This is a genomic window from Nocardioides sp., assembly GCF_047602075.1.
GTDB lineage: Bacteria > Actinomycetota > Actinomycetes > Propionibacteriales > Nocardioidaceae > Nocardioides.
The window spans coordinates 338,282-453,624 of the sequence record NZ_JASGIF010000002.1 but is presented as its reverse complement, the minus strand read 5'-3'; the positions used below and the strand labels follow the sequence as shown (position 1 = coordinate 453,624).

At 69.3% G+C, this 115,343-nt stretch carries 94 protein-coding genes and 4 pseudogenes (2 of these 98 running past the window's edge); 25 read left to right on the top strand and 73 right to left on the bottom strand.

The features are described from left to right. From QM714_RS14870 to dnaK, 8 genes are all read right to left on the bottom strand, one after another. A protein-coding gene (locus QM714_RS14870) for an NEW3 domain-containing protein (RefSeq protein ID WP_415101911.1) crosses the window boundary here: on the bottom strand, positions 1-531 show its 5' end (the start). The gene continues 1,701 nt to the left of window position 1, outside the view; the window shows 531 of its 2,232 coding nt (coding positions 1-531); it begins with the start codon at positions 529-531; its stop codon lies off the left edge, out of view. 41 nt (positions 532-572) lie between these two features. Continuing rightward, the gene (locus tag QM714_RS14865; RefSeq protein WP_415101909.1) at positions 573-3,026 is read right to left on the bottom strand and encodes an NEW3 domain-containing protein; all 2,454 of its coding nucleotides are present in this window, start codon (positions 3,024-3,026) and stop codon (positions 573-575) included. Positions 3,027-3,242: 216 nt separating this feature from the next. Beyond that, on the bottom strand, positions 3,243-4,382 hold the full coding sequence (locus QM714_RS14860) for an ROK family protein (RefSeq protein WP_415101907.1): 1,140 nt from the start codon (positions 4,380-4,382) through the stop codon (positions 3,243-3,245). 78 nt (positions 4,383-4,460) lie between these two features. Continuing rightward, positions 4,461-7,052 (bottom strand): ATP-dependent chaperone ClpB, encoded by a 2,592-nt coding sequence (gene clpB, locus QM714_RS14855; protein ID WP_415101905.1) that lies wholly within the window; start codon positions 7,050-7,052, stop codon positions 4,461-4,463. A 170-nt stretch (positions 7,053-7,222) separates the two neighbouring features. Beyond that, positions 7,223-7,687 carry a heat shock protein transcriptional repressor HspR gene (locus tag QM714_RS14850; RefSeq protein ID WP_415101903.1) on the bottom strand — a complete coding sequence of 155 codons (465 nt, stop codon included), beginning with the start codon at positions 7,685-7,687 and terminating at the stop codon, positions 7,223-7,225. Further along, a complete protein-coding gene (gene dnaJ, locus QM714_RS14845) occupies positions 7,684-8,859 on the bottom strand; it encodes a molecular chaperone DnaJ (RefSeq protein ID WP_415101901.1) in 1,176 nt (391 codons plus the stop codon). The genes QM714_RS14850 and dnaJ overlap by 4 nt, the downstream gene beginning before the upstream one ends. A gap of 85 nt (positions 8,860-8,944) precedes the next feature. Continuing rightward, the gene (grpE, locus tag QM714_RS14840; RefSeq protein ID WP_415101899.1) at positions 8,945-9,583 is read right to left on the bottom strand and encodes a nucleotide exchange factor GrpE; all 639 of its coding nucleotides are present in this window, start codon (positions 9,581-9,583) and stop codon (positions 8,945-8,947) included. Continuing rightward, a complete protein-coding gene (gene dnaK, locus QM714_RS14835) occupies positions 9,580-11,427 on the bottom strand; it encodes a molecular chaperone DnaK (RefSeq protein ID WP_415101897.1) in 1,848 nt (615 codons plus the stop codon). The genes grpE and dnaK overlap by 4 nt, the downstream gene beginning before the upstream one ends. 234 nt (positions 11,428-11,661) lie before the next feature. Here dnaK and QM714_RS14830 point away from each other — a divergent pair, with 234 nt between their 5' ends. Beyond that, positions 11,662-12,519, top strand: coding sequence for an aldo/keto reductase (locus QM714_RS14830; protein ID WP_415101895.1), 858 nt, complete (start codon positions 11,662-11,664; stop codon positions 12,517-12,519). Between the two features lie 35 nt (positions 12,520-12,554). On the opposite strand, the gene QM714_RS14825 is transcribed toward QM714_RS14830, so the two are convergent. The 6 genes from QM714_RS14825 to QM714_RS14800 form a co-directional block, all read right to left on the bottom strand. After that, complete coding sequence (locus QM714_RS14825; protein ID WP_415101893.1) at positions 12,555-13,103, bottom strand: hypothetical protein; 549 nt, start codon at positions 13,101-13,103, stop codon at positions 12,555-12,557. Between the two features lie 520 nt (positions 13,104-13,623). Further along, complete coding sequence (locus tag QM714_RS14820) at positions 13,624-15,015, bottom strand: cytochrome P450 (RefSeq protein WP_415101891.1); 1,392 nt, start codon at positions 15,013-15,015, stop codon at positions 13,624-13,626. A gap of 166 nt (positions 15,016-15,181) precedes the next feature. Further along, positions 15,182-17,104 carry a hypothetical protein gene (locus QM714_RS14815; protein ID WP_415101889.1) on the bottom strand — a complete coding sequence of 641 codons (1,923 nt, stop codon included), beginning with the start codon at positions 17,102-17,104 and terminating at the stop codon, positions 15,182-15,184. A gap of 208 nt (positions 17,105-17,312) precedes the next feature. Then, on the bottom strand, positions 17,313-18,479 hold the full coding sequence (hutI, locus tag QM714_RS14810; protein WP_415101887.1) for an imidazolonepropionase: 1,167 nt from the start codon (positions 18,477-18,479) through the stop codon (positions 17,313-17,315). Further along, the gene (locus QM714_RS14805; protein WP_415101885.1) at positions 18,476-19,822 is read right to left on the bottom strand and encodes a formimidoylglutamate deiminase; all 1,347 of its coding nucleotides are present in this window, start codon (positions 19,820-19,822) and stop codon (positions 18,476-18,478) included. The genes hutI and QM714_RS14805 overlap by 4 nt, the downstream gene beginning before the upstream one ends. Further along, positions 19,819-21,030 carry an allantoate amidohydrolase gene (locus QM714_RS14800; protein WP_415101883.1) on the bottom strand — a complete coding sequence of 404 codons (1,212 nt, stop codon included), beginning with the start codon at positions 21,028-21,030 and terminating at the stop codon, positions 19,819-19,821. Before QM714_RS14800 ends, QM714_RS14805 begins: the two co-directional genes overlap by 4 nt. Before the next feature lie 170 nt (positions 21,031-21,200). On the opposite strand from QM714_RS14800, the gene QM714_RS14795 reads away from it, so the two are divergent. The 5 genes from QM714_RS14795 (at position 21,201) to QM714_RS14775 (ending at position 27,046) form a co-directional block, all read left to right on the top strand. Further along, a complete protein-coding gene (locus QM714_RS14795; RefSeq protein WP_415101881.1) occupies positions 21,201-22,547 on the top strand; it encodes a M20/M25/M40 family metallo-hydrolase in 1,347 nt (448 codons plus the stop codon). Beyond that, positions 22,547-24,025: an MFS transporter gene (locus QM714_RS14790; RefSeq protein WP_415101879.1), complete on the top strand. Its 1,479-nt coding sequence runs from the start codon at positions 22,547-22,549 to the stop codon at positions 24,023-24,025. Before QM714_RS14795 ends, QM714_RS14790 begins: the two co-directional genes overlap by 1 nt. A gap of 432 nt (positions 24,026-24,457) precedes the next feature. After that, positions 24,458-24,958: a DUF1992 domain-containing protein gene (locus QM714_RS14785; RefSeq protein WP_415101877.1), complete on the top strand. Its 501-nt coding sequence runs from the start codon at positions 24,458-24,460 to the stop codon at positions 24,956-24,958. A 115-nt stretch (positions 24,959-25,073) separates the two neighbouring features. Then, positions 25,074-26,165: an HpcH/HpaI aldolase/citrate lyase family protein gene (locus QM714_RS14780; protein WP_415101875.1), complete on the top strand. Its 1,092-nt coding sequence runs from the start codon at positions 25,074-25,076 to the stop codon at positions 26,163-26,165. Further along, positions 26,165-27,046: an HpcH/HpaI aldolase/citrate lyase family protein gene (locus QM714_RS14775; RefSeq protein ID WP_415101873.1), complete on the top strand. Its 882-nt coding sequence runs from the start codon at positions 26,165-26,167 to the stop codon at positions 27,044-27,046. The genes QM714_RS14780 and QM714_RS14775 overlap by 1 nt, the downstream gene beginning before the upstream one ends. Before the next feature lie 28 nt (positions 27,047-27,074). On the opposite strand, the gene QM714_RS14770 is transcribed toward QM714_RS14775, so the two are convergent. Continuing rightward, the gene (locus tag QM714_RS14770) at positions 27,075-28,085 is read right to left on the bottom strand and encodes an NADPH:quinone reductase (protein WP_415101871.1); all 1,011 of its coding nucleotides are present in this window, start codon (positions 28,083-28,085) and stop codon (positions 27,075-27,077) included. 111 nt (positions 28,086-28,196) lie between these two features. Between QM714_RS14770 and QM714_RS14765 the strand changes: the two genes are divergently transcribed. Beyond that, positions 28,197-28,856, top strand: coding sequence for a hypothetical protein (locus tag QM714_RS14765; RefSeq protein ID WP_415101869.1), 660 nt, complete (start codon positions 28,197-28,199; stop codon positions 28,854-28,856). Positions 28,857-28,913: 57 nt separating this feature from the next. On the opposite strand, the gene QM714_RS14760 is transcribed toward QM714_RS14765, so the two are convergent. Then, positions 28,914-30,386, bottom strand: a complete 1,473-nt coding sequence (locus QM714_RS14760) for a protein kinase domain-containing protein (protein WP_415101867.1) — start codon at positions 30,384-30,386, stop codon at positions 28,914-28,916. A gap of 37 nt (positions 30,387-30,423) precedes the next feature. Between QM714_RS14760 and QM714_RS14755 the strand changes: the two genes are divergently transcribed. Then, positions 30,424-30,993: an RNA polymerase sigma factor gene (locus QM714_RS14755; protein WP_415101865.1), complete on the top strand. Its 570-nt coding sequence runs from the start codon at positions 30,424-30,426 to the stop codon at positions 30,991-30,993. Between the two features lie 25 nt (positions 30,994-31,018). Here the strand turns inward: QM714_RS14755 and QM714_RS14750 are convergent, their stop codons facing one another. The 16 genes from QM714_RS14750 to QM714_RS14675 form a co-directional block, all read right to left on the bottom strand. Continuing rightward, positions 31,019-32,521, bottom strand: coding sequence for a dihydrolipoamide acetyltransferase family protein (locus QM714_RS14750; protein ID WP_415101863.1), 1,503 nt, complete (start codon positions 32,519-32,521; stop codon positions 31,019-31,021). Between the two features lie 29 nt (positions 32,522-32,550). Further along, positions 32,551-33,531 (bottom strand): alpha-ketoacid dehydrogenase subunit beta, encoded by a 981-nt coding sequence (locus QM714_RS14745; protein ID WP_415101861.1) that lies wholly within the window; start codon positions 33,529-33,531, stop codon positions 32,551-32,553. Further along, on the bottom strand, positions 33,531-34,679 hold the full coding sequence (gene pdhA / locus QM714_RS14740) for a pyruvate dehydrogenase (acetyl-transferring) E1 component subunit alpha (RefSeq protein ID WP_415101859.1): 1,149 nt from the start codon (positions 34,677-34,679) through the stop codon (positions 33,531-33,533). The genes QM714_RS14745 and pdhA overlap by 1 nt, the downstream gene beginning before the upstream one ends. A gap of 297 nt (positions 34,680-34,976) precedes the next feature. Then, positions 34,977-35,228 (bottom strand): hypothetical protein, encoded by a 252-nt coding sequence (locus QM714_RS14735; protein WP_415101857.1) that lies wholly within the window; start codon positions 35,226-35,228, stop codon positions 34,977-34,979. Then, positions 35,225-35,542 (bottom strand): type II toxin-antitoxin system RelE/ParE family toxin, encoded by a 318-nt coding sequence (locus QM714_RS14730; RefSeq protein ID WP_415101855.1) that lies wholly within the window; start codon positions 35,540-35,542, stop codon positions 35,225-35,227. Before QM714_RS14730 ends, QM714_RS14735 begins: the two co-directional genes overlap by 4 nt. Further along, positions 35,539-35,793 carry an addiction module protein gene (locus tag QM714_RS14725; RefSeq protein ID WP_415101853.1) on the bottom strand — a complete coding sequence of 85 codons (255 nt, stop codon included), beginning with the start codon at positions 35,791-35,793 and terminating at the stop codon, positions 35,539-35,541. Before QM714_RS14725 ends, QM714_RS14730 begins: the two co-directional genes overlap by 4 nt. Positions 35,794-36,027: 234 nt before the next feature. Beyond that, positions 36,028-36,465 (bottom strand): hypothetical protein, encoded by a 438-nt coding sequence (locus tag QM714_RS14720; protein ID WP_415101851.1) that lies wholly within the window; start codon positions 36,463-36,465, stop codon positions 36,028-36,030. Then, positions 36,447-37,565, bottom strand: a complete 1,119-nt coding sequence (locus QM714_RS14715) for an ISAs1 family transposase (RefSeq protein WP_415101849.1) — start codon at positions 37,563-37,565, stop codon at positions 36,447-36,449. The genes QM714_RS14720 and QM714_RS14715 overlap by 19 nt, the downstream gene beginning before the upstream one ends. A gap of 298 nt (positions 37,566-37,863) precedes the next feature. Continuing rightward, complete coding sequence (locus QM714_RS14710; RefSeq protein ID WP_415101847.1) at positions 37,864-38,118, bottom strand: hypothetical protein; 255 nt, start codon at positions 38,116-38,118, stop codon at positions 37,864-37,866. Positions 38,119-38,123: 5 nt separating this feature from the next. Further along, positions 38,124-38,366 (bottom strand): hypothetical protein, encoded by a 243-nt coding sequence (locus QM714_RS14705; RefSeq protein ID WP_415101845.1) that lies wholly within the window; start codon positions 38,364-38,366, stop codon positions 38,124-38,126. A 173-nt stretch (positions 38,367-38,539) separates the two neighbouring features. After that, positions 38,540-38,887 (bottom strand): hypothetical protein, encoded by a 348-nt coding sequence (locus QM714_RS14700; protein WP_415101843.1) that lies wholly within the window; start codon positions 38,885-38,887, stop codon positions 38,540-38,542. A 222-nt stretch (positions 38,888-39,109) separates the two neighbouring features. Then, positions 39,110-39,745 (bottom strand): hypothetical protein, encoded by a 636-nt coding sequence (locus QM714_RS14695; RefSeq protein ID WP_415101841.1) that lies wholly within the window; start codon positions 39,743-39,745, stop codon positions 39,110-39,112. A gap of 27 nt (positions 39,746-39,772) precedes the next feature. Then, a complete protein-coding gene (locus QM714_RS14690) occupies positions 39,773-42,037 on the bottom strand; it encodes an RHS repeat-associated core domain-containing protein (protein ID WP_415101839.1) in 2,265 nt (754 codons plus the stop codon). Positions 42,038-42,549: 512 nt separating this feature from the next. Then, a complete protein-coding gene (locus QM714_RS14685; RefSeq protein ID WP_415101837.1) occupies positions 42,550-42,990 on the bottom strand; it encodes a hypothetical protein in 441 nt (146 codons plus the stop codon). Further along, positions 42,987-49,418, bottom strand: a complete 6,432-nt coding sequence (locus tag QM714_RS14680) for an RHS repeat-associated core domain-containing protein (RefSeq protein ID WP_415101835.1) — start codon at positions 49,416-49,418, stop codon at positions 42,987-42,989. The genes QM714_RS14685 and QM714_RS14680 overlap by 4 nt, the downstream gene beginning before the upstream one ends. 565 nt (positions 49,419-49,983) lie before the next feature. Further along, complete coding sequence (locus QM714_RS14675) at positions 49,984-50,253, bottom strand: hypothetical protein (protein ID WP_415101833.1); 270 nt, start codon at positions 50,251-50,253, stop codon at positions 49,984-49,986. 209 nt (positions 50,254-50,462) lie between these two features. On the opposite strand from QM714_RS14675, the gene QM714_RS14670 reads away from it, so the two are divergent. Both QM714_RS14670 and QM714_RS14665 read left to right on the top strand, forming a co-directional pair. After that, positions 50,463-51,299: a GntR family transcriptional regulator gene (locus QM714_RS14670; protein ID WP_415101831.1), complete on the top strand. Its 837-nt coding sequence runs from the start codon at positions 50,463-50,465 to the stop codon at positions 51,297-51,299. Between the two features lie 43 nt (positions 51,300-51,342). Further along, positions 51,343-51,867 (top strand): annotated as a pseudogene (locus QM714_RS14665) (hypothetical protein); the annotation flags it as partial. Positions 51,868-51,967: 100 nt separating this feature from the next. On the opposite strand, the pseudogene QM714_RS14660 reads toward QM714_RS14665, so the two are convergent. Then, a pseudogene (locus tag QM714_RS14660) lies at positions 51,968-52,814 on the bottom strand (IS5 family transposase). 118 nt (positions 52,815-52,932) lie between these two features. Continuing rightward, positions 52,933-53,778 carry an IS5 family transposase gene (locus tag QM714_RS14655; protein ID WP_415101829.1) on the bottom strand — a complete coding sequence of 282 codons (846 nt, stop codon included), beginning with the start codon at positions 53,776-53,778 and terminating at the stop codon, positions 52,933-52,935. A gap of 266 nt (positions 53,779-54,044) precedes the next feature. On the opposite strand from QM714_RS14655, the gene QM714_RS14650 reads away from it, so the two are divergent. The 6 genes from QM714_RS14650 (at position 54,045) to QM714_RS14625 (ending at position 58,827) form a co-directional block, all read left to right on the top strand. After that, positions 54,045-54,359, top strand: coding sequence for a hypothetical protein (locus tag QM714_RS14650; protein ID WP_415101827.1), 315 nt, complete (start codon positions 54,045-54,047; stop codon positions 54,357-54,359). 56 nt (positions 54,360-54,415) lie between these two features. Continuing rightward, entirely contained in the window at positions 54,416-54,802 is a 387-nt protein-coding gene (locus QM714_RS14645) for a phage holin family protein (protein ID WP_415101825.1), read from the top strand. Between the two features lie 45 nt (positions 54,803-54,847). After that, positions 54,848-55,387, top strand: coding sequence for a low molecular weight protein-tyrosine-phosphatase (locus QM714_RS14640; RefSeq protein ID WP_415101823.1), 540 nt, complete (start codon positions 54,848-54,850; stop codon positions 55,385-55,387). A gap of 272 nt (positions 55,388-55,659) precedes the next feature. Further along, a complete protein-coding gene (locus QM714_RS14635; RefSeq protein ID WP_415101821.1) occupies positions 55,660-56,517 on the top strand; it encodes a fructosamine kinase family protein in 858 nt (285 codons plus the stop codon). 88 nt (positions 56,518-56,605) lie between these two features. Continuing rightward, on the top strand, positions 56,606-57,334 hold the full coding sequence (locus tag QM714_RS14630) for a response regulator transcription factor (RefSeq protein ID WP_415101819.1): 729 nt from the start codon (positions 56,606-56,608) through the stop codon (positions 57,332-57,334). Continuing rightward, positions 57,331-58,827, top strand: coding sequence for a sensor histidine kinase (locus QM714_RS14625; RefSeq protein WP_415101817.1), 1,497 nt, complete (start codon positions 57,331-57,333; stop codon positions 58,825-58,827). The genes QM714_RS14630 and QM714_RS14625 overlap by 4 nt, the downstream gene beginning before the upstream one ends. Here QM714_RS14625 and QM714_RS14620 read toward each other — a convergent pair. From QM714_RS14620 to QM714_RS14580, 9 genes and pseudogenes are all read right to left on the bottom strand, one after another. After that, positions 58,784-59,587: an anthranilate synthase component I family protein gene (locus QM714_RS14620; protein WP_415103037.1), complete on the bottom strand. Its 804-nt coding sequence runs from the start codon at positions 59,585-59,587 to the stop codon at positions 58,784-58,786. The genes QM714_RS14625 and QM714_RS14620 overlap by 44 nt on opposite strands. Positions 59,588-60,133: 546 nt before the next feature. Further along, a complete protein-coding gene (locus QM714_RS14615) occupies positions 60,134-60,733 on the bottom strand; it encodes an anthranilate synthase component II (RefSeq protein WP_415101815.1) in 600 nt (199 codons plus the stop codon). Positions 60,734-60,755: 22 nt separating this feature from the next. Then, positions 60,756-62,642, bottom strand: coding sequence for an anthranilate synthase family protein (locus tag QM714_RS14610; protein ID WP_415101813.1), 1,887 nt, complete (start codon positions 62,640-62,642; stop codon positions 60,756-60,758). 60 nt (positions 62,643-62,702) lie between these two features. Beyond that, the gene (locus tag QM714_RS14605; protein ID WP_415101811.1) at positions 62,703-64,880 is read right to left on the bottom strand and encodes a HelD family protein; all 2,178 of its coding nucleotides are present in this window, start codon (positions 64,878-64,880) and stop codon (positions 62,703-62,705) included. 118 nt (positions 64,881-64,998) lie between these two features. After that, positions 64,999-66,003, bottom strand: a complete 1,005-nt coding sequence (locus QM714_RS14600; protein ID WP_415103071.1) for a hypothetical protein — start codon at positions 66,001-66,003, stop codon at positions 64,999-65,001. Further along, positions 66,000-66,308, bottom strand: coding sequence for a sigma-70 family RNA polymerase sigma factor (locus QM714_RS14595; protein ID WP_415103036.1), 309 nt, complete (start codon positions 66,306-66,308; stop codon positions 66,000-66,002). Before QM714_RS14595 ends, QM714_RS14600 begins: the two co-directional genes overlap by 4 nt. A 61-nt stretch (positions 66,309-66,369) precedes the next feature. Continuing rightward, positions 66,370-66,564, bottom strand: a pseudogene (locus QM714_RS14590) (sigma factor); the annotation flags it as partial. A gap of 43 nt (positions 66,565-66,607) precedes the next feature. Then, positions 66,608-67,372 carry an enoyl-CoA hydratase-related protein gene (locus QM714_RS14585; RefSeq protein WP_415101809.1) on the bottom strand — a complete coding sequence of 255 codons (765 nt, stop codon included), beginning with the start codon at positions 67,370-67,372 and terminating at the stop codon, positions 66,608-66,610. Between the two features lie 134 nt (positions 67,373-67,506). Next, complete coding sequence (locus QM714_RS14580) at positions 67,507-67,905, bottom strand: MmcQ/YjbR family DNA-binding protein (RefSeq protein WP_415101807.1); 399 nt, start codon at positions 67,903-67,905, stop codon at positions 67,507-67,509. A gap of 53 nt (positions 67,906-67,958) precedes the next feature. On the opposite strand from QM714_RS14580, the gene QM714_RS14575 reads away from it, so the two are divergent. Next, the gene (locus QM714_RS14575; RefSeq protein ID WP_415101805.1) at positions 67,959-68,405 is read left to right on the top strand and encodes a protein-L-isoaspartate O-methyltransferase family protein; all 447 of its coding nucleotides are present in this window, start codon (positions 67,959-67,961) and stop codon (positions 68,403-68,405) included. 150 nt (positions 68,406-68,555) lie between these two features. On the opposite strand, the gene QM714_RS14570 is transcribed toward QM714_RS14575, so the two are convergent. The 8 genes and pseudogenes from QM714_RS14570 to QM714_RS14535 all read right to left on the bottom strand — a co-directional run. Next, a complete protein-coding gene (locus tag QM714_RS14570; protein WP_415101803.1) occupies positions 68,556-69,737 on the bottom strand; it encodes an acyl-CoA dehydrogenase family protein in 1,182 nt (393 codons plus the stop codon). Continuing rightward, entirely contained in the window at positions 69,734-71,725 is a 1,992-nt protein-coding gene (locus QM714_RS14565) for a biotin carboxylase N-terminal domain-containing protein (protein ID WP_415101801.1), read from the bottom strand. Before QM714_RS14565 ends, QM714_RS14570 begins: the two co-directional genes overlap by 4 nt. Before the next feature lie 5 nt (positions 71,726-71,730). Then, entirely contained in the window at positions 71,731-73,335 is a 1,605-nt protein-coding gene (locus QM714_RS14560) for an acyl-CoA carboxylase subunit beta (protein WP_415101799.1), read from the bottom strand. After that, positions 73,332-73,685, bottom strand: coding sequence for an acyl-CoA dehydrogenase family protein (locus QM714_RS14555; RefSeq protein WP_415101797.1), 354 nt, complete (start codon positions 73,683-73,685; stop codon positions 73,332-73,334). Before QM714_RS14555 ends, QM714_RS14560 begins: the two co-directional genes overlap by 4 nt. Next, positions 73,682-75,418 carry an acyclic terpene utilization AtuA family protein gene (locus QM714_RS14550; protein ID WP_415101795.1) on the bottom strand — a complete coding sequence of 579 codons (1,737 nt, stop codon included), beginning with the start codon at positions 75,416-75,418 and terminating at the stop codon, positions 73,682-73,684. The genes QM714_RS14555 and QM714_RS14550 overlap by 4 nt, the downstream gene beginning before the upstream one ends. Continuing rightward, positions 75,415-76,200, bottom strand: coding sequence for a TIGR03084 family metal-binding protein (locus QM714_RS14545; protein WP_415103035.1), 786 nt, complete (start codon positions 76,198-76,200; stop codon positions 75,415-75,417). The genes QM714_RS14550 and QM714_RS14545 overlap by 4 nt, the downstream gene beginning before the upstream one ends. Continuing rightward, positions 76,197-76,463 carry a hypothetical protein gene (locus QM714_RS14540; protein WP_415103070.1) on the bottom strand — a complete coding sequence of 89 codons (267 nt, stop codon included), beginning with the start codon at positions 76,461-76,463 and terminating at the stop codon, positions 76,197-76,199. Before QM714_RS14540 ends, QM714_RS14545 begins: the two co-directional genes overlap by 4 nt. Positions 76,464-76,671: 208 nt before the next feature. After that, positions 76,672-76,749: pseudogene (locus QM714_RS14535) on the bottom strand (TetR family transcriptional regulator); the annotation flags it as partial. Positions 76,750-76,962: 213 nt separating this feature from the next. On the opposite strand from QM714_RS14535, the gene QM714_RS14530 reads away from it, so the two are divergent. Further along, positions 76,963-77,637, top strand: a complete 675-nt coding sequence (locus tag QM714_RS14530; RefSeq protein WP_415101793.1) for an RDD family protein — start codon at positions 76,963-76,965, stop codon at positions 77,635-77,637. Positions 77,638-77,672: 35 nt separating this feature from the next. Here QM714_RS14530 and QM714_RS14525 read toward each other — a convergent pair whose 3' ends face one another. After that, a complete protein-coding gene (locus tag QM714_RS14525; RefSeq protein ID WP_415101791.1) occupies positions 77,673-79,010 on the bottom strand; it encodes an FAD/NAD(P)-binding protein in 1,338 nt (445 codons plus the stop codon). Positions 79,011-79,091: 81 nt separating this feature from the next. Between QM714_RS14525 and QM714_RS14520 the strand changes: the two genes are divergently transcribed. Beyond that, positions 79,092-80,525: a rhodanese-like domain-containing protein gene (locus tag QM714_RS14520; protein ID WP_415101789.1), complete on the top strand. Its 1,434-nt coding sequence runs from the start codon at positions 79,092-79,094 to the stop codon at positions 80,523-80,525. 31 nt (positions 80,526-80,556) lie between these two features. On the opposite strand, the gene QM714_RS14515 is transcribed toward QM714_RS14520, so the two are convergent. The 5 genes from QM714_RS14515 to QM714_RS14495 all read right to left on the bottom strand — a co-directional run bounded on the left by QM714_RS14515 (position 80,557) and on the right by QM714_RS14495 (position 87,630). Next, entirely contained in the window at positions 80,557-81,225 is a 669-nt protein-coding gene (locus QM714_RS14515) for a histidine phosphatase family protein (RefSeq protein WP_415101787.1), read from the bottom strand. Between the two features lie 312 nt (positions 81,226-81,537). Next, the gene (locus QM714_RS14510; RefSeq protein ID WP_415101785.1) at positions 81,538-83,349 is read right to left on the bottom strand and encodes a hypothetical protein; all 1,812 of its coding nucleotides are present in this window, start codon (positions 83,347-83,349) and stop codon (positions 81,538-81,540) included. 6 nt (positions 83,350-83,355) lie between these two features. Then, positions 83,356-84,075 carry an ABC transporter ATP-binding protein gene (locus QM714_RS14505; protein WP_415101783.1) on the bottom strand — a complete coding sequence of 240 codons (720 nt, stop codon included), beginning with the start codon at positions 84,073-84,075 and terminating at the stop codon, positions 83,356-83,358. 61 nt (positions 84,076-84,136) lie between these two features. Next, positions 84,137-86,362, bottom strand: coding sequence for a 3-hydroxyacyl-CoA dehydrogenase NAD-binding domain-containing protein (locus QM714_RS14500; protein ID WP_415101781.1), 2,226 nt, complete (start codon positions 86,360-86,362; stop codon positions 84,137-84,139). A 56-nt stretch (positions 86,363-86,418) separates the two neighbouring features. Further along, the gene (locus tag QM714_RS14495; protein WP_415101779.1) at positions 86,419-87,630 is read right to left on the bottom strand and encodes an acetyl-CoA C-acetyltransferase; all 1,212 of its coding nucleotides are present in this window, start codon (positions 87,628-87,630) and stop codon (positions 86,419-86,421) included. 223 nt (positions 87,631-87,853) lie between these two features. Here QM714_RS14495 and QM714_RS14490 point away from each other — a divergent pair, with 223 nt between their 5' ends. Next, complete coding sequence (locus tag QM714_RS14490; RefSeq protein ID WP_415101777.1) at positions 87,854-88,594, top strand: LamG-like jellyroll fold domain-containing protein; 741 nt, start codon at positions 87,854-87,856, stop codon at positions 88,592-88,594. 122 nt (positions 88,595-88,716) lie between these two features. Here the strand turns inward: QM714_RS14490 and QM714_RS14485 are convergent, their stop codons facing one another. From QM714_RS14485 to QM714_RS14460, 6 genes are all read right to left on the bottom strand, one after another. Further along, entirely contained in the window at positions 88,717-90,171 is a 1,455-nt protein-coding gene (locus QM714_RS14485; RefSeq protein WP_415101775.1) for a flavin-containing monooxygenase, read from the bottom strand. 28 nt (positions 90,172-90,199) lie between these two features. Then, positions 90,200-90,934 carry a glutamine amidotransferase gene (locus QM714_RS14480; RefSeq protein WP_415101773.1) on the bottom strand — a complete coding sequence of 245 codons (735 nt, stop codon included), beginning with the start codon at positions 90,932-90,934 and terminating at the stop codon, positions 90,200-90,202. 28 nt (positions 90,935-90,962) lie between these two features. After that, positions 90,963-91,391, bottom strand: coding sequence for a pyridoxamine 5'-phosphate oxidase family protein (locus QM714_RS14475; RefSeq protein WP_415101771.1), 429 nt, complete (start codon positions 91,389-91,391; stop codon positions 90,963-90,965). A gap of 119 nt (positions 91,392-91,510) precedes the next feature. Beyond that, complete coding sequence (locus QM714_RS14470) at positions 91,511-92,251, bottom strand: amino acid ABC transporter ATP-binding protein (RefSeq protein ID WP_415101769.1); 741 nt, start codon at positions 92,249-92,251, stop codon at positions 91,511-91,513. Continuing rightward, on the bottom strand, positions 92,248-93,102 hold the full coding sequence (locus tag QM714_RS14465) for an amino acid ABC transporter permease (RefSeq protein WP_415101767.1): 855 nt from the start codon (positions 93,100-93,102) through the stop codon (positions 92,248-92,250). Before QM714_RS14465 ends, QM714_RS14470 begins: the two co-directional genes overlap by 4 nt. A gap of 9 nt (positions 93,103-93,111) precedes the next feature. Beyond that, positions 93,112-93,993, bottom strand: a complete 882-nt coding sequence (locus tag QM714_RS14460) for an ABC transporter substrate-binding protein (RefSeq protein WP_415101765.1) — start codon at positions 93,991-93,993, stop codon at positions 93,112-93,114. 116 nt (positions 93,994-94,109) lie between these two features. Between QM714_RS14460 and QM714_RS14455 the strand changes: the two genes are divergently transcribed. Both QM714_RS14455 and QM714_RS14450 read left to right on the top strand, forming a co-directional pair. Further along, positions 94,110-96,203 carry an FAD-dependent oxidoreductase gene (locus QM714_RS14455; protein WP_415101763.1) on the top strand — a complete coding sequence of 698 codons (2,094 nt, stop codon included), beginning with the start codon at positions 94,110-94,112 and terminating at the stop codon, positions 96,201-96,203. Positions 96,204-96,238: 35 nt separating this feature from the next. Continuing rightward, the gene (locus tag QM714_RS14450) at positions 96,239-97,381 is read left to right on the top strand and encodes a MalY/PatB family protein (protein ID WP_415101761.1); all 1,143 of its coding nucleotides are present in this window, start codon (positions 96,239-96,241) and stop codon (positions 97,379-97,381) included. Positions 97,382-97,426: 45 nt separating this feature from the next. Here the strand turns inward: QM714_RS14450 and QM714_RS14445 are convergent, their stop codons facing one another. Next, complete coding sequence (locus tag QM714_RS14445) at positions 97,427-98,356, bottom strand: class I SAM-dependent methyltransferase (protein ID WP_415101759.1); 930 nt, start codon at positions 98,354-98,356, stop codon at positions 97,427-97,429. A gap of 131 nt (positions 98,357-98,487) precedes the next feature. Here QM714_RS14445 and QM714_RS14440 point away from each other — a divergent pair, with 131 nt between their 5' ends. Beyond that, a complete protein-coding gene (locus QM714_RS14440; protein WP_415101757.1) occupies positions 98,488-99,801 on the top strand; it encodes a UDP-glucose dehydrogenase family protein in 1,314 nt (437 codons plus the stop codon). Positions 99,802-100,007: 206 nt separating this feature from the next. Here QM714_RS14440 and QM714_RS14435 read toward each other — a convergent pair whose 3' ends face one another. The 4 genes from QM714_RS14435 to QM714_RS14420 form a co-directional block, all read right to left on the bottom strand. After that, a complete protein-coding gene (locus tag QM714_RS14435) occupies positions 100,008-101,852 on the bottom strand; it encodes a hypothetical protein (RefSeq protein WP_415101755.1) in 1,845 nt (614 codons plus the stop codon). 106 nt (positions 101,853-101,958) lie between these two features. Continuing rightward, positions 101,959-103,317, bottom strand: a complete 1,359-nt coding sequence (locus QM714_RS14430) for a GH1 family beta-glucosidase (protein WP_415101753.1) — start codon at positions 103,315-103,317, stop codon at positions 101,959-101,961. Positions 103,318-103,473: 156 nt separating this feature from the next. Next, the gene (gene zwf, locus QM714_RS14425) at positions 103,474-104,925 is read right to left on the bottom strand and encodes a glucose-6-phosphate dehydrogenase (RefSeq protein ID WP_415101751.1); all 1,452 of its coding nucleotides are present in this window, start codon (positions 104,923-104,925) and stop codon (positions 103,474-103,476) included. Between the two features lie 140 nt (positions 104,926-105,065). Then, the gene (locus QM714_RS14420) at positions 105,066-106,523 is read right to left on the bottom strand and encodes an NAD-dependent succinate-semialdehyde dehydrogenase (protein WP_415101749.1); all 1,458 of its coding nucleotides are present in this window, start codon (positions 106,521-106,523) and stop codon (positions 105,066-105,068) included. A 230-nt stretch (positions 106,524-106,753) separates the two neighbouring features. Here QM714_RS14420 and QM714_RS14415 point away from each other — a divergent pair, with 230 nt between their 5' ends. Continuing rightward, on the top strand, positions 106,754-108,856 hold the full coding sequence (locus QM714_RS14415) for an elongation factor G-like protein EF-G2 (RefSeq protein WP_415101747.1): 2,103 nt from the start codon (positions 106,754-106,756) through the stop codon (positions 108,854-108,856). 32 nt (positions 108,857-108,888) lie between these two features. On the opposite strand, the gene QM714_RS14410 is transcribed toward QM714_RS14415, so the two are convergent. From QM714_RS14410 to argG, 3 genes are all read right to left on the bottom strand, one after another. Further along, a complete protein-coding gene (locus QM714_RS14410; RefSeq protein WP_415101745.1) occupies positions 108,889-110,388 on the bottom strand; it encodes a WS/DGAT domain-containing protein in 1,500 nt (499 codons plus the stop codon). Positions 110,389-110,400: 12 nt separating this feature from the next. Continuing rightward, a complete protein-coding gene (locus QM714_RS14405; RefSeq protein ID WP_415101743.1) occupies positions 110,401-110,796 on the bottom strand; it encodes a DUF5709 domain-containing protein in 396 nt (131 codons plus the stop codon). 74 nt (positions 110,797-110,870) lie between these two features. Then, the gene (gene argG, locus QM714_RS14400; RefSeq protein ID WP_415101741.1) at positions 110,871-112,304 is read right to left on the bottom strand and encodes an argininosuccinate synthase; all 1,434 of its coding nucleotides are present in this window, start codon (positions 112,302-112,304) and stop codon (positions 110,871-110,873) included. A gap of 265 nt (positions 112,305-112,569) precedes the next feature. Here argG and QM714_RS14395 point away from each other — a divergent pair, with 265 nt between their 5' ends. Beyond that, positions 112,570-113,160, top strand: coding sequence for a YceI family protein (locus QM714_RS14395; RefSeq protein WP_415101739.1), 591 nt, complete (start codon positions 112,570-112,572; stop codon positions 113,158-113,160). 118 nt (positions 113,161-113,278) lie between these two features. On the opposite strand, the gene QM714_RS14390 is transcribed toward QM714_RS14395, so the two are convergent. Next, positions 113,279-114,208: a GNAT family N-acetyltransferase gene (locus tag QM714_RS14390; protein WP_415101737.1), complete on the bottom strand. Its 930-nt coding sequence runs from the start codon at positions 114,206-114,208 to the stop codon at positions 113,279-113,281. A gap of 181 nt (positions 114,209-114,389) precedes the next feature. Beyond that, positions 114,390-115,343, bottom strand: partial view of an AMP-binding protein gene (locus QM714_RS14385; protein WP_415101735.1) — the 3' portion only. It continues 777 nt past the right edge of the window; 954 of the gene's 1,731 nt are visible here — the last part of the coding sequence; the start codon falls outside the window, past its right edge — the gene reads right to left on this strand; it ends in the stop codon at positions 114,390-114,392.

Below are 115,343 nucleotides of genomic sequence, written 5' to 3'. Positions count from 1 at the left end.
CTCGTGAGTGCCGCAGTTGTCGTACTTGACGTAGTCGATGCCCCAATCCGCGAAGGTCTGCGCGTCGATGTCCTCGTAGCCGAGGCTGCCGGCCAGACCCTGGCACGTGGTGGTGCCAGCACTCTCGTAGATGCCGACCTTCAGGCCACGGTCGTGGATGTAGTCGACCAGGGCCTTCATCCCGCTGGGGAAGTACGTCGGGTCGGGGATCAACTGGTGGGTGTCCGGATCGCGACCGACGGTGGCTCGAGTCGGATCGGATCGACTGATGTCTCGGCCCTCCATCCAGCAGTCGTCGATGTTGATGTACTCATAGCCCGCGTCGCGCAGGCCCGAGCTGACGAACAGGTCGGCAGTGTCCTTGAAGTCCTGCTCGTCGATGTCGCAGCCGAAGGAGTTCCAGTCGTTGAACCCCATCGGCGGGGTGAGCGCCAAGCCGTTGTCCACGGCTTGGGCCGGGGCCGTGCTCGACCCCACCACCAGACCCGACGTCGCCACCAGGGCGACGGCAGCCAGAAGACGGACGCCCACCCTGCGGGCTGCTGTCAATCGTGTGTCACTTGTCGCTCTCATCATCCCTCCACATCAAAGTCGGCGAACAAAGCGAGACCGGCGGTGCTCGACCCGGAGCTGGCGAAGACGCCGGCGTCCTGGCTGTCAGCGGCCGCCGACGCGTCGAGGGTCGCCGTGCCCAGCGTGGTCCAGGTCGAGCCAGCATCGACCGAATAGCTGGCCTCGTAGACGGTGCCCGATCGGACCAGACGCAGCGTGACCGGCAACGTCACCGTGGCGGCGCTAGTCCCCCCGAGGGTGGTGTCGTACTCCGTCGCACCGCTCGAGCTGGAGACCAGACCGACCCGGTAGCTGCCGGACCGACTCAACGTCACATAGAACGCAACACCGACCGGACTCCCGTCACCGTCCATGTCGTTGCGGACCATGATCCCCGCCTTGCCACTGGCGACCGAGCTCACCGTGGCCTCCACCGTCGAACCGTCGCTGACCGCACCGGCCTGATAGATCGCGCCGTACTCGTCGGCACCGGCGGTCGAACCGGTCGGCCCGCTGGTGGTGGGTCCCACGTTGGTGCCGGCCGCCTGGACCGCCAGCACCTCACCGGACTGCGCGAACAGCGCGTCGACCCCGGTCGTGTTCGCGGTCTGATAGTCGTCGGACAACGGCGAGACCACGCTCAGGTCCAACGGTGTCGAGGCCTTCACGGTCTTGCCAGCCGAGCGGTAGTTTGCGATCGCCGTCAGTGCAGCCGTCGAGATCGGGTCGTCGGCCGTTGCGGGCGCTGTGGCGGTGAACGTGACGGTCATCGTCTTGCCCGCCCCCAACGTGCTGGGCAGCTTCTTGGTCGCCTTGACCTTCCAGCCACTCGGTGCGGTCAGTTGCAGCCTCTTGACCACGATTGCGGAGCCGCCGTTGTTGGTGAGCGCCACTGGCACCGACACCTTGCCGCCTGTGCTGACACTGCTGCTGTCGGCACTGGCTGACAGCGTCACCGCCGCGGGGTACCAACTGGCGGCGGATGACGCCGACACCCGGAGCAACGCGCTCCCGTGTGCCGGCAGTGCGGCGTTGATCGCACCGGTGGTCTGCCGGTTGGTGTGCGCGAAGAGGTCCGTCACCCCGTAGACCCGACTCTTCTTGGCCAGGCCGAGGTCGTCGACGCTGGTCGACACGGTCGCCGCCTGGTCGCTCTTGTTGAAGAGTCCGACAGCAACATCGCCGTTCGCCATAGTCCGGGCGAAGACATAGGTGGAGCCGTCGTTCTGCAGCACTCGTAGCGGCGCGCCGAGGCGGTCCTGGTTGACCGCGAGAACGTTGCGGTTCGTAATCAGCTTCAAGCCGTAGTCATCGATCTGAGTGAGGTCGTCGCCGAGATAGAGCGGCGCAGCGGCGATCGACCAGAGGGCCATCACGGACTGACGCTCGGTCTCGGTGAGGCCGTCGAGGTCCGCGCTGCCGACCTCGAGGGAGTCCAGGTTGTTCCAACCCCGGTCGGGACCGTCGAGCCCCGCCCACGAGGCGACCGCGTCGAGACGGCTCGAGGCGGTGCTCCAGCGGGTCAGGTCATCGCAGTAGCACTCGACGTCCGCCTCCGTCCGCCACGAGTCGGCGTAGGGCACGATCGACTCGATCTCGGCCTGCGGAATCGCCCAGGAGACCTGGATCTCGACGTGGTGACCGGTCGCCTGGAACGCCTTGTCGTACTCGGCCAGCTCGGGTCGGTTGTCGTAGCGGGCGTTGTCTCCGGAGACATCGGTGTGACCCGAGCCCGGGCCGAACCCATCCAGCTTGAGCAGATCGACGCCGCCCCAGCCCTCGAACAGGTCGACCAGCGAGTCGACGTAGGCCGCGGCGCAGCCGTTGTCCTTCTCGAAGTCGAGGGCATAAGAACTCTGCCAGCCATTGGTCAGCCGCTGGTCGTCGTAGATCGCGTCGGCCAGCGTGCACTCCGGGGCACCGGCGATGGTCTTGGTGAGGTCCTGCCCCACATCGCCGTTGTCGCCCTCCTTGCCCGTCTCCATCCCGGCGGGAAGGTAGATGCCCACCTTGAGACCCTTGGAGTGGATGTACTTGACGATCTCCTTCATCCCACTGGGAAGCCGCTCGCTCCATACGGCCGGGCGCCCGTGGTCGTCGTACACCGGGGTCCAGTTCCAGGTGCGCCACCAGCCGGCATCGATGTTGATGTAGCGGTAGCCGTACTTCTTCAGGTGAGCAGCCATGTAGTCCGCCTGCGCCTTGATGGCATCCTCGGTCAGCCAGCTGTAACTGCCGTTGGGGTTCACCCCGTCACGCCTGGTGGCCTGCATGCTCCAACTGCTCCAGCCGAGATAGGGCTTGCTGGACCGATCCCACTTCGCGCTCGGGTCGTACGACGACCGCGAAGACATCGGCGCGGCCTGCGTCGGGCCGAGCGTGGCGGCCACGAACGCGATCACCAGACCGAGGATGGTCAGTGCTGCCAGGGTAGTTCGCCCCCGGAGGGGGTGTGGGGTTCGTGCTGCGGACATTGGTCCTCCTGCCGAGTTCACAGAGCGGGGTGGGCTTCTCGCGGCACGCTAGTGGGAATATGTTTCCGTCGTCAAGAAACAAATTTGTCATGCGGATATCACACTGCCGCAACACTCTTCGGCCGGACGAACGTGCGCGAAGGCGACTTCAGACCGGACAGAATCGGTCGAGAGCGGCTCGCAGGAATGCCCTACCGGCGCGCGTTCGAGGCCAGCCTAGACGACAGCCACGACTCCTAACGGACCCGTCCTGGCGACAAAGGCCTGCAGCGCGAGGGTGGCAGCGCCGTGGGCCCACGCCTCGAAAGGCAACGGGCGCAGCAGCAGCCGGCACCGTTCGGCATGTCCGTAAACCTGGGCAGCGAACGTCTCACGGACCCGGGGGCCGAGGAGGTCCATCTCGGCGAGGCCCTCACCGGTGAGGACGACGACTTCGGGACCGACCAGATTCACCACCGCAGCGACGGCGAGCCCGATCACATGACCCGCGTCGGCGAACACCTGGCGGGCGCGGGAGTCTCCGCCACGAGCCAGCGCCATCGCCTCCTCCACCGTGTCGACCTCCCGGCCCAGCGCGTGCGCGACATCTCGCACGATGGCATCGGCCGACGCGACGGTCTCCACGCAACCGGATCCACCGCAGTAGCAGGCTCGACCCGAGCCAGCGAGCGGCAGATGTCCCACCTCACCGGTCACGCCATGGGAGCCTTCCACCAACGATCCGTTGAGGAAGAGGCCACATCCGATACCGGCCCCGATGGTGATCACGGCGAAGGAGTCGGCGCCCACCCCCTCACCGAACCAGTGCTCCGCGGCGGTGAGCGCCCGCACGTCGTTGTCGACAATGGTCGGCAGGTTGAGCCGGTCTCGCACCATCGGCCCGAGTGGCACGTCGCGCCAACCGACGAACGGCGAGAAGCCGACCATGCCGTCGCGCGGATCGACGTCACCGGCGACCGCCACGGCGGCGCCCGCGAGCACCGCAACCGACTCCGGCACCGCACGGTTCAATCGACCGTTGAGGCGCACGATGGCATCCAGCACCCGACCCACGTCGTGGGTGGTGATGGCCGTCCGGCGACTGGCCCGGATCCGGCCAGCGAGGTCGATGCGCACTCCGACCAGCTCGTCCGCGGTCAACTTGAATCCCGAGAACCACGCCGCCTCCGGACAGACATCTAGGAGCAACGCGGGGCGTCCCACACCGCTAGGCCCCGCCGGGCTCTCCTTCAAGAAGCCGGCCGCTATCAGCGGATTGACGATCTTGGTCACCGCTGCGGCAGTGAGCCCAGTGCGTCGCGCGACGTCCGCGCGGGACATCGAGCCACCCACCACGACAGTGGTGAACACCGACATTGATCCCACGCTGGTCAACGGAAAGACCGGCATCACGGCGAGCCATCATACGCACGGGGTCGGCGCAGAGGAGGCAGGTCAGGGAATGAGGACGAGCGATTCCCCGCCAGGGATGACGTCGACGCCGACCTGGCCACCGTCGACGATCTCGCCGCTGATGAGCAGTTTGGCGAGCGGGTCACCGATCGCGCCCTGGATCAGCCGGCGCAGTGGACGGGCGCCGTACGCCGGGTCGTAGCCCTTGTCCGCCAGCCACCCGCGAGCCGCGTCGCTGACGGTGATGGTGATCCGCCGCACCGCCAGCCGCCGCTCCAAGAGGCCCAGCTGGAGGTCGACGATCTCGGCGAGCTCCTCCCTGGTGAGCGCCTCGAAGACGACGATTTCGTCGAGACGGTTGAGGAACTCCGGCTTGAAGGACGCCCGGACCACCGCCATCACCGACTCGCGCTTCTTCTCCGAGTCCAGCGTCGGGTCGACCAGGTAGGGCGAGCCGAGGTTGCTGGTCAAGATCAGCAGTGTGTTGCGGAAGTCGACGGTGCGGCCCTGTCCGTCGGTGAGTCGGCCGTCGTCGAGGACCTGCAAGAGGATGTCGAAGACCTCGGGGTGGGCCTTCTCGACCTCGTCGAGGAGGACGACGGAGTAGGGCCGACGTCGGACGGCCTCGGTCAGCTGACCGCCCTCGTCGTAGCCGACATAGCCGGGCGGCGCGCCGACGAGACGAGCGACCGAGTGCTTCTCGGAGTACTCGCTCATGTCGATGCGCACGATGGCACGCTCGTCGTCGAACAAGAAGTCCGCCAGCGACTTGGCCAACTCGGTCTTGCCGGTGCCGGTCGGACCGAGGAAGAGGAAGGACCCGGTGGGTCGGTTGGGGTCGGCGATGCCGGCGCGGGCACGGCGTACGGCGTCGCTCACGGCGCGCACGGCCTCACGCTGGCCGATCAACCGCTCTCCGATGACCTCCTCCATCCGCAGCAGCTTCGCGGTCTCGCCCTCGAGCATGCGGCCGGTCGGGATGCCGGTCCAGGCCTCGACGACCTCGGCGATCTGTTCGGCGCCGACCTCCTCGCCGACGAGGGGGGCGACGTCCTGCTTCTCCGACGAGACGGCCGCCTCGATCTTCTTCTCCAGCTCCGGGATCGACTCGTAGTTGATCTTGCTGGCCGCCTCGAGGTTGCCCTCGCGCAGGTAGCGGTCGGCCTCGATCTTGAGCTGGTCCAGGGCACGGCGCAACTCGCCTTCGCCCTCCAGCGTCGCCTTCTCCTGCTCCCACCGGTGCTCGAGGCCGCGCAGCTCCTCCTCGCGATCCGCGAGATCCTGGCGCAGTCGTCCGAGCCGCTCCGAGGACGCGTCGTCGGACTCTTTGGCGAGCGCGAACTCCTCCATCTTCATCCGGTCGACCGCCCGGCGGAGCTGGTCGATCTCCTCGGGGGAAGACTCGATCTCCATCCGCAGCCGGGAGGCCGCCTCGTCGATCAGGTCGATCGCCTTGTCGGGGAGCTGGCGACCGGTGATGTAGCGGTCGGACAGTGTCGCTGCGGCCACCAGCGCGGCGTCGGTGATCCGGACACCGTGGTGGGCTTCGTACTTCTCCTGGATGCCGCGCAGGATCTGCACGGTGTCCTCGACGCTCGGCTCGCCGACGAAGATCTGCTGAAAGCGCCGCTCGAGGGCGGGGTCCTTCTCGATCCGCTCGCGATACTCGTCCAAGGTGGTGGCGCCGATCATCCTCAGCTCACCGCGGGCCAGCATCGGCTTGAGCATGTTGCCGGCGTCCATCGCGGAGTCGCCCCCGGCACCAGCGCCGACGACGGTGTGCAGCTCGTCGATGAAGGTGACGACCTGGCCACCAGAGTCCTTGATCTCCTCGAGCACGGCCTTGAGGCGCTCCTCGAACTCGCCGCGATACTTCGCGCCGGCCACCATGGCGGCCAGGTCGAGGGAGAGCACGCGGCGGCCCTTGAGCGAGTCGGGGACGTCGCCGGCGACCACCCGCTGGGCGAGTCCTTCGACCACCGCGGTCTTGCCGACGCCCGGCTCACCGATCAGGACGGGGTTGTTCTTGGTGCGACGCGAGAGCACCTGTACGACGCGGCGGATCTCGGCGTCCCGCCCGATGACGGGGTCGAGCTTGCCCTCCTCGGCAGCCTTGGTGAGGTCGACGGAGTACTTCTCCAACGCTTCGTAGGTCGACTCGGCGTCCTCGCTGGTGACCCGACGATTGCCGCGAACGGCAGTCAGCTCCTCACGGAGTCCGTCGGCGGTCAGCCCGGCGTCGCGGAGCACCTTCTGGGCAGGCGACTCGACGGTGGCCAGGCCGATCAGGAGGTGTTCGGTGGCGACGTACTCGTCCTTCATCGACGCGGCCAGGTCGATCGCGCTCGCCAGCACGCGGGTCAGCGAGGGTGACGCGGTCGGCTGTTGGACGGTCGCTCCGGTGGCCTTGGGCAGGTTGGCGAGGGCGGTCTCCGCGAGCGCGGTCAGACCGTCGACGTCGACCCCAGTCTTGGTCACCAGGGTGCGCGCGACCCCGTCTTGTTGGCGCAGCAGAGCCACCAGCAGGTGGACGGGCTCGATGGTGGTGTTGCCCGCGGTGGTGGCGGACAGCTGGGCGGCCTCGATGACCTCACGACTGCGGGTGGTGAACTTCTCGGCTCCGAACTGGCTCAACGGTTTCCTCTCGACGACTGCCTCGGCGACTACTCAGTGGTCACAACGACCCCTGCCCGGACCACTGTGGTCCCCTCTCGATACAACGCCCCAAAAGTTGAGTCCATTCCACTCAACTTCGGCGTTCTTAGAGGTCCCGCCAGCGACCAGGGAGGATGGTGTCCGCTGGGTCATGACTGACCGCGCCGCCAGACGACGATCGACTGACCGGTCAGCCGATCACGGCGAGCCGGCACGCGGCTACCCGACGCAGCAGAGGTGCGCCGCGACAGGGCGTCGCGCAGTGCCTCTCGGGTTGCCTCGAGCTCGATGACCAGCTCCTCGTTGCGCAGCTGGAGCGCCTCGACCTGGTTCTGCAGGTCGAGGATCCGACGGACCCCCTCGATGCCGATGCCGGCGCCGGTGAGGTCGGCGATCAGCCGAAGCAGCTCGAGATCGGTGTGGGAGTAGCGACGACCGCCACCCCCCGTGCGACCGGGCGAGATCAGCCCCATCCGTTCATACGAACGCAGCGTCTGCGGGTGCAGGCCGGTGAGCTCGGCGGCTACCGAGATGACGTAAACCGCTGCCTCCGGGCCCGGCGCCGCGATGGGCTCGGTGGCCCGACGCCGGGGCCGAGAACTCTGCTCGGTCACGACGACTCCTCGAACAGACCCGCCCGCAGCGGCTTGCCGGCCATCGCCGTCCGATAGGACTCGACAGCCTCCTTGGCGGTTGCGTCGAGAACCGCCGGCACCTGCACCTCGACGGTGGCCAGCAGGTCGCCTCGGGTGCCGTCCTTGCGCTGGGAGCCCTTGCCGCGCACCCGGAAGGTGCGGCCGTTGGGCGTGCCCGCGGGCAGCTTCAAGGTCACCGGACCGCCACCCAGGGTCGGGATCTTGATCTCCCCACCGAGAGCGGCCTCGTCGAAGGAGATCGGCACCGCGAGGGTGAGATTATCGCCCTTGCGGCCGAACAGCCGGTGCGGGCGGACCTTGACGGCGACCAGCAGGTCGCCGGCCGGGCCGCCGTTCTCACCGGGAGCACCCTTGCCCCGCAGCCGGATCTTCTGACCGTCCTTGACGCCGGCAGGGATGCGCGCCTGGATCGTCCGCATCGAGTGGCCACGGCCGGTGCCGTGGCAGACCGGGCACGGGTCGTCGTAGACGAGCTGCCGCCCACCGCACATCGGGCAGGTCTCGTTGATCGAGAAGCCACCACCCATCGAGGCGACGACGAATCCAGCACCCTCGCACTCGGGGCAGATGTGCGGCTTGGTGCCCGGCATGCCGCCGGTGCCCTTGCACTCCGGGCAGACGGAGTCCGAGGTCAGTCGCAACGCGACGGTGACCCCGTCCATCGCCTCGGTGAAGCCGATCGTGGTCGAGGTCTCGATGTCGGCGCCCTTGACCGGCCGCGGCTTGGCGCGCTGGCGGCCGAAGCCGCCGCCGCCGAACATGTCGCCGAACATGTCGCCGAGCCCGCCTTGACCGCCGTGCTCGCGGAGCAGGTCGTTGAGGTCGAACCCGCCGCCCGTGCCACCGCCACCGCCGAAGCCGCCGGGGAAGCGGCCGCCGGCGAACATCGAGCGCATCTCGTCGTACTTTTTGCGCTTCTCGGCGTCGCCGATCACGTCATAGGCCTCGGCGACGGCCTTGAACTTCTCGTGCTTCTTCTCATCACCCGGGTTGGAGTCGGGGTGGTTGGCGCGGGCGAGCTTGCGGTAGGCCTTCTTGATGTCGGCCTGGCTGGCGTCCTTGCCCACGCCCAACTCGGCATAGAAGTCCTTGTTGGCCCAGTCGGCTCTCATGCCGTCGTTGTCACTCATCCGCGCACCTCCTCTCCTCTCGCCCTGATGTCGCGGCACCGGTCACACCCGCGACGGATGTACGGCGTGGCGCGCGGCGTCGACCTCACCCCTCGGCCGGGTCGACGACCAGCACCTGCGCTGCGCGGACGACCCGGTCACCGATCCGATAACCGGCCTTGGCGACCATCTTGACCGTGGTCTCCTCGACCTCCGGGTCGGTGCCGAGATGCGACAGCGCCTCGTGCCTGGTCGGGTCGAAGACGTCACCGGGCTCGCCGAACTTGGACAGCCCGAGTCCTGTGACGACCCGCTCCAACTGGTCGGCGACGGCGCGAAGTCCGTCCTCGAGAGGCCCGGCGTCGCGGGCGCGATCGATGGTGTCGAGCACGTCGGTGATCGGGGCGAGCACGGCATAGCTGGCGTTCTCCCGGACCAGTTCGCGGTCACGCTCGACGCGCCGCTTGTAGTTGAGGTACTCCGCTTGCAGCCGCTGCAGGTCGCCGGTGAGCGACTCCACGTCGGCCTGAGCCTTGGTCAGGTCGTCACCGAGTCCATTGTCGGCGACGGTCTCGCCGTCCGGCTGACCGACGGCCGCCTGCGGCTCCTCGCCCACCGGGGTGGCGCCCTCGGGCTGCTCTCTGGTTGGACTCTGCTCGGCCTGCGGTTCGGACGACTCGGGGCCGCCGGCCGACCCGGCGCGCGCGTGCGCCGGGTCAGCCGCGGAGTGGAACCCTTCGGTCACTTCGCCTCGTCCCCGCCCTCGTCGACGATCTCGGCGTCGACGACGTCGTCGTCGGATTCACCAGTGCTGCCGGTGGACCCGCCGGCGGCGGCCTGGTCGGCCTCCGCGGCGGCGTACATCGCGGCGCCCATCTTCTGGCTGGACTCACCGAGCTTGGCAATGCCCGACCGGAGACTGTCGGTGTCGGCCTCGGCGTTCTCCAAGGTGGCCTTGAGTGCGTCGACGTCGGCCTGCACCTCGGTCTTCACCTCGTCGGGGATCTTGTCGCCGTTGTCGGCCAGGAACTTCTCGGTGGTGTAGACGAGCTGGTCGGCCTGGTTGCGGGTCTCGATGTTCTCCCTGCGCGCGGCGTCGTCGGCGGCGTACTGCTCCGCCTCCTTGACCATCCGGTCGATCTCGTCCTTGCCCAGCGCCGAGCCACCGGAGATCGTCATCGACTGCTCACGGCCCGAGGCGGTGTCCTTGGCGGACACGTGCACGATGCCGTTGGCGTCAATGTCGAAGGTGACCTCGATCTTCGGGATGCCGCGCGGAGCCGGCGGCAGCCCGGTCAGCTCGAAGTTGCCGAGCGGCTGGTTCTGCGCCCACATCGGCCGCTCGCCCTGGGCGACCTTAATCTCCACCGACGGCTGGTTGTCGTCCGCGGTCGTGAAGACCTCGCTGCGCTTGGTGGGGATGGTGGTGTTGCGCTCGATAAGCGTGGTCATCACGCCACCCTTGGTCTCGATGCCGAGGCTCAGCGGGGTGACGTCGAGGAGCAGCACGTCCTTGACCTCGCCCTTGAGCACACCGGCCTGCAGCGCGGCGCCCACGGCGACGACCTCGTCGGGGTTGACACCCTTGTTGGGCTCCTTGCCGCCGAGCAGCTCCTTGACCAGCTCGGTCACCGCCGGCATCCGGGTCGAGCCACCGACGAGCACGACGTGGTCCATGTTGGCCACGTCGACACCGCCGTCCTTCAGCACCTGCTTGAAAGGCGCCTTGGTCCGGTCGAGCAGGTCGGCGGTCATCTTCTGGAACTCGCTGCGGGAGAGCTTCTCCTCGAAGTGCAGCGGGCCGGACTCGCCGTGGGTGATGTAAGGCAGGTGGATGGTCGTCTCGCTGGAGGAGGACAACTCGATCTTGGCCTTCTCCGCCGCCTCCTGGAGGCGCTGCTTGGCGATCTTGTCCTGGCCCAGGTCGACGCTGGTGTTGTCCTTGAACTTCTTGATCATCCACTCGACGATCCGGGCGTCCCAGTCGTCACCACCGAGGTGGTTGTCGCCGGAGGTCGCCTTGACCTCCACGACGCCCTCACCGATCTCTAACAGCGACACGTCGAACGTGCCACCGCCGAGGTCGAAGACGAGGATCGTCTGGTCGTCGCCCTTGTCGAGGCCGTAGGCCAGTGCGGCCGCGGTCGGCTCGTTGACGATGCGGGAGACGTTGAGCCCGGCGATCTCGCCGGCCTCCTTGGTGGCCTGCCGCTGGGCGTCGGAGAAGTACGCCGGCACGGTGATCACCGCGTCGGTCACCGGCTCGCCGAGGTAGGCCTCCGCGTCCCGCTTGAGCTTCTGCAAGATGAAGGCGCTGATCTGCTGGGGGGTGAAGGTCTTGTCGTCGAACGACACCGTCCAGTCGGTGCCCATGTGACGCTTGACCGAGCGGATGGTGCGATCGACGTTGGTGACGGCCTGCCGCTTGGCGACCTCACCGACGAGCACCTCGCCGGACTTGGCGAAGGCGACCACCGACGGGGTGGTCCGCGAGCCTTCTGCGTTCGCGATGACGGTGGGTTCGCCACCCTCTAGGACGGCGACGACGGAGTTCGTCGTGCCAAGGTCGATACCGACCGCTCGTGCCATGTGTGTGTTACCTCCAGGGTTGATGTCTGCTGACGCCGCGCCGGACGTCGTACCGAGTCCAGTCTGGCCAATAAGTTGAGTCGATGCAACTCAAGTCTGTTCATGGTGTGCAACGCATGCCGCGGCAGGATTGTTCCGATCCGGCCAGACTTTTCTGCCGGGCTTTCCGTCCCGACCGCTCCGACCCTCTTCGTGGCCGGGAATAGCCGACGCGCCGACGTTGTCTGGACTCGCATGACGATCCCCACCCTCACCCTCAACGACGACACCACCCCTCGACTCGGCATCCCGCAACTCGGCTTCGGGGTCTACCTGGTGCCGCCGCCGGACACCCAGGGCGTGGTGGAGCGGGCGCTCGAGGTGGGCTACCGCCACATCGACACCGCTCAGATGTATGGCAACGAGGCCGGCGTCGGCGCGGCCCTCGCTGCCTCCGGACTCGGCCGGGACGAGCTGTTCGTCACCACCAAGCTGAACAACGGCAACCACCGACCCGACGATGCTCGGCGCTCGCTCGCGGAGTCGCTGGAGGCGCTCGGCCTGGACCAGGTCGACCTGTTCTTGATCCACTGGCCGCTGCCCGAGCGCTACGACGGTGACTTCGTGTCCACCTGGCAGACCATGGTCGAGCTGCGCGATCAGGGGCTGACCCGATCGGTGGGCGTCTCCAACTTCCAGCCCGCCCACCTGGACCGGATCGTCGCGGAGACCGCGGTGGCGCCGTCGGTCAACCAGATCGAGGTGCATCCGTTCTTCACCAACGAGTCGGCGCGCGCGGCCAACGCCCGGCACGGGGTGCTTACCGAGGCCTGGGCGCCGATCGCCCGAGGCAAGGTTGCCGAGAGCCCGGTCATCGTCGAGATCGCCGAGCGCCTCGGTCGGACTCCCGCGCAGGTCGCCCTCCGCTGGCACCTGCAGCGTGGCGACATCGTCTTCCCCAAGTCCACCAACGTGGAGCGGATGCGGGAGAACTACGACGTCTTCGACTTCGAGCTGTCCTTGGCGGACGTGGCCGCCCTGTCTGCCCTGGACGAAGGCGAGGCCGGCCGCACCGGCCCGAACCCGGATCGGTTCAACTGGATCCCGTCCTGAGCTCGGCGTGAGCTTGGCGGTGTCTGCGGCAGCCGTCAGCCGATGTGGATCTTGACCTCGTTGGACTTGGTGCCGGTGTTGGTGTCGACCACGCGGATCCGGTTGAGCCCGGACCGTCCGGTCATGATGTAGGTCGAGAAGGCCTCACCGTTCACCGACGTGGTGACCGGGAAGTCGGCCCACGTGCCTTCTTCGAACCGCTGCACCTGCAAGATCGCACCGTTGCCGCCCGGGTAGGTGCCGCTCAGGTCGATCTGCGCCATCGGCGCGACCGACTGCTGCCCTGCGGTCAACGTGATCTCGTGCTCCTTGGTCGCCGAACTGCTCGGCTTGCTGGGCTGCGACCCCCCGCCCTCACTAGCCTGAGTCTCCTTCGGCGCGGCAGGGGCTGAGGAGGACGTGGGCGACGGCTTGGGGAGATACATGCTCCCGCCATCGGAGGCGGCGTTGGCCGTGTCACCACCCAGACCGACCGATCGACTCAAGCCGAGCGCGCCGACACCGAGCAGCACACCAACAGCGGCGGCCACGGCGACCAACGCCACCAGCCCCCACAAGACGGGGTGTTCTCGATGCTCCGGCACCCTGGCAGCCTACTGAGTCTCCCCTGAGTCGCCGCATTTGCCGGCGCCAGCTGTCGCCTGTGGTTGCGACCGACAGGGCTGCTACGCCAGGACGGGAGTGCTTGGGTATTGGGTTCCGGCTGCTTGCCGGGTTGCTGGGGTCACTCCTGTTGCTGCTTTCCCAAGGTATCTCGATGAACCTGCACTTCTCATGGCGTATACGCCATGAGAAGTGACGCTCCACCCACTTACCTTGGGAAAGCAGCGACCCGTGTGAGTGGTGGGGTCGAGGCTGGCGTCGGACTCACGGGAACGGGTCATCGATTGTGCTGAAACTGCATGTCCCCGGCCCCCGAGACGCCGGACCTGTTGTTTCGGAACCATCGGCGGGGGTCTCAGACCCGGAGCAGACCGGCGACCGCAGGACTCCAGCGACCCGGCCAGCAACTCCAGCACCGGCGGCGCTGTTCCGCTGTAGGTGCCTGTCGGCGGTGACCCACGACGACCAGCAACCCGGCGAGCGACCCGCGACCACCGGCGGTTAGCCGGAAATGGGCGTGACGACGATCCGGGCGCCCTGGTCGGGGACGCTGGTGATGTTGCGGACCTTGGGTCCTTCCTCGCCGACGGCGTGCACGTCGTAGTGGCTGAACACCTCGCGCAGCACCTCGACCGCCTCCATCTGGGAGAACGCCGCGCCCAGGCAGCGGCGCACCCCGCCACCGAACGGGATCCATGTCGTCAGGGACGGCGGGTGGTCGCCGGTGAAGCGGTCGGGGCGGAACCGCTCCGGCTCGGGGAAATTGGCCGGGTCACTGTGCGAGAGCAGGATCGACGGGGCGACGGTGGTGCCGCGCGGGAGCAGGCGCCCGCCGAGGGTGGTGGGTCGCATCAGGGTGCGCACCACCATGGCGAGCACGGGGTGCAGCCGGAGCGACTCCTTGAAGATCGCCTCGAGCCAGTCGTCGTCACCGGTGCGCGCGGCGTCGCGGGCGCGGGCCATCTGCTCGGGATCGCGGCCGACCTCGTAGAGCGCCCAGGCCAGCGCCGTGGCGGTGGTCTCGTGCCCAGCAAGCAGCAGCGTGACCAGGTGGTCGCGCAACTCGGCATCGCAGAGCCGCTCGCCGTCGTCCTCGAGCCGGATCAGCTGGGAGAGGACGTCGGTGCGCTCGGCAAGGTCGGGCGCCTGCCGTCGCTCGGAGATCTCGGCGACGATCAGCCGATCCAGGGCGTACGACGTCTCGACGGTCCGCTTCCACGGCCCCATCCGCTGCAGCGGCGGAAAGCCCCAGCCGAGCAGGACCAGCGGGCTGACGTTGACGGTCCGGTAGACGAGCGGACGCAGCTGGGCCAACCGCTCCTCGTCGGTGACGCCGAAGACGACGTGCAGGATCACCTCCAAGGTCAAGGCGTTCATCCGGTCGAGCGCGCGGAACTCCAAGCCCGGAGTCCACGAGGCGACCTCGGTCTTGGCCAGGCCGGCCACGACCTCGCGGTAGCCGCGTAGGGCATGGCCGCTGAAGGCCGGCATCAACAGTCGACGGGCGCGCTTGTGGGCCGCTCCGTCCAAGACGAGCACCGAATGCTCGCCCATGATCGGACCGAGGATCGCATTGCCCTTGCCGGCGTGGAAGACCGCCGGATCGCCGGCGAAGATCTCCTTGGTGACGTCTGGCCGGGAGGAGATGACCACGGTGCGCCCCGCCGGCAACAGCCGGACGGTGAACACGTTGCCGAACCGCCGACGCAACCCGGGCACATAACGATGCCGGAAGCGGAGCACCCCGGCGCTCTGTGCGAGGGAGGGCTGCCGCGGACCCGGAGGCAGGTTGGTCGTGTCGACCGGCGGCATGTCCCGCCGCGACGGCGGCCGGGTGTGCTCGAAGCGCTCGCGCGAGAGTCGGGCGACCTTGTCGGTGTCGGTGTCGCGCACGTCGCCTCCCGGACTCCTCGCTGCTCTGGTCAGTCTAGGAGCGCGATCCTCACGGGGAGGCGCTCCTCGTGAGCTACCACAGCACCACGAGACGTCGTACTCTCCAATCGCTCGGGCGACCAGGCGGTACGACGTCTCGCGGTGGCAGTGCTGTCAGTCGTGCGGATCAGCCGGCGTAGAGGAAGAGTTCGCGCCCGCGCCAGTCGTTGCCGTCCACGCTCGGCCCGCTCACCGCAGTCGCGGTGCCGGACAGCGCGCCGTTGCTCCAGCCGACCTCGGCGAGGTTGCCGGTGCTGGCGGAGGCGACGTAGAGGTTGCCGTCGGCCAGCAGCAGACCCGTCGTGTCACTCCAGGTGATGCCGCTGCCGTTGCCCAGCGCCGTGAACCGCACCGAGCCCACAGTCTGGCTCTCCGGCTCGAAGTAGCGGTAGTAGAGCTGGGACTGACCGGACAGGGTGTAGTAGAGCCGACCGCTGACCTTGTCGTAGAACATCCCGGTGATATTCGGGATCTCGTTGGCGAACTGGGTGAGGCCGTTGAGGCTCACCGTGGTGGCGGCACCGAAGGTGGTGCCGTCGAAGGTGCGCGAGCGCAGCGTCCCGTTGGACCAGCCGGTGTAGAGGGTGCCGTCGATCATCACCGCACCACGGGCGCTCCCCCAGGCCTGACCACCGTTGGCCACGGCCTGGCTCCCGGTCACGGTCGAGCCGGTGAAGTCCCGCTCGGTGACGGTGTCGGTCTTGCCGAGGAGGTAGACGGCGCCCGGCAGACTGCCGGTGTTCTCGACAGGCAGGGCGGTGCCACCGGTGGTCGGGAAGAAGGCGAGCCGGCCGCGCTTCTCCTTGGCCACCACGGCAGTGTCATGACCCATCCACAGTCCGGCGTTGGTGGTCATGAACTCCCACACACCCACGCCGCGATTGCGGGTCGGGTTCCAGCTGAAGGGCAGCCCGTTGCGCGGGTCGATTGCGGCAAGGCCGGTGCGGACGACTGCGCCCACCCCTCGCGAGTCGGAGGAGTAGGGGTTGTTCAGCCACCGGAAGTGACCGCCGACGTAGATCGCGGCACCGGTCGCCTTCACCTGGGTGAAGGTGTCACCACCGCTGTAGTCCACCCAGCTGGGGTCCTGGCTCGCGGTGGTGGTCGGAGTCAACTCCCAGCGGCTCACGGCGTCACACAGCGTGCCGGAGCCCACTCCGCCGGAGTAGGCGCCGGTTGCGCCGACGACGAAGTAGGTGCCAGTCGGGTCGATGTCCACATCGCGCATGTAGGTGTCGAAGGAGGTCGAGCAGCTTGCCGAGAACCGGCTGGTCCACCAGCTCGCCAAAGTCGCGGTGGACCCGCTGAGGTCGGCCATCATGATCTGCGGACGGCTCTGCCCGTCGACCGTGCGGAAGTTGCCGATCGCGACCAAGCTGTTGCCGTCGTCGCTGATGTCGAAGTGCTTGACGGCCAGCTTGCCGCCGTTCCAGAGACCGGCGAAGGTGAGGTTCACCGTGCCGGTGTCCGCGCCCGTGGTTGGGTCGAGTGCAGCAAGTAGCGTGCGTGACTGCCCACCGATGGTGGTGAAGATTCCGCCGATGTAGAGCTTGTCGTCGACGAGTTGCATGTCGTTGATTGCGCCGTTGATCGCCTTCGCTTTGAAGGTGGTGATCACGGCGCCGGAGGTCGCGTCGATCCGCGCGACCTTCGAGGACTTGACCCCGTTGACCGCGCTGAACTTCCCACCGATGAAGACGGTGCCGTCGCCGGCGTCGACGACCTCGGTGACCTCGGTGCCGGTGATCTCAGGCACAAAGGTGGTGTCCACCGCACCGGTGGTCGCATTGAACGCGAAGATGTTCTTGCGCGTGTACGCCGTGCCGTTCTTGTCGGTGACGGACGTGAACGTGCCGGTCGCGATGATCCGGTCGCCCACCTGGACCATCGACTCGACCTTGCCGTTCTGCACGTTCGGCGGCCAGTTGTCCGGATTCGCCGAGACGATGGATCCGATGGTCGGCTCGGCCGCTGTGCTCGGCACAGCGAGAGTCGGAACGGCCAGTGCTGTCAGCCCCAGTAGGCAGGCAGCGGCCAGTGACTTGCGCATAACTCAACCCCCACGTTTTGAAGTGCGCTTGATAGGGAACTCCCCCAGACACCACCTTCGGTGGCGTACTCCGTCGAGCGTATACACCCTTACCCAAGATGTAATCAGGCAGGCACCTAGTCGTCTAGACCGGCGCGACCGCCCCCGGAGGCCAGTCAATGGCTACTCCAGTGCCTTACGGCTGCGTCATTTTCGGCAATGCCCCGAGTCAGCTGAGCGGCTGGCCGCCGAGCCAGACGCCGGCTACCAGCGGCACACCGGGGCGATAGGCGAGGTGCACGTGGCTGGGGGCGTCCAGCACGACCAGGTCGGCGCGTGCGCCGGGGGTCAGCGAGCCCACGTCATCGCGGTCCAGCGCAGCGGCTCCGCCCGCGGTGGCGGCCCGCACCGCCTCGGCGGGGCTCATCCGCATCTCCCGCACCGCCAGCGCGATGCACAACGGCATCGAGGACGTGTAGCACGACCCCGGGTTGCAGTCGCTGGCGATGGCCACCGCGACCCCGGCATCGATCAGCTGGCGGGCGTCGGGGTAGGGGTGCCGGGTCGAGAACTCCACCCCCGGCAGCAGGGTGGCGATGGTGCCGGAGTCGCGCAGCGCATCGACGTCGGCACCGGTCAGGTAGGTGCAGTGATCGACCGCCGTGAGCCCCAGCTCGGCAGCCAGCTGCACACCCGGACCGGGGCCGAGCTGGTTGGCGTGCAGACGACCGCGCAACCCTGCGGCTTGCCCGGCCTCCAGCACCGTCCGGGCTTGATCGGCGTCGAAGGCGCCGGTCTCGCAGAAGGCGTCGATCCAACTGGCGTGCGGCGCCGCGGCGTCGAGCATCGGGCCGGTGACCAGATCGACGTACGACGTCGCGTCGGTGCCCTCCGGGACGACATGGGCGCCGAGGAACGTGGTCTCGTCGGTGAACTGACGCGCGACCGCGAGCGAACGCGCCTCGTCGATGACGCTGAGGCCGTAGCCGCTCTTGATCTCCACCGTGGTGGTGCCCTGCCGGCGCATCTCGGTCACCAGCCGCGCCACGTTGGCGGTGAGCTCCTCGTCGGTGGCGGCGCGGGTGGCCGCGACCGTGGTGCGGATGCCGCCCGCGGAGTAGGGCTGCCCGGTCATCCGCGCGGCGAACTCCTCGGCGCGATCGCCGGCGAAGACCAGATGGCTGTGGCTGTCCACGAAGCCGGGCAGCACCGCGCGGCCCGCCAGGTCGACCCGCTGGTCGGCGTCCGGCGCCGCGCTGGCCGGCCCGGTCCAGGCGACCCGATCACCGTCGATCACCAGGGCGGCATCGCGCAGGATGCCGAGCGGACCGCCGTGCGCCGGGTCGTTGGTGACCAGCTCACCGATGCCGGCGACCAGGGTGGTGGCGCTGTTCATTGCTGAAGCCTCCCGATGACGTCGACCAGCTCACGTCCGATGTCCGCTGCCTCACCCTGCCGCACCACGACCCTCCCGTCGACCATCACCTGGGTGACGTCGGCTGCGGTGGCGGCGAACACCGCGGTGTGCTCGTCGGCGCCGGTGCCAGCCGTGCGGAGGGTCGCCGTGTCCACGGTGACCAGGTCGGCCCGGTGGCCGGGCGCGATCCGACCGGCGTCGGGGAAGCCGAGGCTGGCCTGCCCGGTGGTGGTGCCGGCCTCGATCAGCTGGGCGGCGGTCCAGTGTCCGCGCCGCTGCGTGGCCAGTCGCTCGTTCAGCTCGACGGCGCGCATCTCCTCGAACAGGTCCACCACGGCATGGCTGTCGCTCCCCAGAGTCAACGCAGAGCCAGCCTCTCTCAGCGCGACGCTCGGGCCGATGCCGTCGGCGAGGTCCCGCTCGGTGGTCGGGCAGAAGCAGGCGTAGGTCTGCGAGCCACCGAGCAGCGCGATGTCCTGGTCGGTGAGGTGGGTGGCGTGCACGGCGCTGGTGAGCGGGCCGAGCACGCCTGCGTCGGCGAGGAGTCCGGTCGGGGTGAGGCCGTACGCCGCTTGGCAGGCGTCGTTCTCCGCCACCTGCTCGGACAGGTGCACATGCAGGGGACGACCCTGGGCGGCCGCCACCACGGTGCCGAGCTGGTCGCGCGGCACCGCGCGGACGGAGTGGACGGCGGCACCGACGACCACGCCCGGGCGAGGTGCGATCGCGGCGACCCGCTCGCCCCAGCGGGTGGCATCGCCGTCGCTGTAGCGCCGCTGCACGCCCTCGGGCGGCTGGCCGAACCCGGAGCTGAGATAGCAGGTGTCCAGCAGGGCGATCCGGATGCCCGCCTCGCGGGCGGCCTCGACGAGGGCGAGACCCATGGCGTTCGGGTCGTCGTACGGCGTCCCGTCGGGGCCGTGGTGGAGGTAGTGGAACTCGCCGACGCAGGTGATCCCGGTGGCCGCCATCTCGCGGTAGACCGCGCGAGCGAGCGCGTAGTAGGAGTCCGGGTCGAGCCGCTCGGCGAGGGAGTACATCTGCTCCCGCCAGGTCCAGAACGTCCCGCTGCCGCGTTGGGTGCGGCCGCGCAGGGCCCGATGGAAGGCGTGGCTGTGCGCGTTGGCCAGGCCGGGGATGGTCAGTCCGGGCACACGGACCACATCCGCCGGCTCGGCGGCCCGGTCGGTTGCCTGGTCAATCGACTGGGCGGTTGTTCCGGCCCAGGTCACCGCGGTGAACCGGCCGTCCTCGACGGTGACCAGCACGTCGTCTCGCGCGGCGCCGTCGACCCAGGCCCGCTCGAGCAGGTAGACGGTCACGAGAGCATGCGCTCCAAGGAGTCGGCGAGTGCGGTCACGCCGACCAGGCAGTCGGCGGTCTCGGCGTGCTCGTCGGGCGAGTGCGAGACGCCGGTCGGGTTGCGCACGAAGAGCATCGCGGTCGGGATGCCGGCCTCGGCGAGGATGCCGGCGTCATGTCCGGCCTGGGTGGGGATGATCGGCCAGTCGCCGTCCTCATGCCCACCGGCCAGGCTGGTGGCGAGACCGGGATCGAAGTCGATCCGACCCGACACCGACTCCACGGTCAGGCTGACGCTGGTGCCGTCACGCTCGGCGCGCTCGGTCGCCTGCCGTTCGATGACGCGGATCAACTGGTCCAAGGTGTCCTTGGTCTCGCAGCGAGCGTCCAGCCATGCGGTCACCTGGGACGGCACGGCGTTGGTGCCGTTGGGCTCCACCTGGATCCGGCCGAAGGTGGCCCGCTGGCCCGCCAGTCGTGCTTGCTTGTTCGCAGCGAGCGAGGCCACGGCGTAGGTGAGCATCGGGTCACGTCGGTCCTCCATCCGCGTGGTCCCGGCGTGGTTGGCCTCACCGGTGAACTCGAACCGATAGCGCCCGTGCGGCCAGATCCCCGCACCCACGCCGACCGCGTGGCCGAGGTCGACGAGGTGGCGGCCCTGCTCGACGTGCAGCTCGAGGTAGGCCGCCGGGCGCTGCTGCGCCGACCAGGGCCGGGGCTCGCTCGATCCCAACAGGTCCGCCGCGGCCATCGCGTCGGCCACGGAGACCCCGTCCCGGTCCTTCAGCTGCTTGGCCTGCTCCCAGCTGATCGCGCCTGCGGCCAGGCGAGAGCCCAGACAGGCGAGACCGAATCGGGAGCCCTCCTCCTCGGCGAAGACCGCGACCCCGAGCGGCCGGGTCGGCACCACACCTCGCTCACGCAGCAGATCCACGGCGGCGAGCCCGCAGACCACGCCGAGCGGGCCGTCGTACGCCCCACCGTCCAGGACGGAGTCCAGGTGCGATCCGGTCAACAGGCCCGGTCCGGTCACCCCGGCCGGACGCCACCAGGCGACCAGGTTGCCGAAGTCGTCGGCCTCCACGGCCAGGCCCCGGGCCTCGGCCTGCTCGGCGAACCACGCGCGCAACTCGATCTCGGCGCTCGTGAACGGCTGCCGGAAGTAGCCACCCGACCGCGCCGAGCGGCCCACCGGCGCCAGGTCGGCCCACATCTGCTCGAAGCTCACTCACCAAGTCCACCGCCTCCCCGGCCCGGCCACAACCAGCGGGCATCTGGTTCAGTCTCGTATCCCAGACCCTTGAGCTGCCTGGGAGCGCAGCGCGCGGCATGGATCAGTGGCTCCCCCACCCACGCGAGGTGCCGCCGGTCGACCCCGGACCGGAGTAGCGTCCGAGCGTGACCGCGCGCACCGAGACCTCCGACGATCTCGCCGTCGCCAACCTCCAGGCCCTGATCCGGATCCCGACGGTGTCCCACCGCGACCCGGACTCGGTGGACATCGAGGCGTTCGATCGGTTCCTGGCCGAGCTGGCGGACCGGTTCCCCCTCCTGCACGAACAGCTCGAGCTGACCCGGGTGTCCCGACACGGGCTGTTGTTCCGGTGGCCGGGCGCCGCGGCTGATCGACCCGTCGTCTTGATGGCGCATCTCGACGTCGTGCCCATCGACGAAGGCGCTCCGTGGCAACACCCACCGTTCTCCGCGGAGATCGTCGACGGCGCCATCTGGGGTCGCGGCACGCTCGACGACAAGGGCTGCCTGGTGGCGATCTGCGAGGCAGTGGAGCGTCATCTGGCCGCCGGATTCGCACCCGCGCAGGACATCTGGCTCTCGTTCGGCTGTGACGAAGAGGTCTCGGGAGAAGCCGCCGAGCTGGCCGTCGAGCAGCTTCGCGAGCGCGGGGTGCGGCCGTGGTTCGTGCTCGACGAGGGCGGCGCCATCGCGCACGAGGCATTCCCCGGCGTCACCGACCCGGTCGGCGTCATCGGGGTGACCGAGAAGGGCATCACCTCGCTCGAGCTCGTCGTCGAAGGACGCGGCGGCCACGCCTCCACGCCGGCGAAGATGGGACCGACCGCTCGCATTGCCCGCGCCATCCTGCGCGTCGAGCGGTCGCCGTTCCCGGCCAGCACTCCGCTGCCGACGCTGGAGCTGATGCGTCGGCTCGCGCCGCACGCCCCCGCAGCTCTCCGACCGCTGATGGCCAACGCCGACCGCCTCAAACCGGTCCTCACCCGAGCGCTGGTGGCGGCCGGGCCGGAGTCGGCGGCGATGACCCGGACCACGGTGGCCGCCACGACCCTCTCAGGCTCGCCGGCCCTCAACGTGATCGCCTCCACCGCGTCGGCCGGGCTGAACATCCGGATCATGGTCGGCGACACCGTCGCCGGCGTCGTCGAGCACGTCCGCAAAGCCGTGCGCGACAAGCAGGTCGAGATCAAGGTGATCGAGGCGAGCGAGCCCAGCCCGATCTCGCCGTACGACGGCGACGAGGCGTTCGCTCTCCTCGAGGAGACCATCGTCGAGGTCTTCCCCGATGCCGTCCCGTCGCCGTACGCCATGATGGCGGCCACCGACTCCCGCCACTTCACGACCCTCTCGGAGCGGGTCTACCGGTTCGCGCCATTCCGGATGAGCAAGGCACAGCGCGCGGCGATCCACAGCTACGACGAGCATCTCGGCGTCGAGGCGTTCCTCGACGGCATCGCCTGGTATCACCGGCTGATCGAGAGGATCTCCTGATGTCCCAGCCCGAGCCGGTGTCCCAGCCCGCACCCGGAGCTCCCAAGCACCTCCACTCGATCACCGCGGTGGTCGGCTTCCTGGTCGCCGTCGAGATCGCCAGCGGCATCCTGCAGGGGTTCTACACCCCGATCTGGAAGGACATCGCGCATCACTTGTCGATGCACGACGCCGACGTCAACTGGTTCGAGGCCGCCCAGCTGATCGTGTCCGCGTTGGCCATCCCGCTGCTCGCCCGGCTCGGTGACCTGATCGGGCACAAGCGGGTGCTGCTGCTGTCGACCGCGATCACCGCGGTCGGATCGTGGATCTTGGCGTTCGCGCCGTCCTTCACCGCCTTCCTGATCGGCTTCGCGATCCAAGGGGCCTACGTCGTGTGGCTGCCGATGGAGGTCGCGATCGTGCACCGGCGCACCGCCGCCGACCCCCGCCAGGACCGGCTCACCCGCACGGCTGCCGGCGTCCTCGTGTTCGCCCTCGAGATCGCCGTCATCATCGGCGCCGGCCTGAGCGGTGCCCTGGTGGGTGGCCTGGCCATGTCCACCCTGCTGATGATCCCCGCCGTCGCGGTGTCGATCGCCTTCTTCGTCATCTGGTTCGGCGTGGAGGACCGACCCGGCCAGTCCGGAGGCGGCGTCGACTGGACCGGCTTGGGTCTGATCACCTTGTGCCTGGTGCTGGTGATGGGCGGGCTGATCCTGATCCGACTGAACGGGCCCGGCTTCTTGGTGGCCTGGCTGGTCATCGTGCTCGGCCTGGCAGCGATGGTCCCGTTCGTGCGTTTCGAGGCGGCACACGACGACCCCATCATCGACGTACACCTCTTCGCCAAGCCCGCGATGTGGCCCGTGCAGCTGACCGCCTTCCTCTTCGGCATGTCGGTGCTCGGCGCCCAGATCCCGCTCTCCACGTTCGCTCGCACCGACCCGGACAAGGCCGGCTTCGGTCTCGGCGCGTCGGCAGGGTTCGTGACCGTGCTGATCGTGGTGTACGTCGTCACGCTCGCCGTCGGAGCGCTCACCTTGCCGTTCACCTCGCGCCTGCTCGGACCACGTGGCGCGTTGCTCGCTGCCTCACTGCTGGTGGCCATCGGCTATGCCTTGTGGATCCCGTTCCACGACCACACCTGGCAGGCGTTGCTGAACATGGCCATCGCCGGCTTCGGCTCCGGTGCCCTGGTCGCCGCTCTGCCCGCCTCCGCCGCTGCGGCGGCACCACCAGAGCGCACCGGCTTCGCCACCGGGATGACCAACGGCACCAAGACCGTCGGCGGCGCCATCGCGTCGGCGATCTTCGCGATCGCGCTGTCCTCGACCGGATCGCTCGCCGACACCAAGGCTGGCCACGCTCCTCTCTCGGGCTACCTCACCGTCTGGGCCGTCTGCTCGGTCGCCGCCCTGCTCGCCGCCGCCTCGCTCCTCGTCGTCCCCCGCGGCGCCTTCGCCGACCCCGCCGAGGCACCCCTCACCACACCCTGAGTCTGGTTCGGCCTCAGCGCGGCCGCGGGGCGCCGGCGGCTAGTGGTTGTGATCGACGGAGCAGCTATGTGGCGACTCGCTGCTCGGGCCGCGTCGTCTACCGGGTTGCTGGTGGTCCGTGGTGCTGGCCGATAGAGCTCCTACACGGAGAGGCGGCGGCCTGTGGTCCGGGTCGTTGCCCGGCTCGCTGGTCCCAGGCCCAGAGCTGCGCTAGGCCAGGGGGTCGGTGCACCGATTGTGCTGAAACTACAGTCCGTCATCGGGTTACTGGTGTGTACGCACGGCATATGTGACCTACACACCAGTAGCCATGCTGACGGCGTTGCCGGGTGCATCGATTGGCCGCAAACTGCATGCCGCTCGGTCCCGGATTGCGGTTTGGGCCCAAACGGCAGCCCCTCGCCCTGCCGGGGCCCGGCTTAGGCTTGCATCATGGGCACCGAGAAGGACCCGGAGAGGCACGGCAGTGCGGAGCAGCCGACGGCGCCTGTCCGCGGCTCCGCTCGAGACCCGCGCACCGGTCGTGCCGCGGCGCGGGCTCGGATCGCGCAGCAGGCGACCTGGGTCGACCTGCAGATCCAGCGGGCGCAGGAGCAGGGAGCCTTCGACAACCTTCCCGGCCGGGGCAAGCCGATCGAAGGGCTGGGCAAGCAGCACGACCCGGACTGGTGGCTGAAGAAGCTGGTCGAGCGTGAGCAGATCACCGGGGTGTTGCCACCGGCGCTGCAGTTGCGCAAGGACGACGCCGAGCTCGACGCGCGGCTGGACGAGATGAGCGTCGAGGCCGAGGTGCGCCGCGAGATCGAGGAGTTCAACGAGCGCGTGCGGGCCGCCCGGCTCCAGCCGCTCGGCGGGCCGCCGATGATCACCCAGCAGCGTGACCTCGAGGAGACGGTGGCCGCGTGGCGCGAGCGGCGCGGCCGTCACCGCTGAGCCCGCTCGGACCGGCCCAACACCCTCGGCGGCGCCAGGCGCCGCGGCCGCAAGGCCGCAGCCCGCGTGGAATTGGTCATACCCCCGGCGGCCGGAGCCTTGCTACGGTCCGCGCATGCGCAGCGCCAAGGACTTCTTCCGCCCCCTCGCCGTCGGGGCGCCGATGCCGCCCACCGAGATCCCTGCTCGACCGAGCCGTGCGATCCACTTCTTCGACCCGTCGAACGAGAAGATGGCGGCCAAGATCCCGCAGATGGTCGGCACCGTCGACGCGCTGCTGGGGAACCTGGAGGACGCGGTCAAGGCCGACAACAAGGTCTCCGCTCGCGAAGGGCTGATCCGGATCGCCCGGGACACTCCGGGGCTCGGCGGTGACAGCGGACCAACCCAGCTGTGGACCCGGATCAACGCCCTGGACAGCCCCTGGGTGCTCGACGACCTGACCACTCTGGTGCCCGAGATCGGCGAGCGGCTCGACGTGATCATGGTGCCGAAGGTGCAGGGCGCAGAGGACATCCACTACGTCGACCGGATCTTGGCCCAGCTCGAGGCCAAGGCAGGTCTGACTCGGCCGATCCTGGTGCACGCGATCCTCGAGACGGCCCGTGGCGTCGTCAACGTCGAGGAGATCTGCGGCGCCTCGCCACGCATGCAGGGCCTCTCCCTCGGCCCGGCCGACCTCGCCGCCGACCGCCGGATGAAGACGACCAGGGTCGGCGGTGGCCATCCGGGATACCTGGTGCGCGAGGACCCGCCGACCGGCGAGGACGGTGTGGCCGACATCGGCGCCGCGCGGACGTCGTACCAACAAGACCTGTGGCACTACACCATCGCGCGGATGGTCGACGCGTGCGCGATGCACGGGATCTTCCCCTACTACGGGCCGTTCGGGGACATCGCAGACACGGTCGCGTGCGAGGACCAGTTCCGCAACGCGTTCCTCCTCGGCTGCGTCGGCGCCTGGTCCCTGCACCCCAAGCAGATCGAGATCGCGAACCGCGTCTTCTCGCCCAGCGTCGAGGACATCCGCCACGCTCGGCGGGTGGTCGCTGCGATGGGCGACGGCACCGGCGCGGTGATGCTGGACGGCAAGATGGAAGACGATGCCTCCCTCAAGCAGTGCCTGGTCCTGGTGGCGCTCGCCGAGCAGCTCGCGGCCGCGGACCCGGTGCTGAAGGCGACGTACGACGCCATCGAGGCCGACTGATGGCCCGCGAGGAGAGCGCGGCGTTCCGGCCTCGTCGCTCGGTGCTCTACATGCCGTCTTCCAACGAGCGGGCGCTGGAGAAGGCCAAGACGATCCCGTGCGACGGCCTGATCCTCGATCTCGAGGACGCCGTCGCCCCCGAGGCGAAGCCGGCGGCGCGGGAGGCGGCCTGTGCGGCCGCCCGATCCGGGGCCTACGGCCGCCGCGAGCTCGCCATCCGCGCCAACGGGGCCGACACCGAGTGGCACGAGGCCGACCTGGCCGCCGCCTGTGCGGCCGGGCCCGACGCCATCGTGGTCCCGAAGGTGGACTCCGCGGATGCTGTCTTGTCCCTGGTCGCCGACATGCAGCGGCACGGCGCGCCAGAGCACACCAAGCTCTGGGCGATGATCGAGACGCCGCGGGCGATGCTGCACGCCGAGGAGATCGCGGGTGCGTCCGAACGCCTGGCGGTGCTGGTGATGGGGACCAACGACCTGGCCAAGGAGCTGTACGCCGAGCACGTCCCCGGCCGTCAGCCGCTGCTCACCGGCCTCGGGCTGGCGCTGCTGGCCGCCCGGGCCACCGGCAAGGCGATCCTCGACGGGGTCTACAACGACGTCCGCGACACCGACGGCTTCCTCGCCGAGTGCCGGCAGGGCCGGGAGATGGGCTTCGACGGCAAGACCCTGGTGCATCCCGGCCAGGTCGAGGGCGCCAACGCGGCCTTCGCGCCGTCGGAGCAGGCTGTCGAGGACGCCCGAGGCATCGTCGCCGCGTGGGAGGCCGCTGCCGGATCGGGTGTGGTGACCTATCGGGGTCGGATGGTGGAGAGCCTGCACGTCGATTCCGCTCGCCGGGTGCTGGCGATCCACGACGCCATCACCGCCCTGGCCGGCTGATCCCGGGCGGCACCTGCCGAGCGTGGGCTCAGGCGATGTCGACGAGCACCTTGCCGATGGCGCCCGCCTCCACGGCCCGGTGGGAGTCGGCGGTCTGCTCGAGCGGGAAGCGATGCAGCGGCAGTCCCGCCTCGTCGCCCACCCGGAGTGCGCCGTCTGCGATGGCGGCAGCGACGCCCTCGACGGCCGCCACCTTGGCGGGCTCCGGGATCGTGTAGAGCAGCAGTCCCTGCCAGCGCAGGTTCGCAGACATCGATCCGCGCACCGGAAGCGTGAACTCCTCGCCTCCGTTGGTGGCGTAGTAGGCGATGGTGCCGCCGTTCGTCGTGACGGCCAGATCGAGGAGTGCGTTGGCCGCGGGCGACACCTCGACCACCTGGTCGACCCCGTCCGGGGCGAGGTCGAGGATCGCCGCCTGGGCGTCGGTGGACCGATAGTCGACGACGTGGTCCGCTCCGGCCGCGGCGGCCAGGGTCGCCTTCTCCGGTGAGCTGACCGTGGTGATCACGGTGGCGCCCGCCCATCTGGCCAGCTCGATCGCGCAGTGCCCGACGGCACCCGCACCTCCGGCGACCAGCACCGTCCGCCCGTCGAGGGAGCGCGGCGCGAGCCGGGTCGGGCCGCCCTCGGCGACGGTCAGCGCACGGTGTGCGGTGAGCGCAGGCACTCCGACCGAGGCACCGAGGTCGTAGGACGCCGTGCCGAGCGGCACCACGAACCGCTCCGGCTGGACGGTGAACTCCTGCGCTGTGCCGTCTCGGCCGTGCGCCGCCTCCCAGAGCCAGACCCGCTGACCCACTCGTCCCGGGTCGACGCCTGCCCCCACCGCGACGATCTCGCCGGCGCCGTCGTGGTGGGGCACCTTGTCGCCTTGCCTGGCCGAGGGTGTGGCGCCGCTGCGGCTCTTCCAGTCCGTCGGGTTCACCCCCGAGACGACTACGCGGACCAGGACCTCTCCTGGGCCCGGCTCCGGGACCGGCTTCTCGACCAGCCGGAGCACCTCGGGCCCGCCCGCGTCGTCGTACACGATCGCTCTCATGCGCCCATCATCTCGCAGCCGCTGAACTGTCTACTGGTGTGTACGACGCACCAGACGTGTCGTACACACCAGGAGGCATAGAGCGGACGGGTGGCCCCGTAACCTGTGGCCATGGTGTGGCGCGGGCTCGGGGCGGTCGTGGCACTCGCCGTAGTCGGCGTAGCGGGCGGTTTCGGGGTGGCGATCGCCACCGGAGATCCAAAGCCCGGGGACGTCCCCGGCCCGATCGCGGCGCGGAGCCCGGCCTACCCCCAGGCGATCCCGATCACTGTGCTGACCGATCCGGCCTATCCCGCCTTGTCGACCGGCCTCCCGCTGGCGACGACCAGGCTCGGCGAACGCCCCTTCGAGGTGCGGGTGAGGGTGCCGAAGCAGTGGCGGCGCAGCCACGAGAACCTCGTCAACGAGTGGAGTTGGGCTCCCGAGGGGGCGCCGCTGAACACCTACGTGCTGCGCATCCGGACGGTCGGCGACCTCTACGTCGACGTGGAGGATGCGATGGCCGAGCGGATGACGAAGCTGTCCAAGGCCGAGGCGGTCAAGCGGTTCATGGTGGAGAACCAGACTCCCGACTCCTTCTCCGCGACCTATCTGCTCGTCAACCCGGACGACGACCCCTATGCGGGCTACCAGCGGCTGACCATGGAGCGCTTCTTGACCCTGCCCGACGAGACCGGCGCCCAGGTCGAGGTCTCGGTCACCGGTCGACTGAGCGATCGGGCCGGGCTGGCCGACCTGCTCGAGAGGGTCAGCAACAGCGTCACCCGATGAGTGAGTGCGCCGCGCCTGCCACCTCGCGACACCGCGCCTCGCACCACCCCCGCGTGCTCACATGCCGTGCACCTCAACGTCGTCGAGCACCCGGTTGGCCACGCCGCGGGTGGCAGCACGCACCTGCACCCACAACAGCTGGCTCTGGGAGACCTGCAGGACCCGCTCCACGGTGACCCCGCCGGGACAGGAGGGGAAGGCGACGGTCACCGCCGGATCACCGTCGACGGTGCTGTGGTTGGGATCCTCCGGGTCACCACACTCGGGGTGGCCGGGCATCTGCTCGGGCATCTGAGTGCCCGGCATCAGGCCCACGAAGACGCCGGCGGCGTCGGAGCCGTTGGCGTTCCATCCGGCCAGCTCACCGGCCGAGATGGCCGCGAAATCCTCGTCCACGTGCGGCGGCCGCCACGACCCGACCTCGCTATGCCGCACCCACTCCCTCGGGACGGCCACGGTGAGCGTCCCGTCGGTGAGCGTGGCCGTGGGCGAGACCCGGTCGTGCGCGGCGTAGCCGGCCACACCACCACCCGCCAACGCCACCAGCGCGGCCACCAGCCATGGCCACCGTCGGCGACGACGGCTCACCGTGGCCGTTCGGACCTCGGTCGCCGAGCCGGACACCGGTGCGATCGGCCCAGGCACGGGTCGCGGAGCGGGCTGCGTGCGAACCGGATCGGCCGGGATCCAGGAGCGAGGCAGCGCGCCGACCGGGGGCTCACCAGCCACGGAGGTCAACGCGCTGACGAATGCCGACACGGTCGACCAGCGTCGATCACGGTCTCGCGCCAGCGCTCGGAGCACGGCGTCCTCGATGCCCGGCGGCAGGTCGTCGGGCATCGAGGGCGGCGGGCCGGGGTCGGTGGCGGCGGCGAGCGACGCGTGGGAGTACGGCGTCTGGCCGGCGAGCAGCTGGTAGGCCAACACACCGAGGGAGTACTGATCGGACCGGGGATCCAGCCCCTCCCCACGGGCCTGCTCAGGGGAGACGTAGGACGGCGTGCCGCCGATCATGGTGAGCCGTGACGAGGCATCGAACGCCTTGCCCAGGCCGAGATCGCCCACCATCGCCCGGACGTGCGGCTCGTCGGGATCGTCGACGGTGCGGAAGAGCACGTTGGCTGGCTTGAGGTCGCGGTGCAGGAATCCTCGCTGGTGCAGCGCTCCGAGACCGGCGCCGACCTGGCGGATCACCGCCATGGCCTGACCGAGTGGCAACGGGCCGGCGGTCAGCCGGTCGGCGAGGTTGCCCTGGTCGGCGTACGCCATCACCAGATAGGGCCGCCCGTCCTCCAGCTCGCCGGCGTCGTAGACCGGGACCACGTGCGGCGAGTCGACCTTGCGCAGCAGGCGGCCCTCCTCCAAGAAGCGCCCCCGCACGTGGTTGTCATCGGTCCAGTTGTCAGCGAGCACCTTGACCGCGACGGGCGAGTCGAGCTGCTCGTCGTAGCACAGCCAGACGGTCGCGAAACCGCCCGAGCCGATGCGTCGGCGCACGCAGTAGCGACCGAGACGGGCTGGCGAGGACACCCCTGCATTATGTTGCAAGGAAGACGGAGGTGGAGACATGTCGGAGCGGGGGACCGACCGAGCGGACGATCCCGATCGGATCGACGGCCTCGCCCGCCGCGCGCAGGCGGGTGATCGAGAGGCGCTGGAGATGCTGCTCGGCACGGTCCGGCCACGGGTGCTCAACGTCTGTCGTGGGGTGCTGCCCTACACCCCGGACGCGGAGGACGCCTGCCAGGAGGCGCTGATCTCGATCGCCAACAAGGTGGGCACCTGGGGTGGGCGGGGCCGCTTCACCACGTGGATGCACGTGGTGGCCGTCAACGCGGCCCGATCGACCTACCGCCGCCTGAAGAATCAGGCCCAAGCGACCGATCAGGTCTACCTCGAACGGCCAGACCCACGCACCACCAGCGTCATCGCCGGCACCCGGCTGGACCTGCTCGACGCGATGGACGTCATCGAGCAGAGCCACCCGCAGTACGTCCAGCCGCTGCTGCTGCGCGACGTCTACGGTCTGTCCTACGAAGAGATTGCCGATCAGGTCGATGCCCCGGTCGGCACCGTCAAGGCCCAGGTGCACCATGGCCGCCGGATGGCCCGGCCGCTGCTTCGCGGCCAGGAGTGAACGGCCGCCAGCCTCTCGGACCGGGTCAGAACAGCACTGCCGCCACCGGGTCGGCCATGATCTCGGCGACGTCGGCTAGGAAGCGCGACCCCTTCTCTCCGTCGACGTGCCGGTGGTCGAAGGAGAGCGACAGCGTGCTCACCTGTCGGATGGCGAGCGAGTCGCCACCGGGTCCCTCGACCACCCACGGCTGCTTGCGCACCGCACCGAAGGCGAGGATCGCCGACTCCCCGGGGTTGATGATCGGGGTGCCCCCGTCGATGCCGAAGACGCCGACATTGGTGATGGTGAACGTGCCACCGGCCATCTCGGCCGGCTGCGTGCGCCCGGCCCGGGCGGTGGCGGTCAGCTGGTTCAGGGCCGCCGCCAACTGCGGGAGCGCCAGCGACTGGGCGTCCTTGATGTTCGGGACGACCAGCCCACGGGGGGTCGCGGCCGCGATGCCGAGGTTGACGTAGGACTTGAAGACGACCTCCTGGGCCGCCTCGTCCCAGGTCGAGTTGATCTCAGGGGTCCGACGCACGGCCAGCAGGCAGGCCCAGGCGAGCACGGTGAGCGGCGAGACCCGCACCTCGGCGAAGTCCGGGTGCCGCCGCAGCCGCTCGACGAACTCCATCGTCCGGGTGACGTCGACACTGACCCACTCGGTGACGTGGGGTGCGGTGAAGGCCGAGGCCACCATCGCCTGCGCCATCTGCTTGCGGACGCTCTTGATCGGCTCGCGCCGCTCCCGCTCCCCTGCCGGGACGTCAACTCCTCCGGTCGCCCCGGCGACCGCTACGGATGACGTCCCGCCGGCAGCCTCGACGTCCTCGCGGAGCACCCGACCGTCGGGGCCGGAGCCGACGACGTGGGCCAGGTCCACCCCGAGGTCGCGGGCCAGCTTGCGCACCGGGGGCTTGGCGAGGGGGCGGTCGGCAGCCGGTCCGGGCTCGGCGTCGTCGGCAAGCGGCGACGGCGCTTCCGCCGAGTGGCGACCGGTCTCCGCGGATCCCGGCGCGGAGGAGACCCCGGTGCGGTCGACCAGCAGTGTCTCGATCAACTCCTCGGCCTGCTCGTGCTGCCGGGTGGCGCCGCGGTTGTAGAGGTCGACCACGTCGGCGTGGGCGGCGATCTCCCCGGCGCGTTCGACGCCGGGCTTGCGGCGCGCGCGGCGGGTGGCGCCCCGCTCCGGCGCTGCTCGGCCGACCAGCGACTCGCCCTCACTGCCGCCCGAGGCCGCCGGGTTGGAGAGGTCGATCTCGTCGACGCCGCCCGTGCTGGGGCCTGCGGCGTCCGGGGCTCCCGCTGCTGCTGGCTCGCCGATGGCGATGATCGGCGTGCCGACGGGCGCGGTCTCTCCCTCGGCCACGAGCAGGGCGGTGACGGCGCCGGCGTACGGCGACGGCAGCTCGACGATCGACTTGGCGGTCTCGATCTCGACCACGACGTCGTTGATCTGGACGACGTCGCCGACCTTGACCTTCCACGAGACGACCTCGGCCTCGGTCAGGCCCTCGCCGACGTCGGGCAGGAGATACTCGGGCACGCGGGGCTCCTCTTCAGGTCTCGCCAGGTTCAGAACTCGAAGGTCCGGTCGACGGCATCCAGCACCCGGTCCAGGTCGGGCAGGAAGTCCTCCTCGATCCGGGCGGGGGGATAGGGCGTGTCGAAGCCGCCGACGCGGAGCACCGGTGCCTCGAGGGAGTAGAAGCACTCCTCGGTGATCCGAGCGGCGAGCTCCGCCCCGAGGCCGAGGTTGACGTGGGCCTCGTGGACGACCACGGCACGGCCGGTGCGGCGTACCGATGCGAGCACCGGCGCCATGTCCAGCGGCGAGAGGGTGCGCAGGTCGATGACCTCCAGTGAGCGACCCTCGCCGGCTGCCGCCTCCGCCGCCTTGAGGGCGGTCTTCACGGTGGGGCCGTAGGCGAGCACGGTGACGTCCTGGCCGGGACGCACCACGCGGGAGGCGAAGAGCGGGCCGGGGGTCACCGACTCGTCGAGCTCGGCCTTCTCGGCGTGATACTGCCGCTTGGGCTCCAAGAAGATCACCGGGTCCTCGGCGGCGATCGCCTGCTGGATCGTCCAGAAGCCGTCGACGGGGTTGGAGCAGGCGACCACCTTGAGGCCGGGCGTGTGGGCGAACTGCGCCTCGGGGCTCTCGGAGTGGTGCTCGACGGCGCCGATGCCGCCGCCGAAGGGGATCCGGATGACGACGGGCAGGTTGATCCGGCCCTGGCTGCGGAAGTGCATCTTGGCGAGCTGGCAGACGATCTGGTCGTAGGCGGGGTAGACGAAGCCGTCGAACTGGATCTCCACCACCGGGCGGTAGCCGCGCAGCGCCAGCCCGATCGCGGTGCCGACGATGCCGGACTCGGCGAGCGGGGTGTCGATGACCCGGTCCTCGCCGAAGTCCTTCTGCAGGCCGTCGGTGATCCGGAAGACGCCGCCCAGCCGGCCGACGTCCTCTCCCATCACCAGCACTTTCGGGTCGTGCTCCATCGCTCGGCGCAGGCCGAGGTTGAGTGCCTTGCCGAGGGTGATCTTGGTGCCCATCACCGACCACCCGCCGCGCTGGTGCCGACCGGATCGTCGAAGGAGGCGAGGTAGTCGGCGAACCAGTCCCGCTCGGCCCGCAGCTCGTCGGTGGTCTCGGCGTAGACATGGTCGAACATGCTCAGCGGCTGTGGGTCGGGCAGCGCGCGGCAGCCGTCGCGCAGCAGCACGCCCAGGTCGTCGGCCTCCGCCTTCACCTCGTCGAAGAAGTCGGCGTCGGCCAGCCCGTTGCGGGTGAGGTAGACCTCCACGCGGGCGATGGGGTCGCGCAGCTTCCACCGCTCGACGTCGTCGGAGAGGCGATAGCGAGTTGGGTCGTCGGTGGTGGTGTGGGCGCCCATCCGGTAGGTGAAGGCCTCGACGAGGGTGGGGCCTTGGCCGTCGCGGGCGTGCTGCAGGGCTTGCTGGGTCACGGCGTACGTTGCCAACACGTCGTTGCCGTCGACCCGCAGGCCAGGGAAGCCGAAGCCACGGGCGCGTTGGTAGAGCGGGATCCGGCTGATCTTCTCGATCGGCTCGGAGATCGCCCACTGGTTGTTCTGACAGAAGAAGACGACCGGCGCGTTGTAGGACGCGGCGAAGATGAAGGCCTCGTTGACGTCGCCCTGCGAAGAGGCGCCGTCGCCGAAGTGGGCGAGCACCGCGGCGTCACGATCCGGGTCGCCGGTGCCGTTGGCGCCGTCGCGCTGGATGCCCATCGCATAGCCGGTCGCGTGTAGGGTCTGCGCACCGATCACCACGGTGTAGAGGTGGAAGTTCTTCTCGTCGGGGTCCCAGCCGCCCTGATCGACCCCACGGAAGAGGCCGAGCAGCTGGAGCGGGTCGACACCGCGGCACCAGGCGACGCCGTGCTCGCGGTAGGTCGGGAAGACATAGTCCTGCGCCGCTAGGGCCCGGCCCGCGCCGATCTGCGCAGCCTCCTGGCCGAGCAGCTGCGCCCACAGGCCCAGCTCGCCGTGCCGCTGCAACGCGGTGGCCTCGACGTCGAGGCGCCGGGTGAGCACCATGTCGCGGTAGAAGCCGCGGATCTGGGCGGCCTCCTCTTCGGCGGACAGCCCGACGCCGAAGGCATAGTCGGGGTGCTCGACGCGCTCGCCTTCGGGCGTGAGCAGCTGGATCAGCCCGTCGGGGCCAGCTGAATAGCTCAAACCTGCACTCCTTCTGCCGTGCGGTGCGCCGGGATCGCCGGTCCGCGAGGTGTTGTCACGACCGGTGCCCCGCGGGGTGGTGGGGGCCCTGTGATCGCGGCCACATGGTGCGCTCCCAAAGGTACCGGAGCCGCTTCCCTCGTCTCTATGCGACCTGAACGGCGTCCTTCAGGTCTGTTGGGATCGTCTCGGGGAACGACACGACAAGGTGGTGATTGAGAGCTGTCGCAACGCGGGCGAGGGTGTCGATGCGGTTGCGGATGTTCGCGTCGAGGACCAGTCGCCTCTCGCTTGGCACTACGCCTTCTTCTTGCCCTCGCGCCGCAGCTGCTTGAAGTCCTCAATGGCGGCGTCGACCTCATCCTCGGTGAGGCTCAGTAGAGCATCCAGCTTCTCGCCGGCAGCCCTCAGGGCGGCCACGTCAGCGGCGCGGTCTTCCTTCACTGGGATGAAGTAGCCAACCGTGTGTCCGTGACGGTGCATGAACCGTCCACGCGCGACATCACGCCTAAACCGGATGTGGCGCAGCGTCTTCCAGCCCTTCCTCACACGCTGACCCGGTCTCGCCAGTAGCCCGGGCGTCGTTTCGAGTGAGCCACGGCAACGACCTTCAGCAGGTCGTGCTCGACGAAGTACACGACGCGAAACGGAAAGCCTTGGACTTGCTTCGATCGCACCACAGGCGGCGGGTTCCAGCCTGGCCACGGTGGCCAGGCATCTGGCGAGTCCACAGAGTCATCGACTGCCAGCAGAACTCCCGCTTCAAACCGATCCCCGAGACCGACCTCACGAGCGTCGTACCAGTCGATTTCGGCGAAAAACTCCACCCGCGCCTCAGGATGGAACTCGAAGGGGAGGGTCATGCCTCGCGTGCGGCCTGACGCGCTGCTCGTCGAGCAGCGAGTTCGGCCAAGACCTGCTCACCCGGAATCATCTCTACCTTGCCGCTACGGATGTCGTCGACACGGGACGCGATCTCGGTCGTCCAGGCTGCATCGATCGATTCGTCATCGACCACCTCGACCGATTCAAGCAGGCGGAGGGCGACGTCCTTGCGCACCGAAGGAGGCAGGCTCAGGCCTGCCTCGTAGAACTCCGATGCACTCAGCGGCATGTGGTCAGTCTACGCTCCGTTGTCGGACACAGGTGCTCAGTGGAAGTCCGGGGAACGGTCAGGGACAGGTCTCTGGGGCTCGCATCGGCCAGGAACTCAGCGACATCACGCCGGAAACGGGTGTGGCGCAGCGTCTTCCAGCCATCCCCGAACTGTTCCGAGCTCTTCACGATCGGCCGGTCCTCCGACGACGGCCACCCACGGGCCCGGGAGCACTCACGCCGTCGGGGCGGTCTACTTATGGTTTGCCTCCTGCCGGTCATTGTGCGCTTCCTGCCGACGCAGCCTCAGTCGACCGAGAGGAATTATGAATCCCAGGAAGAACCACCAGAAGGCGGCGAATCCGAACAGCCACCCCGCACCCGCGGCAACGACAACCGGCGCCAGCGGCGCACCGACAGCCGTCCCAAGCAGCCCGAAGCCCGAAGTAGGCCCCTTGGGGGTCAGCAACTCCAATCCGTACTTGCGCATGCTCGCCCGCGCAAGTCGAACACCCAAGAGGGCGCCCAGCGCGACCATGGCTGCTGCACCCAGCGCCGACCCTGCAGCCCATCGCCACGACCAACCGCCGTCGGTGACTTGCTCGAGAGCGGTGAGTTGCACACCGATTGCGGCCGCGGGGATCAGGACCAGGGCCCCGGAAAGGTCGTATCTCAGCAGGTCAGGGTGCATGTGAGGGCTCGTTCTGGGTCGCGTGAGTGATGTCTGGTCGCGGCGGCGATGTCGTCGTACCCGGTCAGGCGCAGCAGGTTGAGCGCGGTGTTGCGCAGCGTGGCCATGACGCGGGGAAGGACGCCGGTGCGGACCTGGGAGCGGTCTTCGTCGTAGGTCACGTCGCGGACCCAGTGGAGCTTGTTCTCGATGGCCCAGTGGCCTTGGACCCAGGCGGCCAGGAGAGCGGGCGCGGCATCGCGAGCGTGGGCGGAAGTGATCAGGTAGACGACCTCGACGCTCTTGTTCCCTGCCTTGGTCACGGTGCGCCGGAGTTGAGCGACTTGAGAGACGCCGGTGAACTCGGGCCAGCCTGGCAGTGTCGGTGCGTCGATGACCTTGATGGTCCGGGTCGCGCGCCGTCCGTGACCACGGTCGGTCGAGCGGGCGCCGGCCGGGACCTTGTTCCAGGGCAGCTTCTTCAACGCTGCCAGGAGCTTGGGACGGTTCGCCTTGACCGTGAAGACGTAGTCCGCGCCCGCGTCGAGGATGACCTTCGCGGTGTCGTCTTGAGTGTGCATCGCGTCAAGGGTGATCACGCATCCGCGCAGGTCAGAGGGCGTGAAGGCAGCGAGCAAGTCGCGCACGGCCGGGATCTCGTTGGACTTCGCTTCGACCTGATGTTGGCCCACCACGACACCGGTGGCATGGTCGAGCGCTGCGATCAGATGAGGCGCCGAGGTCGCTGCCGACCTCGCGCCACGCACGGTCTTGCCGTCGATCGCGATCACCCGACGACCAGTGCTGTGACGGACTCGGCACCAGGCGTAGAGCGCCAGGGCAGCATCGAGTGCGGCCGCGTCCAGGCGAGCAAAGAGCTTGCGCAACGTCGACTCCACCGGTGCCGCATCCATACCGAACCGGGCGAGTTGGCCGGTGTCGAGGTCGGCAGCGAACTCGCCGATCGCGGCGAACGACTTCGCGCCCGCGACCACCGCGCACACTGCGACGGCGAGCATCCCGGCCAGGGGGAACCTGACTCCGCGAGGGTCACGCGGGTCGGGCACACGGGCAAGAGCGGTGAGCAGATCGGCGCGTTCATCGATGTTCGCGCCGGCCATTGGGGAAGATGGCATCGACGGGTGGGGCTCTCTGGTCCGGACGGTTGTGTGAGAACTCCCATCCCAGTCCCGCCGGCCCCATCCGTCACAGCCGCCACGCCGGTCTCACCCACACGTTTCCCCAGGTCACAGCCCCGCCAGCCGACCTTTCCGGGGCCCTGGGATCAGGACCACGAGAAGCACCATGTCCCGCCTACGGAACTGATGGCTCGTCACAGCCACTCCCCCAGCGGCCAGACCTTCACTTGCTGAGCACCACACTTCCCAGCCAGAAGGCGAAGATGTACAGCTGAGGTGCTCAGTACCACCGCTTCACGAGCGTCACGATCCCCTTGCCTGGCGGGGCCGCCGACGCCCACGACAGGAACGACAAGACGATCAGAACCGCGTTGAGTGCCAACAAGCCGCTCACTACCGGCGAATGATGGAACGTCTTGATAGCCAAGAACACCATCGCCCAGAAGGACACCACGCCCGCGACAACCAGCCGATGATGTCGCGCCATGCGTTCATAGTCGATGGCGAATCGAGCGCTCTTCTGGCCATCGTCCACCGCGGTCAGGGCAAGATTCGGTAGTCGTCAAGGACGGGGTCCGATAGATCAACCCAGTCGGCTGGCTCGTCGAACAACCAGCGGGCTGGCCTGCGCATGGCGACCACGACGTTCGCGTCGATCCACCGCAAGAAGCGAGTGACTCCGACATCCCAAGGCCCTCCACGACCCTGCCCGATCGCCCAGATGACCGCACCCACGGGCAGGTAGACCCAGGCCAAGAGGGCCCGGACCACCAGGAGCAGCACGGCATACAGCCCGCGAGCGAAGGCTCTCAGAACAGTCTCCTCCCAGGTGTGAAGCAGAGAAGCGCGACGGCGTCGCCGTCACGTGAGGATACGACCCGCCAGCCGAAGCCGCTCCAGATCCCCGCAACTCAGCGCCCACCAAGTCGCCAGCCCAGAGTCCACGACGGGCCGGATCAATCGCGCACAATCGTGTAGACGACCGTGCACGAACCGCCTAGGCGGACATCCTCCACCGAGACACCCAAGTACCGGTTGTCGAGGACGTCAGCATTGCCGTGGGCCTTGATGAACGGGTCTTGGTGCCGCAGCCACTTGTGACTTGCCATGGCTTGGTGCAGGTAGCTCCCCACGAGGAGTCGGTCGCGGCTAGGCGGCGTCAGTCTGTTCGCCGCGGCGAACTCGCCAATCCCGTCGCACGGCATCTCCAGCAGGAAGTCATAGACAGACGCCTGGAAACCAGCGTCGGCATAAAACTTCTCGACTCGCACACCCTCAGGAAGCTCCAACTTGGTGTTCTCCACCGCATCGTCCAAACCCATGCTCGACCCCGACAGGCGCCGATCATCCGGCGCCGAACAGCCCGCCATCAGCAGAACCAGGCACAAGACGGCAGCGAGTCTTCTCATCTCAGATCAGGGCCAAACATGCGGCGTCCATGTCCCTTCCGACGTCAAAGTCATGAGATCTCCCAGCCCGTATTCAGCGGGCTCAATGCCGGCTGCTGAGTCTTGGCGAGGCCACGGTCAGTGGAAGTCCGGGGGAACGGTCAGGGACAGGTCTCTCGGGCTCGCATCGGCCAGGAACTCAGCGACATCACGCCGGAAACGGGTGTGACGCAACGTCATCCAGCCATCCCCGAACTGTTCCGAGCTCTTCACGATCGGCCGGTCCTCCGACGACGGCCACCCACGAGGCTCGGGAGCACTCTCGTCGCCCAGCGACATCCACCGCCACCGCTCACACGTGCCACACGTGGCCCCGGTCACTCCATGCCTAGCGATCAGCAGCTCGCGGAGCTGGTCGGGGTCATACCACGAGTACTCCGCAACCGGCGCCACGATCTGATACGCGGTCCCCTTGGGTTTGGTGTGCCAACCCACCTCACGCAACTCCACCCCGAAGCGTGTTCGCAGTTCCTCCGCTATCGGCTCACTCACGCAGTACTCATCGAGACGCCAGTTGGGAACGAAGACACCATTGGCCGAGCGCATCCCGCGGGTCTGCAGCGTCAACGGCCCGACCTGCGGGCCCGACGGCATGCCACAGCCGTGGCACCAGCCGTCCTCGCCATACATCGCCGACAGACCCCACGAGTCCACCGGCCACGGCCAACCACGAGTCCGGATCAAGAACAGGAATGTGTACTCCGACAAGGTCATCAGTCGAGTCCCATCGCCTCAAGGATTTCAGGGTAGTTGGCGTAGATTGCCTTCGCGTCTGCCCTCGGCGGGATCGATGAACATGCGGGCGACTTCCTGGGGCCCCTCGAGGACGACCAGTTCGGCGCCAGCGGACAGTGCCTCAGAGCCGGGCGCACCCTCGACGAGCTCCCGGATGGACGCTGCCGTCCATCCGTCCGCGCCCGGACTTCCGAGCAACTCCAGCACCACACTGAACTGCGGTCCTGTCGCTGGCCAGTCAGGCAGAAGCTCCTCTTCCCCACCCAGTGCCGGGGCTGCTGTGGCCATGTAGGTCGGGCCAGGAGGCGCGCCCGAGCGCCTGCCGCCCTCCTCGGCTGTCAGGAATCGGACCTTGCCCGGCCAGGTTGCCACTACCAGACCTCCCGTCCGAAGCGGTTCAGCATGTCGAGTTGGTGCGGCTCGACGTAGCGCGCAGGTCCGATCCCGTCGAGTTTCTCGAGTCGCATGAGCTGGTCGGCGAACGAGCCGGGGGACTCGAACCTTGACTATCGACCCTTCGCCGTTGTTGAGGACTCGACCCCATTGCGATGCATGCTCTCCGGATTCGGCGAACCACTTGCCGCCCAGCGAGTTCGGGCCGGGTCGGAATCCGTTCTTCCCAATGTCAGCGAGTTCGCCGGGACTGACGTGGCGGTATAGGTCAACGCTGTCATCCACGCCCTTTGCGGCCATCCAGCCCACTTTGCCTAGCTTGCCGACCTTTCCGACAGGAAAGGCTGTCGTCCCGAGTTCAACGACACAGCCGATCTTGACCGGGTAACACTGCTTGTAGTCAAAGCCGGCGCGCATAACAGTGTCCATGCCGTCGGTCATTGCTGTGAGGGCCTCGAGTGCACCGCTGTCGACGAGCGCGTTCGAAAACGCATACATCTCGTACGGGCCGTTTTGATACTGGCAGACGTAGTCGTCCTCAGTGCATCCGGTCTGCTGGTAGTACCGGATGTGCAGCAGTTGCACGTAGGTGTAGATGTCAGTTATCCCATCCCCGGTGTATCCGGAGATGCCGTTTATTCCCGTATCACTTCCGCCGTCGTCCGGGGTGTCCCCGGGGGTATCTCCTGGTGGGTCTGAGTGACTGGGCTCGTTGTGAAGGTCCCTCGGAGGGCATGCGATCTCGGGGTTGGCGGTGCAGATCAGGCCCGTGGGGTCACTGAAGCTGATGGGGTTGTTGAGTGCGTAGGCGTAGGGGTTGAGGGACTGGGGGTCGCCTGGCACGAGGAGGGGGTCGGGGGTGGTGAGGATGTTCAGGGTGGGGTCGTAGGTGCGGTGGTCGAGGCGGATGTCGCCGCCGGGGTCGTGGGTGTGGTCGAGGTAGCCCCGCTCGGCGGGGAGGGTGGCCTGGTCGTTCCCGCCGACGGGGTCGCCGTAGGGGGTGTAGTCGAACGTCTCGACGGCCGCGGCGGCGGTGTTGGTCATCGTGGCCCGCACTGAGTGTTGGGGGTCGGTGAACAACCAGGTCCAGGTCTCGACCGCGGCGCTGGCGCCGGTCTTGATGACACTCTGGTCGGCTAGCGGCGTGCCGCCCGGGGTGGTGTAGTGCCGGGTCGCGGTCACTGACTCCGGATCGGTGTCGGTGGCGGGGGTGTGGGTGATCTCGAGGTCACCGAGGTAGACCGTGGAGGTGGTTTGGTCGACCGGATCTCCTTCGGCGTCGAGACTGCGGACCGTGTGTTGGCGCAGCACCCGGATCCCGTCGGTGTCGTAGGCGTTGCTGGTGCGGGTGTCGCCATCACCGGCGGTCGAGTTCCAGTCCCCGGCCACGGTGCTGGTCTGGGCGAGGTTGCCCTGGTCGTCGTAGCCGTAGGACAGCTCGGGCCCGGTGTCGGGGGTCCAGGTGGTGATGCGGCCCTGGTCGTCGTAGGCGAGGTTCCCGTCGGTGGGCACCCCGATCGCAGCAGCGATCCCGGCGGGGGTGGTGATCTGCTCGGCCTGGTGGCCGCCGGTGTGGTAGGTGTAGGTGGCGGTGTCGGTGCCCGGGGTGTTCGGCTGCCCAGCGGTCACGCTGGTCAGCTTGTCCACGTCGTAGCCGTACTCCAGCCGGTACGCCTGCGCGCCGGTCGCGGCGAGGACCGCATCGGCCTGCCCCTGCCCATCAGGTGGCACACAGGTCTGCGGATCACCGGCACCAGGGCTGGTAGCGGCTGACGCATCAGCGGCGATGCTCAACGAGGCGCCCAGCAGCCCGATGAGGACGGCCAGGACGAGAACCAGCCTGCGTCTGCTGGGCCCTCCTTGGCTCGCCGTGCTCATCTTCCGATCATTGCAGCGACCTCACCTGAGGGGGCTGTTTGACACGATGCGGGACCGAGGATCGATCTCCCAGCAAGTGGTGCGCGCTGGTCAGCAGAAGCAACGCTGAACACCCAGACCAGCAGCAGAGGCGAGGTCGTGCAGCGGTCCGATGAGCATCATCGAAGTCCCCACCCTTGGGTACGACGACGCCCGCCCTGTGTCCCCGGCTGGCCCACCCGATCGCATACCCCAGGCACCGACCCGCAGGATCATTCGTGGTGTGGGTGGACGCCTGGATCCTTTGGCGCCCGTCGAACCTCTACCGATCCCGGTCGGCGGAAGTCTGAGGGAACGTCAAGGACAGGTCTCTCGGGCTCGCATCGGCCAGGAACTCAGCGACATCACGCCGGAACCGGGTGTGGCGCAACGTCATCCAGCCATCCCGAACTGTTCCGAGCTCTTCACGATCGGCCGGTCCTCCGACGACGGCCACCCGCGAGGCTTGGGAGCATTCACGCCGTCGCGGCGGTCTATTCATTATCTGCCTTCAGCCGGTCATTCTCTGCCTCCTGCCGGCGCAGTCTCAACCGAGCGAGAGGAACGAAGATCCCCAGGAAGAGCCATAAGAAGGCGGCGAGCCCGAACAGCCACCCCACCCCAGCAGCAACGACGACCGGCGCCAGCGGTGCGCCGACAGCGGTCGCAATCAGGCCGAAGCCCGAACTAGGGCCCTTGGGGGTCAGCAGCTCTAACCCGTACTTGCGCATGCTCGCCCGTGCGAGCCGAACCCCCAGAAGGGCGCCCAGCGTGACCATGGCTGCCGCCCCCAGGGCGGACCCCGCAACCCATCGCCAGGACCAGCCGCCATCGGTGACCTGATCGAGAGCTGCGAGTTGCGGACCGGTCGCGCCCACAGATAACAGGATGACAGTCAGCACCACATCCCGCTTACGAAACTGACGGCTCGTCACATCCAGTCCCCGAGGAGCCAGCGCACAGGCGAGATGTAATCCGTGGCGTAGTCCACGCCCATGTTCACGCCCATGTCGATGCTGGTGGCCACCCCTGCGCCCGTGGCCGGCGCTACCGCGCACGTTACGGCGCCGAAGCACGTAGCGCCGGCAACCATCACTCCGGCTGTGTCCGAGCCGCTGGCGATCAGTCCCTGAAGAGCGGGGCGGGTTCCGTACTTCTGGACAGGATGCAGGTCGTCCCTGTTGCGGTCTGCGCCGAGTTGGTACACCACACCCCCGGCTGGGCCAAGGTACTTGGTGACCTGATGCCCAGCGGCACCAGCGTATTCCGTGAGTGCCATGTTCTGGAGGCTGATGCCATGCTGCACACCGGCCAGGGGTGCGAACGGAGACGCCGCCGCAAGGCGCTCCCCGAACGTGTCGGCGCATTCTGGACACCCCTTCCCGCTGGAGCCAAGGGCCGTGCGCCAGAACTCCAGAATTTCTTCGTACGCCTCCTCCGCATCCTCTTCGGACCCGGGAGTCACCGAAGGGGACTGCGCCGGAGGAGTGCGATACAGCCAGTCGGGGACGGCAGGATTCGGGCTGGCCGGAGTGGGGGGTATTCCTGGCGTGTCCCCGGTGTTTGTTCCCGGATCGTCGGGATCGCCGGGTGGGTCTGAGTGACTGGGCTCGTTGTGAAGGTCCGTCGAAGGGCATGCGATCTCGGGGTTGGCGGTGCAGATCAGGCCCGTGGGGTCACTGAAGCTGATGGGGTTGTTGAGTGCGTAGGCGTAGGGGTTGAGGGACTGGGGGTTGCCTGCGATCAGGATGGGGTCGGGTGTGGTGAGGATGTTCAGGGTGGGGTCGTAGGTGCGGTGGTCGAGGCGGATGTCGCCGCCGGGGTCGTGGGTGTGGTCGAGGTAGCCCCGCTCGGCGGGGAGGGTGGCCTGGTCGTTCCCGCCGACGGGGTCGCCGTAGGGGGTGTAGTCGAACGTCTCGACGGCCGCGGCGGCGGTGTTGGTCATCGTGGCCCGCACTGAGTGTTGGGGGTCGGTGAACAACCAGGTCCAGGTCTCGACCGCGGCGCTGGCGCCGGTCTTGATGACACTCTGGTCGGCTAGCGGCGTGCCGCCCGGGGTGGTGTAGTGCCGGGTCGCGGTCACTGACTCCGGATCGGTGTCGGTGGCGGGGGTGTGGGTGATCTCGAGGTCACCGAGGTAGACCGTGGAGATGGTTTGGTCGACCGGATCTCCTTCGGCGTCGAGACTGCGGACCGTGTGTTGGCGCAGCACCCGGATCCCGTCGGTGTCGTAGGCGTTGGTGGTGCGGGTGTCGCCATCACCGGCGGTCGAGTTCCAGTCCCCGGCCACGGTGCTGGTCTGGGCGAGGTTGCCCTGGTCGTCGTAGCCGTAGGACAGCTCGGGCCCGGTGTCGGGGGTCCAGGTGGTGATGCGGCCCTGGTCGTCGTAGGCGAGGTTCCCGTCGGTGGGCACCCCGATCGCAGCAGCGATCCCGGCGGGGGTGGTGATCTGCTCGGCCTGGTGGCCGCCGGTGGTGTAGGTGTAGGTGGCGGTGTCGGTGCCCGGGGTGTTCGGCTGCCCGGCGGTCACGCTGGTCAGCTTGTCCACGTCGTAGCCGTACTCGAGGCGGTACGCCTGCGCGCCGGTCGCGGCGAGGACCGCATCGGCCTGCCCCTGGCCGCTGGGGGCCACGCACGTTTGGGGGTCACCGGTCACGCCGGTGGCAGCGGTCGCGAGCCGTCCTGCCCAGTCGTAGGTGTAGCACCACTGTCCCGAGGCGGTGCCGCCGCCGGCGGCGGGCACGGTGTTGGTGATGGTGGTCGGGTTCCCCGACCGGTAGTAGGTGTAGGCGTAGTCGGCGATGGTGACCGGATTGTTGGGGTTGGTGGTGTTCTTCGCAGTCAGGCCGGCTAGCCGCCCGGTCCTGGTCTCCCAGGCGTAGGTCCGCTTCAGCGTGGTGCTGCCCACGGTGTTGGGCACGCCGTTGCTGGTCAGGCTGGTCGGCTGGTTGCGGTCGCTGTAGCCGGCGGACCCGAGCGTGGTGACCGCGCCGGGGTTCGCGGTGGTGGTGTAGGTCGACTTGTTGTAGGCGTCGCCGCTGGCGGTGTAGCTGGTCGCAACCGTCGCGGCGGGCAGGTCGAACGCCGCGGGGTAGGAGGTGCTGGTGACCTGGTCGAGGTTGTTGTAGTCCAGGTCGACGGTGTAGCTGGTCGTGCCGGAGGATCCGCCGACCCAGGAGGCGGGGAAGCTGGTCGTCGAGCCGGTGGCTCGGCCACGGTTGTCGTAGCCGGTGGGCTTGGTGGTGAACTGGCCCGCCGAGGTGTAGGAGGTGCTGGCGACCTGGCGGCCCAGCGGGTTGGTCACCCCGGTGGCGGCGTCGTAGTCCCAGGTGGCCAGCAGGTCCTCGTCCGCGACGGTGGTGGCGCCTTCGTCGCCGAGGTACCGCTTGGTGGGCCGGCCGAGCTTGTCGTAGCTGGTGGCGACCTTGGGGTCTTCTGAGGTCTCCACGCTGGTGGTGTTGCCGGCCGGGTCGTAGGTGTAGGTGGTGGTGCCGGTGTCGGGGTCGGTCGAGGTGGTCCGCCGGCCAGCCATGTCGTAGCCGTAGGTCCACGACACCGGGCTGTCGCCGGTGGCCTCGGTGAGGTCGCTGGTGATCTTGGTCAGCCGGTTGGCGGCGTCGTAGGTGTAGTCGGCCCGTTGTCCGATCGCGTTGCCGTTGCCGTCGTGGTCCTTGGCCAGCTCGAGGCGCAGCGTGTTGCCCCAGCCGTCGGACCAGGTCCTGGTGGCGCCGGTGGTCGTGGTCGGGGCGATGACGGTGGTCTGGTTGCCGGCGTAGTCGTAGCTGGTGACCATGTTGCCGGCGCTGTCGAGTCCGTAGACCTTGCTGGTCACGGTCCGGCCCAGGGCGTCGTAGGTGTTCTCGGTGATGTCCAGGCCGCGCGCGTTGTCGGCCACGTCGCCGACCGACCGGTTCAACAGCACGCCTGGCGTGGTGGTCCGAACACTGTGGTAGCTGTAGGCGACCAGGCCCTGGGCGTCGTACCCGGTGGCCGCGACGAGCCGCTCTCCTGGGTCGTTGACCGAGTCGGTGTGGGTCTCCAGCTCCCGGCCCCAGCCGTCGTAGAAGACCCGGGTGGTGTCGTTGACGCTGTCGGTGCGCCGGGCGGTGGTGACCACCGAGGACGGTGCGGTGGCCGAGACCTGGTAGGCGTAGGCGATGCTCGGATCGCCGGTGTGGTTGCCGGGCTTGCGGACCTCGGTCAACCGGCCCAGCCCGTCATAGGACACCTTGGCGACCTGCCCGTTGGCGTCGGTGACCTGGTTGGGCAGCCCCCGGTAGGGACCCAGCTCGGTGAGGTTGACCGCGGTCTGGCCATGGGTCAGCGGCTCGCTGGTGGTGACCATCGTGAGCAGGTCGTGCTGGGTGTTCGAACCGCTGTTGGAGCCGTTGTTGTAGGTGGTGTCCACCACGTGGCCCAGCGGGTCGGTGGTCTTCGTGGTCCGGCCATAGGTGTCGTACTTCGTCTTCACCGTCGACCATTCCGGCGCACCGGGCACGGTGTTCAAGGCGATGAGCTGGGTGCGGATCGCGGTTGGGGCCGGACGCTCCAGATCAGTGCCCGGCGCCAGCGGGTCGGTCGGGTCCTCGTCACCGTAGAACCACTGCTGTCTGGCTGCCAAGGCGCCGCTGCAGCCTCCGTCATAGCTGGTGGTCTCCTTGGCTGCCTGGACCCAGCCGTCGTTGATGCCGGCCTCCCAGCTGGTGGTGGTGCAGCGGGTCTCCTCGCCAGTGGTCTGGGTGGTGCCATAAGAGTGGTCGGTCACCTTCGCGACCGTGCCGATCAGCACGTTGCGGACCACATCGTCGAAGTCGTTGTAGTCGGTGCTCACCGTCCGGGTCAGCATGTCCGAGCCGTTCCGGACGTGGTAGCGGGTCTCGGTCTCACCGACGATCCGGGCGTCCACAGTGTCGCCGGAGTCCACGGTCTTGATCGGGGAGTAGTCGTGGTAGGTCCGGGTCCGCCACGAGCCATCCTGGTCGCGCACACCCTCCTCGGCGACCATGCCCTGGAAGTAGCCGTGGTCGACGGGCTCGTTGGCGTTCGAGTCGTACTCGACGGTGTCCAGCTTGACGTCGCCGTAGTCGTTGTTGTTGTTCTTCTTCGACTGCGCCATCCCCCGAAACACCAGCACCCGCCGCTGGGACAGGTCTCCGGACACGATCTGCTGGGAGTCGTTGACCTTGCGGGTGTGGATGATGGTCTCGGCGTAGCCGCGCCAGTCGTTCCACGACTCCTCGGCATCATCGGTGTTCGGCGAGCGCAGGTACCGCCAGGCCGGGTCGCCGCGGTACTCGTAGTCGTATACCCGCATCCGGGCCGGGCTGTTCAACGGCCCCGCACCCATGCCCAGCTGGTAGCCCAACGCGACATCGGACAACGCGACCCGGGTCACGACATACTTGTGGAACCACTCCCAATGCGCGCTGCCCGACGGCGGGGCGTACTTCTGCGGGAAGCACTCCCGCGAGGAGTCCCACCGATCCCGGCCATCGACGTAGCCGGTGTCGCAGGCCGTGCCGCCATGACCGTAGACGACCTGGACCTTCCCACCGGTCTCGTTGCGGACCTCGTCAACACGGAACTTGAACATCGTCCGGTTGCTGCCACCCAACAGCGCCACCCGGTTCCGCAAGGCGACCGCGTTGAAGTTGACCGCCGGCACCGAGGTATCCGCACCCCCGGCGTTGCCGGTGTGCAGGATCTGGTTCAACCACAGATCCGGCTCATCAGGATTGCTCCCACCCGAGCCGTCGGGGTCGGGCATCGTGTGCGCCAGCGTGTAGGTGTCCACCAGCCGCGTGTTCGGCGACGACCTGCCCTGGACCGTCTTGGTCTTGACCTGGTAGTACCGCTTGGTCGAGAAGAACGACGGCGAGGCGTTGTCGCACTGGTCGTTGGCATCACAGATCAGGTCCGAGGGCACATCAGGCCACTTGCCCGGCGTGGCCCGTGGACCATCACAGCTCGCCTCCGGGTTCTCCAGCTTCTGCACACACCGGTCCCGCGTGGAGATGTCCACGATCTGCCGGGCGATCTGGTCGCCCTCATGGTCCGGGGACTGGGTGAACCCGTAGGAGATCCTCGACAGATAGCCGCCCCGGTCATAGACCTGCTTGTTGGCATAGCTCGCCCACCGCGAGTAGTAGTTGGTCTGCTTGGCGTAGTCGTACTCCACCCGGTTGCCGAACCCATCGGTGACCAGGTCCAGGTTCCACCGCCACGCCTGCTGACACCACGAGGCCGCAGCCGACGAGGCATGGCACGGCTCGTCGGCGTCGTTGCCGAAGACCGGCACCGTCCACACCGAGTTCGACGCCCCCGCCCGCTTCCCGAACCAGTACGTCGAACCGTCCGGTGTCTCGACCCGGAATCCCTCCTCGTTGTTGTCCGGGTTGGTGAACGGATAATCCATCGGCGCCGCACCATCGAGGTGGGAGAACCGGACGATCCGCCACCCCGGGTCCTGCCGCATCCGATACACGTCGACGTCACGGTCCGACTGCTGGTCGTGCATCTGCTTCCAAAACACCAGCACCGACGACTTCCCGCCCATCACCAACCTCAACCGGTCGACCAGCTTGTTCTGCTTGGTGATCCAGCACAGATCACCCTTGGCCGGGTTGCCATCCTTCGCACACGAGCCATAGTCCCGAGTGATGTACGACGTCGACAGATCCCAACCCAGACCCGCGGGCGTCGCCTGGGAGTTCTCCGCCAACGTCATCCCGTCCACCGAACCCGACGAGTACGACAACCCCAACCCCGGCGCCTCCCCACCCAGAGCCGGCGGCAACGCGAAGTCATAGGAATAGGTGAACTCCCCCGACCCCGCCGAGACCTGCCACCCAGCCGACGGATTCAACGGCGTCGCACCATAGTTCCCCGCACCACCCGAGGTCACATACACCGACCCACCCGTGCCTGACGGCGCAGCCGCCATCAACCCCGCCACCGACACCAAGCCCCGCGCCGCCGCATCCAAGCCCCACGCCGCCGGCGACTCGGATGAAGACAGAGAATCCAACGAAGAATCCGACGAAGAGCCCGACGGTGAGGGGGACTCCGATGGCGTCGGCCCCAACGGGACATCCGGCGTCACACCGAAGCCCTCAGCCACCAGCGGGTCCGTCGCCGCGGCCGCCTCGATCGCCGCCTGCGCATCGACAGTGGAGAACTCCAACGTGTCAGCGTCGAAGGTGTTCACCGCCGGCACCGGCACCCCCACCGAACACTCCGACAACTCCGGAGTCCGCAGATAGCACGCCGGGTAGGCCGTCACCACCAGCCGGTCCGCCCACGCCCCGCCGAACAGGCTCGCAAACCCCCCATAGGACAGCCGAACCTCCACATCATCGACCACCCCAGACGACCCCGGACCAGACGACCCCGGACCAGACGACCCCGGCCCAGATGGCTGGGGTCCGGTAGACGGCGAGTCCGGCGAGGGCCCAGCAGACGGCCCAACAGAAGGTCCGGCAGACGGTCCGGCAGACGGTCCGGGTGAGCTCGACTCTGACGGCGACGACGAGGACGACGAGTCGACGGGCTCTGAGTCAGCCGGGTCCAGCTGCAACACCACCGCCGCGTCCGCCAGCTCGTCGCCGGTCGACAAGCTCACCTCGACCGCCGTCTCCTCCGAGCCATCCCCCGACTCACCAGGCTCCGCAGTCTCCGAACCGCTCCCCGACGGATCCGCACCACTCGGCGACCCGGTCGGGTCAGCCATCACCGCAACCGCCGGGACCACCACCCCAGCACCAGTCGCCGAGACCGGCGGCGCGCTCGAACCACCCTCCCCAACAGCATCAGAATCCGACGCGCCAGGGTCCCCGGGCTCAGGGTCTGCGGGCCCAGGCTCGGGGTCAGGGGCATCGGGATCGGTCCGGATCGAGACCGGCATCCCCGCCACCCGGGTCCACCCCGCATCAGGCTCGACCACACCCGACGCCTCCCCCGGAACCGACGCCGGACCCGACAGAGCATTCGATCGCGTCAGCAGGATCGCGCCCCTCATCCACCGACCCAAGCGGCACCGGCGCCACCCCGTCATCGGCAGCCGCGATCACGACAGGCGCAGCAACCACGCCCACCGCCGCCACACCCGTCAGGCCCTGACCGAGCACCGCAAGACAAACCACGCCCACAAAGGCGACCCGAGACTTCATCTGCACCTCATCAACCAAGCCGAGCAACACAGCAACAACTCATCGCCCAGCACCACAGCGTGACCGGAACGTATGCCCACGACTCGGGAGCAGGCAACCAGCCGCAGATAACAATCAGGACACACACCTCGACAGATACGTCACAACAGGCCCACCAGCCCCACAAGGCCGCGAGCGCACCGCCCGACAGGTCGCGCGCCCGGACGGGTCATCGGGAGTGGGTCAGGGAAGATGGGCTCATGACCGACCGCGGCGACTCCACCTCCTCGCCCGAGTCGCTCCCCGGAGCCGGTGGGGCCGGCAACAACCCTCAAGCTGTCGATCAGCCCGCACCGGGCAACCAGGCGTCGACCGTGGAGCGGGTGGCCGACGAGTTGAGGAGGGCCGTCTTCGAGGGCGAGCTGGAGTCCGGGACGCCGCTGCGCGAGGTGGCCATCGCCGACTCGTTGGCCGTAGCCAGGTCCACCGTCCGGGAGGCGCTCAGATTGTTGGTGGCGGAGGGGATCGCTACTCGGGAGGCCCATCGTGGCGTGAGTGTCGCCGCTCCCGACCCTGACTCGATCGCCGATGTGGTCCGAGCGCGTGGCGTCCTCGAGTTGGCGGGCGTCCAGGCCTGGCCGACCGCCTCGGTCGAGGCGCGAGAGCGACTGCGGGAGGCACTCGACACCTACCTGGCTGCGGTCGACGCGGGAGCGTCCTACCAGCAGATGAACCAGCACCACCTGGCCCTGCACCTGGCGCTGGTCGGGCTGACCGAGTCGCCGAGGCTGGTGGCGATGGCCGAGTCCCTGGTCGCCGAGCTGCGGGTCGCGCTGGCGCAGATCGACCGCACCCGCCGCAATGCGCACGACCAGGCCGGCTCCCATGCCCACCTCTGGGAGCTGCTCGAAGCCGACGACGTCGACGGAGCCGTTCAGGAGCTCCAGCACCACCTCGCCGACGCCGAGGTCGCTCTCCAGGAGGCCCTCGATCATGTGGGGGTCACCATAGTTAAAGACATGAAAGAAACTAAAGGAACTAAAGGACCCTTGCTACCCGACATTCGGGGCGAACCCGCCCGAGCTCGTCGGCCGTGAGAGTAGCCTCCACGACTTCCGCGAAGGTCTCGAGCAGGGCCCGGGGGCGCCGGAGCGAGCGACGCTGGTCACTGGCGTCAGGGGCTCGGGCAAGACGGTCATGCTGAATGCCTACGAGCACATCGCACGCGAACTCGGATGGCTGGTGATCTCCGAAACGGCGCGCCCAGGCCCTATCCGGCGGCTGACCGACGAGCACCTTCCGGCACTCCTACGCGAGCACGACACGCAACAGACAACCAGCCGCGTCACGGCCGTCAGTGGCCCCGAAGGACTAGGTGGTCAACGTGAGGTCACCGACCTCCACGTACCTCGGACCAGCTTCCGCAGCCAGTTGAGCCGTCTCACTGACGTGCTCGCAAAACGCCCCTCACGGCGGAACCGGCATCTTGCTCACGCTCGACGAGCTCAGTGGGCAACGACGAGCGTTGGAAGACATGCGCGAGCTCAGCGACGTCGTCCAGCACGCATTTCGCGAGGACCGCCAAGTCGCTTTCGTCGCGGCCGGCCTGCCGGCAGAAGTCGCAGATCTGCTGAGCGCCAAGCCCGGCCACGAGGATGGGGATGACCGAAAGGGTCTGACCTTTCTCCGTCGAGCGGACCGGCGCCAGCTTGGGCTCGTCGACCGCTCTTCGGTTGAGGCTGCACTAAGAGGTTCCGCAGGTAGGTCACGGGCGTCGCTTTGGTCGTGTAGGGCCCATCGGTGGGTTAGCCAGGCTTCGGCGAGTAGCCGGCGGGTGATGATGACGGCGTTGGCCAGGGCGATGAATGCCTCGATGACGCGGGCTCGGCGTTCGGCGCAGATCGTGAGTTTCTTGAAGCCGCGGTTGTGCCAGGAGTTGGTCCGTTCCACGACCCAGCGTTGGTCTGCTTGGAGTGGGGTTCCCTTGGCGCTGATGACGCCGTGGCAGCCCAACTCCTCAAGCAGTTCACGAGTCTTGCCCGAGTCGTAGCCGGCATCCAGATGCACGTGATGTCCTCGGGTAGCCCGACACCCAGACCCTCATCGAAGCGAGCCAGGCGCTCCAGAGTCGGGCGTAGCAGCGGGGAGTCGTTGCGGTGTGCCCCGGCGACCACGCACCCGATCGGGATGCCGCGGGCCTCGACCATGAGCGAGCGTTTCGTGCCCTGCTTCCCGCGATCTACCGGGGATCTACCTGCGGCTTCACCGCCGCAGGGTGCCTTGACGATGCACCCGTCGACCGTGATGTCGCCCAGGTCAAGGCCCACGATCTTGTCGTAGGCATCCAGGCACATCTGCTCTAGCCGAGCGAAGACCCCGGCCGTGATCCACTCATCGCGCCGGTTGCGGATCGAGGTCGCCGAACATGTGGAGTCAGCGATGCGTTCGTAGGCGGCGCCCAAGACGAGAACCTGGATCAGTTTGTCGAAGATGACCCGATCCGGGATACGTGGGTTGTGACAGCCCAGAGGGTGGGTGTCGATGTGTTCAGGTAGCAGCGCGGCGAACTGGTCCCAGACCGGTTCGATGACAGAGGATGGCAAGGCAGGCACGAGCACCTCGGGGAAGGAAGGCGGCGTTAGACACCCCTTCTGTTACCGAGGCTCGTGCCTGTTCTTCGGTAACGACACGCGCCTACCTGCGGAACCTCTAAGAGATTCCGCCAGTAGGTCATGGTCGTCGGGCTGGTCGGGTGTCCCAGCGGTGGGTGGTCCAGGCTCGGCGGATGAGGCGGCGGATGATGATCGCGGAGTTCGCGAGTGCGATGAATGCCTCGATCACGCGGGCTCTGCGTTCGGTGCAGATGTGGAGCTTTCGAAAGCCGCGGTTGTGCCAGGAGTTGGTCCGTTCCACGACCCACCGTGCACCGGCCTGGAGTGGGAATCCCTTCTTGCTGATCACGCCCTCGCAGCCGAGCTCGGCCAGTAGATCGCGGGTCGCCTTGCTGTCGTAGCCGGCGTCCAGATGCACCGTGATCTGGTCTGGCAGTCCGATGCCGAACCGAGTCTCGAACCTGCCGAGCCTCTCCAGTGTGGGCCGCAGGAACGGGGAGTCGTGCCGGTTCGCCGGCGCGATCACACAACCCAGCGGGATGCCCGTGGCGTCGGTCATCAAGGACCGCTTGGTGCCCTGTTTGCCCCGATCTACCGGGGACTTCCCGGCTGCCTCACCGCCGCACGGAGCCTTGACGATGCACCCGTCGACGGTGACCTCTTCGAGGTCGAGACCCACGATCTGGTCGTAGGCGTCCAAACAGATCTGCTCCAACTGCTCGAAGATCCCGGCCTTGATCCAATCGTCGCGGCGCCTGCGGATCGTGGTGGCCGAGCAGGTGGTGTCGGCGATCCGCTCGTAGGCAGCGCCGAGCACCGCGATCTGGACCAGCTTGTCGAACACGATCCGGTCCGCGATGCGTGGGTTGTGACACCCCAAGGGGTGGGTCTCGATGTGTTCGGGGATCAGCGCGGCGAACTGGTCCCACAGCGGTTCGATGATGAAAGATGGCAAGGCAGGCACGGGTCACCTCGGGGAAGGAAGGCGGCGTAGACACCTCTTCCTTTACCGAGGCCCGTGCCTGCCCTGGGTGACCGACACGCCCCCAGCCCGATCACCTACTGGCGGAACCTCTAAGCATCCCGATCAGCAACTCTGGACGCCGCCTCGCTCCGGAAGCCGTCAGCCCGGCGGTGGAAGCCACGGGGGGTTACCCGTTCTTGATCCAGCTTGTTGGCCTCCACAGTTGGCGCGCGGCTGGAGGTAGCGACGAGATCACCCTTGAGCACGTGATACAAGGCATCCAACGCGCCCGGAGCAAGGTCGGTCAACTGGTCTACGACAGCGCGCTCGCCGATCTCTCTCCGATGGACCGAGCTTTCCTCGACGCCATGACGGTCGACGCCGGGCCCAGCAAGATCGCTGATATCGCCGAGCGGATGGGCCGCGACACCAACTATGCGAGTCAGTACCGCCTGCGCCTACTCAAAGCAGAACTGATCCGCGAGAACCGCACACGCGGATCTGTCACCTTCACTCTTCCCTACTTCCGCGACCACCTCCGATCCGTCGCACGGGTCAACGACCCATGGCCTGAGTCGTAGGCAAGTCGCTCGGTCGGCGATCCGACCGTTCGGGTCGATCACCTACGCTCGACGCCGTGAGACTCCTGACCTGGCTGTTCGCCAACGCCGTCGCGGTGGCGATGGCATCCTGGCTGATCCCCGGCATCTGGTTCGGCGGGCCTACCTCGGGTCAGGCCGAGCTGGAGCACAAATGGCTCCCGGTCGTCCTGGTCGGGATCATCCTCGGCGTGGTCACCTCGTTCGTGAAGCCGATCGTGAAGGTGCTCTCGATCCCGTTCATCATCCTGACCTTGGGACTGTTCCTCTTCGTGATCAATGCCCTGATGCTGATGCTGACCGGATGGATCGCCGGGAAGGGCTCGATCGACTTCCACGTCGACGGATTCTGGCCGGCGCTGTGGGGTTCCTTGATCATCACCATCGTGACCAGCGTGATCGGCAACCTCACCGACGACCGATGACCGACCCAGCCCGAGATCCCGGATCAGTGAGAGGTGGAGTTGAGCATGCCTGATCGCGCAGGGCTGCCTGCGCCGCGCGACGGGGCGCCGTACCGCATCTCGGTGGTCTGCCTCGGCAACATCTGCCGCTCCCCCACCGCCCAGGTCGTGCTGGAGCAGATGCTGGTCGAGGCTGGGCTCGCTGATCGGGTCGCGGTCGACAGCTCCGGATTGGGCGGGTGGCACGTCGGCAAGCCGATGGACCAGCGCGCGGCGGCCGTGCTGCGCGCCGCCGGCTATCAACCCGACCGGCATCGCGCTCGCCAGGTCGCGTCGGACTGGGCCGACGACTACGACCTTGTCCTCGCCATGGACCACAGCCATCTGCGTGAACTCCGCGGCGACGTCGCCCACGACGACGACCTGGCCGAGCGGGTCCGCCTCTTCCGGGACTTCGACCCCGACCAGCCGGGCGGCGAGGTGCCTGATCCCTATTACGGCGGCCCGGAGGGCTTCGACGACGTGCTCACCATGATCGAGCGCACCAGCGCCGCCCTGGTCACCGTGCTCCACGAGGAGCTCGGTGGCCAGGGCCCCCACCGCTGACCGGATCGCTGACGTTCGTCTGGCCTGCACGGGGCGGCATCTGCCGCAGTCTTCTTGCGTCTGCCGCGGTCTTGTCGTGGGTGGGTGCCTCGTATACGGGGTCCTCAGCCACCACAGCACCGCGGGAGATGGGTCCGGGCACCGCAGCACCGCGGCAGACGGAGCGGGCGCGCCAGCAGGGACGTACTACGGTGGGCACCAGGTTTTGAGGAGGTGTTGACCATGGCCGAGCGCGTCCGTAGCGTCCCGGCGTCCCGGGAGGTCGACGCGCGATGACCCGGCAGCCCGCTGTCGCGCGCCGTGCCGAGGCGCTGCTCGGCACGGCTGTCGTTGCGACCGCCCCGGTGGCCGGTGGGGACATCGCGACCGCCACCAAGCTTCGGCTCTCCGACGGCACGACCGCGTTGATGAAGACCCACCCGCACCCGCCGGCGGGCTTCTTCGCCGCCGAGGCGCGCGGACTGCGCCGGCTCGCCGCCGCCGGTGGGGCACCGGTTCCGGACGTGCTCGGCAGCGACGACGAGTGCGTGATCATCCGGTGGGTCGAGCAGGGCAAGGCCACCACCGAGGCGGCCGTGGTCCTCGGACAGGAGTTGGCCACGACCCATCGCGCCGGCACGCCGATCTACGGCGACGAGGTCGACGGCTTCATCGGTCGGCTCCCGATGTCCAACAAGCCCGCCGACACCTGGGCAGAGTTCTACGCGACCAGGCGAGTCGCCCCCTACCTCAAGCTGGGCCGCGATCGCGGGGTCGTGAGCGCCGAGCAGGCGGCCACCATCGAGGGGGTGCTGGGCCGGCTAGGCGACCTAGTCCCCACCGAGCCGCCCGCGCTGCTGCACGGCGACCTCTGGAACGGCAACGTGTTGTGGGGCCAAGACGGTCGGGTCTGGCTGGTGGACCCGGCCGTGCACGGCGGGCACCGCGAGACCGACCTGGCCATGCTGGCGCTGTTCGGCCTCCCGCACCTGGCCCGGGTCATCGCCGCCTACGACGAGGCCGCGCCGCTGGCCGAGGGTTGGGTGGAGCGGGTCCGGCTGCACCAGCTCTTCCCCCTGCTCGTGCATGCCTGCGCGTTCGGAGGTGGCTATGCCGCTCGCGCCGCCGACGCCGCGGCGGCCTACGCATGAGCATGAGATCGACACACGCACGACGCGCACTGGCGTCGTACTCGTTCTCAGGGACGGCTCAGTCTGATTTGGCACAGTGGGAGGCGTGATGACTGCCACGCACGGGGCGACCAGCCCGACCAGCGCAACCAGCCGCCCCCGAGTGCTCGTGGTCGACGACGACAAGGCGGTCCGAGAGTCGCTGCGACGGTCGCTGGAGTTCAACGGGTACGACGTCACGATGGCCGCCGACGGCGCCGAGGCGCTGGCCGGCATCGGCCAGGCCAAGCCCGACGTCGTGGTGATGGACGTGATGATGCCCCGCCTCGACGGCATCGAGGCGACCCGCGCACTGCGCACCGCCGGCAACGACGTGCCGATCCTCGTGCTCACCGCCCGCGACGCCGTCGGTGACCGGGTCGAGGGCCTCGACGCCGGCGCGGACGACTACCTCACCAAGCCGTTCGCGTTGCAGGAGCTGCTGGCCCGGTTGCGGGCGCTGCTGCGCCGCGTCGTGCCCGCGGAGGACGGCGCCGACGAGGTGCTCTCGTTCGCCGACCTCACCATGGACCTGGCCACCCGGGAGGTCCGCCGCGGCGCTCGATCGATGGAGCTGACCCGCACCGAGTTCGCGCTGCTCGAGGTCTTCATGCGGCGGCCGCGGCGGGTGCTGGAGCGGGCCTTCATCCTCGACGAGGTGTGGGGCTACGACTTCCCGACGACGGCCAACTCGCTGGAGGTCTACGTCGGCTATCTGCGTCGCAAGACCGAGGCCGAGGGCGAGCCGCGGCTGATCCACACCGTGCGCGGTGTCGGCTATGTGCTGAAGGAGTCATGACCGAGGAGCACACCGACGCCGGCCCCCAGGAGCGGGTCAGCTGGACCCAGCGACGATGGCACTATCGGCGGTCGCTGGCCTCGCGGGTGACCCTGCTGACCACGATCGCGGTCGGGCTCTCGGTGGCGTTCGTGGCACTGAGCGCCTTCATGACGGTGCGCCAGCAGCTGCAGTCCCAGCTCGACCACTCCCTGCTGGACCGCGCGCGCAAAGCGGCCCGGACCGACGGGTTGCGAGAGGCGGTCACGCAAGGCATCTCGCCGGCGGTGTTCGGTGCCGCCGACGTGCGGATCGCGTTCATCAACTCGCAGCGGGGCTATGCCACCAGTGGCTACTTCCCGGCGATGACGCTGGGTCGGGCCGAGCTCGCCGTGGCCGCCGGGGACGCCGACCAGTCGGTGCGCACCATCCTGACCGCCGACGGCGAGCGCTATCGGGTCGCCGCGGTGGGTGCCGGCGCCAACGAGGCGCTCGTGCTCGCACAACCCCTCGCGGCCACGGAGGAGACCCTGGCCCGGCTCGCGATCGTGATGGGCATCTTCGGTGCGCTCGGCGTGGTGGGCGCCGGACTGGCCGGCTGGGCCGTGGCCCGCAACGGCCTGCGACCCGTCCGTCGCCTGACGACCGACGTCGAGCGAATCGCCCGGACCGAGGATCTCACCCCGCTCCGCATCGAAGGGGACGACGAGATCGCCCGCCTCGCCACGGCGTTCAACCAGATGCTGACCGCTCTCTCGGCCTCACGAGATCGGCAACGCCGACTGGTCGCCGATGCCGGCCACGAGCTCCGCACCCCCCTGACCTCGCTGCGCACCAACCTCGACCTGCTCACCCAGGCCGGCGACTCCGGCGGGCTGCCACCGGAGGCACAGGAAGAGCTCCTCACCGACGTCCGCGCCCAGATCGAGGAGCTCACCACGCTGATCGGCGACCTGATGGAGCTCTCCCGAGACGAGCGGCTCACCACCGTCATCGAGCACTGCGACCTCGCCGAGGTGGTGGACCGGGCACTGGCCCGCGTGCGGCGGCGAGCACCGGGCATCGGCTTCGACATCGACGTCAGGTCGTGGTGGCTGGAGGGCGATCCGGCCGGACTGGAGCGCGCGGTCACCAACCTGCTCGACAACGCGGCCAAGTGGAGTCCGACCGGCGGCACGATCACCATCCGGCTCGTCGACGGCACCCTCACCGTCGACGACGAAGGACCGGGCATCTCGCCAGCCGACCTGCCTCGCGTCTTCGACCGCTTCTACCGCTCCGACGAGTCCCGGTCCATGCCCGGCTCCGGTCTCGGCCTCGCGATCGTCCGCCAGGTCGCCGAGCGCCACGGCGGCACCGCGGAGGCCGGTCGGTCCGCCGCCGGTGGGGCTCGGCTGACGATGACCCTCCCGGGCTCGGCCGTGGAGCATGCGCCGACGCTGCCCGAGGATGCGGCGGCGGCAGCGGTGGCTACTGGTGCGTCCGGCCGCGGCTTGCGTCGTACGCACCAGTAGCCGCCGCCCGCAGCCGCTCGGCCTTCCAGCGCGACTCCGCATACTCCTCCGCCACCTCCGAACGCACCGTGATCCCGCCCCCGGTGCCACACCACCAGCGGCCGCTCCCGTCGCCGGTCAGGCTGCGGATCACCACCCCGAGGTCGGCGCGCCCGTCGGCGGAGATCGAGCCGAACGCGCCGGCATACACCCCCCGCGGCGTCTCCTCCACCGCATCGATGATCTCCATCGTGCGCAGCTTCGGCGCACCCGTCATCGAGCCGGCGGGGAAGAGCGCACGCAGCGCGGCCACGCTCGAGACCCCCGGGCGGAGCCGCCCGCGGACCGTCGACGCGAGCTGGTGGACGCTGGCATAGGACTCGACCTCCATCAGCGCCGGCACCTCCACCGAGCCGGGCTCGCTGACCAGCGCGACGTCGTTGCGGAGCAGGTCGACGATCATCAGGTTCTCGCTGCGGAACTTGGCGTCGGTGCCGAGCTGTTGCCGCATCGCCTCGTCCTCCTCGGGCGTCGCCCCCCGCGGGGTGGTGCCCTTGATCGGCTTGGTCTCCAGCATCCGGTCGCGGGTGATCAGCGCATAGCGCTCCGGGGAGGAGCTGCAGCAGCCACGCCCGCGCGCCCGGCACGTCGTGCTGCAGGAAGCCGGCGTAGGGCGCCGGGTTGAGCGTCCGCAGTCGGAGGTACGCCGCCGCCGCGCTCGCCCTCGCCTCCGCTGTCGATACGTCGACGGGCTCGGACGGCCCGGCGACCTGCTCCCGATAGGTCAGATTCACCTCGTAGGAGTTGCCGGCGTGCAGCTCCTCTTGGACCTCGGCGAACGCCTCCCGGTAGTCCTCCGGCACGACCTCGAGATGCCACTCCGGGTTGCGCGAGATGCCACTCCCGGTGGCGTGAGGTGCCACTCCTGGCGGTTCGGGGTGGTGGAAGAAGCGCACCTCGCTCGGCCTCATCCACAGCGCGTCGGGCAGGGAGGGATCGGGCCGCGCGGGCAGGTCGGGTCGCGCGGCGTAGCCGAAATAGCCCACCCAGTGCGCGTCCCGCGGTCCGACCGCCAGCTCGCGCTCGAGCTCGGCGAAGATGTCGCTGCCGACCACCTCCGCCCGCCCCGCCGCATGCCGCACCACCTCGCCGCGGTCGGCGTGATAACTCAGGGAGACGTCGTCCTCGGCCAGCCAGCCGACCATCGAGCGGCGCCCGGACCACTCGCGCGCGCCGCCGCCGTCCAGCCAGAAGCAGCGCGGGTGCTGGTCGGCCAGATCCAGGAGGTACGACGCGGGGTCGACCTCGCGACCCGCCGACGGGTCGCTCATCGCCGTCCCTCCAAGAAGCTCGCGATCATCGCCGCGCCGTGCTCGGAGAGCACCGACTCGGGATGGAACTGCACCCCCTCGAGCGGAAGCGCGACATGACGCACCCCCATCACCACCGGAACGTCGCCGGGCTCTGCTCCTGGGCAGGTCGCCGTCGTCTCCAGGCAGTCCGGCAGCGCCAGCGCCGCCAGCGCCGCCAGCGAGTGGTAGCGCACCGCGTGGAACCGCTGGGGAAGCCCGGTGAAGACACCTCGCCCGTCGTGGTCGATCAGGGCCACCTCCCCGTGCGCCGGGATCTCGCGGCCGACCGTGCCGTCGTACGCCGTCACCAGACCCTGCATCCCCAAGCAGACGCCCAGCACCGGACGGGTGCCGGCCAGCAGAACCTCTCGGCCGACGGAGAAGTCGGTCGGGTTCGCCGGATGGCCAGGGCCCGGAGAGAGGACGACGTGGGAGTGCGCGAGCACCTCGTCGGGGTCGACCGCGTCGTGCTGGACCACCACCGGCAGCACGCCGGTGACCTCGGCGATCAGGTGCACCAGGTTCTGGGTGTAGGAGTCGTGATGGTCGACGACCACGACGTCCGGGACGGCCACCGCCACAACCTACTGTGCGCAATCAGGTGAGCAGCTGCCGGACGAGTCGGTGCAGGAGCTCGAAGCCGTGCTGGGTCAGGATCGACTCGGCGTGGAACTGGATGCCGCGATAGTGCGGCCCGGCGATCAGGTGGATGTCGCCGGTCTCGGGGTCGGCCTCGACGGTGACGCCGGCCGGGGGTGACTCGCCACCGAGGCGGCCGACGAAGGTGTTGTAGAAGCCCACCCGCTCCACGCGGCCCTCGATCAGCACCGGCGACTGGGTGCCCTGGAAGACGATGTCCTTGAACGCCAACGGAATGCCGAGGTGGTGGCAGAGCGTCTGGTGGCCCAGGCAGACGGCGAGGAAGGGCTGTCCGCTCGCGAGGAGCTCGTCGACGGCCGCGCGGATGCGGGCGATCTTCGGATCGGCGTCGTCACGCGGATCGCCCGGACCGGGACCCACGACCACCATGTCGTAGCCAGCGAAGACGCCGGGCCGATAGTCCTCGTGCTGGCGCACGGTCGGGATCATGCCGAGCACGCCGAAGACGTGGCAGAGCATGTTCACGAAGTCGTCCTCGCCCTCGAGGATCACCACCGACTTGCCGCGCAGCGACTCGTCGGGTGGGGTGCCGCCCTGGTCGGTCAGCCAGAACGGCGACAGCCGCTGGTTGCGGGCGCCGAGCGCGAGCAGGACGTCCTCGTCCCGGGCGAGGGTCGCCAGCTCGACCTCGGGCGCCGGTGCGGCGGGGGCCAGACCGAACGCGCTGAGGATGCCACCCGCCTTGGCATGGGTCTCCGCGACCTCGCTCGCCGGGTCGGAGTCGCGCACCAGGGTGGCGCCGGCGGTGACCTTCAGCCGTCCGTCGAGGTCGACCTCCGCGGTGCGGATGCAGATCGGGCTGTCCATGGTCGGGTTGCCGTGCGGATCTCGACCGAAGAGCGCGAGCGCGGCGCCGTAGTAGCCCCGCCCCTCCCGCTCGTAGCCCGCGATGAGTCGGCAGGCGTTCTCGACCGGCGACCCGGTCACCGTCGCGGCGAACATGGTGTCGCGCAACACCTCGCGACAGTCCTGCTTGGTGCGTCCGGCGAGGAGATACTCGGTGTGCACCAGGTGGGTCATCGGCTTGAGGAACGGGCCGAGCACCTGGCCGCCCTCGTGGCAGATGTCGCACATCATCTTCAGCTCTTCGTCGACGACCATGAAGAGCTCGTAGATCTCCTTCTCGTCGGCCAGGAAGTCCAGCAGTCGCGTCTTCAGGTCGCCCTCGCCGCGAAGCCGCAGCGTCCCCGAGATGGGGTTCATCCGGACGTCTTCCCCGCGGACCGACACGTGCCGCTCCGGGCTCGCGCCGACCAGATAACGCTCACCGGTGAAGAAGACGAAGGTCCAGTAGGCGCCACGCTCCCGCTCCAGCAGTCGGCGCAGCACCGACAGCGCCTGCGCCGGGCCCCAGTCACGCAACTGGGCACGATAGGGCCGGCCGATCACCAGGTTGGCCCCCTCACCTTGGCCGATCTCCTCGTCGATGATGACCTCGACCAGGTCGGCGTACTCCTCGTCGCTGGTCTCGAAGCCACCGGTGTCGGTGAACCCGACCTCCTCCTGGGGCAGCGCCGCGACCAGGTCCTCGACGGGCACCTCGAACTCGTGCGCGATCTCCAGCACGACCAGGGGGGCGCCGTCGTCGACGGCCTCGAAGCCGCGTTCACGGACCTGGTGGAACGGTACGGCGACCAGCCGGTCGGCACTGCGGCCCGACACCGGAGCGCCGTACTCCACGGGGATGTCCAGCAGGCTCTCGACCTCGCTGCGCGAGCCGCCGACGATGCCCGCGGTCGGCTCTGCCTTGCGCCGGATCACCGCCCAGGCCTCGCACCCGGTGACCGTGTCCAGGGCAGCACGGACGTCCACGGGCGCAGGCATGCGCTCACCCTACTGGCGCATCGGGTGCGTCCCTCCCGCCGTCCGAGCCGGCCGAGACCCTCAGGAGAGGGTGGTGAGCAGCTGGGTGGCGCGGGTGAGGACGACGTAGAGCGTCGCGCGGCCGGTGGGTGACTCGGCCTCGATCTCCTCGGGTCGGACCACGACGATGCCGTCGAACTCCAAGCCCTTGGTGTCCAGGCCGGTGAGCACCACGACGCGGTCGTCGTCGGACGGCGCGACCGCGGAGTCGACGGCCGCCCGGGCCGAGGGCGCGTCAGCGGCGAGCTCGGGCCACGACGCCAGCCAGGCGTTGACCTCCGAGCGACGGGCCACCGGCACCACGATGGCGACGGTCCCCTCGACCCGATCGGCAAGGTCGACGACGGCAGCACGGACGGCCGCCTCCAGGTCGGGCACGCCCGCGCGCACGACGGGCTCGACCCCCGTGGACCGGACCGCCCGCGGCAGGTCGGCGTCCAGACCGACCCGGAGGGCGTAGTCGGCAGCGAAGGAGTAGATCTCCGCGGAGTTCCGATAGTTCGTGGACAGATGGAAGGCGTGGGTGTCCTTGCCTTCCAGCGCGGCGGCTCGGGCGGCGTCGGCTTCGACCGGGTCGGGCCAGGAGGACTGGGCGGGGTCACCGACGATGGTCCACGTGGCGGTGCGGCCACGGCGGCCCACCATCCGCCACTGCATCGGGGTGAGGTCTTGGGCCTCGTCGACGAGCACGTGCGCGAACGGATCGTCCTCGATCCGGTGGGTGGGTGGCGTCCACCGTCGGCCGGAGGGGGCGTACTCCCGCTCGGCGGCGGCCGTGGTCAGCTCCTGCAGGTCACCGCCCACGAAGTCGTCGAGCTCGTGCTCCTCCTCGGTCCGCGCCGGCACGTCGCCCAGCGCATAGCGGAGCTCGTCGAGGAGCGGCACGTCCTCAATAGTGAGCGGGCCGTCGTCGGCCCAGGACTTGGTGAGCAGCAGCTGCTCCTCGGCCGGGAGGACGCCCTCGGCGACCCGCGCCAAGAAGTCCGGATCGTGCAGCCAGCCGAGCACGTCCCGCGCGTCCAACGGTGGCCACCAGGCCACCGCAAAGTCGACGAACCGCTGGGTCGAGAGCAGGTCGTCGTTGAACACCTCTCTGCCGCGGTCCCGGCCGCGCTCGCTGCGCACCTGACGCCACAGGGCGTCCAGCAGCGCGGTCGCGACCCGGGGCAGCTGACGGTTGCGCCGGCCCTGCGCCAGCAGCTGCCGTCGCAGCCGACCCAAGGTGTCGCGGTCCAGCACCAGCGTGTCGTCGCGCCAGAAGATCCGGAACTCCCGTGGGCTGCCGGGCACCTGCTGCCGCGCCGCGCGGCGCAGCAGCTCGGCCATCCGGGCCGACCCCTTGACCGCGGCCACGGCCGGCTCGTCGTGTCGGGTCGCGCGGACGCCGTCGACCACCTCGCCGAGCGACCGCAGCGCGACCGCGGTCTCACCCAGCGACGGCAGCACCCGCTCGATGTAGCGCATGAACACCCCGGACGGGCCGACGACCAGGACACCACCGGTCTCGTAGCGGCGCCGATCGGTGTAGAGGAGGTACGCAGCCCGGTGCAGCGCCACCACCGTCTTGCCGGTGCCCGGGCCGCCGCTGATCGAGACGACGCCCTTGGCCGGCGCCCGGATGGCGCGATCCTGCTCGGCCTGGATGGTCGCCACGATGGAGTGCATCGACCGGTCGCGGGCGCGCGACAGCTGCGCCATCAACGCGCCCTCGCCGACGATCGGCAGGTCCGTCTCCACCTCGGCGTCGAGCAGCTCGTCCTCCACGCCCACGACGGTCGCGCCGGAGCAGCGCAGCACGCGGCGGCGTACGACGTCATGCGGCTCGGCTGCCGTCGCCTGGTAGAACACGGCGGCCGCTGGCGCACGCCAGTCGATCAGCAGGGAGTCACGGTCGTCGTCACGGAGCCCGATCCGACCGACGTAGCGGGGCGCGGCGTCCACCTCGGGCACCAGGTCGAGGCGACCGAACACCAAGCCCTCGTGGGCGGCGTCGAGCTGGGCGATCCGCTTCGCGGCCTGGAAGACCATCGCGTCCCGCTCGACCAGGCCGCCTTCGTGGCCGAGCCGACCGCGGCCGTATCCCTCCCGGGCCAGCGCCTGAGCTGCGCGGGCGGACTTCTCCAGCTGGACATAGACGCGATCCACGAACACCTGTTCGGCCGCGATCTCGCGGTCAGCCAGCGACGGCTGGTCGGGCACGGACGGACTCCTGGGACGGCACGGTCAACGGGACGGGCAAGTCGTCCATCGTATCCTCGGATCCGGCGTCACCGGAGGTGATCCGCGCCATGGCGAGACGTGTGCCCTCGGCACGTCATCAGCCCTGGCCGGCGTGGACGGCGTAGGCACCGATCCCTACCAGCGCATCGGGGTCGGTCACCAGGGTGCGGTCTCGCTCGGAGACCTGCAGTCGAACCCCCACAGTCAGGGTCTCCCCCGGTCGGTAGACGTGGTGGTAGGCGGGTCCGCTGAGGTGCAGACCTGGTTTGGTGAAGTAGCCCTCGAGCCGACCGGGGTCGAAGGACGAGCCCTCGCCGACCGGGCCGCAGGTCTCACCGCCGACGACGTGGCCGTCGAAGGTGTAGGCCAGCCACGCGTGCTTGAAGGTCGACTCACACACGTAGCCGAGGCCGGTCCTGTCCTTGCCGCCCACTGGCAGGGTGATCGTCGTGCTCGCCTCGACCTCGCCCCGGTCGCCGATCACCGCGCCGAGCAGGGTGTTCCCGTCGACGTCCTCGCGGAAGGTGAGCCCGCTCTTGGTGTATCCCGGCGGCGGAGTCGCGCCCAGTGCATAGACCGCGAATGCCATCGGTCCGCCGTCGTCATCACGGAGGGTGAACGTCATCGGCCGACCCGGTTCGACGAACACGAAGGTGCCGAAGCGACCCGATGTCGCCGTCTGGGTCTCGAGGTCACCGCCGTCGTCGGGAGAGGTGAGTGTCGACCCGTCGGGCGCAGCCCAGGAGACCAGCACCGGCTGGTCGCTGATGGGCACCCGGAGGGTGAGCGTCGCGTCACCGTCGGACTCCAGGCCGTGGTCGAAGTCATAGGTGTAGCCATCGGCCTCGAAGGTCGCCGGCGCGGTGGCACCGGCCAACTCACGAGAAGCCACCTCGGGCGCGCGACCGGGTGGGAGAAGCGTGACGGCCACGCCCGCGATCAGCACCGCCACCAGTGCCCCCGCACCGAGCGCCGCGTTGCGCCGCCGACGGGTCTCCCGGATGCGACGCGCGACGCCCGCCGAGCGGACCGATGGCGCGCCGGTCACGGCCTCGTCCGCGTGTGACTGCAAGGTGGCCCTCAGGTCCGCCATGGTGTTCATGCCCGCTCCTCCGTTCCGGGGTGCGCCTGATGATCGTCGACTCCACCGTCGTCCGCCGCGCTCAACGCCGGGTCGATGCGCAGCTTCGCCAAGGCCCGGGAGGCCTGGCTCTTGACCGTCCCGGGCGCGCAGCCCAGCACGGCTGCCGTCTCCGCCTCGGAGAGATCCTCGAAGTAGCGCAGCACCACCACCGCACGCTGCCGGCGTGGGAGCCGCGCCATGGCGGTCCACAGATCGTGCGCGGCGTCGTACGACTCGGCGCCCGCGGCCGGCCGCTCCGGGAAGCTCGGCGGTCGGCAGCTCACCGCGCCACTTGCGCCGCCACCAGGATGCGTAGGTGTTGACCAGGATGCGCCGGACATAGGGCTCGGGGCGGCCGTCGATCCGCTTCCAGTGGAACCACGCCTTCGACAGGGCCGTCTGCACTAGGTCCTCGGCGAGGTCGTGGTCGTGGGTGAGCAGGTACGCCGTGCGCAGCAACGCGTCGCTGCGAGCAGCGACGAACTCGTCGAAGTCGGCCGTCACCTGGTCCCCCGTCCCGATCGCGGCGGTGATGGTCATGCTCGTTACTACCAGTCAGGGGCCGCCGCAGGTTGCACGTCGGTCAGGACTTCTTCCGGTTCAAGAACGCAGCCATCGCCTCACGGGCGTCGGCGGAGGCGAACAGCCGCGCCGACAGCTCGGCCATCTCTTCCCCCTCTTGATCGATGCGCGTCAGCAGATCGGCGTTGAGCAGCCGTTTGGACTCCCGCAGTCCCTGGGCGGTGCCGGTCGCCAGGCTCGCGCACACCTGGCCGATCTCCGCGTCGAGCTGGTCGAAGGGGACGGCCTTGGTGACCAGTCCGTACGCCGCCGCATCCGCTCCGCTGAACGTCTCGCCGCCCAGAGTGGTCAAGGCAGCCGCCCGGGGACCCATCCGCTGGTGCACGGTGAGCGAGATGATCGCGGCCGCCAGGCCGAGCTTGACCTCGGTCAGCGCGAAGGTCGCGTCGTCGGCTGCGACCGCGATGTCCGAAGCGGCCACGATGCCGATGCCACCGGCCCGAACCGCACCGGCAACCCGGGTCACCACCGGCTTGTCCATCGACACGATCAGCCGCTGCAGGTCTACGATCCGCCGAGCACCCTCGACCATGCTGCCCGAGGACGCCTCCGCAAGGTCGGCGCCTGAGCAGAACACCCGACCCGACGCCTGGACGAGCACGACGGTGACGTCGTCGTCGGCCGCGGCCCGCTCCAGGTGGGCGAAGAGCTCGCCGACCAGCTGTCGGGACAGCGCGTTGCGGTTGTGCTGGGAGTCGAGGGTGATCATCGCGACCCGCTCGGTCACCTCGTAGTGCACCAGCTCCGGCGGCGGCTGCTCAGTCATGGCGGCCATCGTAGAGAGCGGCACCGGCCAGCTCTCCGGATGGCCGTGCTCAGCGGCTCAGCGGCCACGGGACGAGGGCGAAACCGGAGGGCGCGGACCACGCAGAACGTGTTCGGGGAAGCCCATATATGTTCTCAGCGCACCTCCTCGCCCGACGGGGAGCCGTCACCGGGGCGGGGGACCTGCCGAGCCAGATGCACCGGAGCCTGCAGGCAGTAGGAGTCGGTCAGCAGCTCGGTCAGCTCTTCCCAGTCGATCTCGTCGCCCAGCACCAGGCCGACGACGTTGCGACCCCAGGCTGCCCGGAAGTACGGATCGCCCAGATGCTCGAACGCCATCACCTCCTCAGGCTCGGCCCGGAAAGTGATCCGGAACAGCTGGTCCTCTCCGCCGAAGACGTGCGCCACGGTCGCCTGCCCCACCCGCCAGCGCACGCCCACCCAGGCGTCCTCGACTTCGCACGCGGGCAGCGCCGTCAAGAGGGCGGACAGCTCGCGCACCATCTGCTCAGGCACTGTCGGTCGCTCCGGCACCCGTCCACCTTCGCACGACCCACCGACAGGCTCCACCGTGGTTGACTCGGGGGATGGACGCGGTCGCGCGCGCATTCGCAGCCGTTCCGCGGGAGGGGTTCCTTCCCGTCCGCGACCGACGCCGCGCGTCGTACGACGGGCCGATCGCGATCGGGCTCGGCCAGACCAACTCCCAGCCGCGCACGGTCGAGGACATGCTGCGCCTGCTGGAGGTCCGACCGGGTGACCGGGTGCTCGACGTGGGGGCGGGATCTGGCTGGGCCACGGCCCTGCTCGCCCACCTGGTCGGCCCCAGCGGGACGGTGCTGGGGCTCGAGCTGGAGCCGGAGTTGGCCCAGTGGGGTGCGGCGAACCTGGCCGCCACCGGTCAACCGTGGGCTCGCGTCCGAGGTGCCACGCCCGGGGTGCTCGGCGACCCTGCCGGGGCGCCGTACCACCGCATCCTGGTCTCTGCCGAGGTCACCCGACACGGTCGCTACCGGTTCGTGCCCCTCCGCTGAGGTCTGCCGCGGTCTTCTGGCGTCTACCGCGGTCTTGTCGTGGCAAAGTGCCCCGAATACCGGGTTCCAACCCACTACAGCACCGCGGCAGATGGGTCAGGGCCACCACAACACCGCGGCAGATGGGCGCCGGCTGGCGTCCCGAACGTTTCAGTAGGACTTCGGCAGGCCCAGGGAGTGCATGGCCACGAAGTTGAGGATCATCTCCCGGGTGACGGGCGCGATCCGGCCGGCGCGGGTGGCGACGAGAAGGCCCGCCATGCCGTACTCCTGGGTGATCCCGTTGCCGCCGTGAGTCTGCACGGCCCGGTCCGCGGCCGTGCAAGCCGCCTCGGCAGCGGCGTACTTCGCCATGTTGGCGGCCTCGCCGGCCGCCAGGTCCTCTCCGGCATCGAGGAGCGCGGCGGCCTTCTGGGTCATCAGCCGCGCCAGCTCGATCTCGATGTGGCTCTGCGCGAGCGGGTGCGCGATGGCCTGGTGGGTGCCGATCGGTCCCTGGAAGACGGTGCGCTCCTTGGCGTACGACGCCGCGCGGTCGAGCGCGTAGCGAGCCAGGCCGGTGGAGAACGACGCCGCCATGATCCGCTCGGGGTTGAGGCCTGCGAAGAGCTGGGCGAGGCCGGCGTTCTCGTCACCGACCAGGGCGTCGGCAGGCAGCCGGACGTCGTCGACGAAGACGCTGAACTGCCGCTCCGGCGAGACCGTCTCCATCGGGATCGGGGTCGCCTCGAAGCCGGGAGCATCGGTCGGCACCACGAAGAGGCAGGGCTTGAGCTTGCCCGGCCCGCCCTCACTCGTCGGTGCGTCCTGGGTCCGCGCCACCACCAGCACGTGGTCGGCCTCGTCGATGCCGGAGATGAAGACCTTGCGCCCGTTGAGCACCCACTCGTCGCCGTCACGGCGGGCGGTCGTGGTGATCTGGTGGGAGTTGGTGCCGGCGTCCGGCTCGGTGATCGCGAACGCCATCGTCGAGGTGCCGTCGGCGATGCCCGGCAGCCACCGCCGCTTCTGCTCCTCGGTGCCGTAGCGAGCGATCACCGTCCCGCAGATCGCGGGGCTGACCACCATCATCAGCAGCGGGCAGCCCTGGGCGGCCAGCTCCTCGCAGACGGCCGCGACGTCACCGATGCCGCCACCGCCACCGCCGTACTCCTCCGGGATGTTGACGCCGAGATAGCCGGTGCGGCCCATCTCCAGCCAGAGCTCGGTGGTCTTGCCACCGGCGCGGGCCTTGTCGCTGAAGTAGTCGCGGCCGTACTTCCCGGCCAGCTTGGCGACCTGACGGCGCAGCTCCTGCCGCTCCTCGGGCTCGGTGAAGGCGATCTGGGTCATCGGGGCTCTCCGTCCGGATCCGGGTCGGTGGGGTCTGCTGGAGGGTGCTCGGTGACCACGGCGAGCACGTCGCCGGCGGCGACCTGTTGACCGACGGCCACGTCGATCTCCGCGACGATGCCGGCGCTCGGCGCGGTCACGGTGTGCTGCATCTTCATCGCCTCGAGAGTCAGCACCGGCTGGCCCGGCCCGACACGATCCCCAACTCCGGCCGCGACCGACACCACCGTGCCGGGCATCGGCGCGAGCAGGCTGCCGGAGGCATGCTGTGCCGCCGGGTCGGGGAAGCGTGGCGCCAAGGTCAATCTGCGATGGCCGCGCGGGGAGTCGACGTCGATGTGGTCGTCCCGGATCACGACGGAGTACGACGTCCGCACGCCGTCGCGCTCCAGCCTCACCTGGTCGGGTCGCACGGAGAGGACTCCGAACCCCTCGACCCGATAGCCGGTCCGGCCGCCCCACCACTCGACGGTGGCATCTGCGAACTCGGTGCGCTGTGGCTGGGAGGACACGTTGCGCCAGGCGACGGGGACTCCCCGCTGCACGCGGCGGCGGTCGGCGCGATGCTCGGCCAGTGCCAACGCGGCGGCGACAGACGCACCGTCGTCCCTCGCGTCGACCCCCGGAGCGAAATCGTCGAGGAAGCCGGTCCACATCTCGCCGGCCCCGAACCGGGCATCGGTCAGGACGGCGACGAGCTGGTCGCGGTTGGTGGCCAGGCCGTGGATGCGGGCGCGGCGCAGGGTGCCGACCAGCTGCCGGATCGCCTCCTGGCGGGTGGGCGCCCAGGAGATCACCTTGGCCAGCATCGCGTCGTAGTGCGTCGTCACCTCGCTGCCGGACTCATAGCCGGCATCTACTCGGATGCCGAAGCCGGGCTGACAGAACTCCCCGACCACCTCCGGGATCCCCCAGCCAGACAGCATGCCGCTCTGCGGCCGGTAGCCCGCGACCGGATCCTCGGCATAGAGCCGCACCTCGACTGCGTGACCCCGCTCGGCGCTCGTCACGCCCAGCACGGTCGGATCCTCGGCCGCCTGGAGTTGGAGCTCGACCAGGTCCAGGCCACGGACCGCTTCGGTCACGGGGTGCTCCACTTGGAGGCGGGTGTTCATCTCCAGGAAGGCGAATCGGGCGACGTCGCCCTGGTCGGCGACCGCCGCGTTGTCAGCAGCGTCGAGCAGGAACTCCACCGTCCCGACGCCCGTGTAGCCGAGGGCCCCGGCCGCGGCGCGTGCGGCGTCGTACATCGCCTCGAGGGTCGCCTGGTTGACCCCCGGCGGCGGCGACTCCTCGACGACCTTCTGATGCCGCCGCTGCACCGAGCAGTCGCGGGCCCCGAGGACGGAGACGTTGCTGCCACCGTGGTCGCCCCAGACCTGGACCTCGACATGGCGGCCGAGCTCGAGGTAGGGCTCGACGAAGACGGCGCCGTCCCCGAACGCGGAGGCGGCCTCGGCCCGCGCGGCGGCGAGCTCGCCTGGCAGCCTCGTCAGCTCGCGGACCACGCGCATCCCGCGGCCACCACCCCCGGCCGCCGCCTTGACCAGCACCGGGAGGTCGGCCGCAGTGAGGGTGTCGGGGTCGAGGGAGTCCAAGAGGGGCACGCTGGCAGCACGCATGATCTCCTTGGCGCGGACCTTGTCACCCATCGCCTCGATGGCGGCCGGGCTCGGGCCGATCCAGGTCAGGCCGGCGTCGAGGACCGCACGGGCGAAGTCAGCGCTCTCGGCGAGGAATCCGTAGCCGGGATGCACCGCGTCGGCACCGCTGCGGGTGGCTGCGTCGAGGAGGGCGTCGATGCGCAGATAACTCTCGGCTGGGGCGTCACCGGGGAGGACGACGGCATAGTCGGCCTCGGCGACGAACGGCAGCCCGGCATCGACCGGTGAGTGCACGGCGACCGTCTCGATGCCCAGCCGTCGGCAGGTGGCGAAGACCCGGCGGGCGATCTCGCCGCGGTTGGCGACCAGGAGTCTGTGGATCATCGCCGTCACATCCTGAAGACGCCGTAGCCGTCGGCGCCCTCGATCGGTGCGTTCTCGATGACCGAGAGGCAGATGGCCAGCACAGTGCGGGTGTCGCGTGGGTCGATGACGCCGTCGTCGTAGAGCATCCCGGACAGGAAGAACGGCAGGCTCTGCTCCTCGACCGAGGTCTCGACGAGCTCGCGCATGGCGGCGCCGCCCGATTCGTCGTACTCCTGGCCCCGGGCCTCGGCCGCCGCCCGCGCCACGATCGAGAGGACGCCGGCCAGTTGCTGCGGCCCCATCACCGCGGACTTCGCGCTGGGCCAGGTGAACAGGAAGCGGGGGTCGTAGGCCCGGCCGGCCATGCCGTAGTTGCCGGCGCCGTAGGACGCCCCCATGATCACGGTCAGGTGCGGGACCTCGGAGTTGGCGACGGCGTTGATCATCTGGGCGCCGTGCTTGATGATGCCGCCCTGTTCGTAGTCCGCTCCGACCATGTAGCCGGTGGTGTTGTGCAAGAACAGCAGCGGGGTGTCGGCCTGGTTGGCGAGTTGGATGAACTGGGCGGCCTTCTGGGCCTCCGGCGAGAACAGCACCCCTTGCGCGTTGGCCAGGATGCCGATCGGGCGGCCGTGGATGCGCGCCCAGCCGGTCACCAGGGATGGTCCGAAGAGCGGCTTGAACTCGTCGAACGGCTGGCCGTTGGCCGCCGAGGTGCCGTCGCAGATCCGGAGGATCACCTCGCGTGGGTCGAAGGGCTCCTTCAGGTCGCTCGGGATCAGGTCGAGCAGCTCTTCGACGTCGGCGTCCGGCTCGGCCCATGCCTCGGCCGCCGAGAAGTCGTACGACGACCCGCGCGGCGCAGGCTTGCTCCGGTTGAGGCGGGCCACGATCCGCCGGCCCAGTCGGATCGCGTCGCGTTCGTCGGCGGCAAGGTAGTCGGCGAGCCCGGAGACGCGGGCGTGCATCTCGGCACCCCCGAGCGACTCGTCGTCGGACTCCTCGCCGGTCGCCATCTTGACCAGCGGGGGCCCGCCCAGGAACACCTTCGCCTGCTCCTTGACCATCACGACGTAGTCGCTCATCCCGGGAACGTAGGCGCCACCGGCGGTGGAGTTGCCGAAGACCAGGGCAATGGTCGGCTGTCTCCTCTTCGAGGCGCGGGTGAGGTCGCGGAAGAGCTTGCCGCCGGGGATGAAGATCTCCTTCTGGGTGGGCAGGTCGGCTCCACCGGACTCCACCAACGAGATGGTCGGCAGGTTGTTCTCCTCCGCGATCTGGGCGGCCCGGAAGATCTTCTTGACCGTCCAGGGGTTGGAGGCGCCGCCCTTGACGGTCGGGTCGTTGGCGGTGATCACGCACTCGACGCCCTCGACGACTCCGATCCCGGTGACGACCGATGCTCCGATGGTGAAGTCCGAGCCCCAGCCGGCGAGCGGGGAGAGCTCGAGGAACGCCGACCCCTCGTCGACCAGCAGCTCGATCCGCTCCCGCGGCAGCAGCTTGCCGCGCGCGTGGTGCCGGGCGACGTACTTCTCCCCGCCCCCGGCCACCGCCTTCGCCTGCTCCGCTGCGAGCTCGGCCAGCTTCTCCTCCATCGCCGACCTGTGGTCGGGCGTGGTCGTCATGATGCGTAGCCCATCAGCCGGGCCGCCAGGTCGCTCAGCACCTCGGTCGCTCCTCCCCCGATCGGCAGGATGCGGGCGTCGCGGTAGTGCCGCTCCACCTCGATCCCGTGCAGATAGCCGGTGCCGCCGTGCAACTGGACGGCCCGGTCGGTGACGTACGCCGCTGCCTCGACGGCGGTCTCGGGGAAGGCGACGCCGAGTAGGCCCTGGTCGGCGGCGGCCCGGTGCAGGTCGCGCGGGATCGAGCCGGCGTCCTCCCACTCCTGGAGGTGCGGCGCCACCTCACGGCGTACGAACTCCGCCGCCGTCGCGCGAAGCGCCTCCCGCTCGGCATTCACCGCAGCCTTCACCGCAGCACCTCCGGCACGTCGACGACCCGCGAGCGCACCCATTCGCCCAGCCCCTTGGCCTGCGGGTCGAAGCGGGTCGAGGCGGCGACGCCCTCGCCGAGGAGGCCGTGCAGAACGACGTTGACGCCACCCAGGTTCGGCAGCGGGACGACGTCCACCGCCAGGCCGGCCGCCTCCGGCACCAGCTCACGGATCCGGGCCTCGGTGACGAAGTCGAGCAGCCACGCCACCCGGGCGTCGTATCGCCGTGATCCGTCGTGGGCGACCCAGAGACCGAGGTTCGCGTCGCCACCCTTGTCGCCGGAGCGCGCGTGCACGAACGTTCCGAGGGGCGCCTCGACGGTCGGGCCCGTGCTCGGCCGCGCGGCGGTCGAGGGGCCAGCGGAGTCGGCCGACGGTGCGGGCGCGACGTCGATCTCTTCAATCTGGTCAGCGATCTCGAAGCGACTTCCGTCGGGCATCACGACGACCTGGGTCACCGAGGCGCGGTCGACGTAGGCCGCCCGATAGACGCCGTACGGCGTCGCAGGAGCAGGCGGGCCGGTCATCGTGAAGCCGGGATAGGACGCCAACGCGAGCGCGACGGCGGGCGCGGTGAACGCCTTCCCGACGGCATCGGCGGCGGGGTCGGTCACGGTGCACCTCAGCAGACAGGACGCGCCCTCCTCCGTGTCGGCTCCGGGCGCGCCGAGGTCGACCCGCGTCCAGGTCACCGACTCCGCGTGCAGCGCGGGGCCGAGCTGCGCTTGCAGCCAGTCCGCCTTGGCGTCGACGTCGAGCCCGGTGAGGACGAACTCCAGGGTGTTGCGGTAGCCACCCAGCTCGTTGACGCAGACCTTCAACGTCGAGGGCGGCGCCTCGCCCCGCACCCCGGAGATCGACACCCGGTCAGCCTCGACTTGCGCCAGCGAGACGGTGTCGAGCCGCGTGGTGACATCGGGGCCGAGATAGCGCTCGGACTGGATCTCGTACATCAGCTGTGCGGTCACCGTGTCGACGGTGACCGCGCCGCCGGTCCCGGGATGCTTGGTGATGACGCACGACCCGTCGGCGGCGACCTCGGCGACCGGGAAGCCCAGCGGCCGGCCGTCCCTCGGCAGGGACAAGAAGCCGGAGAAGTTGCCGCCCGTCGCCTGTGTCCCGCACTCGATCACGTGGCCGGCGACGGTCGCGCCGGCGAGGGCGTCGTACGACGTCGGGCCCCAGCCGAAGTGCGCCATCGCGGGACCTACCACCAGGGAGGCATCGCTCACCCGGCCGGTCACCACGATGTCGGCTCCAGCCGTCAGGGCGGCCGCGATGCCACCGGCTCCGAGGTAGGCGTTGGCGGTCAGCGCGCCGGGGTAGCCCAACTCTGTTGACCGCGCCCGCAGGTCGTCGCCCTGGACGTGCGCGATCACCGGGCGCAGTCCGAGCACATCGGCGACCTCGCGCAACCGAGCGGCCAGCGCGGCCGGATTGAGCCCGCCGGCGTTGCCGACGATCCGGACACCCCGCTCGAGGGCCAGCCCGAGCGTGTCCTCGACCTGGCTCACGAAGGTCCGCGCATAGCCCGCCGACGGATCCTTCGTCAGGTCCCGGCCGAGGATGAGCATGGTCAGCTCGGCGAGGTAGTCCCCGGTGAGCACGTCCAGCGGCCCGCCCTCGAGCATTTCGCGCATCGCCGATAGCCGGTCGCCGTAGAACCCGGAGCAGTTCCCGATCCGCAGCACCGGCTGATCGGGCGCCGTCACGTCGGCCGCCTTCCCTCACCCGGTGGCCCGGCGAAAGCCTGCGCGATGTCCAGCCAGCGATCGGCGTCGGCGCCAGAGGCCAGCAGGTCGGTGTCGGCGCGGTGCCGACGCTGGGTGACCAGACGGCAGAAGTCGTACGCCGACCCGGTCACCCGCTGCGGGGCGTCCACCGGTCCCCACGTCCAGGTCGCACCAAACGGAGCGATCAGCTCGATCCGGAACTGGTCGGCGGGTGGCGTCAGTCCACGGGTCCGGAAGGCGAAGTCTCGGGTCCGCACACCGAGGTGAGCGACCTGCCGGATCCGGTCGGTCACCTCCGGCTCGAGACCCAACGCTTCGTAGATGTCCAGTCCGTGCGCCCAGGTCTCCATGAAGCGCGCCGTCGCCATCGAGGCCGGCGACATCGGCGGTCCGAACCAGGGCAGCCTCTCCCCTTCCGGCATCGCGCGCAGCGCCAGAGCCAGGCTGGCGCGCGCCCTGCGCCAGCGGGTGAGCAGCTCGGTGGGCGGCGCAGCGCCACCCGTCAGTGCCGCTTCGTCGACGATCCGATCGGGGTTGGCCATCGCGGCGAGCACCAACTCGTCCCAGGCGACCTTGTCCGTCGCAGCTTTGCCGGCCGCCTCGTCGGTCCACGCCAGGTGCGCGACCTGGGTGGCGATATCCCACCCTGGAGCCGGCGTGGGCAGTCGCCATTGCGCTTCTGGGAGGCCTGCGACCAGGTGGTCGAGGCGATCACCTTCGGCGGCCAGGTCGGCAAGGATGCCGTCGAGCAGATCACTCATCTCGAAGCTCCGGCAAGGGATTCGTCGAGCACGTCGGCCCAGCGGTCGAGGATCCGACGACGTCGGCGCGCATCGTCGGAGATGGTGTCGGCCAACCCCAGCCCCCGCACCAGGTCGAGGGTGCCCTGGATCAGCTCGCGGACCCCTGGCTTGGCCTCGTCGGCTCCGAGCAGCTCGACGGTGAGCCGATGGGTCTCCCGTCCGATCCGCTGCTCGAGCGGCGCGACGGCGACCAACAGCGCTGGGTCGGTGCGGGCAGCCACCCAGAAGCTCCAGGGCCGCGGTGAACACCGGCGAGCTGAAGTGGTCGCCCAGCATCCGCAGCACGGCCCGGGTCCGCCGAGGTCCCTTCGGCAGTCGCCGCGCGGCTGCGGCAAGCTCTGCCCCGCGCACCTCGGTGAGGTGCTCCACCGCCGCGACGACAAGATCGTTCTTGGTCGGGAAGTGGTGAAGCTGAGCGCCGCGGGAGACGCCGGCCCGCTCCGAGACCAACGTCGTCGAGGTGCCCGCGAAGCCGCGCTCGACCAAGAGCTCGACGGTCGCGTCCATCAGCCGGGCCCGCATCACTCGCGTCCGCTCGCTCTGCGGCACCCGGACAGCAGTCGTCACCGCGCCATCGTGTCCCTGCTAGAACAAACAGTCAAGACTGTCTGTTTCTCGGCGGGTGGGTCCGACGGCCGCCGGACCCACGCCTCCGGTATTCAGCGGAGCCGGGGCTGGATAGGGTGGGGACTCCTCGCCCACACCGATCAGGGGGATTCGATGTCGGACCCGAACACGCCTGTCAGCCCCGACCAGCCGGTCGAGGGCGGCGTCAACCCGCCGCCGCCTGACTACGGCACCCCGCCGCCACCACCTGGCTACGGACCCCCGCCGCCGGCGTACGGCCCTGGTGGCTACGCTGCCCCGCCGATGGGCACGCCCTACGGTGTGGTGCCCGGGGCGGGATACGCCTCCTGGGGCACCCGGGCGGTGTCTTGGCTGTGGGATCTTCTGTATCTCTGGCCCGGCTGGATCCCGACGCTCGTCGGCTACGTGCTCATTGCCGCCGGGCTCTCCTCGATGAACACCACGACTGCCAGCGACGGGACGGTCGTGACCACCGGCGGCAACGGCGCGCTGATCGCTATCGGGGTCGTGCTGATACTCGTCGGGATCGCGCTGTCCTTGTGGCGCATGATCGTCAACACCATCCTTGACCAGGGGCGCACCGGCTACACCTACGGCAAGCGCAAGGTAGGGATCCGCACCGTCCGCGAGCGTGATGGCCAGCCCAGCGGGGTGGGCTCCTGCGTCGGCCGCTACTTCCTGCACGGGATCATCAACCAGCTCTGCTACCTCGACTACCTGTGGCCGCTGTGGGATGACAAGAAGCAGACGCTGACCGACAAGATCCTCAGCACCGTCGTCATCCACCAGCCCGACTCCACCCGCTGACCGCTCCTTCCCGCTAGTGACGCCCCGATGGGCAGTTAGACGGTATGGAGTGACGCCGTCACTCCATACCGTCTAACTCGTCGGGCGGCCAGCAGGTGGCCGGCGACGGCGGATGCCTGGGTGCGGATCTCGCCGATGGCCGTCGACTCCCAGAGCACCCCCCGGCGCAGTGGTCCGATGGTCACGATTCGGTCGTCGATGCGGCCAGAGGCGCCGATCAGCGCACCGGTGAGTGGATCGCAGTCCACCCCGAGTCCGAACGGACCCGGTCGAGCCAGCCCGGCCGACTCCAAGTCGTTGCCGAGCTCGGTGCCGGTCAGCGCGGGACCAGGCCCGAAGCAGGTGACGATCGCATCGACCCGCAACCGCTCTGCGCCGAGCCGGACGTGCGCCTGCCCACCCCACATGCTCGCGCTCGGCGACCAACAAGCGACGAACCGCAGCCGGCCGGCGTGACGGTAGTGCTCGAGCCGGCGAGCCACCTCGGGCGCCATCCGATGCCGGTGCGCCTCCCAATACCGGTCGACATGGGTCACGAAGGAGCGCCGCTCGACCGGAGTGAAGGAGGCCCAGATCTCCGGCGTCAACGGTCGCAGACCATCCACCACGGCCCGCCAGTCCCCCTCGACCGACCGCAGCGTCCTGATCAAGGGTCGCAGCCGCACCGGCCCGGGACCGATATCCAGCTCGCAGGGCGCAGCCAGCGGCAACCGGTGCGCAGCCGGCACCAGACCACGGCGAGACACCGCCGTCACTCGGGCCCGCGGGTCGGCCGCGAGCACCTCGAGGGCGACGTCGACCGCGGTCAGCCCGGTGCCGACACAGAGCACCTGACCCTCCCCGCCGATGCGCTCGGTCAGGCGCGGCGTCCAGGGCGGTACGACGACCGCGGCGACCGGCTCGAGCCAGTCCGGCCGGAGCGGTTCCCCGTGTCCGGTGGCGAGCACCACCCCATCGGCGTACAGCCAGGCGCCACTCGCGGTGACGAGCCGCATCGCGCCAGTGGGCATTCGGCTCAGGCCGGTCACCGTGTCCCGTAGATGCTGGAAGGTGGACCCCTCGGGCGCCCGGCGCCACGACTCACGCAACACCGCCTCGAGGTATTCGCCGTAGCGAGCCCGCGAGCAGAAGTCCACCGACGACCCGCCGGCCCACCGGTGGAAGTGGTCCGGCTGGTCGGGCAGCGCGCTCATCGCCCGGCTCGGCACGTTGAGCAGATGGCGCGGGTTCTCGGTGTCGTAGGCGATCCCGCGGCCCAGTCGCTCGCGCGGCTCGACCACGGTGACGTCGACGGGCTCTCGCGCCTGGCGGGCGAGCTGGGCAACGACCAGCGCGCCGGACGCACCACCGCCGACGACGACATACCGATCCAAGGCAATCCCTCTCCATAATTCTGCAGTAAGTTACTCTACTTACAGAATAAAGGATCTCCGAGCCCACCAGAGGGAGGCGCAGTGCTCAGGCTCGAATGGCCAGCAGCCGCGGACACCAGCACACTCAACGTGACCACCATCGAGACTCCGGGGCTCGGCGACCGGTCCTACGTCGCCGACGCGGACGGATGGGCGGTCGCCGTGGACGTGCAACGAGACCTGGACCGCGTCGAGGACGTGCTGCAGCGGCGCGGGGCGCGGCTGGGCGCGGTGCTGGAGACCCACATCCACAACGACTACCTGTCCGGCGGTTGGGCCCTGGCCAGGCGGTTCGGCGCACGCTATGTCGTGCCCAGTTATGCGCCGGTCAGCTTCCGCGCGGAGTCCGCCGACCCGCGTGAGCCGATCGACATCGGCCCGCTTCGCCTGCGCGCGATCCCGGCGCCCGGACACACCGACACCCACACGGCCTACTCCCTGCATGTCGAGGACCGGCCCGCCGACGCCGCCTTCACCGGCGGCTCACTGTTGCTCGGCGGCACCGGTCGGACCGACCTGCTCGGGTCCGAGCGGGCCGAGGAGCTGGCGCGCGAGCAGTACTGGACGGTGCGGCGGCTGGCCCGACTCCTCCCCGGGAGTGCGCGACTGCTGCCCACCCACGGCTTCGGCAGCTTCTGCATGGCCGGGCCGGCGCTCGAGGAGGGAGGAGAGACTCTGGCCGACCAGCTGACAGTGAATCCGGCGTACCTCCTCGACGAGGACGCCTTCGTCGCCGATCTGCTGCGACGGTCGGGGCCGGTGCCGGCGTATTTCGCTGAGATGGGAGAGCGGAATCTCGCCGGCACCGTCGCCGCCGATCTCGGCACTCCGCCGCGGCTGACCGCCGCGACGGTGCAGCAGATGGCCGCGGCGGGCTGCTGGGTGCTGGACGTGCGTCCGCGCAGCGACTACGCCAAGGCTCACCTCCCGGGCACCGTGAGCATCGATGCACGCGGGCCGATCGCCACCTGGGCTGGTTGGACGGTCCCCCTCGACGAACCGGTCGTGCTGGTGGCCGCCGACGAGCAGCAGCTCGCCGCCGCCCAACGAGAGCTGTCCCGGATCGGGGTCGACCATGTCGCGGGCGCCCACGTCGGGCCGCTGCGCACCGCCGCGGCAGCCTTGACGACCGAGGACTTCGGCGGCCTCGCCGCCGCGCTCGGCACGGGCCGGTCGGTCGACGTGCTCGATGTCCGGGAGACGTCGGAGTGGCACACCGGTCATCTGCGCGGCGCCCGACACGTGCCGGCCCACGAGCTCGACGACCTCACCACTGCGGTCACCCGATCGGCAGAGCCGAGTTGGCTCTACTGCGCCAGCGGCTTCCGTGCGACCGTCGCCGGCACTCTGCTGTCTCGGCAGGGGATCGACGTCGTGGTGTTGGACGACGACGTCGCCCTCGCCGCTGCCGTCGGCGTCCCCTGGTGCGCCGGCCAGCACTGCCCCGCCGACCGCTGCGTCCACGCCCAGACGTAGGCGACCTCGGTGCTCTCGGTCTTCGGGACGGTCAGCGGTAGGTGAGCAGGGCCGGGGGGAGATGCGAGTGCTCGTTGTAGGTGAGCAGACGGGGGCCGTTGACGCTGACCCCGATCCGGGAGTACGACGAGTTCACCACGACCACGTTGAGCCGCCGCCAGGCCCGTGACAGCGCTGCCGGGTCGGCGAGCGGATCGATCAGGTGCGCGGCGACCGCGGCGATGGGGCCACCGGAGGAGACGACCACGACGGTGCGGCCACGATCGGCCGACGTGCGGGCCCGATCGAGCGCGGCGTGGACCCGGCCCACGAAGCTGGCGTAGGTCTCGGGGTAGTCGTCGACATGCCCTCCGGCCACCCATCGCTCGAGGGCGACCTCGAAGAGATCCTGGAACGCCTTGTGCTCGGTGGGCAGCGGCCGACCGGGGGTCACCGCCCGCACCACGTGCTCGTAGTCGAACTCCGACCAGCCCGGCTCCTCGACCAATGCAGTCGACCAGCCGGCCGCCTCGGCGATCCGCGCGGCGGTGTCCCGCTGACGTCGCTGCGTTCCGTGGATCACCAGGTCCGCGGTCACCCCCGATCGCGCCCACCATCGGCCCAGCAACCGGGCCTGCTCGGCCCCGGTGTCCGACAACACGTCGTAGTCCGTGGCACCGAAGGATGCCTGTCCGTGCCGGACCAGCAGCAACGTGCCCACATGCGTACCCTAGCCTGGGTCCGTGGAGGGGCGCCGTTGCCGGGTGCTGGGCGTCGGAGGTTGCGACCGACAGCGCAGCTACCGGCATCTCGGCAGATGGGTGCATCGATTGCTCCGAAACTGCATGCCGCCCCGTCTGCCGCGGTGCTGTAGTGGCTGAGTGCCCGGTATACGAGGCACTTTGCCACCATAGGACCGCGGGAGACGCAAGAAGACCGCAGCAGACGCCCGGCTGCACGCGAGAAGCCGGGCAGCACCAGCAACCCGGCCAGCAACCACGACGCAGGGCGGCGCTCACCCAGCGTCGCTGCCCTATCGGTCGCAACCCAAGGTGACCAGCAACCCGGCCGGCGATCCCGACCACGAGCGGCGCTCACCGAGCGGAAACTGCCTTGTCGGTCGCCACCACCACCCGACCAGCAACCCGCCAACGCGCGATCCCACCGTGGTGTGCGCCCCACGGCTTAGCGACCTCAGGCGGCGACGGTCATGGTGACCCGGGCCCGCTCGAACGGGTCGAGCCAGGTGCGGCGCGCCCAGCTGAGGCGGACCAGCGACCAGATCAAGAACGGGACGGCGACGACCAGGGAGAGGTTCCAGAGCGGGAAGCTTCGCGAGCCCGGAGAAGACCAACGAGGTCAAGGTGGTGCTCAGCGCGAGCCGGGCGGAGTAGCCGACCATCACCAGCGGCGGCGCCGGGGTGGCCCGAGCCGAGCGCATGTCGACGGAGAACGGCCGCTGGAGCGACCAGCGCATCGCGCCACCGACCACCTGGGCGATCACCACAGCCAGGGTGGCGAGCATGGCGGTGAGCTCGTGCAGCGCCGGCGTCCCCGCGCGCAGTGAGCCGAGCACCACGGTGATCCCCGAGGCGACGACCAGCCACTCGACCAGCACTGCGACCCGCGCTGTGAACACCGTGGAGGCGGACACCGGCAGGCTCTCGCGCCACAGCATCCCGCGGCCGTCGAGGACCCAGGCGTTGACGCCGAAGAGCAGCGCCCCGCCCGAGGCGACCAGCCCCGGCAGGATCGTCATCTGGCTCCAGGTCAGGTTGCCCGCCAGGGCGACCAGTCCGGGACCGACCGCCAGCACCAGCAGTCCGCGCCGCATGGGCACCGATCGCCACACCGAGGCCCGGTCCATCCGGATCAGCGCGATCAGGTCGGAGCGAGGCTCGCGCCGAGCCTGCCGCGAGCCGGTCTCGGCGCGGATCTCGTCGCGCGGCGCCTTGCGCGCGGCCAGATGTGCGGGCACCGCGCCGATGCCGATGGCGACCAGTGCGATGGCGAGCATCGCGGCCACCGTGGCGGTGTAGTACCACCAGCGTCCCTCGGAGGTCGCGGTCATGCCGCGCACGACGTACACCGTGGGCAGCTCGTCGAGCACGTCACCGACATGACCGGTGAGCTGTACGACGACAGCGGCCGCAGCGGCACCGACACCCATCAACCGCACGACGAGGACGCCGTTGCGGGTCCGGCGGATCGCCTCCACCGTCCAGGCCAGCGCCTGACCCAGGGCCGTGGCCGCGACGATCCAGCCGATCGTGATCACCTGGGCGCCGACCAGACCCTGCGGACCCAGCGCATAGGCGGCGAGACCCAGCAGCGTCCAGGCCTGCAGCACCCAGGCGATGTTCAGTGGGGCGAGCAGCAGCGCACCCAGGTGGTCGGTGGTGGCGCTCACCGGATAGGCGACGCCGTGGTCGCGCGACAGCAGCTCGCGGCCACCGCCGGAGGCCACCGAGGAGATCACCGCCAACAGGAGCAGCCCGGCGAGCGCCGTGGGGAGCAGGAGCAGGAAGTTCAACGCCTGCCCGCCGTTCTCGATCCCGCCTGCGCCGTCGACATAGGCGGGCACGAACGCGACCGCCGTAGTGACGGCGCAGAAGATCCCCAGCGCCCACCGGATTCCCGCCTTGCGTCGGACCGACGCCGAGCGGAACCACAGCAGATGGCGGACGTCGGTCACCGCACGCCGCACCGCCGCCGGGCTCCACGCGCGGATCGGCGCAGCGCCACGCAGGGACCAGTCAGGTGTCGCACGGTGGGCCGGAGTGCTCGACTCGAGACCACCGGGCACGGCAGCGCTCGGTGCGGGATCGGTGGGAATCATGCTCATGACGACTCAGTCGAGGAGGGCCCGGTAGGCACGGGCGCCCTCGTCGCCGGCCATCTCGCCAGCGGTGACCGTCGCGACACGCTCGCCGCCGCGCAGGACGAGAGCGGTGTTGCAGGCCTCGATGGCGAGCTCGCGCAGATGGGTGGAGACGAGCACGGCGGCGCCGCGGGCGCGAGCGTCGGCGATCACGTCGAAGGTCGCTTCGACGCCGATCGGGTCGACCCCGTCGAAGGGCTCGTCGAGCAGCAGCACCCACGGTTGGTGGAAGGCCGCCAGGATCACCGACAACCGGCGTCCCATGCCGTGCGAGAAGCCGGCGGTCACCCGGTGGGCGACGTCGCCGAGCTCGAAGCGCTCCAACAGGTCGCGGCCGCGGTCCTCCCAGCCGGTCATCCGACGCAACCGCGCCGCGAGCTGGAGATGCTCCCAGGGCGTGGCCCGGGGGATCAGTCCGCCGACGTCGGGGCAGTAGCCGGTGATCTGCTTGACGGCGAGGGTGTGCTGGCGGATGTCGAGGCCGGCCACGGTCACCAGCCCGGCCGTCGGCGGGACGACACCGGCGAGCACCCGCATGGTGGTGGACTTCCCCGCGCCGTTGCGGCCGAGCAACGCGCTGGCCTGGCCGGCGAACGCCTCCAGGTCGACCCCGGACACGGCCTCGACCTGCCCGAACCGCACGTGCAGCTCGCGGACGTCGACGACGGGGGCGCTTTCCGGGGTGATCACCTGCTCAAGTCTTGCCGAGCGGCCCGCGCCTGTCAGAGGAATGCGCCAATCCCGCCGCAGATCACATCGGCCCGTGGCCGCACCGTTCAGACAGGGAAGGACTCCCGGCGACAGCGAGCTCGCGGAGGTACGGCGTCGGCCGGAACCGCTCGCCATAGCGATCCGCCAGCTCGTCGGCGCGGTCGAGGAAGGCCGCCAACCCGATCCGACCGTCCGCGGCCTGATAGCCGATCATGAACTGGGCGGCACCACCGGTGCGGGGTGGGAAGCCGATGCCCATGATCGAGCCGATGTTGGCCGCGGCCGCGGAGGTGATCACGCCCTCCTCGAAGCACTTCGCCGTCTCCAGCGCCTCGGCGAAGAGCATCCGCTCCTGCACATCCTCGAACGGCATCGGCTCCTCGGCCACGGGGAACGCCTCGGCGAGCCCGGGCCAGAGGCGGCTGCGGCGCCCCGCGTCGTCGTACTCGTAGAAGCCGGCGCCCTCGAGCCGCGAGGGCCGGCCGAGCTCGATCATCCGGTGCACCACGGCGGTGCCCGGATGGGGGGAGTACGCCGTGCCGTCCCGCTCGGCGGCCGCAGCGGTGGCCTTCTCGATCTTGGCGAACAGCTCCATGTTGAGCTCGTCGGTCAGCTGCAGCGGCCCGACCGGATAGCCGACCTGGGTCGCCGCGCGCTCCAACGACATCGGCGCAACGCCCTCGGCAAGCATGGCCAGACCTTCGTTGACCATCGTCGAGATCACCCGCGAGGTGTAGAAGCCGCGGGAGTCGTTGACCACGATCGGGGTCTTGCGGATCTGCTGGACGACGTCGTAGGCCTTGGCCAGCGCGGCCTCGGAGGTCTCCGCACCGGTGATGATCTCGACCAGCGGCATCTTGTCGACCGGGCTGAAGAAGTGCAGCCCGATGAAGTCCGCCGGCCGGTCCACGCCGGTGGCGAGCTCGGTGATCGGCAGCGTCGAGGTGTTGGAGCACAGCAGGGCGTCGGCCTTGACGTGCCCGGCGATCTCGGCGAACACCTGCTTCTTCAACGCGGGGTCCTCGAAGACGGCTTCGACGACCAGGTCGCAGCCGGCCAGGTCGGCAGGGTCGGCCGTCGGGGTGATCCGGGCGAGCAGTTCGGCCTTCTTCTCCTCGGTCGAGCGGCCGCGGGCGATCGCCTTGTCGAGCAGGCCGGCGGAGTAGGCCTTGCCCCGCCCGGCGTTCTCGGCCGAGACGTCCTTCAACACGACCTGCATGCCGGCTCGCGCACACGAGTAGGCGATGCCGGCGCCCATCATCCCGGCACCGAGGACGCCTACCCTGGTCGCTCGGGTGGGCGGGATGCCCTGCGGCCGCAGTGATCCCGAGTTGATCGCCTGGAGGTCGAAGAAGAAGGCCTGGATCATGTTCTTGGAGTTCTGACCAGTGATCAGCGAGGTCAGGTAGCGCGACTCGATCCGAGACGCGGTGTCCACGTCGACCTGGGCGCCCTCGACCGCCGCCGACAAGATCGCCTCCTGGGCGGGGTAGTGGGCACCCTTGAGCTGCTTGCGCAGCAGCGCCGGGAAGGCCGGCAGGAACTGCGCCAGCTTCGGCGACTGCGGGGTGCCGCCCGGCATCCGGTAGCCGGTCCGGTCCCACGGGTTCTTCGCGGCATCGGGGTCGTCGCGGTGCTCCAGGATCCACGCCTTCGCGGCGGGGACCAGGTCGTCTCGGCTGGCCACCAGCTCGTCGACGAGCCGCTTGTCCAGAGCCTGGGCGGGCTTGAAGCGAGTCCCGGGCAACAGCACGTCCATCAACCCGGACTGCAGGCCGAGGAGTCGAACGATGCGGGTCACGCCGCCACCACCGGGGAGGAGGCCCAGCGTCGACTCGGGCAGGCCGACCTCGACCCGCGCGTCGTCGACCAGCACGCGGTGGTTGCAGACCAGGCAGATCTCGAAGCCACCACCCAGCGCCGCGCCGTTGACGGCCGCGACAACCGGTCGGGGGTAGAGCTCGAGCCGGCGCAGGGTGGCCTTGATGCCCTCGACCATCTCGAAGAGTCGTTCCGCGTCCTCGGGGCGCGCCTGGACCATCATGGTGAGATTGCCGCCGGCGAAGAACGTCTTCTTCGCGCTCGCAACCACCACGCCGACGACGTCGTCGACCTCGTCGTGCAGCCGCTCGACCGCTGCCGCCATCGAGGAGGCATAGAGCTCGGTCATGGTGTTCGCGGTCGCGGTCGGGTCGTCGAGGGTGAGCGTGACGATGCCGTCGGCGTCCCGGTCGTAGCGGACGGCGGTCTCGGTGATGGTGGTCATCTCTAGTCTCTCGGGTGGGGTACGTCGCGTGGTTGCGGTGGTCGGTCGGGGCGCGGTCAGACGCGCTCGACGATGGTGGCGATACCCATGCCGCCGCCAACACAGAGCGTTGCCAGACCACGGCGCAGGTCGCGGCGCTCGAGCTCGTCGACCAGGGTGCCGAGGATGATCGCACCGGTCGCGCCGAGAGGGTGCCCCATCGCGATGGCGCCGCCGTTGACATTGGTGATCTCGGGCGAGATGCCCAGATCCTGCATGAACCGCATCGCGACAGCGGCGAAGGCCTCGTTGATCTCGAACAGGTCGATGTCGCCGACCTCGAGCCCGGCCTTGGCCAGCGCCTTGCGCGAGGCCGGGGCGGGGCCGGTGAGCATGATGGTCGGGTCCGCGCCGGAGACCGCCGTGGCCACCACCCGCGCGCGGGGGGTGAGACCGAGCTCCGCGCCCACCTCCTCCGAGCCGATCAGCATCAGAGCGGATCCGTCGACGACGCCCGAGGAGTTGCCGGCGTGGTGGACATGGTCGATCCGCTCGACCCAGTGGTATTTCTCCAAGGCCACGTCGTCGAAGCCTGCGTCCCGACCGATCTGGGCGAACGACGGCTTGAGGGCGGCGAGACCCTCCACCGAGGTGTCCGGGCGCACCAGCTCGTCGTGGTCGAGGACCGTCAACCCGTTGCGGTCGCGCACCGGCACCACGGAGTGGGCGAAGTAGCCGTTGGCCCACGCCTTCGCGGCGCGATGGTGCGACTCCGCGGCGAACGTGTCGACGTCCGTGCGCGAGAAGCCCTCCAGAGTCGCGATCAGGTCGGCCCCGATGCCCTGCGGCACGAAACCGACAGCGAGCGCCGTGGCCGGGTCCATCGCCCAAGCACCACCGTCGCTGCCCATCGGCACCCGACTCATCGACTCGACGCCACCGGCGATGATGAGGTCTTCGAAGCCACTGCGCACCCGCGCGGCCGCCTGATTGACGGCCTCCAGCCCTGAGGCGCAGAAGCGGTTGAGCTGGACGCCCGCCACTGTCTCGGGGTAGCCCGCTGCGAGCGCCGCCGTCTTGGCGATGTCGGCGCCCTGGTCACCGATCGGGGTGACCACGCCGAGCACGACATCGTCCACCCGCTCCGGGTCCAGACCCGGGTTGCGACGTCGTACCTCCGCCAGCAGGCCGACCACCAGATCGATCGGCTTGACCTCGTGCAGCGCTCCGGAGGTCTTGCCCCGCCCGCGTGGTGTCCGAAGATGGTCGTAGATGAGTGCTTCTGCCATGACACGTCCTGTCGGTGTGGGCTGGCGGTGGTCAGCCGGCCAGATCGATCCTGTCACGGCCCTGGCCATGGTCGCGCCAGGGGTGCGGCGCGACCCTCGAAGTGCAAAAAGTTCCGACCGGGTCTTTAATCTCGGCGCCGATCACGGTTCAATCAGGGGATCGTCACCGCCCTAACGTGGGGTTTCCGGCGGGGCGCATGACATTTCGTGGGGGACTGTCACCATGCATAGCCGCATTCCCAAGACCATGGGCTTGGCCTCCGTCTCGCTGGCCCTCTCTCTCCTGATCGCGCCGTCGTCCGGGTTCGCCGCCGTGTCGGCGAAGAAGGCGTTGGCGCCGACGGTCGAGGCCGACTACCAGATGAACGAAGCCGACGGTGCGACGACCATGGCGGACTCGTCCGGCCATGGCCTGTCCGCATCGATCAACCAGGACGGGCTCGACACCGGGGTCAGCTTCGACGGTGCGGTTGGCTATCTGTGGGCGCAGCGCTCACCGACCCAGCCGCCGGCGTCACCCGAGCGGGTCATCCAGATCCCTGACAACGCCCGGCTCGACCCAGGATCCGACACGTTCACCGTCGAGATCCGCTACCGGACCAAGAACAAGTTCGGCAACATCACTCAGAAGGGTCAGTCCGCCAGCAAGGGTGGACAGTGGAAGATCCAGAACCCCGGGGGCAAGCCGTCCTGTTTGTTCAAGGGCTCGGCCGGTCGCGTCGCGACCCAGTCGAAGATCGCGCTCAACGACAACCAGTGGCACACCATCAAGTGCGTGCGTGAGCCCAACCGCGTCACCATCTGGGTCGACGGCGTCAACAACAACCGCAAGAACGGTCAGTCCGGGGTCATCGACAACAACATCCCGATGACCATCGGCGGCAAGATCAACTGCGACCAGGTCGAGACCACCTGCGACTACTACTCGGGGATGATCGACTACGTGAAGATCAGCCGCGGCTGAGCCCCGTCGGCCACGGACGTCATAGGGATCGGCTGCTCGGGCGACCGATCCCTCTGGCATTGCTTGGCTTCTGCTGCGGGGTTGTCGGGTCTGCTCACCCGCAGCCCATCGCTGGCGCCGGCTCAGGACCCGTAGTGCAGCACGCCGTCGGTCAGTGAGCCCCGGCGGATCAGCCGGCGGTCGGCGAGGTAGTTCTGCTTCAGCAGCCAGGGAGCGCGGTCGCCCTGCTTGGGGAGGTGATCCAGCGAACGGAGCACATAGCCGGACTCCAGATCCATGAAAGGGCGCTCGGCGACGGTGTCGTCCGGCATCGGCACCACGGTGCGGTAGCCGTGCTCGTCGAGAAAGCTCAGCAGGCGCGCGACGAAGTCGGCGACCAGGTCGGCCTTCAGCGTCCAGGAGGCGTTGGTGTAGCCGACGGTGTAGACGAGGTTGGGCACGCCGGCGAGCATCAACGCCTTGTAGGCCATCGTCTCCGGCAGCCTCACCTCCGCGCCGTCGACCGAGAGCACCGCACCGCCGAAGGCGAGCAGGCACAGCCCGGTCGCGGCCACCACGACGTCTGCCTCCAGCTCGCGCCCCGACGCCAGTCGGATCCCGGTCGGCGTGAAGGTCTCGACGGTGTCCGTGACGACCTCGGCGCTGCCATCGGAGAGCACCTTGAACAGATCGCCGTCCGGGACGAAGCACATCCGCTGGTCCCACGGATCGTAGGGGGGCGTGAAGTGGGTGGCGACGTCGTACCCCTCGGGCAGGGCCTTCTGCGTCCCGAGCCGCAACAGCCGACGCAGCGTGCCCGGCGCCTTGCGGGAGAACTGGTAGAGACCGATGGCCACCAGGATGCTCTTCCAACGGACCAGGTCGTAGGAGCGCTGGGCTGAGAGCCGCCGGCCCAGCTGCGCGGCGACCGGGTCGACCTGCGGCACCGACAAGACGTACGACGGCGTGCGCTGCAGCATCGTCACGTGGGCGGCGGCAGGCGCCATCGCGGGGACCAGAGTGACCGCCGTCGCTCCGGAGCCGATCACGACCACCCGCTTGCCGGTGTAGTCGAGCCCCTCTGGCCAGTGCTGAGGGTGGATCAGGGCGCCGCCGAAGCTCTCCTCCCCGGGGAAGTGCGGCCGGTGGCCGGCCGCGTAGTCGTAGTAGCCGCTGCACACCCACAACAGGCTGCAGGTCATCTCGACGGTCTGGTCGCCGTGCTGCACGGTCACCGTCCAGCGCGCCTCGGCTGAATCCCAGTCGGCCGCCGTCACCCGATGCTCGTATCGGATGTGCCGGTCGACGCCGTACTCCGCGGCGGTCTCGCGGACGTAGGCCAGGATCGACGGGCCGTCGGCCAGTGCCTGCTGGCCCGGCCAAGGCTTGAACCGGTAGCCCAGGGTGTACATGTCGGAGTCCGAGCGGACGCCGGGATAGCGGAACAGGTCCCACGTCCCCCCGCTAGCCGAGCGGGCCTCCACGAGCGCGTAGGACTTTTCGGGGTGCTCGCGGACCAGGGTTGCGGCCGCGCCGATCCCCGACAGTCCGGCTCCCACGATGAGGACATCGAGGTGCTCGACCGGAGCATGACTCATGCTGCGACACTAGCCGGTGGTGCCACCGCTATGGGCGCCGGTAGCGCTCCACGAACGCGCCCAGAATCCGCTCCGGCTGGGTCACCGACGAGGCCCGCGCCATCTCCTTGAGAGAGGCCGCCTCGCCGGGCGGGAAGTAGCCGTAGTCGCGGTAGGCGTCGATGCGGGTGCACAGCCCGTCGACGTCCAGCTCCGGGTGGAACTGGGTGGCGTAGACGTGCTGGCCGATCCGGAACGCCTGCACCGGGCAGCGCTCACCCGTGGCCAGCAGCACCGCGCCGTCGGGGAGGCGGGTGACCGCCTCCTTGTGGCCGAGAAAGGCCTCGAACTCGTCGGTCAGACCACCGAGGACGGGATCGGCGCGGCCCGCCTCGGTCAACCGGATCACCGCGCGGCCGACCGGCTCGCCGTACGTCCGATCCACCAGGCCGCCCTCGAGCACTCCCAGCGTGCCGACCCCGTAGCAGGCGCCGAGGAACGGGGCGTCCGCGGCGACCACCCGGCGGGCCAGGGCGTTCAACTCGGCCTCCACCCGCCGCTGGGTGGACGACTTCTCGTCGCCGGGATCGCTGACGTTGAACGGGCCACCGCCCAAGATGAGCCCGGAGTACGACGACAGGTCGACCTCGCCGAGCGGACCCGCCTCGAGACGACGCCGCTCGAGGCTCGCCTCGTCGAGGCCGCAGTAGTGGAGGAACGCGGCGTACTCGTTGTCCGCGGCCTCGTCCTCGGCGCGCGTGCCGAGGAACAAGAAGGGCTTCACGCTGGTCTGGGTCGGCCGCCGGGAGCGGTCAGTCCTGTGGCGTGATGTGCAACCAGGGCCGGCTCAGATCGAACCGGCGGCCGGAGATCTCGGTGGGCGTGATCTCGACGACGTTGTACTTCAGCGTCGGCACCCACGGCCGCAACGGCACGTTCTCCGCGCGATGCTCCTCGTCCTCGTCGAGCTTGCGAGCGGTGCCACGGACGATGACGCTCCACGCCGACTCCTCGGTGTAGTCGTCGACCTCGAACGCGACATCGGGGTTCATCACCACCGCCAGCAACTTGGAGCCCTCCGCGGTCCGGAACAGCAGGGTGTCCTCGTCGATGGCGTAGTTCACCGGTGCGATGTGCACCTGCTCGGCGAGGTGGAAGCCCAGGCGTCCGAACTCCTTGGCTCGGATCAGCTCCCAGCACTCCTCGGTCGACAGCACGTGGACGGGGTCTTCCTCACTCATCGCCCCTCCCCTCGTCGTCCCCCGCGATCGTCAGGGGTCCTACGGGAAATCTACGACCCCGAGTCCCCGCCCGACACCTCGGGTCCGGCCACCGGTCGCCTGGGTCACACCGGGCAGGATCAGGTGGGGAGCACCCGGCGCAGGAACTGGCGGGTCCGCTCCTCCTCCGGCGCGGTGAAGATCCGCTCCGGCTCGCCCCGCTCGAGGATGCGACCGCCGTCGAGGAAGCACACCTGGGTGGCGATCTCCCGGGCAAAGCTCATCTCGTGGGTGGCCAGCACCATGGTCGTCCCGTCCGCGGCGAGGTCGCGCACGATGGCGAGCACCTCGCCGACCAGCTCGGGGTCCAAGGCGGCAGTGATCTCGTCGAGCAGGAGCAAGGCGGGCTCGGTCGCCAGCGCCCGGGCCAGCGCCACCCGCTGCTGCTGACCCCCCGAGAGCCGGTCGGGATGCGCGGTGGCCTTCTCGGCGAGCCCGATCCGCTCCAACAGCTCGCGCGCACGCGACTCGGCCTTCGCACGGGCCACGCCGTGCACCTTGCGGGGCGCGAGGGTGATGTTGTCGAGCACGGTCAGGTGCGGGAAGAGGTTGTAGGACTGGAACACCATGCCCAGCCGGCCGCGCACCTCGCGCCGGTTGACCCGCGGATCGGAGACCTCCTGACCCTGGAAGCAGATGACGCCGTCGTCGATCTCCTCCAGCAGGTTCACACAGCGCAGCAGGGTCGACTTGCCCGACCCCGACGAGCCGATCAGGCAGATCACGTCACCTCGCAACACGGTCAGGTCGATGTCGGCCAGCACCACGCGGTCGGCGTAGGACTTGCGGAGGTTGCTCACCTCCAGCACGGGCTCGCTCATCGCGCCCCCGCCCGCTCCCGCTCGGCCATCCGACGTTGCAGCCAGTCGGTGAGCCGCGCCAGCGGGATGGTGAGCACGACGAAGAACGCCGCGACGACGACCATCGGGGTGTAGTTGAAGTTGTAGTTGCCGTAGTCCTGCGCCGCCCAGACGCCGTCGAGCACCCCGACCACGAACACCAGGGCAGTGTCCTTCTGCAGCGAGACGAAGTCGTTGAGCAGAGGGGGTACGACGCGGCGCACGGCCTGCGGGACGACCACGTGTCGCATGGCCTGGCCGCGGCTGAGGCCGAGTGCCTCGGCACTGGCGACCTGGGAGGGATGGATCGACTCGATGCCGGAGCGGAAGACCTCGGCGACGTAGGCGCCGTACGACAACACCAGAGCGACGATCGACCAGAACAGTCCACTGTTCGGCACCCCCTGCAGCTGTAGCGCCGGCATCCCGAAGGCGAACAGCATCACCAGCAGCAGGGTGGGGATGCCACGGAACAGGTCGGTGTAGACGACGGCGATGATCCGGAGCGGCGTCAGCCATGGTGCACGGGCCTGTCGGGCGAGCGCGACCGCGAGCGCCAAGACCAAGATGAGTGGCTCGGCGATCAAGAAGATGATCACGTTGTAGCGCCAGAACCCCTTCCAGATCTCGGGGAACGACGCCTTCGCGTGCTCGACGGAGAAGAAGGTGTCGCGCACGGTGGGCCAGCCGGGCGAGCTGACCACGGCCAGGATCACCGCGCCGAAGAAGACGACGACGGCGACAGAAGCGATCAGCAGCGACCGCCGCGACATGCTGCGGCGGGTCTCTCGGCGCTCCAGCTCACGGGCGCTGGGCTGCCACAGGTCGGGCATCCTCGGGGGCTACTGCAGGACGGGCACGTCCACGGTGTCGGACAGCCAGCGCTGCTCGATTTGGTCGAGCGTGCCGTCGTCCTTGAGCGCCTGCAGTGCCTGGTTGACGCACGGCACCAGCGGCGAGCCCTTCGCGAAGAGCATCCCGAACTCCTCCTGCTCACCGCTCTCCGCCTGGAACTGGCCGATGATCGAGGCCTTCGGGATCTCCACCGCGACGATGTAGAACGCGGTCGGCAGGTCGGCCAGGATCGCGTCGACCTGGTCGTTCATCAGTGCCTGCTTCGCGGCGTTGGTGTTGGGGAACACCAGCGGCTCGGTGTCCGGCTGGATCACGTCGCGGATCGCGGACAGCGAGGTGGTGCCGGTCTGCGCCCCCAACCTGAGCCCCTTGAGGTCGGCCAGGCTGGTGGCGCTGGCCGCGGGGCTGTCGTCGAGGGCGATGACGGCCTGGGAGGCGGCGTAATAGCCGTCTGAGAAGTCGACCACCTTCGCCCGGGCCGGCGTGATCGAGATCTGGTTGATGTCGAAGTCGAAGTTCTTGTCGCCCGGCTTGTAGGAGCTGTTGAACGGCACCTTCACCCAGGTCACCTGATCGCGGGCGAAGCCGAGCTGGTCGGCAACGGCGTAGGCCACGGCCGACTCGAAACCCTTGCCGTTGCTCGGGTCGTTGTTCTTGAACCACGGGTCGTAGGCCGGCGAGTCGGTGCCGATGGTCAGCGCCCCCGGTGTGAGGGTCTGCATCGAGTCCGGCGTGCAGGCATCGGCCGAAGGAGAGGGGCCACCCGCCGAGTCGGAGGCTTTGGACGAGGAGTCGTCGACGGGTGCGCACGCCACGGCCGCCATCAGCAGCGGGGTGGCGAGGAACAGGGCGCGCAGACGCAGATGCATGCCCGCATCGTAGGCCCGCCGGGCGGCTGGGGTGGCACCGGCTCGCGTCCTGATGATCTCGTAGGGTGAGCCGACGCGCGGCGCGCCGAGGGCGCCCGAGGCAGGGGAGCGAACCGATGAGCCACCAGTCCACCGTCGACTCCACCATCGACCGGGAATCCACCCAGGCGCCGTACTCCCACCTGCTCTCCCCGCTGACGATCGGGTCGCTGACCCTGCGCAACCGGGTCGTGATGGGGTCGATGCACACCGGCCTGGAGGATCGGGCCTGGGACCTGCCCAAGCTGACGGCGTACTTCGTCGAGCGTGCTCGAGGCGGTGTCGGCCTGATGATCACCGGCGGCTACGCCCCGACCAAACGCGGTTGGCTCAAGCCGTTCGCCTCCGAGATGACCCATCGACTGCAGGCGATGCGACACCGTGCCCTGACCGATGCCGTCCACGAGGCAGACGGCGCGATCGCGCTCCAGGTGTTGCACGCGGGACGCTACGGCTACCACCCGCTGAGCGTCGGGGCGTCCACGATGAAATCGCCGATCACGCCGTTCAAGCCGTCAGCACTGTCGACGAAGGGAGTCGACGAGACCGCGACCGCCTTCGCGGACTCGGTGGCACTGGCCCGGAAGGCCGGCTACGACGCGGTCGAGATCATGGGCTCCGAGGGATACCTGATCAACCAGTTCCTCACCGCGCGCACCAACGATCGGACCGACAGCTGGGGTGGCTCGGCGACGAACCGGATGCGTTTCCCCGTCGAGATCGTTCGCCGCTGCCGCGCCCTGGTCGGCGACGACTTCCCGATCATCTACCGGATCTCGCTGCTGGACCTGGTCGAGGGCGGCCAGACCTGGGAGGAGACCCTCGAGCTGGCCGCGCTGTTGGAGGAGAGCGGTGTCAGCGTGCTCAACACCGGCATCGGCTGGCACGAGGCCCGGGTGCCGACCATCATCACGCAAGTGCCGCGGGGGGCCTGGGTGTCGGCGACGGCGCGGCTGAAGAAGGCCGTCTCGGTGCCGGTCTGCGCCTCCAACCGGATCAACACGCCGGAGCTGGCCGAGCAGATCCTCGCCGAGGGCAGTGCCGACCTGGTCTCGATGGCACGGCCGTTGCTGGCCGACCCCGCGTTCGTGGACAAGGCGGCGACCGGCCGAGCCGACGAGATCAACACCTGCATCGCGTGCAACCAGGCCTGCCTGGACCACGTCTTCGCCAACCAGCGCGCCTCCTGTCTGGTCAACCCGCGCGCCTGCCGCGAGACCACGCTGGTGTTGACACCGACCCGGACCCGCCGGACCGTGGCGGTCGTGGGCGCCGGGCCGGCCGGCCTCGCCGCGGCAACCTCGGCCGCCGAACGTGGCTTCGCGGTGACCCTCTTCGAGCGCGCCTCCTCGATCGGCGGCCAGTTCCGGCTCGCCATGCGTGTCCCTGGCAAGGAGGACTTCGCCGACACGCTGCGCTATTTCTCCCGGCGGCTCGAGGTCCTCAAGGTCGAGGTCCGGCTCGACACCGCCCCCTCTGCGGACGAGTTGGTCGCCTTCGACGAAGTCGTGGTCGCCACGGGCGTGCGCCCGCGGACCCCGGTCGTCGAGGGGATCGACCACCCCAGCGTGGCGTCGTACGCCCAGGTGCTGAACGGCAGCGTCGTCCCTGGACGCCGGGTCGCGGTGATCGGCGCCGGCGGCATCGGTGTCGACGTCTCGGTCTTCTTGACCCACGAGCCGGAAACCCTCGAGGAGTGGAGGTCGCACTGGGGCGTCACCGACCCATCCCTGCATCGCGGCGGTCTGACCGAGGCCAAGCCGCGGGTGGCGGCGCGCGAGGTCACCCTGCTGCAGCGCAAGGAGACGCCGATCGGGATCGGTCTCGGCAAGACCTCCGGCTGGGCGCACCGAGCCGTGCTCAAGCAGAGCGGGGTGCGGCTGGTCAGTGGCGCCTCCTACGACCGGATCGACGACGCCGGCCTTTGGGTCACGGTGGACGGCACCTCCCGCTTGCTCGAGGTCGACCAGGTGGTCGTCTGCGCCGGGCAGGAGCCGGTGCGGGGGGTGTACGACGAGCTGGTCGACGTCGTGGGCGCCACCGCAGCCGGCGATCCTCGACCAGCCGGAGCCGGCCCGCGCCTGCACCTCATCGGTGGCGCCGACGTCGCTGCCGAGCTGGACGCCAAGCGCGCCATCGAGCAGGGCACTCGGGTCGCCGCCGCCCTCTGAGTCATCGCTCGCTGCCCCGCGTCTACGCTGAGCCGGTGATCCGCGATCTCACCGACTCAGAAGCCCGCCGCGCCCTGCCGGCGAAGTGGGGGATGGCCGATCCCGACGTGATCCCGGCCTGGGTGGCTGAGATGGACTACGCCCTGGCCCCACCGATCAGCGAGGCACTGCTCGATGCCGTCCGAGCCGGACGGACCGGCTACCCGGCCTTCGACGGCGGTGGCCCGCTCGGCGAGGCCTATGCCGCCTTCGCGGATCGTCAGTTCGGCCACCAGGTCGACCCCGACCAGGTGTTGCCCGTCGTCGACGTGACCGCGGGTGTGCGGGTCGCCCTGGATGTGCTCAGCTCACCAGGACCGATGGTGATGCCGGTGCCCGCCTACCACCCGCAGCTGCGGATCGCCGAGATCACCGGTCGCCAGCGAGCCGACCTGGTCCTCGACCCCGACGCCCAGCACGCCGGCCTCGACCTGGATCGCCTCGACCGGCTGTTCGCCGACGGAGCCCGCACCCTGCTGCTGACTCAACCGCACAATCCCTGGGGACGCGCGTTCACCCGAGCCGAGCTGGAAGGCGTGCGTGACGTGGTGGTCCGCCACCGAGCCCGGGTGATCTCCGACGAGATCCACGCCCCGCTGGTGCTGCCCGGCGCCGAGCAGGTGCCCTACCTCTCCATCGAGGGCACCGCGGACCATGCCGTCGCCCTGGTGGCGGCCTCCAAGGCGTTCAACATCGCGGGGCTCAAGTGCGCCCAGATCGTGACTGCCGATCCCGCTACTCGCGACCGACTGCTCGACATCCCCTATGCCCGCAACGACTCCTGGTCCTCGCTCGGCGTGACCGCGAGCGTCGCGGCGTACACCCACGGCGACAACTGGCTCGCCGCCCTGATCACGCGGTTGGACCAGCAGCGCACCCTCCTCGCCCAGCTGCTAGCCGAGCACCTCCCCGAGGCGCGAATGCGACCACTCGAGGCGACCTATCTGGCCTGGATCGACCTGCGCGCCTACGGCTACGACGACCCGGCCGCCGCGCTGCTCGACAAGGGCCGGGTCTGGGTCAACCCAGGCCACGACTACCATCCGGGCCTGCCCGGCCACATCCGCCTCAATATCGCCACCTCCCCCGCCCGGCTCACCGAGATCGTCACCCGGATGGCCCGCACCCTGCCTGCCTAACCTCTCCCGAGTTCGGCCCGGGCTCAGGGTGCGGAACTTGGCCCCTCAGGATGCGGAGCGAACGCGCATCAAGGTGGCGCGCCCCTGCACACGGACCTTCTCCAGCCGGCGCCCGGAGGCCTCCACGTCCAGCCACCGTCGGACGATCGCCCGCTCGTCGGCGCGGTCGGTGTCGTCGAGGACCACCAAGGCGCCCTCTGGGAGCCGATCGGCGAGCAGCGGGAAGGCGGGATAGCGCGCCTGGGACGCGATCGCACCGATCGGGCCGTCGACGAACAAGATGTCGACCGGACCAATGTCGGGCAGGCCCGCCAGGTCGTACCACAACGCCGTGCTGCCGTCGGGGAGGTCGACGTCTATCAGCGGCGCATCGAGCACCGTGGCGAACTCGTCCACTCCGTGACCGTGGAGGTAGCCGCGGGTCTCCTCGGCGAAGGCGGGGTCGGCATCGAGGGCCCACACCTGACCTCCGAAGCCGCGGGCCCGCACCACCAGCGCAGCCAGCACCGTCGAGCTTCCCGAGCCCAGGTCGAGAATGGTGACCGGACGACCGAGCCGCCGGATCTCCTCGGCGATTGCCAGCACCGAGCGGGTCGTGACCGCCCAGTGACCGAGCGCCGGCAACGGCCGGTCGTCCGAGGTGACCGCGTCGACCAGTCGCTGCAGATAGACGACGTCGGAGGGCAACGTGTCGAGGTGCACCCGTGCGGCTGCGATGTCCGCTCGGACCACGCCGGTCTGCCGGCGTGCCGTAGCGTCGTGGTCCGCGAGCGCCTTCTGCATCCGCGTCGAACGCGCACGCTGCTCCCGGGTCATCACCGAAAGCCGCAGATGGAGGCCCACCAGGGCGACGGCAAGGGCGACCCCGAGCACGGCTACCGCGGCGGCCAGATGACCAGTCGCGGCCAGGACCGCGGTCGCGATCGACAACACGGCGGCCGCTGGCAGTCCAAGCCTGGCCAGGCGGTCCTTCAACCTCGAGCCCTCCCGAGTCTTCCCGAGTCGACGTCCAACGCAGCCAGCCTAGTGGAGCCGAGCGAACCTGGAGCGTGCCGAACCGGTTTCCCAACGACAGACGGCCAGCGACGGGTGGTTAGGCTCCACGGATGCGCATCACCGTCATCGGTTGTGGATATCTCGGGGCCACCCATGCCGCGTGCATGGCCGAGCTGGGGCACGACGTGCTCGGTGTCGAGATCGACGACACCAAGCGCGCGACCTTGACCGACGGACGCGTCCCATTCCACGAGCCGGGCCTCGAGGAGCTGCTCGGTCGCCACGTCGCCTCCGGGCGGCTGCGCTTCACCGACTCGTTCGCCGAGGCCGGCGAGTTCGGCGACCTCCACTTCCTGTGTGTCGGCACACCGCAGGCCGCGATCGGCCTCGGGGCCGACCTGTCGGCCGTGTTCGCGGCCACCGAGGCGCTCGCCCCGCATCTGCGCCGTCCGACGCTGCTGGTCGGCAAGTCCACGGTTCCGGTGGGGACTGCGACCCGGCTGGCCGAGCGGTTGGCCGCTCTCGCACCGGTGTCGGCGGGGACGGAGCTGGCCTGGAACCCCGAGTTCCTGCGGGAGGGGTACGGCGTCGCGGACACGCTGCGGCCCGACCGACTGGTGCTCGGTGTGGACTCGGAGCGGAGCGAGAAGATCCTGCGCGGCTTCTACAGCGCCGCCATCGATGCCGGAACACCGGTCGTGGTGACCGACTTCGCCACCGCCGAGCTCGCGAAGGTCTCCGCCAACGCCTTCCTCGCCACCAAGATCTCCTTCATCAACGCCATCGCCGAGGTCTGCGACGCGTCGGGCGCCGACGTCACCGACCTAGCCGATGCGATGGGCTACGACCCCCGCATCGGCCGGTCGTTCCTCAACGCCGGCATCGGCTTCGGCGGCGGTTGTCTGCCGAAGGACATCCGCGCCTTCGTGCACCGCGCCGGCGAACTCGGGGTCGACGACGCGATGTCCTTCCTCCGACAGGTCGACGAGATCAACCAGCGGCGGCGCGCGCATCTGGTCACCACGGCCGTCGAGCTGCTCGATGGCCGGCCGACCGGACGTCGGGTCGGCGTCTGGGGGGCGGCCTTCAAACCCGAGAGCGACGACGTCCGCGACTCACCCGCCCTCTGGATCGCAGGTCAGCTTCATCTGCGGGGTGCCGAGATCACGGTCTACGACCCGCGGGCCAGCGACTCGGCGCGGCATACCTTCCCCACCCTGGCCTACGCCGCCTCGGCGTTGGACGCCGCCCGCGACGCCGATCTGGTGCTGCATCTCACCGAGTGGCAGGAGTTCCGCGATCTCGACATCGACCAGGTGACCGCGGTCGTGCGCCGGCCGATGCTGCTCGACGGCCGCAACGTGCTGGACTTCGCCGCGTGGCGCGATGCCGGCTGGACAGTGCACGGCTTCGGGCGCCGCTAGCCTCCGATCCCGACCCATCTCCCGCGGTGCTGTGGTGGCCCCGACCCATCTGCCGCGGTGCTGTGGTGGCCCCGACCCATCTGCCGCGGTGCTGTAGTGGCTTGGGACCCGGTATACGGGCCACTTTGCCACCATAGGACCGCGGCAGACGTCCACCGGCCGCGAGAGCCAGGCACCGCCCACACCCAGCGACCGGCCAGCAACCCTCAGCCCTCAGCGGCCGAGTCGGGAGGCGGAAACAGGCGACTCGGGCGAAAGCCGTCCCAGCGGGCGGCCACCCGGTGCTCGCCGAGGAAGCGGTCGAAGTCGGCCTCCCAAGTGTGGCCGGTGTCGGCCCGGCGGTAGATGTAGCCCAGCCCCTGGGTGCGGTAGACGCGACCACCTGCGCTGAGGACATCGGTGATCAGCGAGGCATCGACGTAGCGGAACACCGATCGGAAGCTGCCCACCTCCCGCAGCAGCGTGCGCTCGATCATCATGGTGCCGCCGGCGACGAAGCGGCCGTACTGCTCGGTGCCCTCGACCCTCCTCACGGTCTGGTCCGGACCCTCGAGGTAGGTGAGCTCCCAGGGCATGCCGACCAGCTCCGCGCCGCTGTAGCTGCGGGCGAGCAGGAGGTCGGTGACGAAGTCGGGGGCGTACCAGTCGTCGTCGTCCATCTTCACGATCAGGTCACCGGCTGCGGCGTTTGCAGCGGCAGACAGCACGTCGCCGAACCGCGTCTCGGCCGGCGCAGTGACGATCTGGGTCGTGACGTGGTCACCGGCCAGGCTCGCCACCTGGCCGGGATCGACCGCGAACCCGTGGGGAGCGAGCACCAGCTCAAGATCAGCACCGACCTGGTCGCGCACCTGCGCGAGGGCATGGTCGAGCCGGTCCGCGCGCTTGGTGGCCAGCACGATGCTGACCCGAGGACGGTACGGCGCGGGCAGGCCGGCGCGGGCACCCATCCGCGCTCGCCAGGCGGGCACGGCGAAGGCCGCATGGGCGGCCCGACGCAGCGCGATGCTGTACTCCTCGCGGGCGAGCTCGTCGGCCAGGTCGACCGGGGTTGCCAAGAGCTTGCTGGTCTCCGCGCCGAGGAGGTCGTCCGCCCACCCGGGCAGCTCCGCGCTCACCAAGGGAGTCCCACTCATCGCCAGGCCTGCCACCGTTGTCGCGAAGCTGAGGTCAACCGCGGTCGGCCAGGAGATGATCGCACCACTTTGCCGTCGGAGCGCATCCACCATCTGCTCGGTGGCACCCCGAGCGGCGGACGTGGTCAACTCGCGGTGGGCCAGGGAGAGCCTCGGTGTGCCGGGGGCAGGGAGATCCAGCCGAACCAATCCGCGCCGCGGCGACCGGTCGAAGCCGATCGGGTTGAGGATCCGAGCGTCCAGTGGCCCGATCCCGGGCTCGACCGTGACGTCGACGATCGTCGGTGCCCTGCCGGTGACATGGTGCTCGGTCGTCTCCACTCCAGCCGGGTCGTCGGTGAGGATGACGTCCGGCGGCGCTGGGCGTTCGCTCTCGTCGCGGCGCTCGGGGTCGCCGTACCTCCGGGCGTTGCTGTAGCCCGGTGGCGCGACAGCACCTCCGTGGACGGCGATCCGTAGGCCGCCCAGTGGTCGGAGATCTCGGCCGATGGCGAGCCGCGCCCACTCTGCGAACAGCCGGCGCGCGCCGACCCGGTCGCTCAGCTGGACCAGTTGGACCTGGGTGCTCCCCCGGCGCTGCGAGTCGACCTGCAGCAGGCTGGGCCAGGCGTCCGCGGGGGTCAGCGGGACGAGGGTGTCGGTCCAGCCCAACACCAGACCGAAGGAGGTGACCCGCCCGATCTTGGGCAGCGTCGGCACCAGCCGCTGGAGGGCGTCTCGGTCAGAAGCGACCACCACGATGCTGCGCCATGGTTCGGCCGCCGGAGGTGGCGCGGCCAGCGGCAGCAGGTGCACCTGGGCCGACTCGGGCAGTCGGTGAACCATCCGGTCGCAGTCGGGGTCGACCAGCACCAGCAGCGGCTCCGGTGCCTGGGCCAACAGTCGCAACGGGTCCCGATCCCCGGCTCGTCCCATGACGACTCAGCCTAATGGGACGTCGCACCGCACGACGTCATCCCCTCCGGTGACCCCGGCCACCAATTCGCACGCCGTCCGCCGGCGTCGTACGACGTCTCGCGGATCAGCGACGGTGAGCAGCGATCACCTGGGCATACCACTCGAAGGAGCGCTTGGGGGTCCGCACCTGGGTGTCGAAGTCGACGTGCACCAGGCCGAACCGCTTGGTGTAGCCCTCCGCCCACTCGAAGTTGTCCAGCAGGCTCCAGACGTAGTAGCCACGGACGTCCACGCCGATCCGGATCGCATCGGCGATCGCGCGCAGATGCTCGTCGAGATAGTCGATCCGCAGCTGGTCGTCGACCACGCCCTCCGCATCCGGACCCGTGTTGTAGGCGCAGCCGGACTCGGTGACCAAGATGGGCGGCAGCGCGGCGCGGAACCGGGCACGCATGGTGATCAGCCACTCCCGCAGCCCGTCGGGGACCACCGGCCAGCCGAAGTCGGTGGTGTCGTAGCCGACGATGTCGCGGAACTCGAAGGGCATCGGCGCGTCGTCGTCGGCAGCGGCGATCCGCATCGGGTTGTAGTAGTTGACGCCGTAGAAGTCCAACGGCTGCCGGATGGCGGCGAGGTCGCCCGGCAGGGCGTACTCCTCCATCAGATCAGCCAGGTCGATCGGGTAGCGACCGAGCAGCATCGGTCCGGCGAACAGGTCGTTCCAGAGTTGGTCGAACAGCTTGGTGGCGCCGACGTCGGCGTCGTCCTCGCTTGCCGGCCACATCGGCGAGTGGTTGTTGGCGCAACCGACGCTGGCCGCACCTGCCTCCCGAAGAGCCATCGCGGCGCGACCGTGCGCAAGGAGCAGGTGGTGCGCCACGGGCAGGGCATCGAACATCAGCACCTTGCCAGGAGCGTGCACACCGGTCGCATAGCCGAGGTTCATCACCACGTTGGGCTCGTTGACCGGCACCCAGTGCTCCACCCGGTCGGCCAGTCGCTCGCCGACCACGGCGGCGTACTCCGCGAAGCGGTCCACGGTGGCTCGGTTGAGCCAGCCGCCATCGTCCTCCAGGGCCTGCGGCAGGTCCCAGTGATAGAGGGTCGCCATCGGCTTGACGCCCGCGCCGACGAGCTCGTCGACCAGACGGTCGTAGAAGTCGAGGCCGGCCTGGTTGACCGACCCCGATCCGGTGGGAAAGATCCGCGGCCAGGAGATGGAGAACCGGTAGCCGTCGCTGCCGAGCCGCTTCATCAGCGCGACGTCCTCGACATAGCGGTGGTAGTGGTCGCACGCCACGTCACCGGTCGAGCCGTCCACGACCCGGTCCGGCTCGTGGGTGAAGGTGTCCCAGATGCTCAGGCCCTTCCCGTCCTCGGCCACGGCGCCCTCGATCTGGTACGACGCCGTGCTGGTGCCGAAACGGAAACCCTCGGGCAGTCGTGGCAGATCGCCCCCGGTTTCAGCCTTGCGTGAGACCACAGTCGTCCTCCCCGGAGCCGGCCGGTCCGCGCTCCCCCGGAACCCTAGCGGCCCGCTCTGTGCCGGGAAGGTGAAACGTGGGCATAGAGACTCCGCGATTGGGATGGTGCCCGCGGGGCGGCAGCCCCCACTCGCGGAATCTCTTCTGTGGAAGGTCTACTTCTTCTCGCGCCAGCCGCGTTCGAAGGGCAGTCGCCAGGTGCTGGGTGCGATCAGCTGGTGGATCTGGTTGGGGCCCCAGGAGCCCTCGGCGTAGGGCCGGACTGGCGGGAGGTTGTCCAACAGCGGCGCGGAGATCTCCCACAGCCGCTCCACGCCGTCGGCGGTGGTGAACAGGGTGTGGTTGCCCTTGACCGCGTCGAGGATGAGTCGCTCGTAGGCCTCCAGCACCGATCCGGCCCAGTCCGTCTCCTCGACCGCGAACTGCATGGACAGCTTGTCGAGCCGGAACCCTGGGCCGGGCCGCTTGCCGTAGAACGACAACGACATCTTCGCCTTGTCGGCAAGGTCGAAGGTCAGGTGGTCCGGACCATTCTGACCGACCCCGGAGCCAGCGGGGAACATCGACTTCGGTGGCTCTTTGAACGCGATCGAGATGATCCGCTGACCCTCGGCCAACCGCTTCCCGGTGCGCAGATAGAACGGCACCCCTGCCCAACGCCAGTTGTCCACGAAGCACCTCAGGGCAATGAAGGTCTCCGTCTCCGAGCCGGGCGCGACACCCGGCTCGGCCAGGTAGCCGTTGTACTGACCGCGGACCACGTCCTCCGGCGAGATCGGCAGCATCGAGCGGAAGACCTTGTTCTTCTCCTCGGTGATCGACTGCGGATCGAGCGCTGTGGGCGCCTCCATCGCGGTGAAGGCGAGGATCTGGAACAGGTGAGTCACCACCATGTCGCGGTAGGCGCCGGTCGCCTCGTAGAACGACGCCCGCTGCTCGAGGCCGAGCTTCTCGGGCACGTCGATCTGGACGTGGTCGATCATGTTCCTGTTCCACACCGGCTCGAAGAGTCCGTTGGCGAACCGGAACGCCAAGATGTTGAGCGCCGGCTCCTTGCCCAAGAAGTGGTCGATGCGGAAGATCTGCTTCTCGTCGAACACCTCGTGCAACGAAGTGTTCAGCCGACGCGCGGAGGAGAGGTCGGTGCCGAACGGCTTCTCCATGATGATTCGGCTGTCCTTGGCCAACCCCGCCTCACCCAGCGTCTTGACCACCGCCAACGCGGCGGCCGGGGGCACGGAGAGGTAGTGCAGCCGCTGGTAGCCGTCCGGGTTGTTCCGCTCGGCCTCCTCGACGCCCGTGCGCAGGCCCTCAGGCGTGCCGCCCGGCGCCCAGAACAGACGCTGGGAGAAGTCCGCCCACTGATCCTCCGACACGTCGTGGCTGTGCTCGTCCAACGACTTGCGGGCCAGCGCGATGAACGAGTCGCGGTCGTAGTCGTCGAGCGAAGTGCCCACGACCCGCAGATCCGGCAGCAAACCGGTCCGGGAGAGGTGGAACAGCCCCGGCAGCAACTTGCGCTTCGCTAGGTCTCCGGTCGCCCCGAAGAGTACGACGGTCGTGGGCGGGCCCGCGCTGCCCTCCGGCGGCTGTGTCATCACACTCATGCCGACAGCGTGGCACTTCCCTCGTCCTCAGTCACCACTGTCTCGCGGTGGAGGATGTTGCCGTTTGGGCCCAAACCGCAACATTCCGGCCGACTTTCATGTCGTTTGGGCCCAAACCGCAACGATGTCGAGCGGCCGAGTCACCCGGCGGGTAGGTTGACATAGGTGGTGTCGAGATACTCCTCGATGCCCTCGAAGCTGCCTTCGCGACCGAAGCCGGACTGCTTGACGCCACCGAACGGTGCGGCCGGGTTGGAGACCAGCCCGGTGTTGATGCCGACCATGCCGTACTGCAGCGCCTCAGAGACCCGGATGGTGCGGGCCAGGTCGCGCGTGTAGACGTAGGCAGCGAGGCCGTACTCGGTGTTGTTGGCCCGCGCGATCGCCTCTTCCTCGGCCGCGAACGTGGCGATCGGGGCGACCGGGCCGAAGATCTCCTGCAGGTTGATCTCGGCGTCCGACGGCACGTTGGTGAGCACGGTCGGCTGGAAGAAGCTGCCGGGGCCCTCGACGGCCTGGCCGCCGAGCACCACGGTGGCACCCTCCACAACGGCGTCGTCGACCATCTTGCGGACGGACTCGACCGCCTTGTCGTCGATCAGCGGCCCGACGTCGACGCCGGCGTCCTGACCGCGGCCGACGGTCAGGGCGCCCATCCGCTCGGCGAGCTTGCGGCCGAACTCCTCGGCCACCCCTTCTTGGACGAGGAACCGGTTGGCTGCGGTGCACGCCTCGCCCATGTTGCGCATCTTCGCCAGCATCGCGCCATCGACCGCGGCGTCCACGTCGGCGTCGTCGAAGACGATGAACGGCGCGTTGCCGCCGAGCTCCATACTGAGCCGCTGCAGCTGGTCGGCCGATTGGCGGACCAGCACCTTGCCGACACTGGTCGAGCCGGTGAAGCTCACCTTGCGCAAGCGGCCGTCGGCCATCAGCGCCTCGGACAGCAGCGGCGAGTGCGTGGTGGTGACCACGTTGAGCACGCCGGGGGGGAGCCCGGCCTCCTCCAGCAGCGCTGCCAGGGCCAACGTGGTGAGCGGGGTCAGCTCGGCGGGCTTGGCGACCATCGTGCAGCCGGCCGCGACGGCGGGTCCGATCTTGCGGGTGCCCATGGCGAGCGGGAAGTTCCAGGGCAGCAAGAACAGGCACGGGCCCACCGGCTTGCGGATGGTCAGCAGCCGACTGCCACCCGCGGGTGCCTGCATCCAGCGGCCGTGGATGCGCACGGCCTCCTCGCTGAACCAGCGGAAGAACTCCGCCCCGTAGGTCACCTCGCCGCGCGCCTCTGCCAACGGCTTGCCCATCTCGAGGCTCATCAGCTCGGCGAAGTCGTCGGCGCGCTCGGTGAGCAACTCGAACGCGCGCCGGAGGATCTCGCCTCGCTCGCGTGGGGCCGAGGTGGCCCAGTCGGCCTGTGCCGCGGCTGCTGCGTCGAGGGCAGCCAGGGCATCCTCGGCGCTGGCATCCGCGATCTCGGTGATGATGGACCCGTCGGCCGGGTCCTTGACCCCGAACCTGATCCCGCTGGCCGCCTGCCGCCATTGACCGCCGATGAAGAGCGCGCGATGCTCGGGCGCCAACAGGTCTAGTGCACTCATCGGTGCCGCTGCCTTTCCTCGTGAAATCGTCGAAACGGCCACGATCGGAGCCGTCCCCGTTACCATAGTGCTACCCGTCATTGGACGGACTGGAGACTCCGGGCTCCTCGCTGACCCCATGCAGCGAGGGGCCCGGTCTCTTTTTCCACCCCAGGTGTGACGGACTAGTCAGCCAGACAATCGGCCCGATCCTCTTGTGCTCGCGGCCGATCTGGAGTTGTTTGGGATCCATGGCTGACAAGGTGAAGGACCGTAGAGCATCCGGCCAAGATCTCGAGGCGAGCAGCCCCGACAAGATCCGCAATGTCGTGCTGATCGGACCGGGTGGATCGGGCAAGACCACCCTCGTCGAGACGCTGCTCGCCTCCAGCGGAGCAATCCCTCGGGCCGGCTCGGTCCGAGACGGCTCCACCGTCACCGACTTCGAGGATGCGGAGCAGGCGCACCAGCGGTCCATCTCGCTCGCCCTCGCCCCCTTGGTGCACCGTGGCACCAAGATCAACCTGATCGACACCCCGGGCTATGCCGACTTCGTCGGCGAGCTGCGCGCCGGGCTGCGTGCGGCCGACTGCGCTCTGTTCGTGATCGCGGCCAACGACGGCGTGGACGCCGGCACCCAGGCACTGTGGCGCGAGTGCGCGGAGGTCGGCATGCCTCGCGCGGTCGTGATCACCAAGCTGGACCAGGCACGTGCCGACTATGACGGCGTGCTGGGGGCCGCCCAGGCCGCCTTCGGCGACAAGGTGATGCCGCTCTACCTCCCGGTGCGCGACGGCGAGGAGGTGACCGCGTTGGCGGGCCTGCTGTCGCCCAGTGAGCACGCGGACGACGACCAGCGCGGCTCCCTGATCGAGGCCGTCATCGAGGAGTCCGAGGACGAGACCCTGATGGATCGCTACCTCGGCGGCGAGGAGATCGCCGAGGATGTCCTGGTCGCCGACCTCGAGAAGGCGGTCGCCACGGGCTCCTTCTTCCCGGTCGTGCCGGTCTGCTCGGTGACCGGGGTGGGCTGCACCGAACTGCTCGATCTCGCCGTGCGGGCCTTTCCGTCGCCTCCCGAGCACGTCAGCCCGGACGTCTTCACCCCGGCCGGCGCCGAGTCCGGGGCCATCACCTGCGACCCGTCCGGGCCCTTGGTGGCCGAGATCGTGAAGACGACCAGCGATCCGTACGTCGGTCGTCTCAGCCTCGTTCGCGTCTTCTCGGGCACGCTGCAGCCCGAGCAGGTCGTGCACGTGTCCGGACACTTCACCTCGTTCTTCGGCGAGGGCTCCGGCCACGAGGACCACGACGAGGACGAGAAGGTCGGCAGTCTGTCCTACGCCTTCGGCCGGAGCCAGGTGCCCACTGGCAGCGTGGTCGCCGGCGATCTGTGCGCCATCGGCCGACTCACCCGCGCCGAGACCGGCGACACCCTCTCCTCCCCCGACGACCCACGGGTGCTGCGGCCGTGGTCGATGCCCGAGCCGCTGCTGCCGGTCGCGATCGTCGCGCAGTCCAAGGCCGACGAGGACAAGATGTCCACCGCGTTGTCCAGGATCGCCGCCGAGGACCCCAGCCTGCGCATCGAGAACAACTCCGAGACCCATCAGCTGGTGGTCTGGTGTATGGGCGAGGCCCACGCCGACGTCGCGTTGGAGCGACTCTCCGCGCGGTTCGGCGTCCATGTCGACCAGACCCCCTTCCTGGTCTCGCTGCGGGAGACCTTCAGTGGCCCCGGAAAGGGCCACGGCCGACACGTCAAGCAGTCGGGTGGTCACGGGCAGTACGCCGTCTGCGACATCGAGGTCGAGCCCCTTCCCGAGGGCGGTGGCTTCGAGTTCGTCGACAAGGTCGTCGGCGGATCGGTGCCGCGCCAGTTCATTCCCTCCGTGGAGAAGGGCGTGCGCGCCCAGATGGAGCGTGGCGTCCGGGCTGGCTACCCCGTCGTCGACCTGCGGGTGACCCTGGTCGACGGCAAGGCGCACTCGGTCGACTCCTCCGACATGGCGTTCCAGATGGCCGGGTCGCTCGGACTGCGTGAGGCCGCCGAGGCGACCACGGTGACGATGCTGGAGCCCTACGACACGGTCACCGTGGTCGTGCCCGACGGCATGATCGGTGGAGTCATGTCGGACCTCTCGGCGCGGCGGGGTCGGCTGCTCGGCACCGACAAGTCCGGCGACGACCGGACCGTCGTCCGCGCCGAGGTGCCCCAGACCGAGTTGGTCCGCTATGCCATCGACCTGCGCTCGTCGACCCATGGCGCCGGCACCTTCACCCGGGCCTTCGCCCACTACGAGCCGATGCCCGAGGACGTGGCCCGCAACGTCACGCCCCGGGAGACCCACTGAGAACGTGTTCGGGGCGATCGGGCGGGTGGAGATCACCGCGGCAAGAAGGCCTCGAACTCCTCGGTGATCAGCGCGGCGATCCGGTCCGGTTCGGGGACCAGCGCGGCATCAGCGGCGATCGCGATGGTGACCTGGTTGTCGTAGCTGAAGATCGACACGCTCATCGGCTCGTCGCCGCTGCACGGGGCCCAGCCGATCATCCCGGCGACGGGAGCGCCAGCGAAGGTCATCGGGATCCGGGGACCGGGCACGTTGGTCAGCACCCCGACCGCCTTGTTGGCGAACAGATCGGTCAAGGCGGTGGCGACGACGGTGGGTGACTCGGCGAGCACCCACTGGATGCCGAAGGTCACCACGGGCTCGGCGCTCTGCTTGATGCGGGTCATCCGCTCACTGATCTGCCCGATCAACTGCCGTGGGTCACGCACCCCGAGCGGCATCGGCAAGAAGATCAGCGAGAAGTGGTTGCCGAGCTCCTCGGGTAGGTCGGCGTCGAGCGGCGACAAGGACACCGGCACCAGCCAGTGGATCTCGTCCACGGGTGCCGTCTTCTCCTGCAGATAGCGGGTGAAGGCGCGGGAGATCACGGCGAGGAGGACGTCGTTGACGGTGCCGTCGTACTCCCTCCCGGCCCGCCGCACCCGGCCCAGGTCGAGTCCGGTCGTCCAGGCCACCTGCTTGGCAGCACCGGGCGTGCCGGTCCAGGAGGTGCGCACGCTGCGCCCGGCCGCCAGGATCCGCGTCACCTCGGCGACGGTGTTGGCCGACGCGTTTTCCTCGGAGGTGAAGGAGGAGAGCGCGTCGATAAGGTGGCCCGGGTGGACCAGCAGGTCCCACCCATGCTCCAGCGCCACCGGCCCCAGCCTTGCCGCCGAGATCGGCACACTCAGCGCGCTGGCGCCAAAGCCGCGGGCGACGTCCCAGGCGTCCGTGACGCCATGGCGTACGGCGTCCGCGCCGGCGGCCAGCAGGCCCCGGCCGCCCTCGCGCCCCACCGTGGGTGGGAGCGCGCCGTCCTCGGTGGTCTCGCAGAGGCTGAGCAGGAGCTGGACCAGTCGGATGCCGTCGGCGAGAGCGTGGTGGAAGCGGCTGAAGACGACGGTGCGCGGACCGTCGGCGAGGCCGGTCACACCCGAGATGACCTCCATCGACCACAGCGGCCGGTCGGTCTCGAACGGGTCGGAGAAGCGGGCGCCGATGTAGTCGCGCAAGGACTGCGCCGTCGGCGCCCCCGCCAGCACGGTGCGGGTGAGATGGTCGGTCATGTCGAAGTCGGGGCTGACCTCCCAGAACCACCGACCGCGCTCCTCGACCGGGCGACGGGAGAACACCGGGAAGCGGTCCACGACCTGGCGCTGGACCAGGTCCACGATCGCCTCCCAGCTGGGCTCCTGCTCGCCGAACCACATCAACGAGTGGACGTGCATCAGGTTGTTCGGCCGGTCCATGTGCAGCCAGGTCTGGTCGGCCGGAGCGATCGGCAGCCGTGCGGGCCGCTCCGCAGCACCAGGCTCAGCCTCAGTCCGGCTCACGACGGCCCGGGCTCAGAACTCGTCGATGACGTGCATGGCGGCCTCCTCGGCACTGGCCGCCGCACCGTCGACGCCGACGTCTTGGACGAAGCGATCGTCGCCGTCGTCGGCCGCCACCAACCGGCCGGAGCGCTGGTCGCCGACCTCGTCGTCGTCGAGGACGTCGTCGGTCCAGTCGTCGTCGACGCCGACGTCCGGCTGTTCCTGCGCGATCCGCTGGTCGAGGGACTCGCCTTGGTGCTCCTCGGCGGGGGTGTTGCCGAAACCCTGGGCCGGTGACCATTTCTCGCGGGTCACGATGCCCTCGTCGAGGACGTCGTCGACCCCATGGAAGTCCAGGGTGTCTTCGGGCTGCAACTGGGTCTCGTCGTCGACGCTGTAGTCGCCGTATTCCTCTCCGCCACTCATAACCCCATCATCCTCCTCGGGAGCGGGTCCGTGCAGCGCAAGTGACTGACGGCACAGCACCCTCGGCCGGCGGATCAGTCGACGCCGAACTCCATCGCGGCGCTGTCCAGCGCCTCGTCGCCGAGCTCTCCTTCGGCCTCGGGGTTCTGTGCGATCCGGGCTGCGCGGCCGGCCTCGATCTCACCCAGCAGGGTGCCGTGCTCGACGAGCACCTGACCCTGGTCGAGCGGCTGGTTGGCATAGAGCTCGAGCTTCTCCCGGGAGTCTGCGATGTCGAGGTTGCGCAAGGTGAGCTGACCGATCCGGTCGGTCGGTCCGAAGGCCGCATGCTCGGTGCGCTCCATCGACAGCTTGTCCGGGTGGTAGGACAGGTTCGGCCCCTCGGTGCGCAGGATCGAGTAGTCCTCGCCCCGCCGCAGCCGCAAGGTCACCTCGCCGGTCACCAGGGAGCCGACCCAGCGCATGATCGCCTCGCGCTGCATCAGCGCCTGCGGGTCGAGCCACCGGCCCTCGTAGAGCAGCCGGCCCAGCCGCCGACCCTCGAGGTGATAGTTGGCGATGGTGTCCTCGTTGTGGGTGGCGTTGAGCAGTCGTTCGTACGCCGTCCACAACAGCGCCATCCCCGGCGCCTCGTAGATTCCCCGCGACTTGGCCTCGATGATGCGGTTCTCGATCTGGTCGGACATGCCGAGCCCGTGCCGCCCGCCGATGGCGTTGGCCTCGGTCACCAGGGCGACCGGGTCGGCGTACGTCGTGTCGTTGATGGCCACCGGTCGGCCCTGCACGAATCGGATCGTGACGTCCTCGGTCTCGATCGCGACAGTGGGATCCCAGAACCGCACGCCCATGATCGGCTGCACGGTCTCCAGCGACACGTCGAGGTGTTCGAGGGTCTTCGCCTCGTGAGTCGCACCCCAGATGTTGGCGTCGGTCGAGTAGGCCTTCTCCTTGCTGTCGCGATAGGGCAGGTCGTGCTCGGTGAGCCACTGGCTCATCTCGGCGCGACCGCCGAGCTCGTCGACGAAATGGGCATCCAACCAGGGCTTGTAGATCCGCAGATTGGGGTTGGCCAGCAGGCCGTAGCGGTAGAACCGCTCGATGTCGTTGCCCTTGAAGGTCGACCCGTCGCCCCAGATCTCGACCCCGTCCTCGTGCATGGCACGCACCAGCAGGGTGCCGGTGACCGCCCGACCGAGCGGTGTGGTGTTGAAGTAGGCGCGGCCGCCGGAGCGGATGTGGAACGCGCCGCAGGCCATCGCGGCGAGGCCCTCCTCGACCAGTGCGGTCCGACAGTCGACCGCGCGGGAGAGCTCCGCGCCGTAGTCCAGCGCTCGCTCCGGCACGCTCGCGATGTCCGGCTCGTCGTACTGGCCGATGTCTGCGGTGTAGGTGCAGGGTACGGCGCCCTGCTGGCGCATCCAGGCCACCGCCACGGAGGTGTCGAGGCCCCCGGAGAAGGCGATGCCGACGCGCTCGCCGACGGGCAGGGTGGTGAGGACCTTGGACATGGAGCAATCATGCAGGCCAATGCATGGCCATGCAAATCAGGCTCGCCACTCGCCGGGCTGGCCCAGGGACAGAAAAGGGGCCCGCCATCGTGGGGAATGGCGGGCCCTCTTGCACAAGAGTGCAACACCGTCGCGCGCTCGATCAAGACGCCAGCACTTCAGGTTCTTGCATTGCACAAACATGCGGGCGCCCCGGGAATGGATCCAGCGGGAGGCTTGTTCCGAGTAGTTGAACTATCAACTATGGTCTGGACCAGGAGTACACATGAGCATCTTCAACCGGCAGCACGACGACTTCGACGCCCCCACGGCGGTCCTCGAGGACATCTCCGGAGACTACGTCCTCGACCCGACCCACAGCCGGCTCGGCTTCTCCACTCGGCACGCGATGGTCACCACCGTTCGTGGCCAGTTCACCGAGTTCAGCGGCACCGCGCACGTCGACTCGGCCAACCCCGCCGCCTCCAGCGTCGAGGTGACGATCAAGGCCGCCAGCATCGACACCGGTGTCGCGGACCGCGACGCCCACCTTCGCTCGGCCGACTTCTTCGACGCCGACCAGTTCCCCGAGTTCACTTTCCGCTCCACCGAGGTCGCCGTCGAGGACGGCGACTGGGTGATCACCGGTGACCTGACCATCAAGGACACCACTCACCCGGTGACGATCGCCTTCGAGCCCACCGGCTCTGCTCGCGACCCCTTCGGCAACGTCCGCATCGGCTTCGAGGGTGGCGCCACCGTCAACCGCAAGGACTGGGGCCTGACCTGGAACGCCGCGCTCGAGACCGGCGGCGTGTTGGTCTCGGAGAAGGTCAAGTTCGACTTCGACATCTCCGCCATCCAGCAGCAGGGCTGACGCGGTCGCGTCTCGCGGGGCGTTCGGCGGTGGATTCACTCCATCCCGGACGCCCCGCTCCACCTCTCCTGCCAGCATGTTGCCGCGCCGCGAGCGGCACCTCGTGGACAGCGATCGATCAGGGGGCGACGGCGATGGCGCGGTTGACCCAGGTGTCGATGACCACCATGCCGACCTTCTCGTAGAGGCCGAGCGCGCCGGTGCGGGAATCGGTGCCCAGGCCCGAGGCGACCGCACCGTGTTCGCGGGCCACCGCGAAGGAGTCGACCAGCAGCGCCTGGGCAAGTCCGCGGCGGCGCTGGTCGGACCTGGTCGCGAGCCGGGTCACCACCGCCTCCCCGCCGTCGGTCATCACGATGATCGCGGTGGCCACCACCTCACCGCCCGGGTCGGTGACGACACGGATCTGCCACGGCTCGAAGCCAGGCCGCCTCATCACCCCGGCCTCGAAGTCCGCGAAGTCCTCCCGGTCCCTGACCGACCACTCCAAGAAGGCGTCTTCGACCACCTCGTGCACGGTGGGGTACTCCGCCGGCTCCGCGGTGCGCACGGCGTACCCCTCCGGGAGTGGACGCCGCGGGATGGTCGCTCCCTCGGGCAGCTCGAGCACCCAGCTGGTCCACCGGATGTGATAGCCGAGTGCGGCGAGCAGGCGGTCGGCGGCGGAGCCTTCGGGCACGGGCATGCCGATCACATCCATCCCACTCGCTGCGGCCTTCGCCTGCATCCAGCGCGCCAGGGCGGTGCCGATGCCGCGACCCTGATAGTCCGGATGCACCGACGCATCCCCGCGGCCAGCCAACCCGACCTCGGCGTAGCCGACCAGCCGATCGCCGTCGAACACCCCCACCGTGCTGTCCCCGATGTCGAAGCTGGGCCGTTGCCAGTCCCCGACGATGTCGGCCTCCTCGATGTCCACCCGACCGAGCTGGGCCAGCTGCTGGGCAGCCATCACCTCCGTCACCCCGCGAGCGTCTGCCATGCCCAACGGTCGCGAGGTGAGCAGATCGGGCAGGTCGAGGGAGAGCGGCACGGACATGCGGGACATCCAACACGGCCTCGACCGCTCCTGTCGCGGCAATATCGTCACCGGATCTACCGCGGTCTTCGTGCGTCTGCCGCGGTCTTGTCGTGGCACAGTGACCCGTATACGGGGTCTCAACCCACCACAGCGCCGCGGCAGATGGGCAAGAGCAACGACAGCACCGCGGGAGATGGGTCAGCGCAACCTAGCCGCGCAGCTCGGGGAACTGATCGTCGCGCCACTCGCCGGGGTGCTCCGGCTGGTCGGCGGTGTCCTCCTCGCGCACCCGCAGCTCGACGCGGCGGATCTTCCCGGAGATGGTCTTGGGCAACTCGGCGAACTCGATCCGACGCACACGCTGATAGGGCGCCAGGTGCTCGCGGGCGTACCTCAAGATCGACAGCGCCGTCTCCCGGGTCGGCTCCCAGCCGGGCGCCAGCACCAGATAGGCCTTCGGCACGGCCAGCCGGATCTCGTCGGGTGCGGGCACCACTGCGGCCTCGGCCACCGCGGGATGCTCGATGAGCACCGACTCGAGCTCGAACGGACTGATCTTGTAGTCGGAGGCCTTGAACACATCGTCGGTCCGGCCGACGTAAGTGATGTAGCCCATCTCGTCGCGCTCCGCGATGTCCCCGGTGTGGTAGAAGCCGCCCGCCATCGCCTCGTCGTTGCGGCGATCGTCGCCTTGATAGCCGGTCATCAGCGGCAGCGGATGACCGGCCCGCAGGTCGAGGCAGATCTCTCCCTCGCCGATCCCCTCGACGGGCTCAGCACTGGTCAGGTCCAGCAGCACGACAGGCACCCCGGGCAGCGGTCGGCCCATCGACCCGGGCTCGACCCTGCTGCCCGGCGTGTTCCCGATCTGGGCTGTCGTCTCGGTCTGGCCATAGCCGTCTCGGATGGTCAGGTCCCAAGCACGGCGTACCTGCTCGATCACCTCGGGGTTCAGCGGCTCGCCCGCGCCGATCACCTCACGCAACGCCCCCGGCCCCGCCGAGAGGTCGGCGTTGACGAGCATCCGCCACACCGTCGGTGGCGCGCAGAACGTGGTGACCTCGTGCTCGGTCAACACCCCTAGCAGCGCGGCGGCGTCGAACCGCGCGTAGTTGTAGACCAGCACGGTGGCCTCGGCGATCCACGGCGCGAAGAAGCAGGA

What these genes read in the sequence shown, in the direction of transcription:
- QM714_RS14865 (WP_415101909.1), bottom strand. Translation starts at nt 3,026, where the DNA reads ATGTCCGCAGCACGAACCCCACACCCCCTCCGGGGGCGAACTACCCTG.
- QM714_RS14860 (WP_415101907.1), bottom strand. Translation starts at nt 4,382, where the DNA reads ATGTCGGTGTTCACCACTGTCGTGGTGGGTGGCTCGATGTCCCGCGCG.
- dnaJ (WP_415101901.1), bottom strand. Translation starts at nt 8,859, where the DNA reads ATGAGTGACAACGACGGCATGAGAGCCGACTGGGCCAACAAGGACTTC.
- dnaK (WP_415101897.1), bottom strand. Translation starts at nt 11,427, where the DNA reads ATGGCACGAGCGGTCGGTATCGACCTTGGCACGACGAACTCCGTCGTC.
- QM714_RS14830 (WP_415101895.1), top strand. Translation starts at nt 11,662, where the DNA reads ATGACGATCCCCACCCTCACCCTCAACGACGACACCACCCCTCGACTC.
- QM714_RS14815 (WP_415101889.1), bottom strand. Translation starts at nt 17,104, where the DNA reads ATGCGCAAGTCACTGGCCGCTGCCTGCCTACTGGGGCTGACAGCACTG.
- hutI (WP_415101887.1), bottom strand. Translation starts at nt 18,479, where the DNA reads ATGAACAGCGCCACCACCCTGGTCGCCGGCATCGGTGAGCTGGTCACC.
- QM714_RS14790 (WP_415101879.1), top strand. Translation starts at nt 22,547, where the DNA reads ATGTCCCAGCCCGAGCCGGTGTCCCAGCCCGCACCCGGAGCTCCCAAG.
- QM714_RS14785 (WP_415101877.1), top strand. Translation starts at nt 24,458, where the DNA reads ATGGGCACCGAGAAGGACCCGGAGAGGCACGGCAGTGCGGAGCAGCCG.
- QM714_RS14780 (WP_415101875.1), top strand. Translation starts at nt 25,074, where the DNA reads ATGCGCAGCGCCAAGGACTTCTTCCGCCCCCTCGCCGTCGGGGCGCCG.
- QM714_RS14775 (WP_415101873.1), top strand. Translation starts at nt 26,165, where the DNA reads ATGGCCCGCGAGGAGAGCGCGGCGTTCCGGCCTCGTCGCTCGGTGCTC.
- QM714_RS14770 (WP_415101871.1), bottom strand. Translation starts at nt 28,085, where the DNA reads ATGAGAGCGATCGTGTACGACGACGCGGGCGGGCCCGAGGTGCTCCGG.
- QM714_RS14765 (WP_415101869.1), top strand. Translation starts at nt 28,197, where the DNA reads ATGGTGTGGCGCGGGCTCGGGGCGGTCGTGGCACTCGCCGTAGTCGGC.
- QM714_RS14755 (WP_415101865.1), top strand. Translation starts at nt 30,424, where the DNA reads ATGTCGGAGCGGGGGACCGACCGAGCGGACGATCCCGATCGGATCGAC.
- QM714_RS14745 (WP_415101861.1), bottom strand. Translation starts at nt 33,531, where the DNA reads ATGGGCACCAAGATCACCCTCGGCAAGGCACTCAACCTCGGCCTGCGC.
- QM714_RS14730 (WP_415101855.1), bottom strand. Translation starts at nt 35,542, where the DNA reads ATGACCCTCCCCTTCGAGTTCCATCCTGAGGCGCGGGTGGAGTTTTTC.
- QM714_RS14725 (WP_415101853.1), bottom strand. Translation starts at nt 35,793, where the DNA reads ATGCCGCTGAGTGCATCGGAGTTCTACGAGGCAGGCCTGAGCCTGCCT.
- QM714_RS14720 (WP_415101851.1), bottom strand. Translation starts at nt 36,465, where the DNA reads ATGCACCCTGACCTGCTGAGATACGACCTTTCCGGGGCCCTGGTCCTG.
- QM714_RS14715 (WP_415101849.1), bottom strand. Translation starts at nt 37,565, where the DNA reads ATGGCCGGCGCGAACATCGATGAACGCGCCGATCTGCTCACCGCTCTT.
- QM714_RS14695 (WP_415101841.1), bottom strand. Translation starts at nt 39,745, where the DNA reads ATGACCTTGTCGGAGTACACATTCCTGTTCTTGATCCGGACTCGTGGT.
- QM714_RS14690 (WP_415101839.1), bottom strand. Translation starts at nt 42,037, where the DNA reads ATGAGCACGGCGAGCCAAGGAGGGCCCAGCAGACGCAGGCTGGTTCTC.
- QM714_RS14670 (WP_415101831.1), top strand. Translation starts at nt 50,463, where the DNA reads ATGACCGACCGCGGCGACTCCACCTCCTCGCCCGAGTCGCTCCCCGGA.
- QM714_RS14640 (WP_415101823.1), top strand. Translation starts at nt 54,848, where the DNA reads ATGCCTGATCGCGCAGGGCTGCCTGCGCCGCGCGACGGGGCGCCGTAC.
- QM714_RS14635 (WP_415101821.1), top strand. Translation starts at nt 55,660, where the DNA reads ATGACCCGGCAGCCCGCTGTCGCGCGCCGTGCCGAGGCGCTGCTCGGC.
- QM714_RS14630 (WP_415101819.1), top strand. Translation starts at nt 56,606, where the DNA reads ATGACTGCCACGCACGGGGCGACCAGCCCGACCAGCGCAACCAGCCGC.
- QM714_RS14625 (WP_415101817.1), top strand. Translation starts at nt 57,331, where the DNA reads ATGACCGAGGAGCACACCGACGCCGGCCCCCAGGAGCGGGTCAGCTGG.
- QM714_RS14610 (WP_415101813.1), bottom strand. Translation starts at nt 62,642, where the DNA reads ATGCCTGCGCCCGTGGACGTCCGTGCTGCCCTGGACACGGTCACCGGG.
- QM714_RS14600 (WP_415103071.1), bottom strand. Translation starts at nt 66,003, where the DNA reads ATGAACACCATGGCGGACCTGAGGGCCACCTTGCAGTCACACGCGGAC.
- QM714_RS14585 (WP_415101809.1), bottom strand. Translation starts at nt 67,372, where the DNA reads ATGACTGAGCAGCCGCCGCCGGAGCTGGTGCACTACGAGGTGACCGAG.
- QM714_RS14575 (WP_415101805.1), top strand. Translation starts at nt 67,959, where the DNA reads ATGGACGCGGTCGCGCGCGCATTCGCAGCCGTTCCGCGGGAGGGGTTC.
- QM714_RS14570 (WP_415101803.1), bottom strand. Translation starts at nt 69,737, where the DNA reads ATGACCCAGATCGCCTTCACCGAGCCCGAGGAGCGGCAGGAGCTGCGC.
- QM714_RS14565 (WP_415101801.1), bottom strand. Translation starts at nt 71,725, where the DNA reads ATGATCCACAGACTCCTGGTCGCCAACCGCGGCGAGATCGCCCGCCGG.
- QM714_RS14560 (WP_415101799.1), bottom strand. Translation starts at nt 73,335, where the DNA reads ATGACGACCACGCCCGACCACAGGTCGGCGATGGAGGAGAAGCTGGCC.
- QM714_RS14545 (WP_415103035.1), bottom strand. Translation starts at nt 76,200, where the DNA reads ATGAGTGATCTGCTCGACGGCATCCTTGCCGACCTGGCCGCCGAAGGT.
- QM714_RS14530 (WP_415101793.1), top strand. Translation starts at nt 76,963, where the DNA reads ATGTCGGACCCGAACACGCCTGTCAGCCCCGACCAGCCGGTCGAGGGC.
- QM714_RS14510 (WP_415101785.1), bottom strand. Translation starts at nt 83,349, where the DNA reads ATGAGCATGATTCCCACCGATCCCGCACCGAGCGCTGCCGTGCCCGGT.
- QM714_RS14500 (WP_415101781.1), bottom strand. Translation starts at nt 86,362, where the DNA reads ATGACCACCATCACCGAGACCGCCGTCCGCTACGACCGGGACGCCGAC.
- QM714_RS14495 (WP_415101779.1), bottom strand. Translation starts at nt 87,630, where the DNA reads ATGGCAGAAGCACTCATCTACGACCATCTTCGGACACCACGCGGGCGG.
- QM714_RS14490 (WP_415101777.1), top strand. Translation starts at nt 87,854, where the DNA reads ATGCATAGCCGCATTCCCAAGACCATGGGCTTGGCCTCCGTCTCGCTG.
- QM714_RS14485 (WP_415101775.1), bottom strand. Translation starts at nt 90,171, where the DNA reads ATGAGTCATGCTCCGGTCGAGCACCTCGATGTCCTCATCGTGGGAGCC.
- QM714_RS14475 (WP_415101771.1), bottom strand. Translation starts at nt 91,391, where the DNA reads ATGAGTGAGGAAGACCCCGTCCACGTGCTGTCGACCGAGGAGTGCTGG.
- QM714_RS14470 (WP_415101769.1), bottom strand. Translation starts at nt 92,251, where the DNA reads ATGAGCGAGCCCGTGCTGGAGGTGAGCAACCTCCGCAAGTCCTACGCC.
- QM714_RS14465 (WP_415101767.1), bottom strand. Translation starts at nt 93,102, where the DNA reads ATGCCCGACCTGTGGCAGCCCAGCGCCCGTGAGCTGGAGCGCCGAGAG.
- QM714_RS14460 (WP_415101765.1), bottom strand. Translation starts at nt 93,993, where the DNA reads ATGCATCTGCGTCTGCGCGCCCTGTTCCTCGCCACCCCGCTGCTGATG.
- QM714_RS14455 (WP_415101763.1), top strand. Translation starts at nt 94,110, where the DNA reads ATGAGCCACCAGTCCACCGTCGACTCCACCATCGACCGGGAATCCACC.
- QM714_RS14440 (WP_415101757.1), top strand. Translation starts at nt 98,488, where the DNA reads ATGCGCATCACCGTCATCGGTTGTGGATATCTCGGGGCCACCCATGCC.
- QM714_RS14435 (WP_415101755.1), bottom strand. Translation starts at nt 101,852, where the DNA reads ATGGGACGAGCCGGGGATCGGGACCCGTTGCGACTGTTGGCCCAGGCA.
- zwf (WP_415101751.1), bottom strand. Translation starts at nt 104,925, where the DNA reads ATGAGTGTGATGACACAGCCGCCGGAGGGCAGCGCGGGCCCGCCCACG.
- QM714_RS14420 (WP_415101749.1), bottom strand. Translation starts at nt 106,523, where the DNA reads ATGAGTGCACTAGACCTGTTGGCGCCCGAGCATCGCGCGCTCTTCATC.
- QM714_RS14415 (WP_415101747.1), top strand. Translation starts at nt 106,754, where the DNA reads ATGGCTGACAAGGTGAAGGACCGTAGAGCATCCGGCCAAGATCTCGAG.
- QM714_RS14405 (WP_415101743.1), bottom strand. Translation starts at nt 110,796, where the DNA reads ATGAGTGGCGGAGAGGAATACGGCGACTACAGCGTCGACGACGAGACC.
- argG (WP_415101741.1), bottom strand. Translation starts at nt 112,304, where the DNA reads ATGTCCAAGGTCCTCACCACCCTGCCCGTCGGCGAGCGCGTCGGCATC.
- QM714_RS14395 (WP_415101739.1), top strand. Translation starts at nt 112,570, where the DNA reads ATGAGCATCTTCAACCGGCAGCACGACGACTTCGACGCCCCCACGGCG.
- QM714_RS14390 (WP_415101737.1), bottom strand. Translation starts at nt 114,208, where the DNA reads ATGTCCCGCATGTCCGTGCCGCTCTCCCTCGACCTGCCCGATCTGCTC.